101 protein-coding genes, 2 tRNA genes and 1 riboswitch are annotated in these 112,871 nt (G+C 55.1%); of the genes, 16 read left to right on the forward strand and 87 right to left on the reverse strand.

Going from position 1 to position 112,871, the window contains the following annotated elements:
- Positions 1 to 328 precede the first annotated feature (328 nt).
- The 19 genes from HRQ60_RS15380 to yyaC all read right to left on the reverse strand — a co-directional run bounded on the left by HRQ60_RS15380 (position 329) and on the right by yyaC (position 16,856).
- Positions 329 to 1,198 carry a nucleotidyltransferase-like protein gene (locus tag HRQ60_RS15380; protein ID WP_172196935.1) on the reverse strand — a complete coding sequence of 290 codons (870 nt, stop codon included), beginning with the start codon at positions 1,196 to 1,198 and terminating at the stop codon, positions 329 to 331.
- Between the two features lie 184 nt (positions 1,199 to 1,382).
- Entirely contained in the window at positions 1,383 to 2,996 is a 1,614-nt protein-coding gene (locus tag HRQ60_RS15385) for a glycosyl hydrolase family 18 protein (RefSeq protein ID WP_246281350.1), read from the reverse strand.
- Positions 2,997 to 3,195: 199 nt separating this feature from the next.
- The gene (locus tag HRQ60_RS15390) at positions 3,196 to 3,621 is read right to left on the reverse strand and encodes a Fur family transcriptional regulator (protein WP_172196939.1); all 426 of its coding nucleotides are present in this window, start codon (positions 3,619 to 3,621) and stop codon (positions 3,196 to 3,198) included.
- Between the two features lie 95 nt (positions 3,622 to 3,716).
- Positions 3,717 to 4,970 carry a DUF4097 family beta strand repeat-containing protein gene (locus HRQ60_RS15395; RefSeq protein ID WP_172196941.1) on the reverse strand — a complete coding sequence of 418 codons (1,254 nt, stop codon included), beginning with the start codon at positions 4,968 to 4,970 and terminating at the stop codon, positions 3,717 to 3,719.
- Positions 4,960 to 5,532: a hypothetical protein gene (locus tag HRQ60_RS15400; RefSeq protein WP_172196943.1), complete on the reverse strand. Its 573-nt coding sequence runs from the start codon at positions 5,530 to 5,532 to the stop codon at positions 4,960 to 4,962. Before HRQ60_RS15400 ends, HRQ60_RS15395 begins: the two co-directional genes overlap by 11 nt.
- Positions 5,533 to 5,580: 48 nt before the next feature.
- Complete coding sequence (locus HRQ60_RS15405) at positions 5,581 to 6,294, reverse strand: MgtC/SapB family protein (RefSeq protein WP_172196945.1); 714 nt, start codon at positions 6,292 to 6,294, stop codon at positions 5,581 to 5,583.
- A 39-nt stretch (positions 6,295 to 6,333) separates the two neighbouring features.
- Entirely contained in the window at positions 6,334 to 6,810 is a 477-nt protein-coding gene (locus HRQ60_RS15410; RefSeq protein ID WP_172196947.1) for a GNAT family N-acetyltransferase, read from the reverse strand.
- Positions 6,811 to 6,933: 123 nt separating this feature from the next.
- Positions 6,934 to 8,370: an Asp-tRNA(Asn)/Glu-tRNA(Gln) amidotransferase subunit GatB gene (gene gatB / locus HRQ60_RS15415; RefSeq protein ID WP_172196949.1), complete on the reverse strand. Its 1,437-nt coding sequence runs from the start codon at positions 8,368 to 8,370 to the stop codon at positions 6,934 to 6,936.
- A gap of 31 nt (positions 8,371 to 8,401) precedes the next feature.
- Positions 8,402 to 9,859 carry an Asp-tRNA(Asn)/Glu-tRNA(Gln) amidotransferase subunit GatA gene (gene gatA / locus HRQ60_RS15420; RefSeq protein ID WP_172196951.1) on the reverse strand — a complete coding sequence of 486 codons (1,458 nt, stop codon included), beginning with the start codon at positions 9,857 to 9,859 and terminating at the stop codon, positions 8,402 to 8,404.
- A 46-nt stretch (positions 9,860 to 9,905) separates the two neighbouring features.
- Positions 9,906 to 10,193 (reverse strand): Asp-tRNA(Asn)/Glu-tRNA(Gln) amidotransferase subunit GatC, encoded by a 288-nt coding sequence (gene gatC, locus HRQ60_RS15425; RefSeq protein WP_172196953.1) that lies wholly within the window; start codon positions 10,191 to 10,193, stop codon positions 9,906 to 9,908.
- A gap of 287 nt (positions 10,194 to 10,480) precedes the next feature.
- Entirely contained in the window at positions 10,481 to 10,870 is a 390-nt protein-coding gene (locus HRQ60_RS15430) for an ATPase (protein WP_172196955.1), read from the reverse strand.
- A gap of 229 nt (positions 10,871 to 11,099) precedes the next feature.
- Positions 11,100 to 11,318 (reverse strand): hypothetical protein, encoded by a 219-nt coding sequence (locus HRQ60_RS15435; protein WP_172196957.1) that lies wholly within the window; start codon positions 11,316 to 11,318, stop codon positions 11,100 to 11,102.
- A gap of 325 nt (positions 11,319 to 11,643) precedes the next feature.
- Positions 11,644 to 12,276: an MBL fold metallo-hydrolase gene (locus HRQ60_RS15440; protein WP_172196959.1), complete on the reverse strand. Its 633-nt coding sequence runs from the start codon at positions 12,274 to 12,276 to the stop codon at positions 11,644 to 11,646.
- A 1-nt stretch (position 12,277) separates the two neighbouring features.
- A complete protein-coding gene (locus HRQ60_RS15445) occupies positions 12,278 to 12,850 on the reverse strand; it encodes a thioredoxin family protein (RefSeq protein WP_172196961.1) in 573 nt (190 codons plus the stop codon).
- A gap of 44 nt (positions 12,851 to 12,894) precedes the next feature.
- On the reverse strand, positions 12,895 to 13,509 hold the full coding sequence (uptA, locus tag HRQ60_RS15450; RefSeq protein WP_172196963.1) for an undecaprenyl phosphate transporter UptA: 615 nt from the start codon (positions 13,507 to 13,509) through the stop codon (positions 12,895 to 12,897).
- A gap of 28 nt (positions 13,510 to 13,537) precedes the next feature.
- Positions 13,538 to 14,725, reverse strand: coding sequence for a class I SAM-dependent methyltransferase (locus HRQ60_RS15455; protein WP_172196965.1), 1,188 nt, complete (start codon positions 14,723 to 14,725; stop codon positions 13,538 to 13,540).
- A 68-nt stretch (positions 14,726 to 14,793) separates the two neighbouring features.
- Positions 14,794 to 15,450, reverse strand: coding sequence for a DUF6483 family protein (locus tag HRQ60_RS15460; RefSeq protein ID WP_172196967.1), 657 nt, complete (start codon positions 15,448 to 15,450; stop codon positions 14,794 to 14,796).
- Positions 15,451 to 15,483: 33 nt separating this feature from the next.
- Positions 15,484 to 16,269: an alpha/beta fold hydrolase gene (locus HRQ60_RS15465; RefSeq protein WP_172196969.1), complete on the reverse strand. Its 786-nt coding sequence runs from the start codon at positions 16,267 to 16,269 to the stop codon at positions 15,484 to 15,486.
- Between the two features lie 2 nt (positions 16,270 to 16,271).
- On the reverse strand, positions 16,272 to 16,856 hold the full coding sequence (gene yyaC / locus HRQ60_RS15470) for a spore protease YyaC (RefSeq protein ID WP_246281351.1): 585 nt from the start codon (positions 16,854 to 16,856) through the stop codon (positions 16,272 to 16,274).
- 226 nt (positions 16,857 to 17,082) lie between these two features.
- Here yyaC and HRQ60_RS15475 point away from each other — a divergent pair, with 226 nt between their 5' ends.
- From HRQ60_RS15475 to HRQ60_RS15490, 4 genes are all read left to right on the forward strand, one after another.
- Positions 17,083 to 17,307, forward strand: coding sequence for a DUF1128 domain-containing protein (locus tag HRQ60_RS15475; protein WP_172196973.1), 225 nt, complete (start codon positions 17,083 to 17,085; stop codon positions 17,305 to 17,307).
- A 245-nt stretch (positions 17,308 to 17,552) separates the two neighbouring features.
- Positions 17,553 to 17,810: a GlsB/YeaQ/YmgE family stress response membrane protein gene (locus HRQ60_RS15480; protein WP_172196975.1), complete on the forward strand. Its 258-nt coding sequence runs from the start codon at positions 17,553 to 17,555 to the stop codon at positions 17,808 to 17,810.
- 89 nt (positions 17,811 to 17,899) lie between these two features.
- Positions 17,900 to 18,475: a YtxH domain-containing protein gene (locus tag HRQ60_RS15485; protein WP_172196977.1), complete on the forward strand. Its 576-nt coding sequence runs from the start codon at positions 17,900 to 17,902 to the stop codon at positions 18,473 to 18,475.
- Positions 18,476 to 18,599: 124 nt separating this feature from the next.
- Positions 18,600 to 19,019, forward strand: a complete 420-nt coding sequence (locus tag HRQ60_RS15490) for a DUF5665 domain-containing protein (protein ID WP_246281352.1) — start codon at positions 18,600 to 18,602, stop codon at positions 19,017 to 19,019.
- A 167-nt stretch (positions 19,020 to 19,186) separates the two neighbouring features.
- On the opposite strand, the gene HRQ60_RS15495 is transcribed toward HRQ60_RS15490, so the two are convergent.
- The 10 genes from HRQ60_RS15495 to HRQ60_RS15540 form a co-directional block, all read right to left on the reverse strand.
- Positions 19,187 to 19,963 (reverse strand): sigma-70 family RNA polymerase sigma factor, encoded by a 777-nt coding sequence (locus HRQ60_RS15495; RefSeq protein WP_172196979.1) that lies wholly within the window; start codon positions 19,961 to 19,963, stop codon positions 19,187 to 19,189.
- The gene (gene rsbW, locus HRQ60_RS15500; protein WP_172196981.1) at positions 19,960 to 20,409 is read right to left on the reverse strand and encodes an anti-sigma B factor RsbW; all 450 of its coding nucleotides are present in this window, start codon (positions 20,407 to 20,409) and stop codon (positions 19,960 to 19,962) included. Before rsbW ends, HRQ60_RS15495 begins: the two co-directional genes overlap by 4 nt.
- Before the next feature lie 18 nt (positions 20,410 to 20,427).
- Positions 20,428 to 20,766, reverse strand: coding sequence for an STAS domain-containing protein (locus tag HRQ60_RS15505; RefSeq protein ID WP_172196983.1), 339 nt, complete (start codon positions 20,764 to 20,766; stop codon positions 20,428 to 20,430).
- A gap of 127 nt (positions 20,767 to 20,893) precedes the next feature.
- A complete protein-coding gene (locus HRQ60_RS15510) occupies positions 20,894 to 22,552 on the reverse strand; it encodes a response regulator (RefSeq protein ID WP_172196985.1) in 1,659 nt (552 codons plus the stop codon).
- An 18-nt stretch (positions 22,553 to 22,570) separates the two neighbouring features.
- Positions 22,571 to 23,440: a CheR family methyltransferase gene (locus HRQ60_RS15515; RefSeq protein WP_172196987.1), complete on the reverse strand. Its 870-nt coding sequence runs from the start codon at positions 23,438 to 23,440 to the stop codon at positions 22,571 to 22,573.
- A gap of 63 nt (positions 23,441 to 23,503) precedes the next feature.
- The gene (locus HRQ60_RS15520) at positions 23,504 to 27,184 is read right to left on the reverse strand and encodes a response regulator (RefSeq protein WP_172196989.1); all 3,681 of its coding nucleotides are present in this window, start codon (positions 27,182 to 27,184) and stop codon (positions 23,504 to 23,506) included.
- Positions 27,185 to 28,336: a SpoIIE family protein phosphatase gene (locus HRQ60_RS15525; protein ID WP_172196991.1), complete on the reverse strand. Its 1,152-nt coding sequence runs from the start codon at positions 28,334 to 28,336 to the stop codon at positions 27,185 to 27,187.
- A gap of 207 nt (positions 28,337 to 28,543) precedes the next feature.
- Positions 28,544 to 28,891, reverse strand: coding sequence for a YflT domain-containing protein (locus HRQ60_RS15530; protein ID WP_172196993.1), 348 nt, complete (start codon positions 28,889 to 28,891; stop codon positions 28,544 to 28,546).
- A 135-nt stretch (positions 28,892 to 29,026) separates the two neighbouring features.
- A complete protein-coding gene (locus HRQ60_RS15535) occupies positions 29,027 to 29,566 on the reverse strand; it encodes a hypothetical protein (protein ID WP_172196995.1) in 540 nt (179 codons plus the stop codon).
- Between the two features lie 130 nt (positions 29,567 to 29,696).
- The gene (locus HRQ60_RS15540; RefSeq protein WP_246281353.1) at positions 29,697 to 30,227 is read right to left on the reverse strand and encodes a DUF948 domain-containing protein; all 531 of its coding nucleotides are present in this window, start codon (positions 30,225 to 30,227) and stop codon (positions 29,697 to 29,699) included.
- 365 nt (positions 30,228 to 30,592) lie between these two features.
- On the opposite strand from HRQ60_RS15540, the gene HRQ60_RS15545 reads away from it, so the two are divergent.
- The 3 genes from HRQ60_RS15545 to HRQ60_RS15555 all read left to right on the forward strand — a co-directional run bounded on the left by HRQ60_RS15545 (position 30,593) and on the right by HRQ60_RS15555 (position 32,334).
- Positions 30,593 to 30,760 (forward strand): DUF1328 domain-containing protein, encoded by a 168-nt coding sequence (locus tag HRQ60_RS15545; protein WP_172196997.1) that lies wholly within the window; start codon positions 30,593 to 30,595, stop codon positions 30,758 to 30,760.
- 339 nt (positions 30,761 to 31,099) lie between these two features.
- The gene (locus HRQ60_RS15550) at positions 31,100 to 31,939 is read left to right on the forward strand and encodes a hypothetical protein (RefSeq protein WP_172196999.1); all 840 of its coding nucleotides are present in this window, start codon (positions 31,100 to 31,102) and stop codon (positions 31,937 to 31,939) included.
- Positions 31,940 to 32,151: 212 nt separating this feature from the next.
- Complete coding sequence (locus HRQ60_RS15555) at positions 32,152 to 32,334, forward strand: hypothetical protein (RefSeq protein WP_172197001.1); 183 nt, start codon at positions 32,152 to 32,154, stop codon at positions 32,332 to 32,334.
- Between the two features lie 169 nt (positions 32,335 to 32,503).
- On the opposite strand, the gene HRQ60_RS15560 is transcribed toward HRQ60_RS15555, so the two are convergent.
- Positions 32,504 to 34,129: an ABC-F family ATP-binding cassette domain-containing protein gene (locus tag HRQ60_RS15560; RefSeq protein WP_172197003.1), complete on the reverse strand. Its 1,626-nt coding sequence runs from the start codon at positions 34,127 to 34,129 to the stop codon at positions 32,504 to 32,506.
- Positions 34,130 to 34,333: 204 nt separating this feature from the next.
- Positions 34,334 to 35,434 (reverse strand): MBL fold metallo-hydrolase, encoded by a 1,101-nt coding sequence (locus HRQ60_RS15565; RefSeq protein ID WP_172197005.1) that lies wholly within the window; start codon positions 35,432 to 35,434, stop codon positions 34,334 to 34,336.
- A gap of 291 nt (positions 35,435 to 35,725) precedes the next feature.
- Between HRQ60_RS15565 and HRQ60_RS15570 the strand changes: the two genes are divergently transcribed.
- Complete coding sequence (locus tag HRQ60_RS15570) at positions 35,726 to 36,874, forward strand: virulence factor (RefSeq protein ID WP_172197007.1); 1,149 nt, start codon at positions 35,726 to 35,728, stop codon at positions 36,872 to 36,874.
- A gap of 239 nt (positions 36,875 to 37,113) precedes the next feature.
- A riboswitch (Lysine riboswitch) is annotated at positions 37,114 to 37,300 on the forward strand.
- A gap of 118 nt (positions 37,301 to 37,418) precedes the next feature.
- Positions 37,419 to 38,888, forward strand: a complete 1,470-nt coding sequence (locus HRQ60_RS15575; protein ID WP_172197009.1) for an amino acid permease — start codon at positions 37,419 to 37,421, stop codon at positions 38,886 to 38,888.
- A gap of 131 nt (positions 38,889 to 39,019) precedes the next feature.
- Here the strand turns inward: HRQ60_RS15575 and HRQ60_RS15580 are convergent, their stop codons facing one another.
- From HRQ60_RS15580 to xylA, 3 genes are all read right to left on the reverse strand, one after another.
- Positions 39,020 to 40,141 (reverse strand): transglutaminase domain-containing protein, encoded by a 1,122-nt coding sequence (locus tag HRQ60_RS15580; RefSeq protein WP_172197011.1) that lies wholly within the window; start codon positions 40,139 to 40,141, stop codon positions 39,020 to 39,022.
- Between the two features lie 220 nt (positions 40,142 to 40,361).
- Positions 40,362 to 41,864, reverse strand: coding sequence for a xylulokinase (gene xylB / locus HRQ60_RS15585; RefSeq protein ID WP_172197013.1), 1,503 nt, complete (start codon positions 41,862 to 41,864; stop codon positions 40,362 to 40,364).
- A gap of 393 nt (positions 41,865 to 42,257) precedes the next feature.
- Entirely contained in the window at positions 42,258 to 43,571 is a 1,314-nt protein-coding gene (gene xylA, locus HRQ60_RS15590; protein ID WP_172197015.1) for a xylose isomerase, read from the reverse strand.
- Positions 43,572 to 43,789: 218 nt separating this feature from the next.
- Between xylA and HRQ60_RS15595 the strand changes: the two genes are divergently transcribed.
- Positions 43,790 to 45,007: an ROK family transcriptional regulator gene (locus HRQ60_RS15595; RefSeq protein ID WP_172197017.1), complete on the forward strand. Its 1,218-nt coding sequence runs from the start codon at positions 43,790 to 43,792 to the stop codon at positions 45,005 to 45,007.
- A gap of 177 nt (positions 45,008 to 45,184) precedes the next feature.
- Here HRQ60_RS15595 and HRQ60_RS15600 read toward each other — a convergent pair whose 3' ends face one another.
- The 9 genes from HRQ60_RS15600 to kduI form a co-directional block, all read right to left on the reverse strand.
- Positions 45,185 to 45,415 (reverse strand): glutaredoxin family protein, encoded by a 231-nt coding sequence (locus HRQ60_RS15600; protein WP_172197019.1) that lies wholly within the window; start codon positions 45,413 to 45,415, stop codon positions 45,185 to 45,187.
- Between the two features lie 142 nt (positions 45,416 to 45,557).
- Positions 45,558 to 46,511, reverse strand: a complete 954-nt coding sequence (trxB, locus tag HRQ60_RS15605) for a thioredoxin-disulfide reductase (protein WP_172197021.1) — start codon at positions 46,509 to 46,511, stop codon at positions 45,558 to 45,560.
- A 117-nt stretch (positions 46,512 to 46,628) separates the two neighbouring features.
- A complete protein-coding gene (locus tag HRQ60_RS15610; RefSeq protein ID WP_172197023.1) occupies positions 46,629 to 48,656 on the reverse strand; it encodes a heavy metal translocating P-type ATPase in 2,028 nt (675 codons plus the stop codon).
- A 348-nt stretch (positions 48,657 to 49,004) separates the two neighbouring features.
- A complete protein-coding gene (locus HRQ60_RS15615; RefSeq protein WP_172197025.1) occupies positions 49,005 to 50,300 on the reverse strand; it encodes a homocysteine synthase in 1,296 nt (431 codons plus the stop codon).
- A 331-nt stretch (positions 50,301 to 50,631) separates the two neighbouring features.
- Positions 50,632 to 51,459 carry an SDR family NAD(P)-dependent oxidoreductase gene (locus HRQ60_RS15620; protein ID WP_172197028.1) on the reverse strand — a complete coding sequence of 276 codons (828 nt, stop codon included), beginning with the start codon at positions 51,457 to 51,459 and terminating at the stop codon, positions 50,632 to 50,634.
- 111 nt (positions 51,460 to 51,570) lie between these two features.
- Positions 51,571 to 52,431, reverse strand: a complete 861-nt coding sequence (locus HRQ60_RS15625; protein ID WP_172197031.1) for a sugar phosphate isomerase/epimerase family protein — start codon at positions 52,429 to 52,431, stop codon at positions 51,571 to 51,573.
- A 162-nt stretch (positions 52,432 to 52,593) separates the two neighbouring features.
- Complete coding sequence (kduD, locus tag HRQ60_RS15630; RefSeq protein ID WP_172197034.1) at positions 52,594 to 53,346, reverse strand: 2-dehydro-3-deoxy-D-gluconate 5-dehydrogenase KduD; 753 nt, start codon at positions 53,344 to 53,346, stop codon at positions 52,594 to 52,596.
- Between the two features lie 47 nt (positions 53,347 to 53,393).
- Positions 53,394 to 54,167, reverse strand: coding sequence for a DeoR/GlpR family DNA-binding transcription regulator (locus HRQ60_RS15635; RefSeq protein ID WP_172197037.1), 774 nt, complete (start codon positions 54,165 to 54,167; stop codon positions 53,394 to 53,396).
- Between the two features lie 40 nt (positions 54,168 to 54,207).
- Positions 54,208 to 55,041: a 5-dehydro-4-deoxy-D-glucuronate isomerase gene (gene kduI, locus HRQ60_RS15640; protein WP_172197040.1), complete on the reverse strand. Its 834-nt coding sequence runs from the start codon at positions 55,039 to 55,041 to the stop codon at positions 54,208 to 54,210.
- A 215-nt stretch (positions 55,042 to 55,256) separates the two neighbouring features.
- Here kduI and HRQ60_RS15645 point away from each other — a divergent pair, with 215 nt between their 5' ends.
- On the forward strand, positions 55,257 to 57,272 hold the full coding sequence (locus HRQ60_RS15645) for a glycosyltransferase family 39 protein (RefSeq protein ID WP_172197043.1): 2,016 nt from the start codon (positions 55,257 to 55,259) through the stop codon (positions 57,270 to 57,272).
- Positions 57,259 to 57,657, forward strand: a complete 399-nt coding sequence (locus HRQ60_RS15650) for a GtrA family protein (protein WP_246281354.1) — start codon at positions 57,259 to 57,261, stop codon at positions 57,655 to 57,657. Before HRQ60_RS15645 ends, HRQ60_RS15650 begins: the two co-directional genes overlap by 14 nt.
- Before the next feature lie 57 nt (positions 57,658 to 57,714).
- Here the strand turns inward: HRQ60_RS15650 and HRQ60_RS15655 are convergent, their stop codons facing one another.
- Entirely contained in the window at positions 57,715 to 58,770 is a 1,056-nt protein-coding gene (locus HRQ60_RS15655; protein ID WP_172197048.1) for an SGNH/GDSL hydrolase family protein, read from the reverse strand.
- The gene (locus HRQ60_RS15660; protein ID WP_172197051.1) at positions 58,709 to 59,704 is read right to left on the reverse strand and encodes an ArsR/SmtB family transcription factor; all 996 of its coding nucleotides are present in this window, start codon (positions 59,702 to 59,704) and stop codon (positions 58,709 to 58,711) included. The genes HRQ60_RS15655 and HRQ60_RS15660 overlap by 62 nt, the downstream gene beginning before the upstream one ends.
- A gap of 171 nt (positions 59,705 to 59,875) precedes the next feature.
- Here HRQ60_RS15660 and HRQ60_RS15665 point away from each other — a divergent pair, with 171 nt between their 5' ends.
- Positions 59,876 to 61,375: a glycoside hydrolase family 43 protein gene (locus tag HRQ60_RS15665; RefSeq protein WP_172197054.1), complete on the forward strand. Its 1,500-nt coding sequence runs from the start codon at positions 59,876 to 59,878 to the stop codon at positions 61,373 to 61,375.
- Between the two features lie 97 nt (positions 61,376 to 61,472).
- On the opposite strand, the gene cyoD is transcribed toward HRQ60_RS15665, so the two are convergent.
- From cyoD to HRQ60_RS15725, 12 genes are all read right to left on the reverse strand, one after another.
- Complete coding sequence (cyoD, locus tag HRQ60_RS15670) at positions 61,473 to 61,817, reverse strand: cytochrome o ubiquinol oxidase subunit IV (protein WP_172197057.1); 345 nt, start codon at positions 61,815 to 61,817, stop codon at positions 61,473 to 61,475.
- A gap of 1 nt (position 61,818) precedes the next feature.
- Positions 61,819 to 62,433 carry a cytochrome (ubi)quinol oxidase subunit III gene (locus HRQ60_RS15675; RefSeq protein WP_172197060.1) on the reverse strand — a complete coding sequence of 205 codons (615 nt, stop codon included), beginning with the start codon at positions 62,431 to 62,433 and terminating at the stop codon, positions 61,819 to 61,821.
- Positions 62,433 to 64,406 (reverse strand): cbb3-type cytochrome c oxidase subunit I, encoded by a 1,974-nt coding sequence (locus HRQ60_RS15680; RefSeq protein WP_172197063.1) that lies wholly within the window; start codon positions 64,404 to 64,406, stop codon positions 62,433 to 62,435. The genes HRQ60_RS15675 and HRQ60_RS15680 overlap by 1 nt, the downstream gene beginning before the upstream one ends.
- A gap of 61 nt (positions 64,407 to 64,467) precedes the next feature.
- Entirely contained in the window at positions 64,468 to 65,442 is a 975-nt protein-coding gene (gene cyoA, locus HRQ60_RS15685) for a ubiquinol oxidase subunit II (protein ID WP_172197066.1), read from the reverse strand.
- 682 nt (positions 65,443 to 66,124) lie between these two features.
- Positions 66,125 to 67,474, reverse strand: a complete 1,350-nt coding sequence (locus HRQ60_RS15690) for a GH1 family beta-glucosidase (protein WP_172197069.1) — start codon at positions 67,472 to 67,474, stop codon at positions 66,125 to 66,127.
- A gap of 70 nt (positions 67,475 to 67,544) precedes the next feature.
- Positions 67,545 to 69,896: a glycoside hydrolase family 95 protein gene (locus tag HRQ60_RS15695; RefSeq protein WP_172197072.1), complete on the reverse strand. Its 2,352-nt coding sequence runs from the start codon at positions 69,894 to 69,896 to the stop codon at positions 67,545 to 67,547.
- Between the two features lie 235 nt (positions 69,897 to 70,131).
- Positions 70,132 to 71,865: an ABC transporter substrate-binding protein gene (locus HRQ60_RS15700; RefSeq protein ID WP_172197075.1), complete on the reverse strand. Its 1,734-nt coding sequence runs from the start codon at positions 71,863 to 71,865 to the stop codon at positions 70,132 to 70,134.
- 361 nt (positions 71,866 to 72,226) lie between these two features.
- Entirely contained in the window at positions 72,227 to 73,927 is a 1,701-nt protein-coding gene (locus HRQ60_RS15705; RefSeq protein ID WP_172197078.1) for an extracellular solute-binding protein, read from the reverse strand.
- Positions 73,928 to 74,104: 177 nt separating this feature from the next.
- Positions 74,105 to 75,013: a carbohydrate ABC transporter permease gene (locus tag HRQ60_RS15710; RefSeq protein ID WP_172197081.1), complete on the reverse strand. Its 909-nt coding sequence runs from the start codon at positions 75,011 to 75,013 to the stop codon at positions 74,105 to 74,107.
- Between the two features lie 13 nt (positions 75,014 to 75,026).
- Positions 75,027 to 76,019 carry an ABC transporter permease gene (locus HRQ60_RS15715; protein ID WP_172197084.1) on the reverse strand — a complete coding sequence of 331 codons (993 nt, stop codon included), beginning with the start codon at positions 76,017 to 76,019 and terminating at the stop codon, positions 75,027 to 75,029.
- Positions 76,020 to 76,327: 308 nt separating this feature from the next.
- Complete coding sequence (locus HRQ60_RS15720) at positions 76,328 to 77,923, reverse strand: response regulator (protein WP_425501690.1); 1,596 nt, start codon at positions 77,921 to 77,923, stop codon at positions 76,328 to 76,330.
- A complete protein-coding gene (locus tag HRQ60_RS15725; protein WP_246281355.1) occupies positions 77,923 to 79,746 on the reverse strand; it encodes a sensor histidine kinase in 1,824 nt (607 codons plus the stop codon). The genes HRQ60_RS15720 and HRQ60_RS15725 overlap by 1 nt, the downstream gene beginning before the upstream one ends.
- 252 nt (positions 79,747 to 79,998) lie before the next feature.
- Here HRQ60_RS15725 and HRQ60_RS15730 point away from each other — a divergent pair, with 252 nt between their 5' ends.
- Entirely contained in the window at positions 79,999 to 80,958 is a 960-nt protein-coding gene (locus tag HRQ60_RS15730) for a glycosyltransferase family 4 protein (RefSeq protein ID WP_172197090.1), read from the forward strand.
- 114 nt (positions 80,959 to 81,072) lie between these two features.
- Here HRQ60_RS15730 and HRQ60_RS15735 read toward each other — a convergent pair whose 3' ends face one another.
- The 14 genes from HRQ60_RS15735 to HRQ60_RS15800 all read right to left on the reverse strand — a co-directional run bounded on the left by HRQ60_RS15735 (position 81,073) and on the right by HRQ60_RS15800 (position 92,054).
- A complete protein-coding gene (locus HRQ60_RS15735; protein WP_172197093.1) occupies positions 81,073 to 81,585 on the reverse strand; it encodes a GNAT family N-acetyltransferase in 513 nt (170 codons plus the stop codon).
- 126 nt (positions 81,586 to 81,711) lie between these two features.
- The gene (locus tag HRQ60_RS15740) at positions 81,712 to 81,906 is read right to left on the reverse strand and encodes a YwbE family protein (protein WP_172197096.1); all 195 of its coding nucleotides are present in this window, start codon (positions 81,904 to 81,906) and stop codon (positions 81,712 to 81,714) included.
- 168 nt (positions 81,907 to 82,074) lie between these two features.
- Positions 82,075 to 83,175 carry a metal ABC transporter substrate-binding protein gene (locus HRQ60_RS15745; RefSeq protein ID WP_246281356.1) on the reverse strand — a complete coding sequence of 367 codons (1,101 nt, stop codon included), beginning with the start codon at positions 83,173 to 83,175 and terminating at the stop codon, positions 82,075 to 82,077.
- A gap of 13 nt (positions 83,176 to 83,188) precedes the next feature.
- Complete coding sequence (locus tag HRQ60_RS15750; RefSeq protein WP_172197099.1) at positions 83,189 to 84,061, reverse strand: metal ABC transporter permease; 873 nt, start codon at positions 84,059 to 84,061, stop codon at positions 83,189 to 83,191.
- Positions 84,062 to 84,066: 5 nt separating this feature from the next.
- On the reverse strand, positions 84,067 to 84,780 hold the full coding sequence (locus HRQ60_RS15755) for a metal ABC transporter ATP-binding protein (RefSeq protein ID WP_172197102.1): 714 nt from the start codon (positions 84,778 to 84,780) through the stop codon (positions 84,067 to 84,069).
- Between the two features lie 83 nt (positions 84,781 to 84,863).
- Positions 84,864 to 85,013: a 50S ribosomal protein L33 gene (rpmG, locus tag HRQ60_RS15760; protein WP_172197105.1), complete on the reverse strand. Its 150-nt coding sequence runs from the start codon at positions 85,011 to 85,013 to the stop codon at positions 84,864 to 84,866.
- An 87-nt stretch (positions 85,014 to 85,100) separates the two neighbouring features.
- On the reverse strand, positions 85,101 to 85,370 hold the full coding sequence (rpsN, locus tag HRQ60_RS15765) for a 30S ribosomal protein S14 (RefSeq protein WP_172197108.1): 270 nt from the start codon (positions 85,368 to 85,370) through the stop codon (positions 85,101 to 85,103).
- A 54-nt stretch (positions 85,371 to 85,424) separates the two neighbouring features.
- Positions 85,425 to 86,630, reverse strand: coding sequence for a GTP-binding protein (locus HRQ60_RS15770; RefSeq protein ID WP_172197111.1), 1,206 nt, complete (start codon positions 86,628 to 86,630; stop codon positions 85,425 to 85,427).
- Positions 86,631 to 86,811: 181 nt separating this feature from the next.
- The gene (locus HRQ60_RS15775) at positions 86,812 to 87,072 is read right to left on the reverse strand and encodes a YqkE family protein (protein ID WP_172197114.1); all 261 of its coding nucleotides are present in this window, start codon (positions 87,070 to 87,072) and stop codon (positions 86,812 to 86,814) included.
- Between the two features lie 251 nt (positions 87,073 to 87,323).
- Entirely contained in the window at positions 87,324 to 87,986 is a 663-nt protein-coding gene (locus tag HRQ60_RS15780; protein WP_172197117.1) for a hypothetical protein, read from the reverse strand.
- Between the two features lie 22 nt (positions 87,987 to 88,008).
- Positions 88,009 to 89,346: a CNNM domain-containing protein gene (locus HRQ60_RS15785; RefSeq protein WP_172197120.1), complete on the reverse strand. Its 1,338-nt coding sequence runs from the start codon at positions 89,344 to 89,346 to the stop codon at positions 88,009 to 88,011.
- Positions 89,347 to 89,481: 135 nt separating this feature from the next.
- Complete coding sequence (locus HRQ60_RS15790) at positions 89,482 to 90,249, reverse strand: TIM barrel protein (protein ID WP_172197123.1); 768 nt, start codon at positions 90,247 to 90,249, stop codon at positions 89,482 to 89,484.
- 181 nt (positions 90,250 to 90,430) lie between these two features.
- The gene (locus tag HRQ60_RS15795; protein WP_172197126.1) at positions 90,431 to 91,327 is read right to left on the reverse strand and encodes a DMT family transporter; all 897 of its coding nucleotides are present in this window, start codon (positions 91,325 to 91,327) and stop codon (positions 90,431 to 90,433) included.
- A gap of 106 nt (positions 91,328 to 91,433) precedes the next feature.
- On the reverse strand, positions 91,434 to 92,054 hold the full coding sequence (locus HRQ60_RS15800; RefSeq protein ID WP_172197181.1) for a lysophospholipid acyltransferase family protein: 621 nt from the start codon (positions 92,052 to 92,054) through the stop codon (positions 91,434 to 91,436).
- A gap of 289 nt (positions 92,055 to 92,343) precedes the next feature.
- Between HRQ60_RS15800 and HRQ60_RS15805 the strand changes: the two genes are divergently transcribed.
- On the forward strand, positions 92,344 to 92,763 hold the full coding sequence (locus tag HRQ60_RS15805) for a chemotaxis protein CheW (RefSeq protein WP_172197128.1): 420 nt from the start codon (positions 92,344 to 92,346) through the stop codon (positions 92,761 to 92,763).
- A 412-nt stretch (positions 92,764 to 93,175) separates the two neighbouring features.
- Here the strand turns inward: HRQ60_RS15805 and mmuM are convergent, their stop codons facing one another.
- The 7 genes from mmuM to HRQ60_RS15840 form a co-directional block, all read right to left on the reverse strand.
- Positions 93,176 to 94,132, reverse strand: coding sequence for a homocysteine S-methyltransferase (gene mmuM / locus HRQ60_RS15810; RefSeq protein ID WP_172197130.1), 957 nt, complete (start codon positions 94,130 to 94,132; stop codon positions 93,176 to 93,178).
- Positions 94,129 to 95,523 carry an S-methylmethionine permease gene (mmuP, locus tag HRQ60_RS15815; protein WP_172197132.1) on the reverse strand — a complete coding sequence of 465 codons (1,395 nt, stop codon included), beginning with the start codon at positions 95,521 to 95,523 and terminating at the stop codon, positions 94,129 to 94,131. Before mmuP ends, mmuM begins: the two co-directional genes overlap by 4 nt.
- Positions 95,524 to 95,815: 292 nt before the next feature.
- The gene (locus HRQ60_RS15820; protein ID WP_172197134.1) at positions 95,816 to 96,835 is read right to left on the reverse strand and encodes an alpha/beta hydrolase; all 1,020 of its coding nucleotides are present in this window, start codon (positions 96,833 to 96,835) and stop codon (positions 95,816 to 95,818) included.
- Positions 96,836 to 96,842: 7 nt separating this feature from the next.
- Complete coding sequence (map, locus tag HRQ60_RS15825) at positions 96,843 to 97,589, reverse strand: type I methionyl aminopeptidase (RefSeq protein WP_172197136.1); 747 nt, start codon at positions 97,587 to 97,589, stop codon at positions 96,843 to 96,845.
- Positions 97,586 to 98,068 carry a 2-thiouracil desulfurase family protein gene (locus HRQ60_RS15830; RefSeq protein WP_172197138.1) on the reverse strand — a complete coding sequence of 161 codons (483 nt, stop codon included), beginning with the start codon at positions 98,066 to 98,068 and terminating at the stop codon, positions 97,586 to 97,588. Before HRQ60_RS15830 ends, map begins: the two co-directional genes overlap by 4 nt.
- Positions 98,069 to 98,107: 39 nt before the next feature.
- Entirely contained in the window at positions 98,108 to 99,121 is a 1,014-nt protein-coding gene (locus HRQ60_RS15835; RefSeq protein WP_172197140.1) for an SGNH/GDSL hydrolase family protein, read from the reverse strand.
- A gap of 294 nt (positions 99,122 to 99,415) precedes the next feature.
- A complete protein-coding gene (locus HRQ60_RS15840) occupies positions 99,416 to 100,456 on the reverse strand; it encodes an NAD(P)-dependent alcohol dehydrogenase (protein ID WP_172197142.1) in 1,041 nt (346 codons plus the stop codon).
- Positions 100,457 to 100,649: 193 nt separating this feature from the next.
- Here HRQ60_RS15840 and HRQ60_RS15845 point away from each other — a divergent pair, with 193 nt between their 5' ends.
- Positions 100,650 to 101,060, forward strand: a complete 411-nt coding sequence (locus HRQ60_RS15845) for a MerR family transcriptional regulator (protein WP_172197145.1) — start codon at positions 100,650 to 100,652, stop codon at positions 101,058 to 101,060.
- A 102-nt stretch (positions 101,061 to 101,162) separates the two neighbouring features.
- Here the strand turns inward: HRQ60_RS15845 and glmS are convergent, their stop codons facing one another.
- The 9 genes from glmS to HRQ60_RS15890 form a co-directional block, all read right to left on the reverse strand.
- A complete protein-coding gene (glmS, locus tag HRQ60_RS15850; RefSeq protein WP_172197148.1) occupies positions 101,163 to 102,995 on the reverse strand; it encodes a glutamine--fructose-6-phosphate transaminase (isomerizing) in 1,833 nt (610 codons plus the stop codon).
- A gap of 622 nt (positions 102,996 to 103,617) precedes the next feature.
- On the reverse strand, positions 103,618 to 104,958 hold the full coding sequence (gene glmM / locus HRQ60_RS15855) for a phosphoglucosamine mutase (protein ID WP_172197151.1): 1,341 nt from the start codon (positions 104,956 to 104,958) through the stop codon (positions 103,618 to 103,620).
- A gap of 140 nt (positions 104,959 to 105,098) precedes the next feature.
- Positions 105,099 to 106,664 (reverse strand): CdaR family protein, encoded by a 1,566-nt coding sequence (locus HRQ60_RS15860; protein ID WP_172197154.1) that lies wholly within the window; start codon positions 106,662 to 106,664, stop codon positions 105,099 to 105,101.
- Entirely contained in the window at positions 106,657 to 107,490 is an 834-nt protein-coding gene (gene cdaA / locus HRQ60_RS15865) for a diadenylate cyclase CdaA (protein ID WP_172197157.1), read from the reverse strand. Before cdaA ends, HRQ60_RS15860 begins: the two co-directional genes overlap by 8 nt.
- A gap of 291 nt (positions 107,491 to 107,781) precedes the next feature.
- Entirely contained in the window at positions 107,782 to 108,402 is a 621-nt protein-coding gene (locus HRQ60_RS15870) for a zf-HC2 domain-containing protein (protein WP_172197160.1), read from the reverse strand.
- Positions 108,403 to 108,591: 189 nt separating this feature from the next.
- Positions 108,592 to 109,161: an RNA polymerase sigma factor SigW gene (gene sigW / locus HRQ60_RS15875; protein ID WP_172197163.1), complete on the reverse strand. Its 570-nt coding sequence runs from the start codon at positions 109,159 to 109,161 to the stop codon at positions 108,592 to 108,594.
- Positions 109,162 to 109,525: 364 nt separating this feature from the next.
- Positions 109,526 to 112,321 carry a phosphoenolpyruvate carboxylase gene (gene ppc, locus HRQ60_RS15880; RefSeq protein ID WP_172197166.1) on the reverse strand — a complete coding sequence of 932 codons (2,796 nt, stop codon included), beginning with the start codon at positions 112,319 to 112,321 and terminating at the stop codon, positions 109,526 to 109,528.
- Between the two features lie 305 nt (positions 112,322 to 112,626).
- Positions 112,627 to 112,700, reverse strand: a tRNA-Gly gene (locus HRQ60_RS15885).
- 8 nt (positions 112,701 to 112,708) lie between these two features.
- Positions 112,709 to 112,782: transfer RNA gene (locus HRQ60_RS15890), tRNA-Pro, on the reverse strand.
- Positions 112,783 to 112,871: the final 89 nt, after the last annotated feature.

The raw sequence follows: 112,871 nt of genomic DNA on the forward strand, positions 1-112,871 counted from the left end.
CTCAAGAACCTTTATTCTCACGATGATCTGCATCATCGCGACTCACTTACTGTTCAGTTTTCAAGGAACAAACTCGTTTATTTGGTTTCTTTCGTTCGGCGCCGTGTTTCTCAGCGGCGACTTTTATATCCTATCACAGCGACAAGCAGTTCGTCAAGCACTTTTTTGAAGTCTTTTTTCGAACTTCTTATGTGATTGTGCTGCTCAGCGACTTAGCGCCGACGGCTTTTGAAGGCCGAGATTTAATTTATCATGTACTTATATACCAAGTCAACCCTTTTTCGAAATTTCATCCGTTTACATGGCTTTGTCTCGGGTAGAATTGCATTTAATCCGCACTGTACCGCAGTTCTACCCCCGGTGCGCCACTTCGGCTTTCGCGCGGCCACTGGTTGATCAATGAACGATACACGAGTTTGCGTACCACCATAGGCAGATCGGTTTTGACGTAATGCAGGTCTGGGTGCAGACTCAACTCTCCCATCGTCCAGGCCATTCGGCGGCTGCGAAGGACACGAATCAGCAGTTGGGAACACTCCGCCATTTTGGACATCACGGAGAATTCGCAGGCCAACAGCACCAGTTCGACTCTTTCGCGCAGCGTCTCCTGACTGAATGCCAACTGCTCGTACAATTTGTAGACCTGGCCGCTGTGTACGCGCACCTGGTTCCAGATCGTTTTTTCCGGATAGACCGATTTCTGTACAAGTTCGATACACGCCCAATGATGCAGGGACTTAAGCGTGCTGTAGTAAGCATCCATCTCGTGGCCTTCCGTCAGGTGGCGCTTGGCTTCCACATAGTTGTGCAAAAAGCGGGAGAACTCGAAAAAGAGTCGCTGTTCCTGAAACGGCTGTCCAAATCGCTCAACCTGCTGTCTCAGATGCAAAATTTGTCCGGTCATATCATCAACCACTTCTCCCTGCAAAAAATAATGGACCAATGAACGGTGTTCTCCGGTAACGATCCAACGCTTCAATTCTACCGCATGCAGACTGAGCAGCTGATAATGGATCCCGTCTTCCACCCGGTGATGCAGCTGTATTTCTTCGCTTAACGTTTCGAAAATAAGAAAAACCAGTACGTCGAAGTCCTGCAGCAGCGCTCCGTGGAAATGACCGGACGGGCGGTAGCAGGCGACGGCTCCCAGAGGAACCGGCTCGTTCTTGGTCCAATCGCTAAATGTAAATGGGCCCACCTCTGTTCCTCCTTCCGCCCGGCCGTTTCTTTGGTTTGGACGGCTTCATCATTTCTGCCTTTTTGCCGTTAAGTAGTATTCTACGCCGAATGTTTCTATTCCTTCTTCCCTTATCTACTCATCCGAAAAAAGGAAGAAATCACATATAAAAGAAAAGAGACCGGGTTCTCGGTCTCCGCTTGCCCTATTTTCCATTAAGCGTCTGCAGCACTTCCCAAGCTTGCTTGGAAGCAAAACTGCGGGTCCAGCTGGCTGCTCCGGCCAATTTATAATGCTGGGCCAGCGCAATACGCCGCTTCAACGATTCGGCGTCTTCGAGCCAAATCCGTTTGAGCTCTCCGTCTTCTTCATACTCGGCATAATGCTGGCCCACGTCTTCGAGAAGTTCCTTTTTCGCTTTGTTTTCCTGGATCAACCGCTGCGAGGTCTCCATCCCGACTGCGGAAGAAGAAACTTTGGTCTCCCCGTTTTCTTCGGTCTCCGTCCATACGCGGGTGTACAGCGGAATGCCCAGCACTAACTTGGATGCCGGCACTTTGTCTTCTTCCAGGATCCGTTTGACGGACGCCTCTACCCAAGGCAACGACGCGACCGATCCGGCTTCCGGGCTGCTTGCCCAATGCTCGTCGTAAGCCATCAGCATCATGAAATCGACCGTTTCGCCCAGCGCCCTGCGATCCAGAAAGGCCGACCACATCTCCGTATTGGATTTGGGCGTCACATCCACGGAGACGGTCAACCCGGCTTCGCGTGCCAATACGGTGAATTCACGCACGAATTCCACATAGGGCGCTTTGTCCTCGGTATACACGTTTTCGAAATCCAGATTGATTCCATCCAGGTTAAACGTCTTCGCTTCTTTCAGTACCTGGCGGATCGCCTGGGAACGAGTGTCGTAATCGCTCAGCATCTCGCGGGTCCAATCCGCTTCGAAGGCGTTGCTGAATAACCCCCAGACCTGTTTGCCTCGGTTATGCGCTCGCGCCGTGTAAGCCTTATCGGCTTTGCTGCGAATATTGCCTTTGCCGTCTTTGAGCTCGAACCAAGTCGGACTGACGACATTGACTCCCTGCATTTCTTCGATCACGTCCGGGCTCGGACGGCTTTCGTATACCGCTTCCCAGGCCAGATTGATCTTTTGGTCGGCCCATTCTTGGGAAGCGGCCGTCGGTACGGCTTCTGGAGCCGGTATCTGCTCTTCTTGTCCCAATTTCACGTCGCCTTGGCGAATATAACCGGCACGTCCCTCATCCGTCTGGGCATAGAGCCAGCCATCCTGCTCGCTCCAGACCCGAAGCGCCGCGCCTTCTTGCAAATCAGAAGTGATCGGGGCTTTGATCGTCGCTTCGCTTCGCAGCTTGGGAGAACTGAAAAGCCCGCCGTCGACCGCCGAAGCCGTGCGGAATGTACTTCCCGCTTTGAGCACGGTCACACTGCCTTCGGGACTTTGCTCCGCGATCCGAATACCGTACATCCGTTCCAGCGGCTCTACCGGAACATAGAGCGTGCCTTCGTATTCCTGCAAAGGCGAAGCCAATTTATACGCAGCTCCGTTGGATTCGGCCGCTTTCCCGTCTTTGGTCATCGTAAGCAGTTCGTTGGCCGTAGTCAGGATCGTCGTCTCTCCGTCTGGATCCGCATAGGCATAAGCGTCGATCTGCTCCTGAATAAGCGGAAGCGGAAGCTTCAGCGATTCGCCTGCGCCGACAGCCTGATACCCGCTCCATTTTCCTTCTATAAAAATCGGCTTTTCCGTTCCAATCCACTCCGGATCTTCATGGGAAAATCCCGGCAGCAAACTCCAAATCCCCCAGCCTGCCCCCGCAATGACGACGCCAAGGAGCATGATTCTTCCCGGTCGCTTCTTTTTTCTGCCGCGTTCTATTCTGCTTCCATTCATTTCACAACAGCTGCCCTTCTGCATGTCTGCCAAGATACGCTACAAAAAAAAGCGCGGGAGCCTTAAACGGCTCCACACGCCTTATTGTAAGCAAACGTCAATGTTCGCTGCAACTCTCGCATACTCCATACACTTCCAGACGGTGTCCTTTGACCGTGAAGCCCGTCGATTTGGCAGCGGCGCGTTCGACTTCTCCCAGGTAGGAATGATGGAAGTCTTCGATCTTGCCGCACTTCTCGCAGATAATATGATAATGCTCGCTGACATTCGCATCGAACCGGCTGGAATTGTCTCCATAGGTCAGTTCGTGGATCATCCCGGCTTCGATCAGCATCTTGAGATTGTTATAAACGGTGGCAACGCTCATGCTCGGAAACTGCGGACACAACGCGCGATAAATTTCGTCTGCGGTCGGATGGCCCATATTCTCCATGAGATAGGTCAAAATGGCATGTCTTTGGGGAGTGATGCGCACACCGTTGACTTTAAGCTGTTCCAAGGCATGTTGTACGCGTGTCGTCATCCCGTTCTCCTCCTTGCCGTTATTCCTTAGGTTACTCTCCATTGTAAGGTTTGTGAATATTTTTTGTCAACGTGTGAACTGGGCACCAAGCCGCTTTATTCGGCCCGGAACACATTCAGATTGCCGTTGCCGTCCGCACGGACCGTAAATTCGCCTTCGCCGTAGGTTCCGTTCAACGTTCGATCTTCGATGGCAAAAGGCAGTTCGCTCCGAATATCGCCGTAACCGTTCGAGCCTTCCATCCGGTAGCTCCCGAATGCCGGAAGCGTCAGATCGATTTGTCCGACTGCGCTGTAGACCGACCAGTCGCCGCGAACAATCCGGGAGCGGACATCGATATTCCCATTGAGCGTCTGAGCCGACAAGCCGAAGTTGGCGCCGTTCACTTCAATGCTTCCGTTTCGCGTATCGACAGCAATATCGCCGATCGTCCCGTCCGCTTTGATATTTCCGAGGATCGTGGTGAGCTTGAGCGATCCGGCAACGTTCGAACTTTCGATATCCCCCTGCTGCGTCTCGGCTTGTACGCTGCCGGCGGCCGTAGCAATCCGGATCCCGCCTCTGGAGGTGGATGCCGTTACGTTGCCGCCTACATTGGTGAAGTCGAGATTGCCTCCGCCGGTCTGGACGGAGATGGAGCGAATCGCCTGAACGCCGTTGATCGTCACGGAACCTCCGTTCGTCCGGATCTGCATATCGAAGCTCCGCTCCTGGGGCAGCAGAATTTCAAGGTCGACCCGGGGCTGACGGCGTCCGGATGTTCCGTAAGGCTCTGATTCGGTCGTCACGGAAACGGTTCGGCCTTCTTCGACCCGGATGCCGGTCTTCTCGGCGATGGCTTTCGCTTCTTCCGGCTCGGCTTGATCGACCCAAACGGTGCTGCGTACACGGATGCGATCGGAAAATCCGCGGCGCACAACAATATCCCCGTTGATTCCTTCTACCGATAGACCGGTCGTCTCCAACGCGGCATTCAGGTCGATCGAAGGCTTGGCGAACTTGTTGCCTTCGGCTTCGCTGAATTCGATTGCGGAACTGGTCAGATCCAGGCTGACCCGATTCCATAGGTGCAAATAATGATTCTGCTGGGTGACGATAAAAACGGAAGCGCTCAGCAGACAGGCCACCAGCACTCCCGTCATATCGATCCGGAAGCGCCGGCGCCGTTTGCGGAACAGCAGCAGCATTGCGATATATTCGATCCCCCACAAGATAAAGACGGCCGGCCACCAGCGAATCAGCTGCAGCATATCGTCGCGGCCCCGCAGTTCGTCGCTCAGCAGCAGCAGTCCGACCGCTACAAGTACGAGGGCCGCCGTCCAGCGGCCGATCCGGATTTTAGGATTCATGGCGTTCCCTCCGTTCTCCCGCCGCTTGCGGACGATCCGCAGCCGCCTCACGCGAAGGGCGTGAAGCCCTGCGTACACGGATGCCTTGAAGCACCGCCATCACGACGCCAAGCAGGACAAGCGCCAAAGCCGCCGCTTCCCGGCCGTATTGTTCGATCAACTGCCGGAACCAGAGCGGACGGCTGTGCAGGATCAGCAGCAGCGCTCCTTCGCCGAACAGGATCAAGGCGAAAGTCATACTTTTTCTCCAATTGTAGAATTCGTTCTCCACGGCGCGTCTGCGCTCGTTGACGCGATCCGTCGCCTGAAGCACATCGTACACGCTGTAAAAATAAATAACCGGAAGGGTCAGGCCCAGCAGAATAAGCAGGGGTACGTTTATTTGGATACCCGTGGCCGAAAAATATAACAGCGCTTCGATCACGAGCAGAATCGTCAACATAAAGGAGAGTCCTTTTTGAATCAGTCCCAGATACAGATGCCCGGTTCCGGGAACAATCGCGGACAGCAGGCAGGCGATAGCCATGCGCTTCTGTCGTTTCGTCTTGCCTTTCTTCGCCATGGTTTGGCTCCCCCTTTCTTGCGCACGCGGCGGAAGTAGGAACGGAACCTACTCGATCGCTACGGAATAGACGCCTTCCATTCTTAACAGCTGGTGCGTCATTTCGGCCGGGTCCATTCTCTTCTCGGACGTAAGGTTCATCGTAATGTCCACAACGGAAGATCGATCTCCCGGTTCGGACGACATCGTCCCGTCTTTGACATGCACTTCCATTTTGCGAATCCGCACTTCCCGCTCCTTCATAAATCCCGATACATTCTCCATCAATCCGCTGCCTGTCCTGCCCCTGACCGTTACGACATGCGTATGGTGCCCCCGGATGTAGCGCTGTTCGACAATATTGAGCAAAAGCAGCGTGACAAAAACGAACAGGGTCGTCAGAATGGCTGCAAAATAGAAGCCTGCGCCTACGGCAAGACCGATAGCGGCCACGACCCACAGCGACGCCGCCGTCGTCAATCCGGTGATGGATTTGCCTGTGAACAGGATCGTCCCGGCGCCAAGAAAACCGATACCCGAAATCACGGCGGTTGCCAGACGAGCCGGATCGACCCGCACGCTCGGCTGATCGACAAAAGCGACGAAGCCGTACATGGACAGCAGCATGATCAGGGCGGAGCCCACCGAAACCAGAATATGCGTACGCAGTCCCGCCGCATGACTGGAACGTTCGCGTTCCCAGCCGATCAGACCGCCAAGCAGCACCGCACAAACCAGACGCAGCAAAATATGAGTGTTATCGATAACCCACGGATTAGTCATAAACATTCCTGCTCCTTTTCATATCCAATCATCGTGAAATCAGCCGGAATTCCCAGCTCCTCTCTCTCGCTTCATGGTAGTCAGTTCCACACCCGGCGCGATCGCTTCGCTCTTGAACGGGATAAAGCCAAACCCTGCGTACAGCCGCATGGCCGGTTCGTTCCGCGAACCGGTCGATACGAGATAGGTCTTAAAATCCGGATAGACGGCGAAGAGGTGTTCGATGAGGCGGCTGGCGATTCCCTGCCTGAAAAAGGCGGGACTCACCATCATTCGGGTCAGCGTCAGTATGCCGGGCGTCTCTTCTTCAACCGCGGCGGCACCCGCAAGCTCGCCGCTCGCTGCCGTATATCCGTAAAAAATATCGCTGCTTCGCTTCAGGGTCTCCAGCGTATCCGCCAAAGGCGGAATTTCGTCGAACCCGATCATCTTGGCTTCCAGGCGGTATGCCGTTGTTTGCAAACGCAGCAGCTCGGCCACTTTCAAGTCATCCTGCATATCGATTCTCTCGATCATGATATCCCTCCCGCTTCTTCCTATCATTAACCGGATTCGGGCTTGGCTGTACACGGCATACATAACGAAAGGCGCGTCCGCAAGCGAACGCGCCTTCTGCGCAGCCGTTTGGCTGCCTTTCGGTCAGTTTTTCAGCAGTTCCATAAGCAGCTTGTTGACAAGCCCCGGATTGGCTTTGCCTTTGCTCTGCTTCATGACCTGACCGACCAGGAAGCCGATCGCTTTATCCTTGCCGGCCTTGAAGTCTTCGACCGACTGCGGATTGGCGGCAACCACTTCAAGCACGATCGCCTTGATGGCACCCTCGTCGCTGATCTGCACCAGGCCCTGTTCTTCGACGATCTGCTGCGGCAGCTTGCCGCTTTGCAGCATTTCTTTGAACACGGTCTTGGCAATCTTGTTGCTGACGGTGCCTTTGCCGATCAGTCCGACCAATTCGCCAAGCCCTTGTCCGGTAAGCGGCACCGCATTCAGCTCCAGGCCGCTCGTATTGAGGTGGCCGAGCAGATCGCCCATGATCCAGTTGGATACGGATTTGGCATCGTCGGTAAACTTCAGGCTTTCTTCAAACAAGTCGGCCAGCGGCTTCGAAGAAGTGATGACCTGCGCATCGTACGCCGGCAGTCCGTAATCGGCGCTGTAGCGCGCACGGCGCGCATCCGGAAGTTCCGGAATACTGCTCAGGATCGCCGCTTTCCAATCTTCGCCGATCTCGACCGCCACAAGGTCCGGATCCGGGAAGTAGCGGTAATCATGCGCTTCTTCTTTGCCCCGCATCGAGACGGTCAGACCTTTGGCTTCGTCCCAGCGGCGCGTTTCCTGCACGACTTTGCCGCCTTCGTCCAGAATCTCGGCCTGACGGATTTCTTCGTATTCCAGACCGCGCTGCACACCGCGGAACGAGTTCATGTTCTTCAGTTCGGCACGCGTGCCGAGCTCCTGCTGCCCCTGCGGACGAATGCTGATGTTGGCGTCGCAGCGCAGCGAGCCTTCTTCCATCTTCACGTCCGACACTTCGCAGTACTGCATGATGGCGCGCATCTTCTCCAGATAAGCACGGGCTTCTTCCGGCGAAGAAATCTCGGGCTCGGACACGATCTCGACCAGCGGCGTACCCACGCGGTTGAAGTCAACCAGCGAGCCGAAAGCGCCGGTATGCGTCAGTTTGCCTGCATCTTCTTCCAGATGCAGACGGGTAATGCCGATCCGTTTGGTTCTGCCGCCGACTTCGATATCGATCCAGCCATGCTCGCCGATCGGGCGGGCCGCCTGCGAAATCTGGTAAGCTTTCGGCGAATCGGGATAAAAGTAGTTTTTGCGATCGAAATGGCTGATATCCGCGATTTGGCAGTTCAACGCCGTTGCGGCTTTGATGGCATATTCGACAGCCTGCCGGTTCAGAACCGGCAGAACGCCGGGATGTCCGAGACACACCGGGCAGGTATGGGTGTTGGGCGGCGCTCCGAATTCGGTGGAGCAGCCGCAGAAGATCTTGGTCTTCGTGTGCAGTTCGACGTGCACTTCGAGTCCGATGACCGTTTCGTATTGTACCGTGGACATGACAGGCGGTTCCTCCTCTTACGCGCGCGGATTAAATCTGCGGGCGGCGTTTATGATGATCGGTATGCTGCTCGAACGCATGAGAGACGCGCAGCACGGTCTGTTCGTCGAACGGCTTGCCGATAATCTGCAGGCCGACGGGCATGTCGTCTTCGAATCCGCAGGGAATGCTGATTGCCGGCACGCCCGCAAGGCTGACGGGAATCGTCAGGATATCGTTCAGATACATGGTCAAAGGATCGTCCGTCTGGGAACCGATCGCAAAAGCCGTCGTCGGCGCCGTAGGACCGACAATGACGTCGAATTTCTCGAACACTTGGTCGAAGTCCTGCTTGATCAATGTCCGGACCTTCTGGGCTTTCAAATAATAGGCATCGTAATAACCGGAGCTGAGGGCGTATGTTCCGAGCATGATCCGGCGTTTGACTTCGTCGCCAAAGCCTTCGCTTCTGGATTTGAGGTACAGATCCAGCAGGTTCTCCGGATTCTCCGCGCGGACGCCGTAGCGTACCCCGTCAAAACGGGCCAGGTTCGAAGACGCTTCGGAAGACGACAGCAGGTAGTAAGCGGCCAGTGCATACTCCGTATGCGGCAGCGAGACTTCTTCCCAGGTTGCGCCGAGCGATTCCAACTGACGGATTGCCGCCATAACCGATTCTTTGACCTTCGGATCGACGCCTTCGCCCATATACTCTTTGGGTACGGCGATGCGCAGTCCCTTGATATCGCCGGTCAATGCGGAGATATAGTCCGGCACGTCGACGTTCGCCGAAGTCGAATCGCGGTCGTCGTGGCCGGCGATCGCCTGCAGGACGTAAGCCGAATCTTCCACGGTCCGGGTAACCGGGCCGATCTGGTCAAGCGAGGACGCGAACGCCACAAGGCCGAAGCGCGAGACCAGGCCGTATGTAGGCTTCAGACCCACCACGCCGCAGTACGAAGCCGGCTGGCGGATCGAACCGCCGGTATCGGAACCGAGCGTGAAATACACTTCGCCCGCCGCAACCGCTGCGGCGGAACCACCGCTCGAACCGCCGGGAACGCGATCCGTGTTCCACGGGTTTCGCACCGGATAGAAGCTCGAATTCTCGTTCGAACCTCCCATCGCAAATTCGTCCATGTTCAGCTTGCCGATTGTCACGCTGTCCGCCGCACGCAGTTTACGAACTACCGTCGCGTCGTAGACCGGATCGAAATTGCGCAGAAACTGACTGGCACATGTCGTGCGAAGACCTTCCGTCACAATATTGTCCTTGATCCCCGCAGGCAGACCGAACAGCAGGCCGCGTTCTTCGCCCGCCGCCAACTTGCCGTCGAGTCTGGCTGCCGAAGCCAAGGCTCCTTCTTCGTCCACCGTCAAAAAGGCTTTCACTTTTCCGTCGCGCTCTTCTACTTTTTGCAGGGAATCCTTGACCAGTTCGGTCACGGACAGTTCGCCGGCATGCAGCCGGTTATGAATTTCCCGAAGTCCCAAATCGAACAATGTCACTATTGCACCTCCGCGTTGATCGTTAACTATTCAAATGACTGCCGGATCAGTCCAGCACTGCCGGTACAAGGAATTGACCGTCTTCGTCTTCGGGCGCATTGTGCAGAACCCGTTCGATCGGCAGACTCTCGTGCACGTTGTCTTCACGCATGACACTGTGCAGCGGCAGTACGTGGGTGGTCGGTTCCACGCCTTCCGTATCCAGCTCGTCCAGCTTCTCCGCATACTGCAAAATGGCGCTGAGCTGTTCGGCAAACATTTCTTTTTCATGGTCATTCACATTCAATCGGGCCAATTTGGCCACGTGTTCGACTTGCTCCACCGTAATTTTCATTGTAGGTTCTCCTGTCGTTTAAAGGGTTAAAGTGCCGAAACTCCTCAACGTCCCCATTATAGGTTAGCAACCCGCAAAAATCCAGAGGATCGCAAACGTTCAAAGTGCGTCCTGCGCGTCTTTTGGAAGGCTGGCCGTAAGGCCCTCACCGTTCCCGTACAGAAAAAAGCCGGCATTCGCCGGCTCGACATGTACAGACTCGTTTGGTTGAAAAAGCGAGCAAGCAAAAGCCTGCGATGATGAAATTCCGACGAATTCCCGATTCTCAAAAAACGGTGTCTCCGGAACTAAATCCACGCCCGCAGATTGATCCGTTTGATAAATTCCGCTTCCGACATCGGCTCGGCGGAAGCTTCGGCTTCCGTTTCAAGTCTTTCTTCGTCTTCGCCGCCGTTCATGACTTGATAAAACAGTTTCTCATTGTGCGTCGCCAGCGCGTAATCGATCAAGGCGGCGCGCTCAACCTGTTCGGCTTCGAAACGCATCACGTTTTCTTCCGGCTCGATATCTTTTTCCGTCACAAAAAAGTTCCGGTTGGCCTGCGGGATTCGAACGATGTAATCGAAAGCATTATCCGGATTACGGTCGTAAGCAATCAAATAACCGTGCTCTCCCACAGGGAGGTGCTGCTCGAAAACATCCGCGACAATCACGATCTTTTCTCCCAAATGAAGCATGGTTTCTCCCCCTTGGTCATCATGTACAAAATCCGGTCAAGCCGGACATTATCGGATTCATGGTCCACTTTTCATGAAAATGAATGTAAATGCAAATGCTTAGCTTATATCGTACTAAAAAAAAGTTTTGCTGTCCACGCCGCCGGTCTGTTAAATACACGTTTTATGTAAAAATCGGTCTTTCGCCGCCCGGATCGCCTGCCGAAAATCCCCGAAAGTCGAAAACCTTCTAAAAACGAGGGTCTTTCCCTTCCCGAATCCGGGTGAGCCGCTTATGCCAGGGCTGCGAGATCCGTCCGTCTTCCAGCTTGACCGACTCCCACGACCGCACGGAAACCGGGCTGCCGCCGAGCCTGCGCCCGTTGGTCTGCTCCGTCTCTACAGGCTGCGGCGGTACGACTGCGGGCCGACCGCTTTTTTCCGTATCAAAAGGTTCTACTCTGTCCAATTCCTTCACGTCCTTATTGAATAGTGTGACAACCCGCAATCGGATTGCCAATTTGATCAAAAATCGTCCCAACAAAAAAAAGCACGCAAACCGGGAATAGATCCTCAGCTTGCGTGCTTCGCAGGCATATATGCATGACGACCCTTTGCGGCTGCGTACCGCGGGACCGTCGGCATGATTCAGTTCTTGTTCGCTCCCTGCCATGCACCATCCGGAATGTTCCCGGCGGCAGGTTGGCAATAGCTGTATCTTACTACCGGAAAACGGCCTTGTCCAGCATCGCGTGCGGGAAAGCCCAGGCGTTCCCTGAATCAGGACTGCGCGTTTACGGAGCCGGCACAAACGGGTTGTTGGCTTTCTCGTAACCGATCTTGGTGCGAGGACCATGTCCCGGGTATACGACCGTATCATCCGGAAGCTTATACAGTTTCAGCCGGATCGAATCGACAAGATCGCCCTGGCGTCCGCCGTACAAATCCGTGCGGCCTACGCCTTCGCGGAACAGCACATCTCCCGCAAACAGGTCTTTGCCGCAGAGAAAGCTGACGCTGCCCGGCGAATGCCCCGGTGTATGCAGCACTTTGAATTCGTTGCCGATCAGGCTGAGCGTCTGGCCGGCTGCCAGCGAAAAGTCCGCCGGATCCGTACGGATCGGACCGCCGAGGTCGGACCACATGGCGGATCCGTTATGTTTGGGATCGGTCAGCCAATCGGCTTCCAGATCATGCAGGTAGACCGGGCACCCTTTGGCTTTACGCAGTTCTTCGACGCCGCCGATATGATCGAAATGCGCATGGGTCAGCAGGATCGCTTCGACGTGAAGAGACTCGACCCGGCGCATCAGCGCGGCCGGATTCATCCCGGGATCGATCACGACGGCTTTGAGATCGTCTTCGCCTCTCAGCAGGTAAGCGTTGGTCTGCAGCGGACCGAGATTGAACGTCTCGACTCTCAGCATGTTACACCCCCGACAGAAGCGTACGCAGTTCGTGCACGATCACTTCGTGGATAGAGGTACCTTCTCCGTAGCGCTCCATCATTTGTTCCCGGACAACCTTCATGTTCTCCGCATAGTCGGCCGCTTCGCGATCGGGATTCTCGGCTTTGAATTTGCGCATGAGTTCCTGCACCTTCTCCGGACGGGGGCCCCATTGGGCCAGAACTTCGCCTTCCTTCGAATCCGCGAAAAGGACGATCGGAACGGAACGTCCGCCCATCGTCAGATATTCGTCCATCAAATCGAAATTCTCTTCGAGGATCATCACATCCACCGGAATCTCCGCCGTTTCCAATACGCGGAATACCACAGGGACGTTGCGCGCCACATCGCCGCACCAGTCGGCCGCCAGAAGAACGACTCTCAGATCGCTACGCGAACGCAGCCCTTCAAAAAACAGACGGTCTTCTTCGTTTTTCCAGGAAAAGTCACGGTAGCCCGTTTCGAACGTTTCTTTATTTTTTTGCATGGAGTCGATAAAGGCCTGCGGACTCAATCCGGTTCCGAAGCGCGATTTCAAAGAAGTAAGACTCATTGTATTTCCTCTTTTCTCAGTTGGATTTTGGAGAAGGATGCCGTTTAGATCTGCGTTTTCTTGCGGCGGGTCAATACGACCTTCACGATCAGGTAAACCAGCATGACAAATACGGCGCCCAACACGATCGGGATAATGTACGGGGAAGCCTTCTCGTCGATCTGCTGCCACTGCCCGCCCAATTGGTAACCGAGGAATACGAACAGGATCGACCACGGAATAACCGCAAGCGTCGTCAACGTCGTAAAGCGCCAGGTCGGCATTTTGGCCAGTCCCGCCGGAATCGATATGGCATGGCGAACGACCGGAATAAATCGACCGCTGAAAATGATGCCGGCTCCGTACTTATTGAACCACTGCTCGGCATGATCGATATGCGATTCTTTGATAAAAATGTATTTGCCGAAGCGCTTCAACACCGGGCGTCCTCCGTAGCGGCTGATCCAATAGATGAAGAGCTGCGCGATGACGCCGCCGATCGTACCGAACAGTACCGCTCCCCAGAAATTGATATCTCCGGAATACACGAGAAACCCTCCATACGCCAATACGATTTCACTCGGGATGACTTCGACCATCAACCCGAACATAATGCCGAAGTAACCCAAACCCTGAATCCATGCAAATAACTGCGAGACGATATCCGATATAACACTCACTGTTTTCCCTCTTTCCCTAACAGGCTTTTCATTCGATTCCACTTTCCGGCGGAGCGGGCAGCCTATCCTGCAGGGCCTGTTCCAAATAAGGGGAGGCGCCCAGGAAATTCCGGAACGCTTCGTATTCGCGCCAGACGTTCGCCGCAGGCGGAGTATCCGTCTTGACCGCGCGGATCAGGATATTTTTGGGCGTATGCTCCATATCGATAAATTCGAGCAGTTGGGTCTTGTAACCGACAAGGTCAAGCAGCTTCGCCCGAATCGCGTCCGTAGCCAGCGCCGAGAAACGTTCTTTGAGAATGCCGTGCGACAGCAGCGGCTCCAGTATGTCGCTCTGAACCTGTGCAAACAGTTCATGCTGGCAGCAGGGTACCGACAGAATCGCCGAAGCGCCCCAACGCACCGCTTTCTCAAGCGCCGCATCGGTAGCCGTGTCGCAGGCATGCAGCGTAATCACCATGTCGACCGCATCGAATTCGTTGTAATCCGCGATATCCCCGATCCGGAAATGAAGACCTTCGTAATGAAGCGTCCGGGCCAGCGACTCGCAGTGCTCGATCACATCCGCTTTGAGATCGAGGCCGACCACATTGAGTTCGAAACCTTCCTGAACGGCGAGATAATGATACAGCGCAAAAGTCAGGTAAGACTTGCCGCAGCCGAAATCGACAATCGTCAGTTTGCGGTCTTTCGGCAGTGCAGGCAGAATATCGCGCACCATCTCGAGAAAACGGTTGATCTGACGGAACTTGTCGTATTTGGCGGCCAGTACCCGACCTTTATCGTTCATGACGCCCAGTTCCACCAGAAACGAAACCGGCTCACCTTCTTCCAGCACGTACGTTTTTTTTCGGTTATGCGACAGATCGGCTGCCTGCTTTTTGGTCGGCGGCTTTTTCAGAATGGCCGTTTTGCCTTTTTTGCTGATCAGAACCTGGTAGTCCGATTCAAGCGTAGCAAACAATCCCTGTCGCATATCGTTCTCCAGCAGTGCCGAAATTTTCGTGCGGGCTTCTTCCAGGGTTGCGTTAGCGTGCGTCACTTTTTTATCGTAATGGTAAGCCAGCTGATAGTGCAGTTCGTTTTTGAGCAGCACCGGCTTGACGACGATTTTTCCGCAGGATTCGCCGTCTTTGCGTCGGGGCTGGCTCAAGGTTGCCGAGACGAGCCTGCCTTCGGGCAGCACTTCGTCCAGCAGTTGATGTATGCTTTGCATGGGGTGACTCTCATCCTCTCGGGTGTGATCTCCGGGTGTCTGGGTTATCTCGCCTATCGGATCGACGGCTATTCGTCCCGAAGCGCTTCGATCCCTTCTTCCAGCTCGCCGCGCGACAGACCGCCGGCTTGAAGCTGCTGGTCGCCGAGCGCCGACAAACGGGCATAGAACATCCGTCCTTCTTCAAGCGCATCCGCATCGCCGTCCGGACTGGCATTCAGCATCCGGTACATGGCATCTTCCGCAGACGCGTACCGGCCTTCTTGTTCTTCATACAGCATGAGCAGCCGTTCTTCCGCCGCAGGCAGACGGTATCGCTCAAGTTGGGCGGCAAGCTCTTCGATCCGAAGGGGATAATCGACCAGTTCACGGCTCCCCCCGTTCAAAGCGGCATACAGATACACATGGAGCGCTTTGATCCGCACCGCGGCCGCCGCTTGTTCTTCACCCATATTGTCGCGAATTTCTCCATTCTCCTGCAGCATACGGGCGACCAGCTGCAGACTTTCCGCATCGACGCCGTCCCGCTGCCGAAACAGCCGGATCAGTTCTTCGGCAGGCAGCGATCGCAGCATCTGCTCGCTCATGCGAAAATGGCGTTTGAGCAGGCCGTCTAATTTATCGAGTGCTTGTTCGTTTTTTTGTTCCCTGCGAAGACCCAACATGGAGCCTACGGCTTCGCTCATTTCTTCGATCATGCGCATCAAGTAATCTTTTCTCAGCATGGAAGTTCTCCTCTTTTTCTACCCGCCGTGCTTCTAAAGCCGCTCAACAAACGAAGCAATCTGGCGGGCCAGTTCCTGCGGCGCTTCAAACAAACTCATATGTCCGGCCCCTTCGATGACGCGGCGGGTCGTCCAGGCATTCTCGGCGGCAAAAGCTTTCTCCGGCGGGGCAATACCGTCTTCGCTCCCCGCAATCAGCAGCACGGGAAGCTCGAAAGAGCGGATCACGTCGCCGCGATCCGGACGTTCTCTCATAGCCAGTGCCGCGCCGGCTGCACCTTCCGGACGCATCGCCGTACCGATCCCGATTACACGGTCCACTTCCGCTGTCATCCGCCGTGCATTCTCGGGAGCGAACCAATTGGGCGCCGATTGTTCGACAAAAGGCCGTACCCCTTCTTGGGCAAACCGTTCGGCCACGGCCGTCCGTTTCTCTTTGCCGGCCGCATCGTCCGGCAGCGGAGTGGAATGCACCAGCCCGAACGCCAGCAGCCGCTCCGGATAACGCTCCGCAAACGACAGTGCCGTATAGCCGCCCATCGAATGTCCCAACACGACGGCCTGCTTGATCTCAAGAGCATCCAACAATTGAAGAACGCCGTCCGCCATTTGTTCGATCGTATAAGGTCCCGGCGGCGCTTCCGATTGTCCGTGCCCGAGCAAATCCGGCACGATACACCGGAAATGGCCGTCCAGCAGCGGCACGACCCGTTCCCAGTAATCCGCGCTCCCCATAAATCCGTGCAGCAGGACCAGAGCCGTTCCTTCTCCCCGATCCGCGTAACGAATCGGTACGCCTTCTTGTTCCCGTCTCTCCATATTTACGACTTCCTTTCGTAAGGTTTATCCGTTTCCGCCAGCGGTTCGGAAAACGCCAGCCTGCCAAAAGCTTCCCGCGCGGCTTCAGCCGTCTGCTCCACCATCTGCAGCACAAGGCGCAGCGATGCGCTCTGAAGGGCCTGATAAGGCCTCGGCCCGTAAACGTTGACCACCGCCGCAATACTGTAGTCGCCGATAGGGGCAAAGGTCCCTTTCATCGAACCCGCAGGAGTAAGCGGTCCCCGCAGCGGCAGGAATCTGCCGACCGATCCGGGCTTGCCCAGACAGGCATCCAAAGCGACAACGGTAAGTTCCGCGGGCAGTGCATGGATAATCCGCTCCAAATTGGCGGCATCGCAGGGTTCTTCGAGCGTTCCGCTCACATGAGGGAAGCCCGCTTCTTTTAGACGGCTGCCGACAAGAGGACCGTAAGCATCCCCGCTGGACCGATCCGTACCGATGCACAAAAAGATCACCTGATCCGGACGATACGAGGCTGCCAATTCGGCAAACAACTCGCGGAGACCGTCAAATCGGTTCTCCCGCCTGACCGGACTGTCCGTCTGTGCCCATACCGATTCGCTCATACTCAATGTTCCTATCCACCTTTTTCATCCGGCTTGCGGTCTTCGACCGATGTCCTCTCGATTTTAACGCACTTGACGGGTATTCTGCAAAAAAGGATGAGTCTCCTTCCCGATCATGCTACAATGAGGAAACATAAACCGTCGATGCGGGGCCTTTTGTCAAATTCGATTTGACCGGCGGCCTGCGTGTTTATCGATGGCATCGTCTGCCGGAAGGAGATTATACATGGATTTGTCCAGCAAAACCCAGGAAAACGTAGAGTATATGATTGAGTCGATTAAAAATAAGCTTCGTATGGCTTCCGGAGCTGCGATGCAGGCTTCCTCGTTCTCGGTGGAGCGTTACGAAGATATCCTCGACATTTACGAACTTGTGGTCAGCAAGCCTTCACTCAGCATTTCTGAAGTGGAAGCGGTCGCCTCCGAATTGGGCCGTTTACGCCGGAAATAAGCGCAATCTGCCGCTTTTCACCTTAGAATTCACATCTCGCGCCAAACCCGGCCTTTCGTGCTCCTTCTAGAGCGCAAGCCGGGTTTTTTGCTTTTCATCGGCTGCCGGAATGTCTCCGGTTTGCCTCGTCCGGCAGTACCTTGCCTGTTTCAGCGGGAAAAGCGGCGTTTATATAGCAATTAAGAGCGGCGGCGCAGCATACCGAACATTGCGTAAGCGGAATGCCGGGAACGGAGGTAAGCCGAATGTGGGGACTGGTCATCAGCCTGATTATGGCGATTGTCATCGGGTTCATCGGAGACGCTCTGGCGGATAACACCATGCCGGGCGGAATCATCGGAGCCGCTGCAGCCGGGTTGGCCGGTGCTTGGGTAGGCAACATGCTGCTTGGCAGCTTTGGTCCGAACATTGCGGGCTTTGCCATTATCCCAGCCGTACTCGGTACCGCTATTTTCGTCTTGGTTCTTGGATTTATTGCCAAGTTGTTCAGAAGCGCAGCTTAGACATTCGATCGAAGCCACGTATTTCGAAAGATCCCTAATAACCGACCATGGCCGCAGAGTCCATGACTACACTTGAGGAGTGATTATCAATGAATGAAGCAGAAAAAGAATATCCGATGCAAAGCGGTACGACTTTCACCAAAGGCCTTCTGATCGGCAGCCTGCTCGGAGCCGCAGCGGCTCTCCTGTTCGCTCCAAAACCGGGACGCGATCTGCGCAGCGACATTTCCGATAAGGTAGGCGTAGCCACCGACAAGACCAAAGGTGCGGCAAGCACGATTGGCCTCAAAGCCAAAGACACCGCTTCGGTAGTCAGTGAAAAAGCCAAAACGGCAGCTACGGTTGTGAGCGACAAAGCGACAACACTGGCTCAATCCGTTTCCGAAAAAACATCGAACGTTGTACAATCGGTACGCAAAAACAGTTCCGATGTTGCGGACACCGTAAAAGACGCTTCGGCCGATGTAGGCGAAACGGTAAAAGCGGCTTCGGCCGACGTAGCCAACGAAGCTGCAAAAGCGGACAAAGAAATCCTGAAGGAAACGGCTCAAAAAGCCGAAGAAACCAAAAATGAAATCAAACCGTCGAACTCCGGCACGCCAACATCTTCGACACCGTCGACCACAACACCAACAACACCAACAAGTCAAAAACCTGTCCTGTAAAGATTTCTGCATCTTCAAAAAGCCGGCTGGAATCAGCCGGCTTTTTTTATCGAATAGCCTTGAATGAACTTCTGCAAACAGGAGACTATGTACAACCTACTTTACCGAAAGCGGGGGATTTGCCATGGCACACACCGATACGCGACCGAACCCGGGCGACCGCTTCGCAAGCGCAACGATCGAACAGAATGAACGTACCCAAGACGGAACGCTCCGTCCCCAGGATTTGTCCAAAGATCATCCGTTTGAGCTTCGTCATGAGGTAAGCCGATTGAACAAACAGCTGGAAGACATCTCGGTGGCTTTGCGAAAAGGCGATTTCAAAGATCTGGTCGAGAATTACACCGATTGGAAAAGACGGATCATTTCCAACTTTACCGCCGGAGTTGCCCGCGGTTTGGGACTGTCGGTCGGCACCGTCGTCGTAATTGCTCTCCTTACCTGGATTGCTTCCGTGATGGCAAGCCTTGGTGTTCCTTATGTCAGCGACTTCTTCGACTACATGGGCAGCTTGATTCAACAGGGCCGGAATGGCAGTACCTGATTAAGCCGTACAACTCAAAAAGGCGCGATATTTCGGACAGACTCCGGCTCTGTCCAAATATCGCGCCTTTTGCTAGGCCTTGTAGGGAATTTGCAGACAAATAAAATAGCCAAGCTGTCCCAACGCGCATTAGGAGGCGGCTTGGCTATTTTTATAAACGATCACGATCATAACGAAGAAGACGAATTGGACATGATCTGTTTAAGTTTTTCGGTGGCGCGTTTTTGAATCCGGGATACGCTCATTTGAGAAACGCCAAGTTTCTGTGCGATCGCGCGCTGTGACTGTCCCTCCTGAAAAGCAAGCAGCAGAACTTTCTGCTCCTGCTCTTTCAACTGGCTGAGTGCCTGTTGAAGGTCCATACGCCGTTCGACCGTATCATAGTCGTTCACGTCGGAACTAATCAGTTCGCCAAGCGTGGCGGCACTTTCCTCTTGAGAAAGAGGAGAGTCCAGAGACACGTAATGATAGCATTCGCGACCGGCCAGAACTTCGACCGTTTCTTCCACGCTCAAGTCCAAATACTGCGCGATTTCTTTGACATCCGGCGAACGTTCCAAACGAATGGTAAGTTCGTCGATTGCCTGCTGAACCAGCGCACCTTTTTCCTTGATTCGTCTAGGCACCTGTATGTACCAAGATTTATCCCGCAGAAAGTTTTTCATATGCCCGATCATACTTTTCATCGCGTAGGGTTCAAAAGGAATCCCCAACTGGATGTCGTATTGTTGAAGCAGGCGAATCAAAGCCATTTGACCCACCTGATACAAGTCTTCATAAAGATCGGGCCGGTTTCTGGCAATCTTGCCTGCGGCCATCTTGACCATCGGCTCGTACTTTTTGATGAGCACCGTGGCGATTTCGTTATCTTTGGTCTGTTGATATTCCCAGATCAAGGATACCGCTTCCGACATGGATTCAGGCGGTGTCACTTTATCATTCATACTTTCTCCTCACTCCTGGTGAGACGCTTGGTCAGAATGACCTGCGTTCCTTTTCCGCTCTCGCTGGAGACGCTGACATCGTCCATAAGAGCCTGCATGAGATAGAAACCGAGACCGCCGATTTCTACATCGTGCAGTTCTTTATCGTGAAGGGTCGTGGCATCTGAAGTATCCTGCGGAAGCGCGAAACTTACGCCTTCGTCCTTGACGGTGATTGTGAGTTCTTCTCCATTGACACCGAAGATGACCTCCACCAATCCTCCTTCCTGTCCGTAAGCGTATAGAACCGAGTTATTGCAAGCTTCGGATACGGCAACCTTCATATCTTCGATGTCCTCATAGGAAAAGCCCATCTTGGACGCGATGCCGTACAGGTTCAGCCGTACAATATCCACGTAGTCGGCCGTAGCCGGTAAGTTGAGGGTAACGGTTTGATCTGCTTTCATGCGTTGTTCGATCCTTTCCTATTGGGAATTCTCTTGGGGTTCAAAAAATTTAGCGATACCTGTCATATCAAACAACTTTTGAATTTGCGGCGGCACTTCTTCCACGCTGAACGAAGCATTCATGGAATGACGTGCTTTCAAAATGGAAAGCAGAATCCCAATTCCCGTACTGTCGATATACTTCAATTCTTTCAAATTGATAGCCAAATCGGCATCGGAATCCCCTACGAGCGGTTCCATGACAAGGCGAAAATCCGGCGCTACAGACAAGTCGAGTTCCCCACTCAAATAGACGACGCTTTTGCCTTCTTCGGAAACCGTTTTTGCATTGAACTTATCATTCTTATTTGTGGTCATAGACATTCTCCCTAAAAAAATGTTTTCTAAGCTTATTAAACACAAACCGGGTTCTTGAAACTTAACTTTCATGACTGACTTATCGCTATCCGACTCTGCACCCGACCTTATTCTTGCCTGTCCGAACTTAACGTGCGGCCTTTCTTTCGGTCCGATCTTCAAGATCGAGCCGGTAACGCGCGAGCACTTGTTTGATGCCTGCCATTTTGACCGGCTTGCTGATGTAATCGTCCATTCCCGCTTCGCTGCAGCGCTGCCGGATGTCGTTCATCACATTCGCCGTCATGGCTACCACAACAGGGCTTTGTTCTCCGGCAAACAGCTTGCGGATCTTTCTTGTCGCTTCGAGTCCGTCCATGACGGGCATCTGCAGATCCATGAACACATAGTCGTAGTAACGCTGTCCCAACATCCGAAGCGCCTGCTCGCCATCTTCCGCCGCATCGGACGCAATGTCCATCTTCTGCAGCATACTGGTGATCAGCTTGCGATTGATCGGATGATCGTCCACGATCAGTACCGAAGCTCCTTTGCCCGCGTCTTCCCGCAGTGCCGTCAAAGGCTCTCCCCGAAAAGGAGGCGGGTCTTCCGGTTGAAAACTTTGGACCTGAATCGTAAAGACGAACATGGCTCCGCCCTCGTCCATGGGTTCGATCCGGATCTCTCCGCCCATCATTTCCACAAGCGTCTTGCAGATCGCCAAGCCAAGACCGGTACCGCCGTATTTTCGGGTCATGGAAGAATCAAGCTGGGAAAACGGCTGGAATAGGCGATTGGCTTTGTCAGGCGAAATACCGATACCGGTATCTTTTACCGCAAACTCCAGCGTAAGCTTCCCATTTTCTTCTCCGCGAATCGATACGACCAGATAAATACCGCCGCGGTCCGTGAATTTGACGGCGTTGGCTACCAGGTTGATCAGTACCTGCCGCAGACGGGCCATATCCCCGTACAGCAGCTCCGGTACCGACTCCTCCATAAAGTATACCATCTCTAGATTCTTTCGTGCTGTTTCCATCGTAAACAGATTAAAAACTTCGCCGATACAAGTTTTCAGTTCAAAAGGATGCTCTTCGAGCTCCATTTTTCCCGATTCCATTTTGGTGAAGTCCAAGATGTCGTTGATTACCGTGACAAGCGCGTCCGCGCTGCCCCGGATAATCTCCGTGTATTCTTTCTGCTCCGGCTTCAGTTCCGTTTCCATCAGCAGATCGATCATGCCGATCACCCCGTTCATGGGCGTACGGATTTCGTGACTCATCATAGCCAGGAACTCCGTTTTCGCTTTGACGGCAATCTCGGCTGCTTCTTTGGCTTTGACAAGCTCTTCGTTGATCTTCTCCAGCTCCTGCGTTTTTTGATGCAGCAGCGTGCTCTGATCTTTTAGACGCTTGTTCGCCAAATACATGCTAACGAACCCCTCGATTTTGGATTTCAAAATCTGGGGGATAAACGGTTTAACCATATAGTCGATCGCGCCCGCAGAGTATCCGGCAAACAAATGCTCGGACTCCTTGCTGTTCGCGGAGATAAAGATAATCGGAATATCTTTGGTCTTCTCTCTGGCTTTCACAAGCTTTGCCGTCTCGATCCCATCCATGCCCGGCATCTGGACATCGAGTACAATGACCGCAAACTCGTCTTTTAATAGACAGCGCAGCGCTTCTTCGCCCGAAGTCGCCTTTATGAGCGTATAACGCTCACTGCCCAAAACGGCTTCCAAAGCGAGCAAGTTCTCCGGACGGTCGTCGACCAGCAGGATATGAATCGGCTCTTGAACCCCCATGGAATCCTCCTACACTTTCTATTTAATCTTCCGATAGATCTTCTCCACCCGATCCAGAGCTTCGTAGCAGTCACTGAATTGGGTGAAATGGATGGACTCTTTGGCTCCCAGAACCAGAAGGCCGAAACGGCTTAAGCTCTCGTAGAAAAGTCCGTGCACTTGATCCCGGAGCGTATCGTTAAAATAAATCATTACATTGCGGCAAAAAATAACATTGAATTCGTTAAAAGAACGATCTGTTGCCAGGTTGTGTTCGGCAAAGATGATGTTCTTGCGAAGATAAGGCTGGAGCATCACCGAATTGTATTTGGCGGTGTAATAGTCGGAGAAAGACTGGGTCCCTGCCGCTTCCAAATAGTTTTTTGTATACAATTTCATTTTCTCGATTCCGTAAATGCCTTCTTTTGCCTGCTGCAGGGAGCGGTCGTTCATGTCCGTGGCATAAATCCGGGCTTTGTCGTACAGTCCTTCTTCATGCAGCAAAATGGCCATCGAATAGACTTCTTCTCCCGTAGAGCAGCCGGCATGCCAGATACGAATATACGGGTAAGTCCGTAGAATCGGAACGACTTCGCGGCGAAACGTCCGAAAAAGCTCGGGATCGCGAAACATTTCCGTTACCGGAATAGAAAGGTTCTGCACCATCCGCTCAAAGCTCGCGCGATCGTGCAGGACTTTGTCTTGAAGCTGGGAAATCGTCGAAAGGTTCTCCGAGTGGGCATAATGCCAAATCCGGCGAAGCAGAGAGGGCCTGGCGTAGTTCCGGAAATCGTATCCGTACATCCGATGGATACCCTCGAGCAGCAGATCCGCTTCGATCGCCTCGCGCTCCGTCAAGTCGGTCGTTTTATCCGTTAAAGCCGTATCCTCAAAACCGTTGAATTTCATTACATTCAGCCCCGATATGTGCAAAATCGTCCTTAATCCTTGTCTATTACCCAAATTCGCGGGTTACGAATACAACCAGACGCGCATTAGCGAAAGAAGCTGCTCGGTTTGAATCGGTTTTTTGACATAATCGGAAGCTCCCGCTTCGATACACTTGCCCCGATCTTCCTTCATCGCTTTGGCGGTCAGCGCAATAATCGGAATCCGTTCCAGTCCCGGCATCTGCCGGATCAGCCGCATCGCTTCGTACCCGTCCATCTCCGGCATCATCATGTCCATCAAGATCAGATCGAACTCGTCGCGCCGCTGCTCGAGGAGTTCGACCGCTTCGCGTCCGTTCTCCGCAAAAGTCACATCCATTCTGTAACTTTCAAGCACGCTGGAGAGCGCGAAGACGTTGCGAACGTCATCGTCGACAAGCAGAATCTTTTTGCCTTCGAACAGCGTTTCTTTGTTATGCAGCTTTTGCAGAATCTTGCGCTTGTCTTCCGGAAGATCCGCTTCGACCCGGTGCAGGAACAAAGTCGTCTCATCGAGCAGGCGCTCGGGAGACTTCACGTCTTTGACGATAATCGACTCGGCATACTGGCGAAGCTTGGTCTCTTCTTTGGAGTCCAGGTCTTTGCCCGTATAAATAATGATCGGCAGGTCGCGCAGCCGCTCGTCTTCGCGAATACGGTCGAGCATCTCGAAGCCCGTCATATCCGAGAGCATCAGATCGAGCACCATGCAGTCGTAATGGTGGCGCTGAAGCTCTTCAAGTGCCTGGCTGCCCGTGCCGACCGCCTTGATCGCAACGTCGTCATGTCCGATCAGCTCGATGATCGCACCGCGCTGCACTTCGTCGTCTTCGACGATCAGCAGATGTTTGAGACTCTTGTCCGCATAAGAGCCGATGTAGGAAAAGGCGCGTTCCAGCCCTTCCTTGTTGGCCGGCTTTTTCAGGTATGCGATAGCTCCCATCATCAGGCCCTGTTTGACATCATCCACGACCGACACCACATGCACCGGAATATGCCGGGTTTCGGAACTGCTTTTGAGCTCGCTCAAAATGGTCCATCCATCGATCACCGGCAGTTGGATATCGAGAATAATGGCATCGGGCATCCGGCTGCGGGCCGTTTCGAGGCCCGTATCGCCCTGGACCTCTACCATGGCTTTGTATCCGTAGCTTCGGGCCATATCGCGCAGAATGACCGCGAATTTCGGATCATCCTCGATAATCAGCAGGACCTTGTCTTCGGGAGCAAGCGAATCCCTATCGTCTTCGATCTCCGTAAGCTGCGGCTTGGGCGCGATCGGTTCGACCGAAGCGGGTTTGCTCTTGCGGGAAAAGACGCGCTCTTCGCTGCGCGGCTGCGGAGCGGCCGTTTCTTTTGCAGCCGATTCTTCGCCGGAGGCGTAAGCCGTCAGCTTCGGAATATACAAGCTGAAACGGCTGCCGCTGCCTTCCTCGCTCTCCAGTTCGATCGCTCCGCCGAGCAGCTTGGCAAGCTCACGGCTGATCGAAAGGCCCAATCCGGTTCCGCCGTATTTGCGGCTTGTCGTCCCGTCGACCTGTTGGAAAGCTTCGAATACGATATCCGTCTTATCCTGCGGAATCCCGATTCCCGTATCGATGACGGAGAACTCGATGAATTTGCGTTTTTTCTCCAGGTAATCCGGCAGCTCTTCGGGCTGCGCTTCGCAGACTCGGAACGTAACCGAGCCGTCCGATGTGAACTTGAAAGCATTGGAGAGCAGATTGCGCAGAACCTGTTTGAGTCGGTGTCCGTCGGTCAAAAGCGCACTCGGCAGTTCGTCTCCGTTGACTTCCACGTTTAACGAGAGTCCTTTTTTCTCCGCTACCGCTCCAAAGTTGTTGGTCACAAACGTTGTGATCTCGTCGATCGGCACAGGCTCCCGGTTCAGCTCCATTTTGCCCGCGTCGACTTTGGAAAGATCGAGAATTTCGTCGATCATCTTCAGCAGGTCGCCGCCGGACATATAAATGGTCTGGGCGTATTCCACCTGCTTCGGTGCCAGATTGCCTTCTTTGTTCTCCGCCAGAAGCTGGGAGAGAATAAGCAGGCTGTTGAGCGGCGTCCGAAGTTCATGCGACATGTTGGCCAGAAACTCGGATTTGTATTTGCTGGATACGGCGAGCTGCATCGTTTGACGCTCCAGCTGCACACGGGCCAGCTCGACTTCGCGGTTCTTCTCTTCCGTCTCGTGCACCTGTTCTTCCAGGGCCCGCGTCTTGGCGATCAGTTCCGTATTGAAATGTTCCAGTTCCTCCTGCTGACGCTGCAGCAGATCTTCGGACCGGCGCAGCGCTTCGGCCTGCGATTCCAGGTTCTCGTTGGAGCGCTTGAGCTCTTCCTGCTGCGTCTGCAGTTCTTCGGATTGGCACTGCAGCTCTTCGGTGAGCGCCTGCGATTCGCGAAGAAGTTCTTCCACGCGCAGACGGCCGTTGATGTTGTTCAAGATGACGCCCAGATTCGACAGCAGCTGATCCAACAGCTGACGCTGCAGACTGCTGAACGGCGTCAGCGACGCGATCTCGAACACGCCGATCAATTCGTCTTCCGCCACTACCGGGTGGATCATGATTTGGGTCGAAGGGCTTTCTCCCAAAGCCGAACCGATCTCGATATACTGCTGGGGTACGTCTTCCAGCAGAATTGTCCGGCGGTCAGCCGCGCTCTGCCCAAGCAGCCCTTCGCCGATCTGGAACGTAGGCTTGGTTTCGGGGGCACTGGAGAACGCATATGAGCCGCTCAGATTCAGTTGGTTCGGATTCTTCAAATCGACCAGATATAAAGCTCCGTATTCCGCTCCCAGAATCGGGGTGAATTCGCTCACGAAGGTCTGCGAAACTTTGTTCAGCGACATGATACCTTTGAGCACATCGGTAATCCGCGCCATATTGGAGTTGATCCAGGCCCGGTCGTTCTGCGCTTCCATGTACTCCCGCTCAAGCTGCTGTTTCTCTTCGATATCTTCGGCCATCGCCTGAAACACTTTGGCTACGCTGCCGATCTCGTCCGTCGACTTGACCTTGATCCGTCGAATGGCTTTGAGTTTGCCTTTGCCGAAACTCGAAATCATCATGGATACCGTGTTCAACCCGCGCGTGACGCTCGGAATGACCCACATCATGATTCCCAGACCGAGCAGCAGTCCTACAAGCAGGAAGATCGTGGTGATCTGCGTGGAACGTTCGTAGGCCGCTTTGACGTTCGCGACTTCGGCTTCGACCTGCAGATCCTGATAACTCGCCAGCTCGTTCAATGCCCCCAAAGCGGTACGCTGCAGCTCGATCCCGGTGGAATCCCGGTAAGCTTGAGCCTGATCCAGATCGCCGTTCTCGAGCAGCTGCATCAGATTGGTCTCGTAAGCCGAAAAGTTATCCCAACTGGTTCCGACGTTCTGCACCAGACGCCGCTCTTCCGCCGATCCTTTTTCCGAGTTGATCGAATCCCAGAAACGTTCGGTCCGCTCTTTCGCATTTTCGATAAAAAGGCGGCTCTCGGACAGATTCGACTGTTGTCCGTCAAGCAGCTGGTTGGCCAGCTCGGTCGCGATTCCGTTGACTTCGCCCCGCATCCCGCTGCTGTAGCGGACTTTCATATAGCGGTCTTGATAAACCCGGTCGATTTGATCGTTCATGTAGCTCATCCGCTCGTAGCTTACCAGCGACAGCGACAAGATAATGAGCAGCAGGGCCGAAAAGCCCACGACCAACTTGGTCTTTATTTTCATCTATTCAGCCGCTCCTTCTTTCAAAGAAATCCAGACCAAACATTTGTCGTCGTCCGCTTCTCCTTCGAAAAACACTTCCTGCATACGCTCTTTGTCAAACGTATGCCCTTCCCGAAGATGATCGATCAAGAAGTCCAACTGGTCTTCCTGTTCGCCGTCGACCGCTTCCAGCAGGCCGTCGGTGTACAGAACCAGGTGGCTGTCCGAATCGTAAGAAACGGTCTGCGGTTCGGCTTCGATCCGGTCGAAGAGACCGACCGGGTGCGAGGTACGCTCCAGCTTGACTACTTCGTCTCCGCGGAACAGCAGCCCCGGCGGGTGCCCGGCATTGACGTAATCGATCCGTTTGAAGCGCGTATCCACCACCATGTAGATCGCGGTAAAGTAATACTGGATCAGCTGGTTTTCGATATGCAGCTGGTTGAAGCGGCGATTCAGCTCCTGAATGACTTTCTCCGGATCGACGTAGGTGACGACCGTGTCTTTGAGCACGGAAGCGATGAACATACAGAACAGCGAAGAAGAAATGCCATGGCCCATCATGTCGAGCAGAATGATTCCGTAGCGCCCGTCTCCGAGCGGATACCAGGCGTACAGATCGCCGGCCAGCTCGAAAGAAGGTTTGTACAAAGCGTCGATCTCGATGTTGCGGTCGTTAACCGGCAGACTGAGCACGGCGTTCTGTACCAAAGCGGCCAGTTTGAGTTCGTCCTGGATACGCTGGTCGCGTTCCGTATGCCAATCTTTCTCCTGCTTCAGGCGAAGCGCCAGCCGAATCCGCGCCATCAGTTCGACTTTGTTAATCGGTTTCGTGACATAATCGCCCGCTCCCGCATCCAGCGCTTCGGCCAGCTTTTTGGAGTCGCCTACGGCCGTAACCATAATGATCGGAATATCGCGCAGATGTTCGTAGGTCTGTACGATCCGGCAGGCTTCAATTCCGTCCATCTCGGGCATCATCATATCCAGCAGAATAAGATCGATATCCGAATTTTTCGTTTTGACCCGCGGATCCAGATCGGGAATACCCAAGATCGCAAACATCTCTCTTGCGGAAGCCGCAATTTCAATATTCCGGTAATCTTCTTTTTTCAATATTTCGCGAATGATAATGACATTGGTAGGATTGTCGTCGACAACTAGAATCTTCATAATCCTCTCCCTCTGTTTATGCGCTGCCGCATTAAAACTCTGCTATTTTAGTTAATATCCATCTCAACGACCTTCTTTAACCTCTTTAACTACTTCTTGTAAAAGATTCCATAAACATAGATAAGGAATGGGAACCTGCGTCCCATTCCTTATCTATACTTCGAATCCGCCCTCAGGCGGCGAAGAAACTGTAATGTCGAATACCCCTCAAAATTCCGGAGTCAAAGCGATAACCAGGACTTTGCCAAGCTCAAGCTGTTCTTCATAGTAGGCCGACTCCCGTTCGGAAAATCCCATACCGGCAATCTGCTCGCGAAGTTCTTGGGCGTTGGAAGTCAGGATTTGAATGTCTTCCATCTCGGGCTGATCGGTATCGGATATCACGGGCTGCGCTCCTGCGGCCTTGGCTACCTGGTCGGTACGCTGCAGATCGTAAGCCAGTACAAACAGCTGATTCCCCGTATAACCGGTCGTTCGAAGTTCCCTAATCGTTTCGACGGCTTGAACGCCGTTCTCCACAATTTTTGCATAAGCTTTGGCATCGGCGGCATCCATTGCTGCACACGCTCCTTTGCTAAAGGCTTGTTAATTGAGCACAAACCATATTTTACCCTCTTTCAAACGATTTGAAACATTTTCTCAAAAAAATGTTTCAAAAACGTTGCAAGCAGCAAAACGCCTGTTCCAATTTTAGACGGAAAACGTGTCGAACAGATCGATACTGCGTACAAGACCGCTGACGGGATCGACAAAGATCTTGAGGGCTTGACCGTCGTGCTCATATCCAAATCCGTCGTCCGCGCTGAAATCGGGTTCTCCCAGACGTTCGCGGATCTTCGCGGCGTCCATGGGAAGCACATGCCCGTTCAGGTTAAAGCTGCCTTCGCTTGACGGAACGGATACATAATAAATCCATTCTTCGTACACGCCTACACGGACTGCCGGGTAACGGTATTCTTCGCCGCCCATATAAGCAGGAATACGCTCGGAAGGCTCGCCGTGCAGACGGTTCGCCTTCTCGATGCGATCCTGAAGAGTAAGCCCGTTAAGACTTTCGTACCCCGATGAAGCGGGATACAGAGAAGTGGACACGGCATCCTTGACATTGGCCAAATGAACCGACTGATAAATCGCGGGTACCGCCGCTGCGGACGAAACGGAAGAAGGGGCCTGGTCCTGAGTCGAAAGAGAAGACAACACTCCGGTAAGAAGCATCATGATTGTAAACATCGTTCTCATCCTTTCGTGCGCTGCAGGAAATTCGACGGTCTTGCCCGTCATGGACAAAACGCTGTATGCCGCCGTTCGAATCGGTCAGCACCGGACGGTCGAAATTCGGCTTACGCAGCCGAAACCGTGTTTATCGGCGGATCTTCTGCCAGAACGATACGCCCGTATCGACCCATTTCACGATTTTCTGGACACCGGCGCCGGATGCGTCGGCCGTCCGGCCGTCGGAACCGTAGGTGGCTTTGTAGCTGCGAACCGTCGCACTGTCGCTCGATGCCGGCAGCAGTGCTGCTCCCTCGCTCTTTTGTTTTTCTTTGTTTTCGCGGTGATGCTTGGCCTTCTCGATCATGCGGTGCGAATACTGTTGGCTAACCAGCGTCACTTCGTTCAGGAGCTGTCCCAGGTTTTTTACCGATTCCATAACCGGGTCAAGCTGTTTGAGCTTGTGATTCGCGTCCAATGCGATATCGTTGGTATGACGAACGACCTGCTTGACCTCGTAGGTAAGCTCATCCATCGTTTTCTGTACTTCTTTCAAAGTCTGCGCCGTATTCTCCAGCGTCTTGGTCCCGGCTTGCAGGACCTTGATCAGGAAAATCACCAGCACTGCAAACGCCACGGCTACAATAAGTAAAGCCCACTGCCAAAGTTCCAAATCCAAAACCTCGCTTTCTTCTCATCCATTTTTTTCGATAATCGCGCTAATTCTCTCCTGCGTTACTCCATAGTTACCCTGAGGTTTTTCCGCCGAAACAAAAGCGAAAACTGCCCCTGACCCGCCTGGACAGCCTTTGTTTCAATGTGAAAATGCTTGGTTAATTTGTGTCTACGAGACGCAGGAAGCTTACAGGTTTCCCGAAATTCCCTTCCTTTATTACGCTTTTGCGCGATATTCCGAAGCGTGGCAAGTGTACTTGGCCGGCTTCGGCGGAGCGGACGAATTTCCGATTCCTTCTATTATTTATAACGCTTCTCTGCTGCAGCTCATCTTGTCTATTTTACATAAAAGAAAGGAGTGTGAATCTCATGATGAAATGGTCTTTGATCCTGTTGGTGGTCGCCGTGGTACTGGGCATTTTCGGATTCGTCGGAATCATCGAAGCGACAGCGGCAATTTTCAAGGTTCTGTTCTGGGTCTTCCTGGCTCTGTTCGTAATCTCGCTGTTCTTCGGCCGGGGGCGCTCAACGCGTTAACCCGATTCAATCGACTGCTGCACCCGCGTAAGGCCGAATCCGTTCGGAAGGCCTCTCGCGACCTTGAAACCGCCCTTCTGGGGCGGTTTTCCAATTTTCCCCTTTCTTTTTTTAATTTTTATTTTAAGGGCTCTTTTCCCACCTCAAAAAAGCCCTTCAGCCCTTCCATTATCATTATAGCAACTTTGCGAGCATTCGCCTAAACTGCAAGGATTCACCCAAAGAAGTTACTATTTCGTTATTTTTTTTGAAGAAGGTTGGTTCAACCGACTAAGGTCTAGTTTATTCTTATAACAGGATGGAGCAAACAAGCTCCCAAAACACAAGGAGGTTCATTTTATGAAAAAATTAGTAACTCTTACAGCTTCGGCATTGCTGATGGCGTCGATGGCGACTGCAGTTTCCGCAGCTGAAACTACAACAGGTTCGGTTACGAACGCACCTACCGCACCCGCTACGACTACAAGCGCAACAGCTAACTTTGTTGGCAACCAAAACGGGTTCAGCTTCCCGATTCCTGCTTACTGGGATGCTCGCGTGAAGAACACGGAATTCACTGCCGACCAACTGAAAGCCAAAGGGGAAAACGGTGTCTATCTCATCAACTTTACATACACCCCGGAAATGGCAGCACCAAATGGTTCGCTTGAACCGGTTAAATTCGCATCGATCCGTGGTTATGACCGCACGGCTTGGGATGCAATCTCCAACAAAGACGTACTTGGAAAAGTACTGAACACCACTGGAAACGTAGTTTACGTTCTGGAATCGGTTACGGCTAACCCATTCTCGAACGCTTCCGATATGGAGCGTTTCAGCAACCTGCTTCAGGGAGTAAGAAGCGGAGTTTCTTCCAACTTCACTACGATGGTTGTTCCTACAGTACCGGGAACTCCAACTACGCCAACAACTCCTGCTACGCCTGGAACTGAAGTGCCGGTAGATCCGAATGCACCGCTTGTTCCAACAAACGATCCGTCGAAGTATTCCGATACTCCGACTCCAACGATCGATCTGACTACAATGACACCGTTCTACAAATCCCCAGGCGGCACAATGATCGGCTACCTCGGACCGCAAAAGCTCGATACAACGGGCAACGGTACGACTGATCCGGCCAGCGGCCAATGGGTCGAAATCTACACTTGGATGGGTCTGGCTTGGATCGTAATCGAATAGTCGATTCGTTCTTCTCCTGATCATTCAAAAGCACCGGCAAACGCCGGTGCTTTTTTCGTTCCCGGGCTTGCGCGCGGCTTCGCAGCCCTTCGGAATTCCCGGAAATTTGCCGCTTGCTTCCAACGCATGAAAGCGGATAAGATAAAGAAGAAATCCGCAGCCAACATCCGTCCGTCAAGGACGTTATACTGCGCAGCGAGGAGGAATTTCGTATGACCGAAGAAAAAGGACCCCGTAAAGTCGATCTGGCCGAAGCGATCCGCAGCAAGCTGGAGCAGAAGAAACAACAAACCGGCTCGAACAAAAGTGGTTTTCACGGGAACGACACCAAAAAGCTGACGACCCAAAACAACAAAAAAGCAAACAATCAGCGCCGCCGCACCGGAGGATCGTAAACCGATCTGTCCGACTGCGCAGCAGACAAAGCCCCTTTCCCGGATCAAACCGGAAAAGGGGCTTTTTCATGCTCTTCATATACGATATTAGCCCAGCCGCAAAAAAGCCGCTTCCGCGGCAGACTGTCGTCTGTGCGGAAGCGGCTTGGGCCGTGTTCCTGTCCAGGTCTTAGACCTGAACGGTGTACATGCGGCTGCGCAGGTCTTTCACTTCATCGTTCTCGAGATATTCGTCATAGGTCATCACGCGATCGATTACGCCGTTTGGCGTGATCTCCACGATACGGTTGGCGATCGTCTGGATAAACTGATGGTCATGGGAAACGAACAGCAGCGTGCCGTCGAAGTCGATCAGGCCGTTGTTGAGCGCCGTGATGGATTCCAGATCCAAGTGGTTGGTCGGCTCATCCATGATCAGCGCGTTGGCACCGTTGAGCATCATCTTCGCGAGCATGCAGCGGACTTTCTCTCCCCCGGACAGGACGCTGGCTTTCTTGAGGCCTTCTTCGCCCGCAAACAGCATGCGGCCGAGGAATCCGCGCAGGAAAGTCTCATCCTGCTCGTTGGAGTACTGGCGCAGCCATTCGACGAGATTCAGATCGACATCTTCGAAGAACTCGGAGTTGTCTTTTGGGAAATAAGCCTGGGTCGTCGTAACGCCCCATGTATATTCGCCGCCATCCGCTTCCGTTTCACCCATCACGATATCGAACAGAGTCGACTTCGGCAGACCATAAGGACCGACGAAAGCAATCTTGTCGCCTTTGTTGACGACCAGGTTGAAATTGTCGAGCACTTTCTCGCCATCGATAGACTTGCTCAAATTTTCAACCGTCAGCAGCTGCTTGCCCGCTTCGCGTTCCGGCTTGAAATTGATAAACGGATATTTCCGGTTGGAAGGACGAATATCGTCCAGGGAGATTTTCTCCAGCTGTTTCTTCCGCGAAGTCGCCTGTTTGGATTTCGAGGCGTTCGCCGAGAAACGCTGTACGAACGCTTGAAGTTCTTTGATCTTCTCTTCTTTTTTCTTGTTCTGGTCGCGCAAGAGGCGCAGAGCCAGCTGGCTCGACTCGTACCAGAAATCGTAGTTGCCGACGTACAGCTGGATCTTGCCGAAGTCGATATCCGCGATATGCGTGCAGACTTTGTTCAGGAAGTGCCGGTCGTGAGAGACAACGATGACGGTGCCTTCGTAGCTCATCAGGAAGTTCTCCAGCCAGTTGATCGATTCGATGTCCAAGTGGTTGGTAGGCTCATCCAGCAGCAGGATCTGCGGGCTGCCGAACAGGGCTTGGGCCAGCAGGACGCGGACTTTCTCGTTGCCGCTCAGCTCGTCCATCTTCTTTTCGTGCAGGTCGCGCGAAATGCCCAGGCCGATCAGAAGCGCGGCCGCGTCGGATTCGGCATCCCAGCCGTTCAGTTCCGCGAAATCGCCTTCCAGTTCGCCGGCACGAATGCCGTCCGCTTCGGAGAAGTCGCTTTTGGCGTACAGTTCGTCTTTTTCTTTCATGATCGAATACAGACGGCTGTGACCCATGATGACCGTTTCCAGCACCGGGTACTCGTCGTATTCGAAATGGTTCTGCTTCAGCACGGCCAGGCGTTCGCCCGGTGTGATGGAGACTTCGCCCTGGTTCGCTTCGATCTCTCCGGAGAGGATCTTCAGGAACGTCGATTTGCCGGCGCCGTTGGCGCCGATCAGGCCGTAACAATTGCCCGGATTGAATTGAATGTTGACGTCTTCAAAAAGTGGCCGCTTGCCGTAGCGAAGCGTAATGCCGCTTGTACTGATCATGTGCATTCCCATCCTTTATTATAAACTTTTCGTTAAACGCTTATTTCATGCGGCGACCCTGAAAGTCTAGTGTACTTTTCAAAAGCTTATTATAGCATAAAACGAAGCTGCGTAAGACATTATGCGACTCTTTTCCGTAAAATTTCATCAATCGCAGCAAACGAATCAAAACCGCCCCGGTTAGACCCGAGGCGGCCTGCTTGCTTATTCGATCATCTTCTGCTGCGCGTGCACGATCATGGTCTCGCCGTGCGCCATCAGCTTGATGCAGTCCTGCGAGGTACCGGTCCTCTTGCGTTCGGCTTCCAGACGCGCCAACGCTTCTTCGGCGGTGTCGTCGGACAGTTTGAACGTGCCGAAATGCATTGGGATCATGATCTCGGCTCCTACGTCCCGGAAAGCCTGCAGCGCCTGTTCGGGATTCATATGCTGCGGCCCCATAAACCATTCCGGTTCATAAGCGCCGATCGGCATCAGCGTAATGTGGACACGGAAGCGGTCTCCAATCTCGCGGAAACCCGCAAAATAGCCGCTGTCTCCCGCGAAATAAACGGTCGGCGGAAGAGGATCGCCTTCAGCGGAAACGTTGGCGTTCAACGTCTCGCTCCAGCGTCCGCATTTGGCTTCGTCCTCGGAATCCATCGGCGACGGATCCGCATGACGGGCGTAGGGCTTTTGCTGCGAACCGACGACGGTCCCTGGCGTCACCTTGACGGCTTCGGCAGGTTCCAGCACAAATCCTCCCCAGTGCGACGTATTCGCATCGAACAGCGTCCGACGGGTCCAGTGCTGGGTCGGTACAAACGTGATTCGAACGCCTTCGAACACCAACTCTTCCCACCAGGCCAACTCGATGCAGCGTCCGACCTGTTTACGCGCCAGTTTCTTTTTCAAACCGACCGGTACGACGATCTGCGTCTTGGGGCTCTGCAGTCTGCGGATCGAAGCGATATGCATGTGATCGTAATGGGAATGCGAAATCAGAATCAAATCGATAGGCGGCACTTTCTCGATCGGAATTCCCGGTTCCGTAAGCCGCTTGCCGATTCCCATTCGCTTGGCCCAGATCGGATCGGTCAAAATGTTCAAGCCCGCGTACTGAATCAAAAACGTGGAATGTCCCACCCAGGTAATCGTTACGTCGTCGCGGTTGTCCGTCAAATAATCCAGTTTGGCCGGCTGACTCGGGATGATATACGAATAATCGCGTTTTTTGCGTCTGCGGTGCAGATGGCGGTCGCGATGTTCCTTGAGCGTTTTCCCCATCGGGGTATTGTTTGCGTTAAGGTACTTCACCTTGGGCATATCCGTTCCTCCTTCGCTAGACTGCCTCACTCTCTCATTACCCTCTCTCTGCTTATATCGACTAAGAAAGCTCAATATTTTTGCAATTTGACGGATCCCGAGTACCTTGACCCAGATAAAAGTAAGGTTACGCCCCCCTGAGATTTCGTACCTGAAGCGTGTACGAAGTCTCCGACGGAATGGTTATTTCAGGCGAACGTAAACCTCGGATTAGATTGGGTCAACGTACTAGGGTTGTGACAATTATTATGGCGGCGTGTAAAATAAGGAATAAAGGAGGTCTGATCACCTATGGAAATCAAATTGATCGAACCCACGCCCAGCCCGAATACGATGAAACTTCATCTGAACGAGACGCTGGAAGCGGGAATTCGCAAAACATATACGCTGGATAACGAACGCTCCGCTCCGCCGGTCATTGCGCGCCTGCTGCATATCGAAGGGGTCAAAAGCGTATTCCACACGACGGACTTTATGGCGATCGACCGTAAACCCGGCGCGGACTGGCCTGCTATTTTGTCCAGTGTACAGGAAGTCTTCGGCAGCCGTTCGGATCAACCGGTCGATTCGGATATCGAAGACGCGGCGGGCCATTTCGGCGAAGCCCAGGTATTCGTCCAGTTTTTCCGCGGTATTCCGATGCAGATCCGGGTCAAATCCGGCCTGACGGAAGAACGGATCGGCTTGTCGCAGCGCTTTGTGGAGGCGGTAACGGAAGTGGCCAGCGCCACGATGATCAAGGAACGCAAGCTGACCGATTACGGCGTCCGCTACGGCGATCTGCCGGATATCGCGCGCGAAGTCGAGCAGGAGCTCGAAGCGGCGTTTCCGCAGGAGCGTCTGGAACGCGTCATCAAGCAGGCGATTGCGCACGGCGCAAAAGCCGAAGAGTTCGTCGAGCAGCGCCGCGAATGGTCGCAGGCCGAAATCGAAGAAGGCCTGCAAAGCGCAGACTGGCGCCGCCGCTACTCCGCGCTTGAAGCGATGGAGGCCAGCGAACAGACACTGCCGCTGATCGAACGTGCGCTCGGCGATGAGAAGATGCAGACCCGCCGGCTCGCCGTCGTCTACTTGGGCGATCTGAAGACGCCGGCAGCGATGCAGCTTCTTTTCAAAGCGATGAAAGACTCTTCACCGGCGGTTCGCCGTACGGCGGGCGATACGCTGTCGGATATCGGCGACCCCGCGGCAACGCAGGTCATGCTGGAATCGCTGACCGACACCAGCAAGATCGTCCGTTGGCGCGCAGCCCGTTTCCTGTACGAAGTCGGCACCGCCGAGGCCCGCGAAGCGCTCGAACAAGCTTCGAACGATCCCGAATTCGAAGTGGGTCTGCAGGCGCGGATGGCGCTGGAGCGGATCGATTCCGGCGAAGAAGCGGCCGGTACCATCTGGCAGCAGATGGCCAAGAGCCGCCAGAAGCCGGAAGAAACTCTCTGACCCCGGAAATCGGACCGGCCTGGCGCAGCGCCCGACACGGCTGCCCAAGCCGGTCTTATTCGTCTCTCGATCCGGCCGGAAAAGATTGTGTGAAACAGGGTTGCCTCAACAAAAGCAATCCCGTATACTGTGAAAGTTGTTCGCGCTGCGAATACACGGCCTTTTGGCTTTTTTGCTTTTTGATTTGAACAAGTTCAACCGAATACGTTATGTCCTCATCGCAGCCGAGTTCGAAACGCTGATGAGGTAGAGGTTGCGGTGGTGATCAGTACACCGGCGGAGGCGCAGCAGAGCGCCCGAGATGCCGGTTTGGAAAGGCGCACCCGCCGAAGCACGGATTTCTCTGACCTGAATTCGTGCTGGGGCCGTCTCCGAAAGGAACGGAACTGTCATCCGCCGCAGGGCGGGTGTTGAGCTATCTTCACGAAACGAAGCGAGTTTGCGATGCGGATTTTGCTCAACCGGCGGACCCGTGTCTGCCGGTTTTTGCCGTACGCTTCTTTTCGTGGATGTCCAAACCCACACGAGGAGAGTTGACCGACACATGAAAACATCCCAAGAAAAGGCGCCCCAGGCGTCCCAGCTGAAAAAGGGTCTTCAGGCCCGCCATATGACCATGATCGCCCTTGGCGGCGCGATCGGAACCGGACTGTTTCTCGCAAGCGGCGGAGCGATCGCGGGCGCGGGACCGGGCGGTGCCCTGCTCGCCTACGGTGCCGTCGGCATTATGGTCTACTTCCTGATGACCAGTCTCGGCGAACTTGCGACCTACTCGCCGGAACCCGGTTCGTTCAGTTCGTACGCCGGCCGCTTCGTCGATCCCGCGCTTGGCTTCGCGATGGGCTGGAACTACTGGTACAACTGGGCCGTTACGATTGCCGCGGAGCTTGCCGCCGCAACGCTGATTATCAAATACTGGTTCCCTGACAGTTCTTCGTTCCTGTGGAGCGTATTGTTCCTGGCCATTTTGTTTCTCTTGAATGCTTTGTCCGTCCGCGCTTACGGAGAAGCGGAATACTGGTTTGCGCTGATCAAGATCGTGACCGTCATCTTGTTCCTCGTGATCGGGGTCGCCATGATCTTCGGAGTCATGGGCGGCGAAGCGGTCGGCTTCAGCAACTTCACGGCCGGAGATGCTCCGTTTAACGGCGGATTCCTTGCTTTCCTGGGTGTCTTCATGGCCGCCGGCTTCTCATTCCAGGGTACGGAGCTGATCGGCGTTGCAGCCGGCGAAAGCGAAAATCCCCGCCGCAACGTGCCGCGCGCGATCCGTCAGGTGTTCTGGCGTATCCTCATTTTCTATATTCTGGCCATTTTCGTTATCGGCCTGCTGATCCCTTATACCGATCCCAACCTGCTGAACGGCGAGCTGGACCAGATCGGCGTCAGTCCGTTTACTTTGGTATTCGAGCGTGCCGGCTTCGCTTTTGCGGCGGCCGTCATGAACGCGATTATCCTGACGTCCGTGCTCTCGGCCGGCAACTCCGGCATGTACGCTTCCACTCGGATGCTGTACGCGCTGGCGATCGAAGGCAAAGCGCCGAAGTTCCTGGCGAAGCTGACCCGCGGCGGCGTGCCGATCAACGCGCTGATTATGACCTCCGCTGTCGGCATGCTGGCTTTCCTTGCTTCGTTCTTCGGCGACGGCGTTGTCTACAGCTGGCTCCTGAACGCTTCCGGCATGTGCGGATTTATCACCTGGGTCGGAATCGCGGTCAGCCATTACCGCTTCCGCCGAGCTTTTGTCAGACAGGGTCGGAGCCTGGACGAACTGCCTTACCGCGCACGCTGGTTCCCGTTCGGACCTCTGTTCGCTTTCGCGCTTTGTTTGGTCGTCATCGTCGGTCAAAGTCTCTCGACGATCGAGAACGGCAATGTCGACTGGATGGGCTTCACCGCGACTTATCTGAGCGTGCCGCTGTTCCTGGTGCTCTGGTTCGGTTATAAACTGGCCAAAGGCACCAAAGTCATTCCTTTGGAAGAATGCGACTTGAGCGGACGCGGCGACGAGTAAGCACGGCGGCGCGTTCCACGCTCCGGCAGCTGCCGAAGCCCGACTCGCCTGTTATCTGTTGCATCATCCAAAAAGAGCTTCGTTCGCCGGAATACCGGGGATCGAAGCTCTTTTTATACAGATGGGGCCGGTCAGTTCCAATACAGCGTAATCTTCCAGCTGCTGAGACTGCCCAGCGATTTGCTCGTATATCCGATCGGCGAAATCCCGGAACGGTACAGCGTCTGCAGATCGTTTTTCAACTTTGTTTTGGTGCCCCGATAGCGGAAAGTCAGACTGTTCTGACCTTCGGTATTCGCCGCTTGGACCACCTGCTGAAGCAGGGCCGCCGTCGACACGATCGTGTTCGAAGACGCCGAATACCCGAGGGAAGCCCGGAGTTCTTTGGACCCCTGAACGCCTTTGGCGACCAGCAGATCAAGCGTCTCGTTATAAGCCGTCACGGCCTTGGGATAATTGGCCGATTTCCAGGTATGATCCTGGCGGAGCTGCTGGTCGGTGACGAGGTAATACGAAGTCGAAACGAGGTCGCCCCGGTCGGGCACGGGATCATCCCAGGTCGTATCGATCTGGTACCACTTGCCGTCCAGCTTGACCATATTCCAGGCATGCGCTTCGCTCTTCACGTAACCTTCGACGATATTCGTCTGGAATCCCGCCTGCTTGAGCATCTCATAGGTAAGCAGCGCATAACCCTGGCAGACCGTGCTGCCGGTCTTCAAGCCTTCGTATGCCGTAAACTTCGACAAGGTCGTATCGTATTTCAAAGTGCGTACCACCCAGTCATGGATCGCTTTCACTTTCATATGGTCGTTCATGCCGGGCTTCACGTTCTTTTTGAGTGCGGCGGCGACTTGGCTCTTCACATAAGCGCTCTGCTCCGCCGTTTCCCGGTAAGACAGCTTGATCTCGGCAGAAGACGAAGCGGACGTTCCGCTCAGCGAGTAGGCATAGCCTTTCATCGTGTAATGAATATAGGGATCACGGGCGATCGCCGCATCCAGTGCCGGTTCGATCGCCTTTTTCAATTCGCTTATACTTCCGGAATAGGACAGTTTCACACTTTCTTTGTGCGCCGACAAAGCTCGGAACAGCTGCTCCTGCAGCTGCGCTCGTGCCTGCGTCGGCGATAGGGAAGCCGCATGTGCGGAAGGAAGTACCGACAGCGGATGGAACCCTCCGAACGTGCCTGCCGTCACCAGTGCGAGTGCCGTGCCCATTTTCAACAGTTGTCTTTTTGCATGTCCCTTCATGTGCCTGCATTCTCCCCTTTACTGACGAAAGTCTCTTTTCCTATATCGGTAGGAGGACTGGTTTTTTGTAACGTCCCTTTCCTTTATTATGATCCTCCTCCGTCAAAAAGCAACTTCCGTTCTCCCGGATCTTCCACTGATTCGCACGAAAAAAGCCGTTCTCCCTTAACGGGAAAACGGCCTGCCGGATCGTATTCGAAAAAAGAGACAGCCGCCGGTCTTAGTGAGTGCCACGGAAAGCGGCCAGCTTGCGATTGAGTTCCGCTGTCTGTCCGTAAACGTCCTGATAGACCGCGAACAGCTTGTCATACGTTTGCGTGCGCTGTGGATCCGGTTGATAGGTTACCGATTCACGGATAAACTCGTTCGCGCAGTCCTGCAGCGTCTCGAACCAGCCGCTGCCGTAAGCGGCCAGCATCGCAGCGCCCATCGCCGGCCCCTGTTCGCTTTCGAGCTTCACGACGTCCGCGCCGAACACGTCCGCCTGCATTTGCAGCCATTCCTTGTTTTTGGCGCCGCCGCCGATCGAGATCACTTTGTCGACCGTCTTGCCGGCTGCGCGCAGGATATCGATCGATTCGCGCAGCGAGAACGTGATGCCTTCCATCACGGCCCGGGCGAAATGCCGCAGCTTGTGGCTCGCGTCGATGCCTATGAAGCTGCCCCGGATATCCGCATCCGGGTGCGGCGTACGTTCGCCGACGATATACGGCGTGAACAGCAGGCCGTTCGCGCCCGGCGAGACTTCGCCGATGCCGCCGAGCAGTTCCTCGAAGGAGACGCCGCCGCCGAACGTTTCGCGGAACCACTGCATGCTGTAGCCGGCCGCAAGCGTCACGCCCATGATGTAGAACGCGTCTTTTTCGCTGTGGTTGAAGAAATGGACTTTGCCTTCGAAATCCAGATCGCGGCGCGTCTCGTACGAGAGCACTACGCCCGACGTACCGATACTGCACATCGTCTGTCCTTCGCTCAGGATGCCCGCTCCGATTGCGCCGCAGGCATTGTCCGCTCCGCCCGCATAGACGCGCGTAGCGCCCGTCAGGCCGGTGCGCTGCTGCATCTCCGGCAGCAGGGCTCCCGTATCGTCGAACGATTCGACGAGTACCGGGAACAGCGACGGCTTGAGACCGAACGCTTCGCCAATTTCTTCGCTCCAGCGTTTGCCGCCCACATCCAGCAGCAGGGTACCGGCCGCATCCGAATAATCCATGGCGGCACTGCCGGTCAAGCGCAGACGGACGTAATCTTTGGGCAGCAGAAACAGCTCCGCTTGTTCCAGAATTTCCGGTTCGTGTTCCTGCACCCATAGAATCTTCGGCAGGGTGAAGCCTTCCAGCGCGCGGTTGCGCGCGATCTTCAGCAGCTTGTCGCCCAGGACCTGCTCGATTCTGCGGCACTGCGGCGTCGTACGCGTATCGTTCCAGAGAATCGCGCGGCGCAGCGCACGGCCGTCGGCGCCGACGAGCACCAGTCCGTGCATCTGGCCCGAGAAGCTGATGCCTTCGATCTCTTCCGGCTTGACGCCGCTCGCTTCGAGCAGCTTATTAAGCGACAGGACGGTCTTCTCGACCCAGTCTTCCGCTTCCTGTTCGCTGTAGCCCGGCTGCGGCTGATACAGCGGATATTCTTCCGACTCTTCGCGGACGACGGTACCCTTGCGGTCTACGAGTACCGATTTGACGGCGCTTGTGCCGAGGTCGATTCCGATTACGTAAGTCATTGTGTTCCTCCTTTGAATGTAGAGAGCTTGTACAAGCAAACGTAAAAGGACGGCTCCCCTCCCCGAAGGGAGCTTGCGGGAAGCCGTCCGATTATGAAGCAATGATCGCTTGTGCGATTCTGTATGTGTGGAACCCTGACGCCGCGGTCCGAACCGCCGGGAGAACCCGGGATGGGTGAAACCCGGGGGTAGACGGAAGACGCGGCTGAGCCGGTCGAATTGCCGGCTTTTATTTGTGTGGGTGCAGTGAGCCGATTAAAAATCAAAAGTCGCTCGGCGCGGAGCCCGGTTATGCTTGGCTATCGGATCCGCATAATCCGGCTTGTCAGAGATTGTCGCTTGGCGCGGGAACTCGATTCGCTAGGCCCTAAGGGGTATGCAAATCTCGTTCCTTTAACCATAAATATACTGGTTAAGAACAGACTGAAGAAGTTCTTGGCGTCCGGACTTGTTCGGGCGCGGGTTCTCGTTGTTCATCGCATACTCGGACAGGGAAGCCAGAGTCGTTTTGCCGGCTACGATGTCGGCGCCGATGCCTTCGGAGAAGCTGCTGTAGCGTTCTTCGATCACTTTGTCGAACGCGCCGTCTTCGATCAGCTTGGCAGCGACTTTGAGGCCTTTGGCATACGTGTCCATACCGGCGATATGAGCCAGGAACAGGTCGTCGGCTTCAAAAGAGTCGCGGCGGACTTTGGCGTCGAAGTTGATGCCGCCTTTGCCCAGGCCGTCGTTCTTCAGCACTTCGTACATGGTCAGTGTCGCGTCGTAGACGTTAACCGGGAATTCGTCGGTATCCCAGCCCAGCAGCATGTCGCCTTGGTTGGCGTCGAGCGAACCCAGCATGCCGTTGATGCGGGCTACGCGCAGTTCATGCTCGAACGTGTGGCCGGCCAGTGTCGCGTGGTTGGCTTCCAGGTTGAGCTTGAAGTCTTTGTCGAGATTGTATTTTTGCAGGAAAGCAATCGAAGTCGCCGCGTCGAAGTCGTACTGGTGCTTCGTCGGCTCTTTCGGTTTCGGTTCGATCAGGAATTGGGCATCGAAGCCGATTTCCTTCGCGTAATCAACCGCCATGTGGAACATGCGCGCGATGTTGTCCTGCTCGAGCTTCATGTCCGTGTTGAGCAGGGACATGTAGCCTTCGCGTCCGCCCCAGAACACGTAGTTCTCGCCGCCGAGACGTTTGCCGACTTCGAGACCTTTCTTGATTTGAGCCGCTGCATGAGCGTACACGTCCGCATTGTTGGTCGATGCGGCGCCGTGTACGAAGCGCGGATTCGTGAACATGTTGGCCGTGTTCCAGAGCAGTTTTTTGCCGCTGGATTTCATGTTCGATTCAATCAGGTCGACGATCGTGTCGATGTTCGCGAAAAACTCTTTGAGCGTCGATCCTTCAGGCGTTACGTCGATATCGTGGAAACAGAAGTAATCCAATCCCATTTTGTCCATGAACTCGAATCCGGCTTCGACGCGGGCTTTGGCCAGGTCCATGCCCGAATACGAATGCCAAGGACGGATCGCCGTTGTCGCGCCGAACGGGTCGTTGCCTTCCGCCGTCAGCGTGTGCCAGTAAGCCATCGAGAATTTCAGGTGCTCGGACATCTTTTTGCCTGCTACCACTTCGTCCGCATTGTAGAATTTAAAAGCGAATGGGTTTTGCGACTGACTGCCTTCGTAAGCCACTTTACCGACGTTTTCAAAATAAGCCATGTAAGAAATGCCTCCTCGTTATTTCGCAGAAATCGTTTACATGGCTATCCTAGCACATCGCAAAAACTTTGTCTATTGGATAAACTAAGTCTTTCGAAAAAAGTTGGGGTGGGTTAAAATCAAAAGATAATAGCGGTGCCCAGCACGTAGAGCTCGACGGTTCCGGCCGAGGTGGCTTAAGATAAAAAGATGTTCCAGGCACGGATGGAGGAAATGCGATGAGGGTGACCGGAGATCAGGCGCTTGTAAAAAAACTGAATAAATCGATCGTGCTGGACACGATTCGCAGAAAAGGACCGCTGTCGAGAACGGATGTGTCCGAGCGGACAGGACTCAACAAAGCGACGGTGTCCAATCTGACGGCGGAGCTGCTCCAGCAGAAGCTCGTCGAAGAAACCGGACCGGGAGAATCCAGCGGAGGCCGCAAGCCGCTCATGCTGCTGTTCAATGAAGCCGCAGGCTGCGCGATCGGAATCGAGCTTGGCGTCACGCTTGTCAAGGCGGCGCTGACCGATCTCAAAGGAGGCATTCTGCTCGAACGGAGCACCCCTCTTGCCCGGCATGATCCGGAGTCGGCTTTTGCCGCGATCCGGGAAGTGACCGCCCCCCTGCTCGAAGCGGCTCCGGAAACGCCGTACGGGTTGATCGGTATCGGCGTCGGCGTTCCCGGCATGGTCGACGAAGCGGGCGTGATCTTGTACGCGCCCAACCTGGGTTGGGAAGGCATCGATCTCAAAACAAGGCTTGAAGCCGAGTTCGGCGTCCCTGTCGTCATCGATAACGAAGCCAATGCAGGCGCGGCGGGCGAACGCGAATACGGCGCAGGGCGGCATGTGCGGCATCTGGTATATGTCAGCGCGGGCATGGGGATCGGCTCGGGCATGATCATCGACGGCCAACTGTACAAAGGCGCATGGGGCTACGCCGGCGAAACCGGCCATATGTCGATCGAAAGCGACGGCCGGCTGTGCAGCTGCGGCAGCCGCGGATGTTGGGAGCTGTATGCATCGGAGCGGGCTTACGCCTATGCCGAAGCTTCGGAAAAGAATACGGCGGCCGACGACAAAAAATCGGATGCCGCGGATCAAGCTTCTCCCCTTCCGTCTCTGACGACGCGGGAGCTGACGGCGCGGGCACGCGGTGGCCATGAAGAGACGATTGCGATGTATACGGAGATCGGCCGACGATTGGGAATCGGGATCACCAATCTGGTCAACGGCTTCAATCCCGAGAAGATTGTCGTAGGCGGTCCACTGACCGAAGCCAAAGAATGGATCGAACCGGCCATGCTCGAAGCGATCGCGGAACGGGCGCTGCCGTATCACCGGCGCGAGCTGGCTATTTCGTTCTCGGGGCTCGGCAGCCGTTCGGCGGTGCTCGGAGCGGCGCATCTGGCGGTCTCGCAGTTTCTCGGACGCGTACGGGTCTCGCTGTAGCGGGCTGTCGCCCCAACAAGCACGAGGCTTTGCAGGCGGCCGGTCTCGCCCTTTGGCGTTCTTGTCGGAGCGGCGTATAGCCGGCTCCAATGTCCATACGGCAAAAAGGCGAAACCCTGGAGGTTTCGCCTTTTTGCTCATTTTTCACAGAAGAAACGATCGTTCGGAAGCGGAAGCTTACGCGTTCAGCGCTTTTTCCAGTTGAAGCTTGTTCATACCCACGATCTTGGCATCGCCGATCACGGTAACCGGTACGGCGCGCAGTCCCATGTCCCATACCTGCTGGGCAAACTCGTCGCTGTGTTCGATGTTGCGCTCTTCGTAAGCGACACCTTTTGCGTTCAGATAAGTCTTGACCTGTGTGCAGTGCGGGCAGGTTGTTTTGGTATATACGATTGCGGTTGCCATGGGAGTCTCCACCTTTTCGCTCGATTTGGATTGGTTCTTGTTTAACTATCCGTCTGTTTTATTGTAACGCGATCGCTCCGCAATACCAAGCTCGGCTTCATACCCCGGCTCGGAAAAAGCGGCGTTTCGCTTTATTCGGGACTTAACGTACCGCTTCGGCCGCTGCTTCGGCAAACTCCAGGCTTTCGATGTAACGTTCGCAGTCCATCGCCGCCGCACAGCCGCTTCCGGCTGCCGTGATCGCTTGACGGTAACGGGTATCCTGTACGTCGCCGCAGGCAAATACGCCCGGAATATTCGTTTCGCTCGTACCCGGCGTCACGACGATATAACCATTCTCGTCCGTCGTGACCTGTCCGTCCAGGAAGCCGGTGTTCGGATGGTGGCCGATTGCCACGAATACGCCGCTCGCTTCGATCAGCTCTTCCTCGCCCGTTTGGTTGTTGCGGACACGGAGGCCTTTCAATTCGGTATCGCCTTTGACAACTTCAAGCGGCGTCCGGTCCAGCGCCCATTCGATCTTCGGGTTCTGACGGGCGCGATCCTGCATGATCTTCGACGCGCGCAGCTCGCCTCTGCGGTGAACCAGCGTTACTTTTGTCGCGAAGCGGGTCAGGAAGTTCGCTTCTTCGATCGCCGAATCGCCGCCGCCGACCACGATGATTTCTTTGCCGCGGAAAAAGAAGCCGTCGCAGGTCGCGCAGGTGCTGACGCCCATTCCGACATTCTCTTCTTCGCCGGGGATGCCGAGATATTTGGCGGTTGCGCCGGTCGAGATGATCAGCGTCTCCGTAACCAGTTCCCCCAGGCCTTCCACGTTAAGCTTGAAAGGACGCTGCGACAAATCGACATTCTCGACCCAGCCCGTACGGAATTCGGCGCCGAAACGCTCCGCCTGCTTGCGCATGTTGTCCATCAGCTCGGGTCCCATGATACCGTCCGGGAAGCCCGGGAAGTTCTCGACTTCGGTTGTCGTCGTAAGCTGTCCGCCCGGCTGCGGTCCTTCGATGATCAGGGGACTCATGTTGGCGCGAGCCAGATAGATAGCAGCGGTCAGTCCGGCGGGTCCGGTACCGACAATGATCGATTTATACATACAAAGATCCTCCTCTTTCTCAGTCGTTCCTATTTTATAATGATTACAATGTAGTTCTCATTATGGCGTTTTAAATCAATTGTGTCAAGTTGAATTTGTCACCATGAAAATGAAGATTTAATGAATAAATGTGCGCTTCCCCAGCAGACGCAGACCGTTCAGAATGACGAGCAGCGTACTGCCTTCATGGCCGAGTACCCCAAGCGGCAGCGCGAAGTCGAGCGACAGACTGCCCGCCATAAGCAGCAGAATGACTCCGATCGCAAACGCCAGATTCTGCTTGATGATCCGGCCCGCCCGCCGCGACAGCCGAATCGCTTCCGAGACGGAGGCGATCTCGTCGCGCATCAAGACCACATCTGCCGTACCGAGAGCCGCCCCGCTCCCCCGGATTCCCATCCCCATGCTCAGGTCGGCAGCCGCCATCGCGGGCGCATCATTCACTCCGTCTCCAACCATCAATACAGGTCCGTAACGCGCACGCAGCTCGCGAATTCGCTCGACCTTGTCGCCCGGCAGCAGATCGGCGAATACGAGCTCGATCCCGGCCTCCGAAGCCGCTGCAGCGGCGGCGCCGCTTCGGTCCCCGGTCAGCATGGCCACCTCGATGCCAAGCGACCGCAGCCCCTCTACCGCTTCACGCGCTTCGGACCGCAGCTGGTCGCTCATTGCGAGCAGGGCTGCCACCTTGTCTTCGCGAAGCACGAAGGATACCGTGCGTCCCTGCCGATAAAGCCGCTCAAGTTCCGCTTCCCACCAGCTTGGCGCGGCCGCTTCTTCCGAAGTACCGCCTTCCGCAGAAGCAGGGGCTGCGAAGCGAAGATTTTGTTCACCGGTCATCCCGGTCGTTCCTTGCGGCAGACGGCCGACAGACCAGCGTTCGCCTTCGATTTCGGCCTCGATTCCGAAACCGGGACGTTCGCGGGCATTTACGGTGTCAGGCAGAATCAAACCGGCCTCTTCCGCTTTCCTCACGACCGCAAGGGCAAGAGGATGCGAGGAATTGCGTTCGATCGCGGCGGCGAACCGAAGCACCTCCCGTTCATCCCAACCGGGAGCCGGGAGCAGTTCGGACAATTCGGGTTCTCCGCGAGTCAGCGTACCCGTCTTGTCAAAAGCGACAACCCGCGTCCCCGCCAACTTCTCTACGTGTCCGCCTCCTTTGAACAGAATGCCGTGCCTTGCCGCACTGGACATCGCCGACAGGACTGCCGGCATAATCGAAGCCACGATCGCGCAGGGCGAAGCGACAACGAGAAAGACCATCCCTTTGTAAAAAGAAACCGGCCAGCCGCCCGACCAGAGCCATGGCCCGCATGCAATCAGCACAGCCGCCGCGACCAGCACCGCTTTGACGTAGACGGATTCGAATCGTTCGACAAAATGCTGTGATCTTGGCGAATCTTCCTGCGCCTGTTCGACCATACGAATCATCTTCGCGAGCAGCGTGTCCGCCGCATCGCGGGTCACATCGATTCGCAGGGTTCCTTCGCCGTTGAGGCTGCCCGCATAGACTTCTTCGTCCGGCCCCCGATCGACGGGAACGGACTCCCCGGTGATCGAAGATTGGTCGACAGCCGAGCAGCCCGCGACGATTCGTCCGTCCGCCGGAATCATCTCGCCCGGCCGAACCAGAATCCGATCGCCCGAGACCAGTTCCTTGGCTTCGATCTCCCGGATTCCTTCGTTTTCGATCTTCTGCGCGAGATGCGGTCTAAGCTCGATCAATTTGGAAATGTCGCGGCCGCTGCGATCGGAAGCAAAGCTCTCGAGGGCACCGCTCAGCGCGAAGATAAAGATCAGAAGCGCTCCTTCGTTCCAATAGCCGATCGCCGCCGCGCCCAGTGCAGCGGCCACCATCAGCAGATTGACATCCAGCTCACGTTCGGCAGCCAGCTTGCGAATACCGTCCCGCGCTTTGTCCCAACCGCCCAGCATATAAGCCAGTCCATAGACGATCACGGCCGTCTTTTCCATCCCGGCATACGCGATTCCCCACGCTGCCAGCATCAGCAGCCCACTGCCGAGCGCTTTGCGGACTTCTGGATGCCGGAGCATTTGACGCAGCATGGATACGGGCCGAACCGGCTGATCCGTGCCCTTCGCTGCATACCCCTGTTTTTTTACCGACGGATAGATCCACATCGCCCTGCCTCCTTTTCTTTTTTCGAAACGGTCACTGAGAATGAGAGTTATTGTTAGCTGCCTGAAAATGGCACATGCTGCTTCGGGTTTCCCGAAGCAACATGTGTGAAATGAGAATGAGACTCATTTTTCCTATATTCAATTTTTTTGACTCAAGGCAACTTTTACACTAAAATCGTACGCCTTTCCTTGATAAATGTAAAGCCTTTTTCGGAGCCGGTTATAGCCGGAATCGCTGTTCATTTTGTCGATTTATCGAATATTTCCAACAAAAAGCCGCAGACCCCGTCTAAACGGAATCTGCGGCTTGAAAGCGGTTTATCAGATGCTGCTGCCTGGGCAGCGGCTTCAGTTCGTACCCGAAGCGGCAATCGCCTGTTCGAGATCCTGAAGGATGTCGTCGATCGATTCGGTACCGATCGACAGTCTGACCATTCCCGGCAGTACGCCGGAAGCGATCTGCTCCGTTTCGCCGAGCTGCTGGTGCGTGGTGCTGGCCGGGTGAATGATCAGACTCTTGGAATCGCCGACATTCGCCAGATGCGAGAACAGTTTGACACTCTCGATCAGCTTTTTGCCGGCCTCGATTCCGCCTTTGATGCCGAACGTCAGAATCGCACCCTGCCCCTTCGGCAGATACTTCTGGGCCAATTCATAAGACGGATGGCTAGGCAGGCCGGAGTAGTTGACCCACTCTACCTGATCGTGGCCTTCGAGGAACTTGGCAACCGCCGCAGCGTTCTGGCTGTGGCGCTCCATCCGCAGATGCAGCGTCTCCAATCCCTGAAGAAGCAGCCAGGAGTTGAACGGGGAGATCGCCGCTCCCAGATCGCGCATAAGCTGTACGCGGGCCTTGATAATATAGGCGATCGGACCGACCGCGTCGGTATAGACGAGGCCGTGATAGCTCGGGTCCGGCTCGGTCAGCCCCGGGAAGCGGCCGCTTGCCGCCCAGTCGAACTTGCCTCCGTCCACGATAATGCCGCCGATCGACGTGCCGTGGCCGCCGATGAACTTGGTCGCGGAATGGACAACGATATCCGCTCCGTGCTCGATCGGACGCAGCAGGTACGGACTCGGGAACGTATTGTCCACGATCAACGGAACCCCGTTCTCGTGGGCGATATCCGCGACGGCCTGAATATCCAGTACGTCGCCGCGCGGATTGCCGATCGTTTCCGCATAGACGGCTTTGGTCTTCTCGTTGATCACCTTGCGGAAGTTCTCGGGATCGCTGGAATCGACGAAATGGACTTTGATGCCGAGCTTAGGCAGCGTAACGGCGAACAGATTATAGGTACCGCCGTACAAACTGGCCGACGAGACGATCTCGTCTCCCGCTCCCGCGATATTGAGCAGCGAGAAAGTGATGGCCGCCTGGCCGGACGCGGTTGCAAGCGCACCCGCTCCGCCTTCGAGAGCGGCAACCCGCTGCTCGAATACATCGCTGGTCGGATTCATCAAACGCGTATAAATATTGCCGAATTCCTTGAGTCCGAACAGATTGGCCGCATGTTCCGTATCGCGGAATCCGTATGAAGTCGTCTGGTACAGCGGTACGGCGCGCGCTCCCGTTACCGGATCGATTTCCTGTCCGCCGTGTACGGCGAGCGTCTCAAAAGCAAGCTTTCTGTCTTCAGTCATGTCCGATTCCTCCCGAAATGCCGGCGTATGCGCCGGATAATAAACGGAATATCCCCACGTTTCCGGTCCGCCGACCGTGTTCAAACAGCGAATAGATCGCGCCATTTGGCATGGACGGCAGGTGGTTCAAGCTCTGGCTGAGATCAAGCTGCTGGAGGACTCCCTGCTCTTTAGTTCTTGAACGCGGTGCTTGGATCCTATTCTGACACAGATGGAGAGGAATGAAAAGGCCCTATTTTAAATCCCGATTGGATTAGTGAGTTTAATACAAAAAAGCAGTCTGTTTGCTCACAGACCGCTTGATACCGGCTTCGATCGGATGGTCGTTCGTTCAGTCGTGTTCGGGATGCATAAAGCCCCATCCGTAACCGGCTTCTTCCGATGTGTCTTCGGGCATGCCCGGCAGAATGAGCCCACCGTCGATCCGCAGATTGATACCGGTAATATAAGCCGCTTTGTCGGATGCCAACCAGGCGACCGCTTCGCCGATATCGGACGGCGTCCCGAGGCGGCCGAGAGGGATTTTCCGTCCCAACGGTTCCGTCCGGGCATCCTGATCCAGATCGTTGACGGTCGCTCCGGGGGCGACGCAGTTCGTCCGAATCCCGTGCGGAGCCCATTCGAGTGCCAACGAACCGCAGGAGCGGATCAGCGCCGCTTTCATTCCGCCGTAGATGCTGTCCCCCGGATAAGCGCGTTCGCCGCGGGACGAAGTAATAAAGTGGACGCTGCCCGGAATGCCGCGTTCGATCATCGATCGTACGGCATATTTGGATAACACAATAGGCGCGGTGTAATCGAGCGCGATCATCCAGGCGATCTCTTCTTCTTCCAGCTCCGTCAGCGGCTTCATCGTGCTCTGGCCGGCATTGTTGACCAGCAGATCGATCCGGCCGAACTTTTCCAATACGGCATCGACCACCTTCTTCGGTTCGCCCGGCTGCGTCAGATCGCTCTCCAGCGCAAAAGGATCGGCTCCGTAGATGTGCTTGAGTTCTTTTGTAAAACTTTCCGAGTCGTCGGCATGCGAATGGTAAGTCAGTGCGATCCGGTATCCTTTTTGGGCCAGCACATGGCAGATCCCTCTGCCGATGCCTTTGACTCCGCCTGTTACCAAGGCAACGGGAAACTGCTTCGAATCCTGCGTGGAATGACTCATTTGCGTTCGCTCCTTTTGTCATAGTCTGGGTTGGGGCTTCACGCCCCATTACCCGGACCCGACCGCAAATAAGCGTGTTTCTGCGTATTTATCGCATGTTGGGTACTTGGATCAAGCCTCTGCGTAGAGGCGCCGAAGCGTATCGGCCGCAGGCTTGGCTTCCGAAGCCGTAACGCCTTCAAGCGAGATATCGATATGCGGTTTGTACGCCTTGAGGAGACGGTAGAGCAGTTCTTTGTTCAGCAGCCCTCCGCCGATCGGCCGGTCCAATCTTGGGCGTCCGCTGCCCGCAAAGTGTCCACCCTCGCCAAAGTCCAAATCTTTGGCATGAATCAGTACCATGCGGTCGGCCAGCGTATCGAAAGCTTCCCGGATCAGTTCGTCCTGCTTCGGCAGTCTTTCTTCGTTCAGCAGATTGCAGGCATCGAACAGCAGACCGATCGTCGAGGACGGCACTTCTTCAAGCAGCCGGCGGAAATGGCCGAGCGAATGCAGCGTGTGCCCGGCAACCGGCTCCATTGCCAGCTTCACGCCCCATTTTTCCGCTTCTTCGGCCAGTTCGGATACGGTCTCCCGCAGCACGCCCCAACCGTGTTCTTCGAAATTCGACGGATACGATTCGGCGTAGGTCCGGATAGCCCCCGTCTCCGTCGCAACCATGCCGCAGCCAAAATCCCGGGCCAGGCGCAGATGTTCCTTGAAGCGGACGATTTCGGATCGACGGACATCCGGATCGGGATGGACGGGATCGATATAACAGCCGAGCACCGCGATACGCACGCCTTCCCGGTCGAACGTTTCGGCAATATGGTTGGCCAGTCCCGGGCTCAGGCGGCCGGGCGAGCAGTCGATATCCCCGATCGCTTTGAGCAGGGCCAGCTGGACGGAAGTGAAGCCTTCCTCCGCCACTTTGCGCGCCAGTTCCGCTGCCGGAAGTTTGCCGTAGGTATGTGCCAGAATACCGAGTTTCATCTGCAGTTCCTCCTTTGTTGTACGGCCCGATAAGCAAAAAGCGGCAGGGGGCCGACAGGTTCTCTTCCCGCCTTGCCCCTCTGCCGCCCGCTTCGGAAACCGTTTTGCCTGTTCTGCCAGCATTTCACGAAGTCTTTCTTCCCTCCGGTTGGATACGCCGGTTTAACGGATCATCCAGCCTCCGTCTACGCAGAGGATGTGCCCGTTTACGTAATTGGCCGCCGATGAAGCCAGGAACACGGCCGGACCGCCTACGTCTTCGCCCGTTCCCCAGCGCGCAGCCGGAATACGTACCGTGATCGAATCTGTCCGGTCTTTATCTTCGCGGATCGGTGCCGTATTGTCGGTCGACATATAACCCGGTGCGATCGCGTTGACCTGCACGCCTTTGGATGCCCATTCGTTCGCGAACGCTTTGGTCAGGCCCGCGACGCCGTGTTTGCTCGCCGTGTACCCGGGCACGTTGATTCCGCCCTGGAAAGACAGCATGGAAGCGATGTTGATCACTTTGCCGCTGCCGCGTTCAACCATATGGTTGCCGACCAACTGCGTCAGGTAAAAGACCGTCTTCAAGTTGATATCCAGCACATCGTCGAAATCTTCCCAACTGTGCTGGGAGATCGGCGTACGCCGGATAATGCCCGCATTGTTGATCAGAATATCGATATGGCCCGCAAGTTCCAGGCAGCGTGCGACTACGCCTTCCAATTCTTCCTTTTTGCTCAGATCGGCCTGAATCTCGTAAGCCTGGCGTCCGAGCGCTTTCACCTTGTCTACCGTGTCGGAAGACGACGTGTAGGACACGGCCAGAATATCCGCTCCCGCTTCCGCCAGCGCAAGCGCCATGCCTTGACCCAGTCCCCCGCTTGCTCCCGTTACCAATGCCACTTTACCGTTCAGATCGAATACGCCCATCTTTTTTTCCTCCCAAAATGTCGCCGGTTCGTCCGAGGCCTTCCGGTCTAAATCTTCCGTTCGCCGCTTCCGTCGTCCAACGTGATATTCTTTTGTGCAAATATAGCTTTTTGTACCTCGTCCAGCTGGCTGTCGGTAATAATTACGTCCAGCTCTTGGCATTCCGCAAACGTCCAGAGAGCGAACTGTCCGAATTTCTGGTGCTCGACCACTCCGTATACCCGGCGGGCCGTCCGAACGAGGGCTTTCTTGTACGGCACCAGATCGCCCGTGTAGATCGAAGCGCCGAGTTCCGCATGCAGAGCGGTGGCCGACAGGAACGCTTTGCTGATATTCAGGCCTTCGACGAACTCCGCGCTGGTCGGACCGATCAGCACGTTGCGCACGCGCTCGCCGCCCGGTACGACCAGACGGATCTTATCCTTGCGCGCCAATTCGCTGAGAATAAACAGGTCGTTCGTAATCACGGTCAGCGGAACATTATCGAGTTGGCGGGCCATTTCGAGCGTCGTACCGCCTCCGTCCAAAGCGATAATATCGCCGGGTTCGATATAACGCAGCGCACGCGCGGCGATTTCCGCTTTTTCCGCGGCATGCTTATCGCCTGTTCCTTTGGACGACAAAATGCCGAACTGATCGTTCTGGGCCAGCATCGCACCGCCGTGCACACGCATGAGCAGTCCTTTTTCCTCGAGCCGCGCCAGATCTTCCCGAATCGTCTTGCCGGTCACATCCAGCAGCGAACTCAGTTCGCCTACTCCGATCTCCTGCCGCTCAATCAGAATCTCCATAATCTTCTCGTGCCGTTTGAGTGCGTTCATGTCTGGGCATAGCTCCTATTCCGTAAAAAGTGGTTAGGATCTATTTTAAGTCTTTCATATTCACCGCGTCCATATCGTCGAACAGTTGGTTCTCGCCGCCCATGGCCCAGCAGAACGTATAATTGTTCGTGCCGACGCCGCTGTGAATCGACCAGCTTGGAGAAATGACCGCCTGTTCGTTGCGCACGACCAGGTGACGGGTCTCTTCCGGTTCTCCCATCAAGTGGAATACCGCGGCGTCTTCCGGCATGTTGAAATACAGATACACTTCGGAGCGGCGGTTGTGCGTGTGGCACGGCATCGTATTCCACATGTTGCCCGGTTCAAGCTCCGTAATGCCCATGACAAGCTGGCAGCTCTCGATGCCGCCCGGCAGGATGTACTTGTTGATCGTGCGCTCGTTCGAGCTGTCGATGCTGCCCAGATGCGCCTGAATCGCTTCACCCTGGCCGGCTTTGCGGGTCGGATAGGCTTGATGGGCGGGCGTGGACACCAGGTAGAACTTGGCAGGACTGCCGCTGTCCGCGCTGCGGAAGGTAACATCCTTGACTCCGAGGCCGATGTACAAACATTCGTTTTTGCCGACTTCGAATGTCTCGCCGTCCGCCGTGACGGAACCTTCGCCTCCGACATTGATAATGCCGACTTCACGGCGTTCCAGGAAATAATCCGCGCCGATCTGCTTGAAATCCGCTTCCAGCTTGATTTCTCCGGATACGGGTACGGCGGAGCCGACGATATAGCGGTCCACATGGGAGTAAACGGTTACAAGGCGGTCCGGTGCAAACAGGGTTTCGATCAGGAATTCCTCCCGCAGACGGGTCGTATCGAAAGTCTTGACTTCATTCGGGTGAGAAGCATAACGGTTTTCCACAATATTCATCCTTTCGGGTTGAAGTTCTGTAAGATTCGGGTACAAATGAACGTTTATATAGGTTCATATTAGTTCATTAAGTTCTTTTTGTATAGCCATTTTCGCAAAAAGAGCGTTTTTGTTCACAACCCTTCAGCTTTTGTTCAGCGGCGCTTCAGCTTTGCTTCATTTTACGGGCTTATAATGGATCCATCACCCGTTCGGGAGGCGCCGGCATGAAAGCATATCCGCTCAAAAAAATCGATCCCATTCCGGTTCTGCTCGTTCTTGCGGCTTTGTTTCTGTCGCTGGATCAGATCGAAAAATCGGGCTATCTCAACGCCTATTACACGGCAGCCACAGTCAGTATGACCCAAAGCCTGCACAACTTTTTCTACAATTCGTTCGATCCCGGAGGCTTCATCTCGATCGATAAACCTCCGGTGGCTTTCTGGCTGCAGGCGATCAGCGTCAAGCTGCTTGGGCTGCATGCCTGGAGTCTGGCTCTGCCCTCGGCTCTGGCTTTCGCAGGCTCGGTGGCTCTGCTGTACGCAGCCGTTCGGCTTTCGCTGGGCCTGCCGGCGGCGCGGCTGGCAGCCTTGATTCTTACCCTGACCCCGATCGCGGCCGCCGTCAGCCGGACCAACAATGTCGACAGCGTGCTTCTGTTTTTCCTAATGCTGGCGGTATATGTCTTGATCCGGGCTGTTCGAAGCGGTCGTGTAGGGCAGCTGTGTCTGGCTTTTGCCTGGGTGGGCATCGGGTTTAACGTTAAAATGCTGGAGGCCTATCTGGTGCTGCCGACCTTCGTCTTGTACGTGCTGGCGGCAAGTTGCACTTCCTGGAAACGCAGGCTGGTCCATCTGGGCGCCGCTTCGGCGGTATTGATCGCCGTTTCGCTCTCCTGGGCCGTCGCGGTCGACAGCACGCCTGCCGACAACCGCCCTTATGTAGGCAGCAGCCTGCATAATTCCGTACTGGAGCTGGCGCTCGGCTACAACGGCATCGGCCGTCTGACCGGCAATCTGGGCGGAAGTCTCTCTGCCCCGTTGCAAGCCGCCCAAGAAGCCGCCCGGCCGCATGATTTCCTGGCCTTGGCGCCTTCGCTGCCGCTGCCCGAACGTCTGCAGGCGGCCGGGGCGGGCCCGGCCTCACGGACGCAAACGGCAGCCTTCGCTTCTCCTTCGACGGCAGGCAGCATGAGTTCCGCCGGCGAAGACGGTCCTCCCGGCCCGCTTCGTCTGCTGGACGTCAAGCTGGCCGGGCAGATCTCCTGGCTGCTGCCGTTCGCTTTGTTCGGCGCGGTGCTGCTGTGGGTACGACGCCCCCGTCAGCGGGCCGAAGTGCTGCTGTGGACCGGCTGGCTGCTGCCCATGATGGCGGTATTCAGTCTGGCAGGCTATTTCCACCGCTACTATCTCATCATGCTGGCTCCGGCGATTGCGGCGCTTGCGGGAGCGGCGATCGCCGAGTTATGCCGCTCCCGCAAGCCCGCCTGGCTGCTCGGCGGCTGCGCGATCGCTTTTGGAACGGCGGCCTATATTGCCGCAGACGACGGCTTCGCCCGCGGCGGCTGGACGCTTGCCGCTGCCGGAATGCTGGCCGCGATTCTGGCGCTGGCTTTTCCAAACATCCGGATCGTCGCAAGAGGAGCATTCGCGCTCGGACTGTCCGCCCTGCTGGCTGCACCCGGATTCTGGTCGCTCACGCCTTCTCTCTATGGCGGCAGCGCCAGACAACCTTATGCGTCGCCCCATCTGGCCCAAGGCGACAACTGGAGCCATGATGGCAGACCGCTCGATCCGGCGCTGGTCGACTACCTGCTTCGCCACCGCGGAGCCGCCAGATATGCGGCCGCCATGCCTTCGTCCAACAGCGGCGCCGATGCGCTCATTATCCAGACCGGCGAACCGGTGCTTGCCTGGGGCGGATTCAAAGGCGTGGATCCCGCGATCGGCCTCAACGGGTTCCGCCGGTTGATCGCGGCGGGGCAGCTGCGTTACGTTCTGCTCGGCGGCACGCCGCATTTGGCCGATCCGATTGCCCGCTGGGTCGAACAATCCGGAACGGTCGTCCCCGAAACAGTCTGGAATCCCGGAAAAATGCCGGATCCCGTTACCCGACCGGTTTCGGACCGGGCATCCGTATCGGTTCTCGGAGTGATCGGCCGCGCCGCAGACGCATTTGGCCTGCATCCGGGCTATACGCTGTACGAGATGCGGAAGGAGGATGCTTCTCTTGAACACAGTTAAACGGTCCGCCCGCCCTCTGCGCTTCGCGGTGGTCGGTTTTTCCAATACGGCCGTCGATTTTATCGTCTTTTTCCTTCTGCAGGGCTGGATCGGTCCGTTTGCCCAGGCTGCCGGTTATGCCGCGGGCACCGCCAACAGCTATTATTGGAACAGCCGCTGGACGTTTGGAACGAAGCGGACACGGCAAAAAGGCGAACTGTCCCGGTTCATTATCGTGAACCTGACCGTCGCCTTTCTGACTTCCGCCCTGCTGGTTTTGCTGGATCGTTTCATTCCCGTGTGGGCGGCCAAAGTGCTTGTAACCGTCCCCGGTCTTGCGCTGAATTATATCCTGAGCAGACGCTGGGTCTTTCGCCAAGAAGCGGCGGGAGCGCAGGACCGGTAACACGCGGGCCGTGCAGCTCCGCTTAACGGTCGGCAGCACTTTCTTTAACTCCATTTTTCAACGCCATAATCTTTCGATATACCGAGTCAAGGTCTCTGCGGCGTGCGCATGGGTCTTCGGGGAAGGATGGCCGTCGGAAGCCGAGCCGTTCTCCGCCTGCTGCACATCGAATTTCATCAGGAATACGCGGGCATCGCCGGTTTGTTCGTTGTAGCGGCGGACCGCCTGTTCGATATGGGGATACAACCGGTCGCCCATCATGCCAAGCGTGCAGAGGATGTCGGATTGAGCGTTTCGGCTTCGCACCTGCTCCAGAAACCGTACATACTGCCGGCCAAACTCCTCTTGTCTGTCGGGCACGTCCCGGGTGTACGAATCGTCATTCGTTCCCAGGTTTACGACGATGAGATCGGGAACAAACTGCGCAAAATCCCAATCGATCGTCAAAGGTTCCAATTCCCCTTCCGGTCTGCCTTCGGATTTGGCCCATTTTTCGTAATAATCCGGAATCAAATGGGTGAGCAGCTTGGCATCGTTCTCCGTATACCCGGAGATGATCCCGTATCCGCTGTAGGCGACCAGGCTGTAATCGGCATCGAGCGCTTGGGCGGTGAGGTAAGCGTAAGCCCGGGCTGCATCTTCCGTATCGGTAGAGAACGCCTGAACTCCGCTTTCGTCATCGATCCCGTACCCGCACGTAATGGAATCGCCGATAAACTCGATTTTGCGCCGTTTATCCGGAGTGGGCCGGATACCTTCCTCGGCTTCGACACCGATTGTTTCGATCCCTACCGTCGACATGGCCGCTTCCGACAATTTGACGATCCGGATCGTTACTTGTTCGTCGGTGCCGCTGTCGAATACGGTGTAGGTTTTGCGGATTTGGTCCATTCGGTCATCGATGACCCGTACGCCGTTGACGTCGATACCGAAGCGGGCAAAATTCCCGGTGCCCTGCGCGGTGCTGTCTCCTTTTAACGTGACCTCCGCTTTTTTGCCGTAAAACGTAAATTCAGCGCCGCTGCCCGACAAAGCGAGCCACAATGCCCCGTTATACTCGTGAGTCCGGCCGATCTTTTTGACCGGCGCTCCCGCTGCTTGAAATATTTGCATTCGTTTCGTTTTCCCCTTCCGTCTGACTGTCGTCGATATGCACCCGAATCACAATATCCTGGTCATGATTGCCGAAGCCCGCTCCGTACAGAGTCAGACCGCCTACGTTCTCCGACTGCTCGTCGACCTGGAACCGAAGCGTCCAAAAAGGTTCGTCCAGCCGCAGTTCTCCAATCGTCGAAGCCGATATTCGTTCTCCGTCGATAAATGTCCCCTCGGCATCGATCCGGATCGTTTTGAGCAGCCCATACTGATTGACGTTGCGATGCCACCACGAAGGCGTATATTTGCCGCGTGCGGCTCGCCCGAAATCGGCCGGACTGGTCCACGTGCCGAGGTCGATACCGTTAAAAACAAATCCGATATCCGAAGGCCAGTCGTCCCGCAGTCCCGGCGCTTCGGAAGCCAGTTCCACAGAAATTTCGATAGCGGCCGCCTGCTGGTTCGGAAGCAGATAATTAGGCGTCTTATACTCCACAAAACCGTGTCCAAACCACAAAATGGCGGCCTGCACCCGTTCCGGATCGAGAAAGTAGCGGGGATCGTCCCAGACGCCGATCTCTTTCTCCGGGGTTCCGAGGCCGCAGGTCGGATAGATATCAAAAGCCGTATAATGGCCGATCGCGATCGACTGTTCCCGGATCTTCGGTTCTTCCCGCCTGGATGGCAGCTCGATCTCGATTTTCCGCTGCTTGAGAAAACACAGTTTGTGGGTGCCTCCATTCTTTCTCGTCCGGCGGCTGCCGATCAGATCCGCTTCTTCAAGCTTGCGGATATGCAAAGTGACGATAGACGGGCTCAGCTTCAGCTTCTCCGCCACGTCTTTGACATTAAGCTCTCCTTCCGCCAGCAGGCTCATGATCTTCCACCTGACTTCGCTCGCCAGCGCTTCGTAAAGCGGCATGAATGCCTTATTCCCGTTCGCTTTGACCATAGGCCGCCTCTCTCCATCGGGACTTGAAATCATCTTTATATTCATCCAACGGATTTGAATTCTCTTTTTCACTTTATCATATTGCAGAGCGCTTGCGGATCCTGTTTAATTTGCTTAGATTCAATAAGTTAGCCGATTCACAAAAAAGCGAATTCAGCAAAGGAGCTCCTTATGAAATACAGCAATCCGGTCATCAAAGGCTTTTACCCCGACCCCAGCGTATGCAAGGTCGAAGATAGCTATTACCTCGTATGCAGTTCGTTTCAGTATTTTCCCGGCGTTCCGCTGTTCGAGAGCCAAGATCTGATCAACTGGACGCAGATCGGTCACTGTCTCACCCGGGAGAGCCAGGTGCAGCTCGGCGGCGTCAACAGTTCCGGCGGCGTATTCGCTCCGACGATCCGGTATCATGCGGGACGGTTCTACATGACCACGACCAATGATACGACGCGTCAGAACTTCTATGTCTGGACCGACGATATTTACGGCGAATGGTCCGAACCCGTCTACGTCGACCAGGGCGGCATCGATCCGGACCTGTACTTTGAAGATGGAAAAGCCTTTTTTATGAGCAACGGAACGGACGACGACGGAATCGGCGGCGTGGTGCAGTGCGAGATCGAGATTGCCACGGGAGCCAAACGGTCGCCGAGCCGCTCGATCTGGCAGGGAACGGGCGGACGTTACCTGGAAAGCCCGCATCTATACAAAATCGACGACCGCTATTATCTGATGGCCGCCGAAGGCGGAACGGAATACGGACATATGGTCGTGTACGCCCGGGGCGATCATATGTCCGGCCCGTTCGAAGCGTACCCGCACAATCCCGTGCTCACCAATCGGAATCTGGGCGGCTACGAACTGCAGGGCGTCGGACACGGCGATCTGGTGCAGGACGGGGACGGCCATTGGTGGATGCTGCACTTGGGCTTCCGGCAGATCGGCCGCTGGCTGACTTATCATCACCTGGGCCGCGAGGTCTTCCTCGCTCCGGTTACGTTCGGCGAAGACGGCTGGTTTACCGCGGGACACGACGGGCTGACGCTGACCCAGTTCACGACCGGCCGGATCCCCGAAACGGTACGCCAGCGGGAGAAGAAGCTCGATACGTTCGAAAATACGGATTGGAGTCTGGACTGGTGTTACCTGCGTCATCCGGTGACGTCGAATTACGAGCTGGGCGAAGATATGCTGCGGCTGCGGGGTACGGCGGTCACGTTGGACGAAGCGGCTTCGCCGACTTTTATCGGGCTGCGGCAAAAAAACTTCGACGCGGCGATCGCCTGCGAAGTACGGCTCTCCGGCCGAGAAGGCGAAGCCGGCGTCACGCTGTACATGGACGAGAACCATCGCTACGACCTGGCTGTCCGCACCGATGCCGACAGCAGCCTCAGCGTGATCAAGCGACTCAACGTCGGCGACATCAAGTCTATTGAAAAAGAGATCCCACTCAGCCGTGCAGGCGCCGTGCGGCTGCTGATCCGCTCCGGACACGAACGCTACCATTTCTTCCTTGTCGAAGACGGCCGCGAGATTCCGCTTGGCAGCGCCCAGACCCGCTATCTCTCGTCGGAAGTCGCAGGCGGCTTCACCGGCGTCGTGATCGGCTTGTACGCGGTAGGCAAAGGCGCGGAAGCCGAATTCACCGACTTTGCATGCGAATACGTGTAAATCGCCGCGACCTTTTCCCGCTTGATTACCTGCAAATCGCGTTTCTTCGCAACAAAAAAAGAGTCCGCCGAAGCGGACTCTTTTTCAAATTGCCTGTCTACATTTTCATGCCGATCGAGTTGTTGCCCATGATCCAGATCGAACCGACGACGATCGTCAGCAGGATCAGAACCCCGAAGATCAACGTGATGAGGTTCCAACGAGGCTGTTCTCCGTCACGCACGTGCATGAAGAAGATCAGCTGAACCAGAAACTGCAGCGTTGCCGTTACCATGATAACCGCGATAGTCGCCGTGCGGCCCATCATGTCGTTCAGGACGACAACGAGCGGAATGATCGTCAGAACGATCGAAATGATATAACCGATGATGTAGGATTTGAGCGAACCGTGCTCGTGACGATCCCCACCGTGGCTGTTGTGCGTATTGTTGTGATCCGCCACCTTACATCACCTCCATCAGGTACACGATCGAGAGCAGGAAGATCCAGACCGCGTCCAAGAAGTGCCAGTACAAGCTGAATACCGTAACTTTTCCTTTGGTATCGTCGGTCAGACCGCGGCGAACGATCTGAATGATGATCGAGATCATCCAGCCGATACCCACCGTAACGTGCACACCGTGCGTGCCGACGAGCGTAAAGAACGCCGACCAGAACGCGCTGGTTTGCAGCGTCGCGCCTTCGTGGATCAAATGAAGGAACTCGTTGATTTCAAGGTACAGGAAGCCTGCCCCGAGTAATCCGGTAATCACAAGCCAGATAATCATCTGCTTGATTTTGTGTTGGTGCATGGCCAGTACGGCCACACCACTTGTGAAACTACTGGTCAAGAGCAGGAATGTCGAAATGATAATCCCGTTAATCTCCAGCAGTTCCGCGCCGGTAGGACCGCCGTCCGTACCGCCGCGAAGAACGATGAATGTCGCAAACAGCGTTGCGAACAAGATCACGTCGGTTACGAGGAAGATCCAGAAACCGAGCAGTTTGATATCCTGCGGATCATGATGACCCGCAGCGTGATGGTGATGATCCGTGCCGTGTGCCGGAGACTGTGCCATTATACCGCGCCCCCTCTTAACTTAGCTTCAGTTCGTTCAATTTCGTCAACCGGAATGTAGTATTCCGCTTTGTGGGCGCTGAAGGAACGAGCGTACATACAGATGAATACGCCCAGCAGGCCAGGAATGGCCATCCACAGCCAGTGGAAGACGAGACCGAAACCGGCAACAAACCAGAAAGCTCCCATAATCGGTCCAATAGCCGAATTCTTCGGCATATGAATCGGTTCGATCGGTCCGAGATCCCAAGGCTTCTCGCCTCTCGCACGACGTTCTTTCTCTTCCCACCACTCGTCGCGGCTGTGAACCTGCGGAATAACCGCGAAGTTGTATTCCGGTGCCGGGGAAGGAATCGACCATTCCAACGTACGAGCATCCCAGATATCGCCCGTCGTGTCTTTCTCGTGACGGAAGATGCTGTAGACGATCTGAGCGACCTGGAACAGGAATGCGATACCCATGATATAGGCACCGATCGTTGAAGCAATGTTTAGACCCTGCCAATCTGGGTCTTTGAATACGCTGATCCGCCGAGTCATACCGTCGAGACCGACGAGGTACTGCGGCATGAAGCAGACGTAGAAACCGATATTCCAGCACCAGAATGCCCATTTGCCGAGGTACTCGTTCAGCTTGAAGCCGAACATCTTCGGCCACCAGTAGTATAGACCCGCGAAGTAGCCAAACACTGTACCGCCGATCAGCACTTGGTGGAAGTGGGCAATCAGGAAGTAACTGTTGTGGAACTGGAAGTCCGCCGGTGCAACAGACAGCATAACCCCCGTCATTCCGCCGACAACGAATGCCGGTATGAACGCGATCGTCCACATCATCGGAGTCGGGAAGCTGATCCTGCCCTTATACATGGTAAACAGCCAGTTGAATATCTTGACCCCGGTCGGAATCGCGATAATCATCGTCGAAACCGCGAAGAAGGAGTTTACGTTTGCGCCGGAGCCCATCGTGAAGAAGTGGTGGGCCCAGGTGAAGAACGAAATGATACTGATGATGACCATGGCGAATACCATCGACGCGTAGCCGAACAGTCGTTTTCTCGCGAAGGTTGCCACCGTTTCGGAGAAGACGCCGAAGGCCGGCAGAACGACGATATACACTTCCGGGTGACCCCACATCCAGATGAGGTTGATATACATCATCGGGTTGCCGCCGCCGTCAAGCGTGAAGAAATGGGCGCCGAAGAAGCGGTCCATAAACAGCAGCAGCAGCGTGATTGTCAGGATCGGGAAAGCGAAGATGATCGTCGTCGAAGCGGCGAATACCGACCAGGTGAACATCGGCATTTTCATCATCGTCATGCCCGGAGCACGCATCTTGAGAATCGTAACGATAAAGTTGATACCGGACGCGAGCGAGCCGATACCGGAGATCTGAATCCCCCAGATGTAGAAGTTCTGTCCGACGCCCGGGTTGAACTGCGAACCGGAAAGCGGCGGATAGGCGAGCCAGCCGGCGTCAGGCGAACCGCCGATGACGAACGACAGGTTGAACAGCATGGCACCGGCGAAGAACAGCCAGAAGCTCAGCGAGTTCAGGAAAGGGAAAGCGACGTCGCGCGCGCCGATCTGCAGCGGCACAACGATATTAAACAGACCGAACATCAGCGGCATGGCCATGAAGAAGATCATGACGACGCCGTGCGTCGTAAAGATTTGGTTATAGTGGTCGGCTTCCAGGAAGTTCAGATCCGGGAAAGCCAACTGGGTTCGCATCATAACGGCATCGACGCCGCCGCGGAACAGCATGACGATCGCGGCCAGGATATACATGATCCCGATCTTTTTATGGTCGACGGTCGTCAGCCAGTCTTTCCAGAGCCAGCCCCATTTTTTGAAGTACGTCAGTACGAACACAATCCCGAGCGTCGCCAGAACGATAGATGCGTCCGCGCCGTAGATGAGCGGGTCGCCCGTTACAAAAAACTCGGATGCGAACTCTTTGATTTTCTCGAGCATTAGGGAGCTCCTTTCGTTGCATTGATTGTTCGGATCAGCCGATCTTGTCTAAGACCGGATCTTAGTGGCCTTTGTGCGAAGAAGAATCGTGTTCTTCCGAGTTCGCTTGTGAATCTGCCGATGCCGTGTCGTCCGCTTCGCCTTCAGCTGCGCTTCCGTGCTGATGAAGCTCGGCACCTTCGTGCATGTACTTGGTCACGATGCTTTCGTAAATGCCTTCAGGGAACGAAGAGTACAGGGTCGGTTCTTCCGATTCCGTAGGCTTGGACATTTCTTCGTACGATTCTGCCGTGATGGTGTTCGGCGACGCTTTCGCTTCGGCGATCCACTTTTCGTAGTCGGCATCACTCGTGGCATGAACGTCGAACGTCATGTTCTCGAAGTGTTCACCGGTGAAGTTCGCGCCTGTACCGAAGTAGGTTCCCGGCTCGTCGGCCTGCAGATGCAGCGCCATGGACATACCGGACATCGCATAAATCTGTCCGCCCAATTCCGGAATCCAGAACGAGTTCATCGGCGAATCGGCCGTCAGTTCGAAACGTACCGGACGATCTTCCGGAATCGTAATCGTGTTAAGCGTCGCGATCCCTTCTTCCGGATACAGGAAGAGCCATTTCCAGTTCAGCGACACGACCTGAATCGTAACTTCTTCCTTGTCGCTTGCAAGAGCTTTGGCTGGTTCGAGTTCATGCGTATAACGCACGGTGATGATAGCGAGGACGATAATGATGACAATCGGAATTCCCCACCAGATCGCCTCCAGCAGGTTGCTGTGTGCCCATTCCGGCTTGTAGTCGGCCTTCTTGTTGCTGGCCCGATAGCGCCAAACAATGATGAACGTAATGATAAGCACCGGCACGATAATAATCGCGCACAAAATGACGGTGATAATCATCAGGTCCAACTGCTTTGCGGCGATCGGTCCCTTCGGATCGAGGACCATATAGTCCGCGCATCCCGAGAGCAGCAGCATCGTCATAACGAGCATGACGGCCGAGAAAGCTGCGCGAACGAGCGATCTTCGTTTTTTGCCCATGTGGATCCCCTCTCTTTGTTGAACGCTCAATAAATTCGACAAGCATTTCATACATTAAAACGCAACTTTGATTCTACACTTAAAGATACCAGAAATGAACAGCTTTTTCGAAAAGTTTTGACTTTGTTAACAAAGATGTCAAACTATTGGCGAGAAACCGTGATGTAGGGCCTTGAAAAACACTTTATTCAAGGTCAAACCCTTTTTAAAGCCCGAAAAAGGTCTCAATCAGCTCTTTTCCCTATCCGCTTCCCTTCCATAACCGGCTATTGTTCTTCTCCCACCTCACTTTATTTCAAATTTAAATTTTCTCTTCCTTTATATAGGCTTCTATAGCCTTATAACATCTTCGGGACTCATCCTAAACATCTTTCTTGCCCACTGTAAGCCTCATGTGCCTCATCTGCGCATTCTGTCTGATCTGGATGCCGCCTCCTTTGCGTCTTTCTCCTATTATCGACCTCCCGCCCTGCGAATGCATCAAGATGATAGCGGTTTCTTCGACATTTCTGTGACATTTCTCACACTTATTTGGCTTTTTGTATGCGGTTGGCTGCTTCGCTCTCTTGGATCCGTATCGAAATATCGCATTGTGCCGGGCTCTTGTGCAGCGGTTTAGACCTTTCATACTCCCGAAAAACGCAAAAAAGACGCGGGAATCCGCGTCTTTGGGGGTGCTCTCCTACTCTCTGCGAGTCTCAAGCCAGTTGTTTTTCACGACGTTTTGGTACCAGTAGAAGCTTTCTTTCGGTGTCCGCTTCAGCGAACGGTAATCCACGTGCACGAGTCCGAAACGCATCCGGTAGCCTTCCGCCCATTCGAAATTGTCCATCAGCGACCAGGCCATATACCCTTTGAGGTTGATCCCGTCCGTAATGACGCGGTGTACCTGAGCAATATGCTGCTGCAGATAGGAGATCCGGCGCGTATCGTTGATTTTGCCGTTAACGATATCGTCGTTGATGCAGGCTCCGTTCTCCGTGATGTAGATATCGATGTTGCCGTATTTTTGCAGATAATGGATGACTTCGTACAGGCCTCTCGACTCGACCGGCCAGCCGATATCGGTCTTGATCAAGCCCATGTCGACTTCTTCCATCTGCAAATAGCCGCCGTCCGGATTGAACCGGTTGACGCTCATCGCATAATAGTTGATCCCGATATGGTCGATCGGCTGCGCAATGGCTTCCATGTCGCCTTCTTCGATCGGCGGCACATGGCCGGACTGCTCGAACCAATCGTACAGCGGCTTCGGATAGCTGCCTTTGTAGATCGGGTCGAGGAACCAGTCGGAGAACACCTGGATATTGCGGTCCGCGGCTCCCTGGTCTTCCGCGCTTTTGGAATACGGCACGGCCCAGGCTACGTTCGGCGCGATCCCGATCTTCCCATCAGAACCGAGTTCACGGAACTTGGACACGGATTTGCCGTGTGCCACCAGCAGATTGTGCGCCACGTTGAGAGCAACCTGAAGATCCTGCTTGCCCGGTGCGTGAACGCCGATCAGGTTGGACAGGAACGCGATGCACCAAGGCTCGTTGAAAGTCAGCCAGGATTTGATCTTGCCGGAAAATTCGCGGTACATCACTTCCGAGTATTTGACGAAAGCGTCGATCGTGCGCCGGTTCTCCCAGCCTCCCACGTCCTGCAGCGTCTGCGGCAGATCCCAATGGTAAAGGGTGCAGAACGGCTCGATGCCCGCTTCCAGCAGTTTGTCGACGAAACGGTGGTAGTAGTCCAGCCCTTCCTGGTTGATCTCGCCGTCGCCGTCCGGAATAATCCGCGACCAGGAGATCGAGAAACGGTAGGTATTGATGCCGAGTTCTTGCATCAGCTCGACATCTTCCTCGTAGCGGTGGTAGCTGTCGCAGGCGACATCGCCGTTATCGCCGTTGTAGACCCGGCCAGGCGTATGGGAGAACGTATCCCAGATGGACGGACCCCGTCCGCCTTCCTTTGCGGCTCCTTCGATTTGATAAGCGGCCGTAGCCGTTCCCCATTTGAAGTCGTTCGGAAATTGAAAAATCGTCATCGTTGTCGTTCCTCCATAAGTTGAATGTAAGGGGTCTGCGGCGCACCGCGCGCAGACCCAGGCGCTTCGCCTACTCGAAGGCGAGGCGAACGGTCTGCCCGGCGGCAAAGGTCAAAGCGCCGGTGAAGGCTCCCGCCTCGCCCGCGGCAGCCGGCAGGGCGCCTTCGAAAGCGCGGTCCGTACGCAGTCGGACCGCGGTGGAGCGGTCGGCCGTAATCTCGGCCGACCGGATCCGTCCGCCGCGCCATTCCAGCGCGACGGTAAAGCTTCCGCGTGCGCGCAGCCCGCGTACGGAGCCGTCCGGCCAGGCTTCAGGCAGCGCCGGCAGCAGATGAAGCTCGCCCAGATGGCTCTGCAGCAGCAGCTCCGCGATGCCGGCCGTTCCGCCGAAGTTGCCGTCGATCTGGAACGGCGGGTGGTCGTCGAACAGATTGGGATGCGTAGAGCGGGCCAGGAGCGTGTGTACGAAGCGATAGGCGCTCTCCCCGTCCAACAGACGGGCATACAAATTGATCAGCCACGCGCAGCTCCAGCCCGTGTGGCCGCCGCCGCTTTCGATACGGACCGCAAGCGATGCCCGGGCCGCTTCAAGCAGTTCCGGCGATTCTTCCCGGTTGATCGAACGCCCCGGATAGACCCCATAGAGATGCGAGACATGACGATGTCCCGGCTCGTGTTCTTCCAGTTCGGTTCCCCATTCCAGCAGACGTCCATCGGAACCGATCCGCAGCGGCTGCAGACGCTTCAAGGCCGCGGCGAATTCCGACACTTCGGATTCCGCAAGCCCCAGAATCCCGGCGGACTCCACGACATGCTCCAGTACGTCGCGAATCAGCGTCAAGTCCATGGCCGAGCCGAACGCGGTGCTGCACGGCTCTCCGTCCGCCGTACGGAACTTGTTCTCCGGCGAAGTCGAAGGTGCCGTGGTCAGCGTGCCGTCGGGTCCTTCCACGAGCCAATCTACGGCAAAGAGCGCCGCTTCGCGCAGAATCGGATAGGCTTCTTCCCGCAGGAACTTGTCATCGCCCGTGAACAGATAATGTTCCCACAGATGCGAGGTCAACCACAGACCGCCCATCGGCCAGAACGCCCAGCTGGCTTCTCCGCCGGAAGGCGTGGTCATCCGCCAGAGATCGACGTTGTGATGCGCTGTCCAACCCCGTGCGCCGTAATGGATATTCGCCGTGCGTTTTCCCGTTTGGGCAAGTTCTCCGATCATCTTCAGCATCGGTTCATGGCATTCGCCGAGATTGACCGACTCGACCGGCCAGTAGTTCATCTGGACATTGATGTTCGAGGTATAGTTGCTGTTCCAGGGCGGTTCGATCTGATGGTTCCAGATGCCCTGCAGATTGGCAGGCTGCGTTCCCGGACGCGAGCTTCCCATCAGCAGATAGCGGCCATAATGGAAATACAAAGCTTCCAAAGCCGGATCGACCGCTCCCTGCTTGTAGGCTTCGAGACGTTCGTCCGTCGGCAGCTCCGCCCGTTCCACACCGCCCAGGTTCAGCTCTACCCGACCGAACAGCGCCGCATGATCGTGGATATGGCGCTCCCGCAGCACCGAAGCCTCTACATCCGACGCTGCCTTGAGCCAGGCTTCGCACAAACGCTCGGGGCGGCGGTTCCCGCTCTCGGGCAGCTTGTCGTAGGCTTCGAAGTTGGTCGCCGCCGCCAGCAGCAGAACGACCCGGTCGGCTCCGCGAATTTCGATCCGTCCGGACACCGCGCGAACTTCTCCGCCGAAGACCCTAGGTTTCAGCTGCGCTTCAAACCGCATGCCGAGTCCTTCTTCGAACAGCACGCCCTGCGGATGATCCCGGAAGTAGTTCGATTCCACATGGCTCGGCGCCATGCCTCTCATCGTCAGCCTTCCATCCGCTGCCGCCGCTGTCTCATAAGGAAGCAGGCTTTCCAGCGATACATCGATATCGATGGCTCCCGCAAGGTCGGCATTCAATTCGACCGCAAGAACCTGATCCGGTTCGCTGATCCATACTTCGCGCTTATACCGGACCTTGTCCGCGGTAAATACCGTAGTCAGTATCCCGTTCTCCAGATCCAGATCCCGTTCATAATCCGAAGCTTCTCCGCCGCCGATCCGTTCGATATACAGATCGCCCAGCGGTTGGTAGGCTTCCGTATTCCAGCCCAGCATCCGCTGATTGATCAGCTGTTCGGCTTCCCCGTATTTCTCGTCAAAAATCAACTCTCTGGCCTGCTTCAGATACCGCTGTGCATCGTAATTGACTTTGTCCCGCGGAAAGCCCGACCAGAGGGTGTCTTCGTTCAGCTGCAGGCGTTCGCGGCGATCTCCGCCGAAGACCATCGCACCCAATCGACCGTTGCCTACGGGGAGAGCTTCTTCCCAACGTTCCGCAGGCTGCTTGTACCATAATTTATGCGTTCGGTTTTGCTTCATTTGGACCAGCCCCCGTTTTCAGAAAACGTTTTAGATTTTTGCCGGTTTTTCTTATTGAAACGGCTTACACATACGTGTTCAGTATAAGACAGCCGCTAAATAGCGTCAATTCATTAGTTAAAATTTAATCGACAATTCCCACATCGTCCCTCTACCTTTTTGTCCGGACATTCACCTCAAACAAACAGCCTCCATCCCAAGGGATGAAGGCTGTTTGTCGATACGAAAGATTAGGTTACTTGGCCGACCAAGCTTCGACTGTGTCTTTGATCAGCTGCGTGTAAGTCGCTTCCATTTCCGGAATACCGGAACCGTTCAGCTCTTCAAGCATTTGATCGTAGATAGCATCGAATTCTTCCGGAGTCGCTACGATTGCAGCCGGAATCGCTTTGCGGACGATGTCCTGCGATTTTTGGAAAGCAACCGTGTAGTCTGCACCGCTTGGAGCCGGCAGGTTGTAAGCCGCGCCCCATGCTTTAACCGGGAATGCGTCTTTGTCCGGGAACAGATCTTTCCAAGTTGTCGCTTTGTAAGCGGCAAGTGCTTTTTTCATCGGTTCGCTGTAGTTCGCCGTGATTTGTTCCGGATAGTTCGTTGTGTAGTAGTTGTCTGTCGAATCTTTCACGCCGTCGCCGAAACGAACGGAGATCGGAGCGTACAGGCCTATACCGGATTCTTTTGTGAAAGCCGCATTGTCGTTCGTTTTGCGATCCTGCACGTCAGCCGGGATGACGCGTTTGCCGTTTTCGACTTTGTAGTGTTCGCCTTCGATACCCCAGTTGTTGAGGATTTGAGCTTCGTCGGAAGCCATCCAGTCAATGAACTGGATCGCGCGGATTTGCTCTTCTTCGCTCAATGCGGTTGTCAGGCCTACACCGTAGCCGGAACCGTTGCCGATATCGACGAAGGAATGGTCTTCATACTCTTCTGTCAGTGTAACCGGGAAGTGACCGTAAGTGCGCTCATGCTTGCCCGCGCCTTTGAGGGAGTTTTCGGCTTCCTGATAGTCCCAGTTCTGATCGATCAGACCGAGAACGCGGCCGCTTGCGATCTTAGCCAGGTATTGGTCGTTCTTTTGCGTGAAGGATTCTTTGTCCAGCAGGCCGGTGTTGTACATGTGGTTCAGCCAGCGGAAGTATTCTTTTTCTTCCGGACGTTTGTAGTGCAGTTTCGCTTCGTACGTTTCCGGATCGATGTAGTATTCGCCGTCATCCGGTCCGCCGGTTGCATATACGGCCGGGTTCGTAACGGTGATCATGATCTTCCAGTCATCCGCGTTCAGCGTAAGCGGAATGGTAGGCTGACCGTCGATCGTTGGGTGTTTCGCATAATATTCTTTGAGCGCTTTCTCATAGTCCTGAACGGTACGGATTTCCGGATAGCCGAGCTCTTCCAGAACGGCCAGCTGTACTTCGAATCCGCCGCCGGCATCGAAAGACGTTTGATCGACCATGGCGTTTGTAGGGATCGTGTAGATGGAAGGGTCTTCCTTGCTGAACTTCAGACGGTTCATGTACGGGCCATAGATCCGTTTGATGTTCGGTGCGTATTGATCGATCAGTTCGGTCAGATCGACCATGGCGCCGGCGTCGACCAGTTTGCTGGTTTCGCCTTTAGGGAAGATAATTTGCGGGTACTCGCCGGAAGCGATCATCAGGGCGACTTTTTGTTGGTCGGTACCGCTGACCGCGAATTCGGCATTCAGCGTAACTCCTGTTTTTTCCGTGATGACCTTGCCTACCGCGTCTTTCATACCGGTCCAGTTCGGGCTGGCATCGCCGCCGAAGAACGTGAACGTTACCGGCTCGGTGCTTGGCGTCTTGTCGGCTGCAGCCGTGTCTGTTTTCTTACCCGTGTCTGTGCTGGCCGGCGTTTTGGTTGCTGTGTCGCCGCCACCGCCGCACCCCGCTGCTACAACCAGTGTGCTTGTCATGAGCAAAGCCGCAATTTTCTTTGTTTTCCCCTTCATAAATCTACATCCCCCTTTGGATGGAATTTATATGTGTACAACGGGCTTTGCCCGATCATACCGATCCTGTCCGACTTCGCTTGGGTAACCTGTACTTTTTGCGATAGTTGTCAGATTAAGCGTTTACATTATTAATAAATAATTAGACTTTATTCCGTCTGCTTGCGGTACCTCCTGATCGGGTAGAAGCGTTTTCGAATAAAGCCTGAATAATTTCTTCATTTAATAATGTAAGTGCTTACAGTTAAGAATATAACGCTCCGAAAACGTTTTGTCAACGAAAATGTTTATTTTTGTTTGAAAAAGAAAAAAGTCCCTTTTGAGGGCCTTTTTTCTTAAAATCACTGATTGTTCTTATCCCTTATTTACCTGTGCCCCACAGTTCAACCGTGTCTTTGATCTGCTGCGAGAAGATTTTCTCCATCTCGATAATGTCGGAAGAATTCAATTCTTCAAGCATTTGATCGTAGACGGCATCGAATTTGTCCGGTGTGGACAGAATAGCTTCCGGAATCCGTTTGCGCACGATATCCTGCGATTTTTGGAACGCTACCGTGTAAGCCGGGTCGTTTGGAGCCGGCAGGTTGTACGCTGCGCCCCAATCGCTTGTTCCCAGTTCTTCGGCTTTCGGGAACAGGTCTTTCCAGGTTGTCGCGCCGTATTCTTTCAGTGCGTCTTTTTCAGGCTGCGTATACGCATTTTGAATTTGTTCCGGGAAGTTCGTGGTGTAATAGTTGCCTGTTGCGTCTTTGACGCCGTCGCCGTAATGCGGGGACATCGTCGTGTACATGCCGATTCCCGTTTCTTTGGTGAACGCGACGTTGTCGTTCGTTTTGCGGTCTTGAATGTCCTGCGGAATTACGCGTTTGCCGTCTTCCACTTTGTAATGGTCGCCTTCAACGCCCCACTGTACCAGGACTTGGCCTTCGTCGGAAGCCAGCCAGTCGAGGAATTTGATAGCGCGAATCTGCTCTTCGTCGCTCAGGTTGGTAGTCAGGCCGATTCCGTAGCCGCCCGGGAAACCGGCGTCCATGAACGAATGGTCTTTGTACTCTTCGCTAAGCGTAACCGGGAAGTGGCCGAAGATCCGGTTCTGGGTCGTTGCGTCGCTCGAACCTTTGAGAGCGTTCTCCGCTTCGGCGTAATCCCACTCTTGGTTAATCGTACCCAGCACGCGTCCGCTGGAGATTTTGGACAGGTATTGGTCGCTTTTTTGCGTGAAGGTTTCTTTGTCCAGCAGACCTTCGCTGTACATTTTGTTCAACCAGCGGAAATATTCTTTTTCTTCCGGACGTTTGTAGTGCAATTGCGCTTCATACGTTTCCGGATTGATGTAGAATTCGCCGTTATCCGGCAGGCCTGTCGCCTGGAAGGCCGGGTTCGTTACGCCGATCATGATCTTCCAATCGTCCGCGTTCAAAGTCATCGGAATCGTCGGTTGTCCGTTGATCGTCGGGTTTTTCGCATAATATTCCTTAATGGCTTTTTCGTAATCGTCCAGTGTGCGAATTTCCGGGTAACCCAGTTCTTTCAGCACTTCAAGCTGCAGTTCGAAACCGCCGCCCGCATCAAACGAAGTTTGGCCTACGCCGCTGTAAGTCGGAATGATGTAGATCGATTGATCGCTTTTGCTGAACTTCAGACGGTTCATGTCTTCCGCGTACATTTTCTTGATGTTCGGAGCATATTTGTCGATGAGTTCCGTCAGATCCACCAGCGCACCGGCATCAACCAGTTTGCTTGTGTCGCCTTTCGGCATGATCAAGTCCGGATATTCGCCCGAAGCGACCATCAGCGAGACTTTTTGCGTATCGCCGCCGACTGCGTATTCCGCATTGAGCGTAACTCCCGTTTTTTCCGTAATCTTTTTGCCTACCGCGTCCTGCATCCCTACCCAGTTGCTGTTCGAATCCGCGCTGAACATGGAGAATTCGATCGGTCCGCTTTCGACTTCACTTGCGGAACCGCTTTTACCTGTATCGCTGCCGCCGCCGCATGCTGTCAGACCTACGATGGATGCCAAGGCAACCGGCGCTACCCATTTTGCTTTTTTACTTACCACTTCAAAAAACCTCCCTTTTCAATCACCCTGAGAATTTTTCTCTTTATCTGTATGGAGCTCTTTGTCAAAACAGTCCGAAAATGTACTTCAGGCGAATTTCGCAAAGCGCCCTTTGTATATCGGGAGGCTTGAGCCTCCCGTAAATACCCGAGGAACTTTTGATGGATCAAAATTGACTTACGATTTTACCGCGCCGAGCGTCATACCGCTGACGAAGTATCTTTGCAGGAACGGATACACGATCAGGATCGGTACCGTAACCACGATGGTGATCGCCATTTTGATCGATTCCGGCGAGATCTGCTTCATCTGCTCTGCCATGTTGGCTGTGTTGACCTGCTGCCCGCTGCCGCCCTGCTGGGTACTCTGAAGTACCTTCATCAGTTCGAACTGCAGGGTAGTGAGTTCCGGATGACTGCCGTTGTACAGATACGTATCGAACCAGGAATTCCATTGTCCGACCGCCAGGAACAGCGCGATGGTTGCGAGTACCGGCTTACAGAGCGGAAGAATAATGCGGAAGAAGATGGTCAGATCGTTCGCTCCGTCAAGCTTGGCCGATTCCTGCAGCGCATACGGCAGGCCGTCCATGAAGGAACGGATAACGATAACGTTAAAGGCACTGACGATACCCGGCAGAACGTATACCCAGAACGAACCGAGCAGGCCTAAGTCGCGGAACAGGATGTAGACCGGGATCATACCGCCGCTGACATACATGGTGACGACCAGGAATGTCGACGTGAACTTGCGGGCCTGGAAATCGGGACGGCTGAGCGTGTAGGCCAACATCGACGCACTGGCCAGACCGAACACCGTACCGATTACCGTACGAAGGATCGAGTTCCAAAGACCGCGGATCAGCCCTTCGTACTGGAAGATCTGCTGATAGTTCTCGAAAGTTAAAGCCCGAGGAATGATCGTGACGCCGCCTTTGACCGTATCGGAGGATTCGTTGAGCGAAATCGCCAATACGTTCAGGAACGGATACAGTGTAACGATCAGAACCAACGACATTAATACGATGTTGGCGATGTCGAATATTTTATCGCCGCGTGTGGCATTAAAAGCTTTAGGTGCTGCCATGACGTTTCCCCCCTTACATGATGCTTTCTTTGGATACTTTTTTGAAGATGCCGTTTACCGTGAACAGCAGGATAACGCTGACAACGGAGTTGAAGATACTGATTGCGGTACCGTACGAGAAGCGTCCCATCTGCAATCCGTACTGCAGCGCATACAGTTCAAGCACCTGCGAGTATTCCAACACCAAGTTGTTGCCGAGGAGGAATTGTTTCTCGAAGCCAATCTGCAGCAGGTGACCGATCTGCATAATGAAGAGTACCGAGATCGTCGTCCGGATACCCGGAAGCGTGATGTGCCACATTTGTCTGTACCGGCTTGCTCCGTCGACGCGGGAAGCTTCATACAGCTCGGGGTCGATCCCCGTAATGGCCGCCAGATAGATGATCGTGTTCCAACCCATTTCTTTCCAAACGTCGGAAGCGGTTACAATGTACCAGAACCACTCGCCTTTGGCCATGAACTGGATGGGTTCGTTAATGATATGAAGTCCGACCAGCAAATCGTTGATCGCTCCGCCCTGCGTCGACAGCATCTTGGTCACGAGACCCGCTACGACGACCCACGATACAAAGTGGGGAAGGTAAGAGACCGTTTGCACGAAACGTTTGAACATGATCCCGCGAAGCTCGTTAAGCAGGATGGCGAAGATAATCGGGATAATGAATCCGACAACCAGACCCATTACGCTCATCGCCAGCGTATTGCGCAGAGCGAGGTAGAAGCGGTCGTCCATGAAGAGGTCTTGGAAATGCTTCAATCCGACCCACTTTTGTTCAAAGAATCCTTTGGCCGGTTTGAAGTCTTGGAAGGCCATCGTCCAGCCCCATAACGGCAAGTAGCTAAACACAAAAGCCCAAATAATGAACGGTAACGACATTAAATACAGATACCTTTGCTGCAGAGCAGTACGCCAGAAACCTTGCTTTTTGAAGCGCTTACCAGCGTTTGGATCGGCAGCAGGAGTACCCGGGTTTTTGGAAGTACCGCCTTTTGTGAGCGTTCCCATTTCTATAACCCCTCCTGATTTCTTTATGTTTTAATGATAAGCGTTTTCTTTGAAAGCGCATACCCTATGAATTTTAGACAAAATCATGCGAAAATTAGACATCGAAAACACCTCCCCCGAAAATTCGCAAAAAAATAGGGTGAAAATTAGAGTTGGCCCCCTAATTGTTCACCCGTCTAGGCTGAAAATTAGAGTTGTTTCTCTAATTCTTCACCCGTCTAGGCTGAAAATTAGAGTTAGTCCCTAATTGTTCACCCTTTTGTTCTATGAAAAATGTCGGATCCTCACGAAAAAGATCGCGAAAGCGTTTATTGCTCGCCGCTTTGTTCGCCGCTCTGCTGCTCGCCGTGCGATTCGCTGCGGTAAGCGGACGGCGACATCCCGACGTATTTGCGGAACTTCGAATGGAAGTAATCCGCGTTGGAATAGCCGACTCTCGCCGCCACCTGATGCACTTTCAGCCCCTGGGCCAGCAGTTCTTTCGCTTTTTCGACCCGGACTTTATCGACAAACGCGTTGAAATATTCGCCTGTGTAATTCTTGAACAGCTTGCCCAGATACCCGCTGTTGTAGCCGAACATCTCCGCCAGCAGCTCAAGCTTCAGGTTCTCGCTGTAATTCCGGCGGATAAAGTCGATCATCTGCTTCAGCACCGTGTCTTTGTTCGCTCCGCCGAAACGGTCGACCAGTTCGCTGAGTCGCGCATGGACCTGACGCTTCAATCCGCCGTAACTCTGGGCCTGGTTCACATCCGAGAGCAGCAGGCTGTGATAGAGCTGCGCCTGTTCTCCCGCCGAAGAACCGGCGGAAGACAGTTTGCCCATCGCCAGCGACAGCGTCCTGGAGTATTCTCCGCGCACCGCCGCTTCATCCATGCGCCGGCTCACGGCCGCCTGCTCCAGCTCGGCCAGAACCTTGTCCACGGCGTCGCGGCTGCGGATATCCAGCGCATAGTAGAGCTTGTCGCCCAACTGCGGTCCGTCTTCGGCTTCAACGACGCCTTCGGCCGATTCCGCGGCGCTGAACAGCTGCTCGTAAGCGGCACGGTCGATGACCGAGCCGTTTTCAAAAAAGAACCGCGCATGCAGCAGATGTTCGGCTTCCCGGAAAGAGGCGGGAAGTTCCGTCAGATCCTCCACGAGTGGGCCGCAGGATGCATGAAATTCCAATTCGCCCGCCGCTTCGGCCAGTTGGGCCCGCAGCGTCTCGCCGCATTCGACATGGCTCTGGCGGACAAGCAGCAGCCCGATATGGGAACCGGCCGAGAACAGAATACTGCCGCCCCGCTCTTCGAACGATTCTTTTAACCGCTGACGGAATACCGCATGCTGGCGCGACTCCGTTTCGACTCCGCCGTGCGCATCCAGCAGCGCAATCCGGTAAGCGGGCGCCGAAATCCCCAGCGCTTCGGCCAGCTTCGTTCGCTGCTCCCCGCCTTGCGGCTCGTCTTCGAACAGCAGCTCTTCGACCAGCTGGGCTTTGGGCAGCGACGCTTCCTGTTCGCTGCGCGCGGCCTGGGCGTCCTGCTCGCGCTGCAGCAGTTCGCGCACCCGGCGCAGCTCTTCGACCAGTTCTTCTTCGTCGACCGGCTTCAGCAGATAACCGCTGACTCCGCTGACAATCGCGCGCTTGGCATAATCGAATTCCGCATACCCGCTCAGAATAAGGAAATGGGCCACGGAATTCTCTTTGCGTACTTTTTCGATCAGATCGAGTCCCGTCATTCCCGGCATCCGGATATCCACGATTGTCAGGTCCGGTTCGATCCGGCCGAACTTTTCCAGTCCCTCTTTGCCGTTCGACGCCGTGTCGACAATCTCAAACCCTTCGGCTTCCCAATCGACGATCGTGCGCAGACCTTCGCGAATCATCGGTTCATCGTCCACAATCAGCACTTTATACATCATTCGTCCCTCCCGGCGGGTATCTTGAAATAAATTTGTGTTCCTTTGCCCAGCTCGCTCGAAATGCGCAGCCCGCACTCTTCCCCATAGGTCATAATCAGCCGCTGATGCACGTTGCGCAGTCCGATCCGGCTCTCTTCGCTTTCTTCTTTTTCGCGAATCGATTCTTCGACTTGTCTCAATCGCTCCGGAGTCATGCCCGCCCCGTTGTCGATCACGTCGATCAGCACTTCGTCACCGATCTTCACGGCATGAAACGAAACGGCGCCTTCGGCTTCCTTGTTCTCCAAGCCGTGAACGATAGCGTTTTCGATCAACGGTTGTACGATTAGCGGAGGCAGCAGCACTTCAAGCGTATCCGGTTCGGCCAGCAGTTCGTAATGCAGTCTGTCCCCGTGCCGGAACTTCTGGATATCGAGATAGGAACGAACCATATCCAGCTCGTTCTTGAGCGAAGTATGGCGATTCCCCAGTTCCAGATTGCGCCGAATCAATTTGCCAAGCAGCTGGACGGCGCGCGCAATATCCTTCTCCCCTTGAATATGGGCGCGCATCCGAATCGATTCGAGCGCATTGAACAGGAAATGGGGATTGATCTGGCTGGCAAGCATTTTGAGTTTGATCTCCCGCTGCATCACTTCGAGCCGGTTGTTCGCTTCGCTCGCCTCGTAGACCTGGCTCATCAATTCCTTGATATTGGTCACCATATAATTGAACTGCTGGGACAGCTGGCCGATCTCGTCCTGTCCGTCTATCCGCGATACGGTATCGAGGTCGCCTTCCGCCACGCGGTTGAGATTGCGGTTGAGCTTGAGCAGACGCGAGCTGATCAGCCTTGAATTGAAATAAACGGCGAGCAGGGCCATCAGCAAAATAAAGACGATCAGCGCCGCTCCGATCAGGCCGATCCGGTTGGCGTCGTGCACGATACTGGCGGACGAAAAAGCAGAGACGATCGTCAGGCCGCTTTTGCTGGAGTCGGGAATAAGCGTATTGATCGAAACCCGGTAGTCGATCCCGTCGATCGCCCGCTCGAATGTCCGCTCCTGCTCTTTGTCGCCGACGGCCACCTCAAAGCCCATATCGCCAAGCGTGCGTCCGACCGACGAACGGTCTTTGGCCGCGACGATATAACCGTCTTCGTCGGCGACCATCGTATCGAACGGTTCCTGACTGAGCAGGGAGTTCAAATAGTTCGTATCGACCTGGATCACCAGTACGCTTCGTTTGCCCGTAGTCGAAAAAAAGATCTGCCGGACCAGGCTCAGCTGCTTCACGACGGGAGCCGTCGGGTCGTTCATATCGTCGATATACATCCAATAGATCGTCCGTTCCTTCATGGCCCGTTCATACCAGCCGGCGGCGCGGATCTCGCTGTTGGCGTTCATGAACTGCAGGTTGTCCAGCAGCGTCGGATTATCGGTGAACAGCTGGATGCCCCGAATTTCGCTGTAAGCGCGCACGTAATCGGTAAAATCGGTATACCCGCGGTAGGCATTGACCAATTCGATCGGATCTTCTTCCGAATACATGGTGGTTGCCACACGCTCCATGTCGCGGTCCAGCAGCAGTTGATTCGAGACGCTGATCGGCACGTTGAGCTGGTTCTCGATCTGCGTCTTGATCCGCTGCACGTTGTTCTCGGTCTGCTCCGTGGCCTTCGCCAGAGCGTCCTGCCTGAAATATTGAATCACGATGAACCCGACGATCAGCACCGGAATCATGACAACGATTACATAAAAAAAGATCAACTTGTTGCGTATTTTCATATCGTTCAGCCATCGGACAAAAGGTTGGGTCAATCTTCTCATCACGTATTTCATCCCCCGTGCATCCCGCGATTCGTTATGTCGTTCTTCTTGTCGGCCGCCATGCGGCCTTTCTTCATCATACCACAGAAAGAAGCCGCTGTTCATCCGCGCTCCCGGCCTCATTTTCATCCGTTGCGAATTTGGGAAAAGCAGACTATACTGACAACAGTGCAAAGCTGCGGCGCGCCCCGTCTACCGAAGGCCGAAGGAACTTTTGAAGCCCGGTTGGACGAAGGTCCGTGCCGTTTGTTCTAAGGAGGGTATATGCATTATTTAGCCGCTTTTTTGCTGTCGCTGGCCGTGGCCCTGATCCTGATTCCCGTTCTTCGCAAATGGGCCGTGCAGCTTGATTTCGTCGATAAGCCGCGTCCGGACAATGAACGCAAACTTCACCGCGAACCGATTCCGCTTATGGCGGGTATTGCATTGTTTGTCGGTTTCGCCGTCACTTACATACTGTTCAGCGATATGAGCGGCCTCGAATCGGCCGCCGTACTCGGCGGTTCGCTGCTGATTCTGCTGATCGGTCTCGTCGACGACTGGTACAAGGTCAGCCGCCGCGAATTCCCGGCTCTGCCGAAGCTGATCGTGCAGCTCCTGGCTGCTCTGATCGTTTACCTGGCGGGCATCCGCTTCTCGGGATTCTCCAATCCGTTTACGGACAGCTACGTGGTGCTGCCGGAATGGCTGCAGCTCGTATTGACCCTGCTCTGGATCTTCGGTGTCACGACCGTCATCAACTTTACCGACGGCCTGGACGGGCTCGCCGGAAGTCTCGCGACCATCTCCGCAGGCACGCTGTTTGTGGTTGCGATTGCCCAGCAGCAGAGCAACTCGGCGATCATGGCGATCAGCCTGGTCGGTGTAGGCCTCGCGTATCTGAAATACAACAAACCGCCTGCCAAAGTCTATATGGGCGACTCCGGAGCGACGTTCCTCGGTTTCATTCTGGCGATCATCGCTTTGGACGGCGCCTTCAAACAGGCGACGCTGCTGTCGCTGCTCGTACCGATTCTTGCGCTTGGCGTACCGATCTTCGACAATATCTTTGTCGTGCTCAAGAGACTCAAGAACGGTCAGAAAATCTACGAAGCCGATGCCTCGCAGATTCATTACCGGCTGCTGTCGAGCGGCATGAATCCGAAGCAGGTGCTGTTCGTGCTCTGCCTGGTCAGTGTCTGTCTCAGTTTGTCTTCGATCATTCTGATCCTGCTGCCGTTTTGACCGACAGTTTCTCGTCTGCCGTACGCAAAAAGACCCCCGTACCCGATCTGTAGAATCGGTACGGGGGTCTTTTTGCGGCATCATCCGGTTCGGAAGCCGTGCACCGGGCAGGATTCACTTCCGGTTCATCCGGTAATGAAGAAGCACCTGCGGTCCCACGGGACCTTCCTTGCGGTGGCCGCGGTCCTCGAATCCGGCCTGCTCATAAACGCGCATAGCCGCCTGGTTGTGCTGATTGAGAACCAATACGATTTCGTTCATGTCGGGGAAGTAATCGCTGACGAACTTGGGCAGCATGCCCATCGCCAGCTTTGCATACCCTTTGCCCTGATCGGGAAGATTGACCGACAGCGAACGCACAAGCATGGCCCGCGGCGATTCCGTGACGCTCCGGATTCGGTCTCCCCGGTGAAGCACGAAAAAACCGACAGGTTTCTTATCCGCCAGAATCACGATGGGGTGGCGGTCCCGGTCTTCCCTGCACAACTGGATAGCCCTAACCGGCAGTGCCGTATGTTTCTCCTGCTCCGCGGATACCTGATAGTCTTCGAACAGAGCTTTTTCATATTCCGGACGGAAAAACTTCAGCTCCACCTTGGGTTCCGTTCCCTGGGGCGTACTGCTCATCTTGCGTTCCTCCTGTCTTCCCTCCCGACCACCGCTGCGTCGGAAGTCGTATGAAGATGACGTCGTTACTCTACTATATAAACGCGAATATTCCTTCTCTAATCGCCGTTCGCCCGAATCGGCCGATCACTCGACGATCTGCTGAACCCGGCCTACCTGGCCGTCCTGCAGGCGAACCTTGATTCCATGGGGATGCGTGGCCGAATTGGTGAGGAGATCCTTGACGACTCCGCGGGTCAGCGCACCGGTCCGCTGGTCTTTTTTGAGTACGATGTCGACCGTAAGACCCGGCCGAATATTGGAGCGGTTTTTTCCGTTCATGACATTCTCTCCTTCTGGTTTGGCTTTCCTTATCATAACATAGAGGCCTCCTTGGCGGGAAAAACGAAAAAAGCCGCCCCTCGATCGGGCGAGCGGCGGCAGCTATGCACGGCATCAGGAAGAAAGAGATCCGTCCGCTTTTTCTCGGAAGGACCCCCGCCTGCGAACTTATTGGTTCAAAGCGGTCCGGAGCGCTTCTAGATTCGCACGCATGACCGACAAGTAATCGTCGCCGGCGGCCATCTCTTCTTCGGTCAATCCTTCAAGCGGATTCAGTACGGAAGTTTCCGCGCCGACTTCCGAAGCGATCGTCTCGGCCACTTTCGACGAAACCAAAGTCTCGAAGAAGATCGTCTTGACGTCATGCTCTTTGGCGAATTCGACTACTTCCGACATTTCTCCGGCTGCCGGTTCCTGATCGGGCGACAAGCCCGCGATCGGAACCTGGGTCAGTCCGTAATCCCGTGCCAAATAGCCGAACGCGGCATGCTGTGTAATGAAATCGGTCCGCTTGGTGCCGGACAGCCCTTCCTTGAACTCGCTGTCCAGCGCTTCCAGCTTCGCCGCGTAAGCGTCCGCATTGCTCTTATACTGATCGGCGTGATCCAGATCGGCTTTTGCGAACGCCGCCTCAATCGCGCGGACTTCCTGCACGGCCAGACGCGGAGACAGCCAGACATGGGGATCCAGTCCTCCATGGTCGTGGGCTTCTTCGGACTCGCCTTCATGGGCATGGTCATGTTCCTCTTCCGCAGCGGCGTCGTGATCATGTCCTTCTTCCGCAGTATCCGCTTCTTCATGGCCGTGGTCGTGTCCGTCTTCTTCAGAGGCTTCCATCTTATCGATATCCTTGCTCGCTTCAACCGCCAGCAGCTCGGTGTTCGAAGTGGCGCCCAGCACCTGTTCGACCCAACTCTCCATGCCCGAACCGTTATAGACGAGCATATCGGCTTCTTGGATTCTCGCGATATCCTGAGGGGTCGGCTCCCAGTCGTGCGGCTCCGTTCCCGACGGCACGAGCAGTTTCACATCCGCCAGATCGCCGCCGACCTGACGCGCGAACTCGTACATCGGATAGAAGCTGGCTTCGACTTGCAGTTTGTCCGCCGGTGCCTGCTCCGCGGAAGTGCCGGCAGCGGACGAACCTTCGGCTGCCGTGCCCGATTTTTGCGGAGCCGCCGCGTTCGACCCGCAGCCTCCCAGGATCAGCATGAGGCTGAGCAGGGAAGCTCCGGCCGTATAGGTCATCGTTCCGTATTTTCTTTTCATCTGTGTCTCTCCTTCATATCGCTTGTTTGATTTCGCCGCGCTGCTTTTTGTTCCTGCCGGTGCCGGATTTGCCATGCCGGTGCCTGCTTATCCAGAGTCCCGCTTTGCGCAGGGCCATGCCGAGCAGCAGGAAGAGCAGCAGAATCAGCGCGATCGTGCCTCCCGGCGGTGTGTTTTCCGTATACGAAAGAGCCAGACCGCTGAATATGCCTGTAAGGCCGACAATGACCGCGATCACGATCGCCGAGAAGAATCCTCCCGCAATCCGCAGGGCCAGCGCCGCCGGGAGTACCAGCAGCGCCGATACCAGCAGGACGCCCACGATCGGCATGGCCGCGGCGACCGTCATCCCGGTCAGTACCGAAAAAGCGGTCGACAGCGCACGCACGCGCACGCCGCTGATCCCGGCCGCTTCCTCGTCGAACGTCAAATCGTACAGCGGACGGCGGAATACCATGAAGAACAGCAGGCCGACCGCGGATGCGCCGCCGATCAGCCACAGCTGCGTCTCGCTGACAGCTACGATCGAACCGAACAAATAAGCATTGAAACTTTGCGAGAGCGTGCGGCCGAAGCTCATCAGCACGACAGCCAGCGCAAGGCCGCCCGTCATCATAATGGCAACCGGCACTTCCGCGTAGGTTCGGTACATCCCGCGCAGACGCTCGATCAGCAGCGCCGCCACGACGGCTGCCGCGAACCCTCCGAGCGAGGGGTTTACGCCCAGCAGCGAACCCGCCGCAACACCCGCCAGCGATACATGCGACAGCGTGTCGGCCATCAAGACCTGCCGGCGCAGCATCAGATATACGCCCAGAATTGGCGCAATCAATCCGATCAGCGCTCCCGCCAGAAATGCGCGCTGCATAAATTCGTAAGCCAGCATAACCGTTACCCCATTTCCCAGCGGTCTCCGTGCGCCGCTTCGCTTCTTTGCTCGGAGGTCCGAACCGATTCGGTCTCGAAGCGTTCAAGCGTAACCACACGATCCAGAAAACGGCCCGCTTCTTCCAGGCTGTGCGTGACCATGACCACCGTTACGCCGTGATGCTGCGCCTGATGCCGCATCAAACGGTACAGGGCCGTCCGGCTCTTCACATCCATCCCCGTCGTCGGCTCGTCCAGAATCATCACGTTGGGACATTGAACAAGCGCTCTGGCGATGCATACCCGCTGCTTCTGTCCGCCCGACAGCTCGCCGATCCGGCGGCGTCTGAGTTCCCACATGCCGACCTGTTCCAGACTGTTGCGGACGCGCCGTTCTTCTTCGGCACCCCGTCGGCGAAACAGACCCAGTCCCGAATGGCATCCCGAGCGCACCAGCTCGATCACTCGGCTGGGAAATCCGGAATTGAATGCCGAAGCGTTCTGCGAGACGTAACCGATCACCGGTTTTTCCCCGCCGAACGCTTCGTGATTCAATTCGACGGTTCCGCTCCAAGGCTTCAGCAGCCCCAGCAGAATTTTCAGTACCGTCGTCTTGGCCGTGCCGTTGGCACCGACGATTCCCAGAAACTCGCCTTTGCGCACTTCCAGCGATACTCCGTTGACGACAGGTTTATCGTCATAACCGAATACGACATTGTGCATGGAAGATAAGATCATACCGGTCACCCCTTGCGTAATCATTACGATTTAAAAAGAGGCAAAAAAATTTGCCTCTTCTTTTTGCTTCTTTTTTTGCCTGCTTATCGCGTTTCCCGATGGATCGTATATTTTTTCAGACGCGGAGAATACTTTTTCAATTCCAGGCGTTCGGGATTATTTCTTTTGTTCTTCGTAGTCGTGTAATTGCGATCCCCGCACTCCGTGCAGGCCAAAGTAATGATGACTCTCATGATTGGAACCCTCCTATATTTCGTAATCGTTACGAATAAAACAAAGTATAACGAAGTCTCGAATTCCTGTCAATCCGGACTGCGGATTTACCAGCTCGCCTTTTTCACGCCCGGAATCTGTCCTTTGTGGGCAAGCTCGCGGAACATGATCCGGGAAACTTTGAACTTGCGCAGGTAGGCACGGGGACGACCCGTAATTTCGCAGCGGCTTTTAAGACGGGTCGGCGACGAATCGCGCGGCAGCTTTTGCAGAGCGGCATAATCGCCTTTTTCTTTCAATTCGCGGCGCAGATCGGCATATTTCGCTACCATCGCCTCACGCTGCCGTTGACGTACCACTTTGGACTTTTTGGCCATTTCAATCTCTCCTTTGTGATCAAAAATAAAATTCCGATCTCTCTCGCTGCCGAATCAGACCGACTGCGCTTCGACCGACGACCAGGGCAGCGGATTCACGAATCGTGCCCAGTCGGCGTCCATCTCTTGTTCGTCCAGCAGGCAGGCATCCAGCTCCCGCTCGATTTCTTCTCGCGGCATATCGATCCCGATCAGCACGAATTCGTTGATCCGGTCGCCGCTTTGTTCATCCCAGCCTGCTCGAAGTTCCGGCTGCTCGGCAAACAGTTCCACCCGTTCTTCTTCCGGCAATCCCGCGATCCAGCTGCCAGCCGGACCGAACTGGATCGAAGGCCCCGCCTGGCTGAAGTGGGCTGCCCAATCCTGCTCGACCGCAATCCACATCAATCCTTTGGCCCGAACGACTTCCGCCGGCCATTCGGCCAGCACGTTCGCCAGTCTCTCCGGATGAAACGGACGCCTGCGGCGGTAGACGAACGAACCGATCCCGTACTCTTCCGTTTCCGGCGTATGTTCTTCCCGCTGCAGCTCGCGGATCCAGCCCGGAGCCAGGCTCGCTTTTTCAAAATCGAACCGGTTCGTATTCAGCACTTCGGACAGATCGACTTCGCCGCGCACGCTGCGAATAATCTTGGCCGACGGCTGAAGCTTGCGCATAACCCCTTCCAGACGCTGCAGATCTTCTTCCGCGACGAGGTCGCACTTGTTCAGCAGCAGCACGTCGCACATCTCCACCTGGTCGATCAACAGATCCGTAACATCGCGCAGATCCTGCTCGTCGTTCGCCTGTCCGCGGGCCAGCAGGCTCTCACCCGATTCGAAATCGTGCCAGAACCGGTAGGCGTCGACAACCGTCACCATACAGTCCAGCCGCGCCAGATCCGTCAGGTCGACGCCCGTCGTTTCGTCCGCATACGTGAACGTCTGGGCGATCGGCACCGGCTCGCTGATTCCCGTGGATTCGATAAGAATATAGTCAAAACGTCCGTCGGACGCGAGCTTCTCCACTTCGCGCAGCAGATCGTCCCGCAGTGTGCAGCAGATGCAGCCGTTCGACATCTCAACCAGCTTTTCCTCGGTGCGCGACAAGCTCGCTTCGCCGGCTACCCGGCCCGCATCCACATTGATTTCGCTCATATCGTTCACGATTACCGCTACTTTCAAGCCCTGCCGATTGTGAAGGATATGGTTCAGCAGCGTCGTCTTGCCGGATCCCAAATAACCGCACAGGACGGTAACGGGAATCTTAGGGTTGTTCATTTTACCGCCCCCCCATTCAAATAGTAATTATTACGATTAATAAAACGTACTATACGCCTCTGCCGCTCAAGCTGTCAACGCCCATTTCCGAAAAAGAACCCGGAACGCAGCAAAAAACCCGGCAAAGGCCGGGTTCTGCTGTCGATTCTTTTGGGGCTTGCGGTGGTGGAATCTGCGGGAATCAATCGTACTTGTTGGTCTTCTTGCTCTCGCTTTGTCCAAGCAAATATTCAAAATCATTTTCCAACCGTTTGCGCTCCGCCTGTTTGGCTTCCAGCGCGAGACGCTGCTCTTCCTGGCGGCGTTCTTCTTCGCTTGCTTTGAGTTCGTTCGCCTGGGCCTGCAGTTTGGCGAGAACTTCGGGATTCAACATATCTTTCAGCGTCGCCGGTTTGTCCGAAGCGGACGGGCGGGCGGCAGGCTGTTTTTTCTTGGCGGCCATTGCGTGTTCCTCCCTTGTGTCGCGATTCCTTTTGCAGGAACCTCTTTATTTTATTATACGGCGCTTGTTCCGGGAAAGGAACCCATATCCAATTTGCAGGCCTGTGTATAAATAGCAGGTTACGCACAGGTTATTCTACAGCTATCCACAGATTTATCCACAAAAACAGGGCTTTTATCCCCAACCTGTTGAAATCTTTCACACTTTTCTCATAAAAAGCGCTTTATTTATCCACATTCGTCCATCACATCCTATATCGTCCACCGGTCTCCGACGATCCCCGCCAGCTTCCATTCGCCATCGATTTGTTCCCACACAAAGCGCAGGCTGCCCCAGTCCATGCCTCCGGTATTTGGAGATCCGCTGCGGCCGCCTTTGACATAAAATTCGACGAATTTGGCTGTGGGATAGACGGTAGGAAGATTACTGGGCGTATTGCCGCTGCGCACGATCCGATTGTAGCCGACGCCGTCCGGAGCCGTATAAGGAAGATCGTTCAGAAACCGTGCGTAGTATCCGCGAAAATCAAGCTTTATCGGCTCTCCGCTTCCGTCATAGCTGCCCCAGACGTACAGGTTCTTGTCTGTCCAGGCTTGACGCAGCTGTTGGGGAGTCAGCATCCGATCGCTTGTGGGGAGTATATACGCATAAGGAGAAAAGCGGACGCCCGACGGAGCCGCCAGATCGGCCAGCTTGTCGAAATCCCGGTCGGCCAAAGCGCGCAGTGCCCGATTGGATTGAAGCCGAATTTCTTTTTGGACAGCTGCGGCGGATGCGGCCTTGCTGCCTTGAACCGAAGCAGCAGACGTCTCCGCGGCGAACACTCTTCCCTCCTGCGGGCCATACCCCAACCCCCCGGTCCATACCACTGCGGCCGCAGCCGCCATTATCGCCTTTTTCCATCGCTTGTTCATCTCTGTTCCTCCTTCGCCCGAATCATTCCGGCCGCTCTTCGCGTTCCCGGCGGTTCACGCGCACCGCTTCGATCTGCCGGATCCGTCCACCCTGCATCTCGCGGACCGTCCAGTCCCAGCCCGATTCGCTGAGCGTGTCGCCCGGTTGGAGATCGAATTTCTCGGAGAGCAGCCACCCGCCGATCGTATAGACTTCTTCCGAATCGATATCCGTGCCGAGACTGCGGTTCACATCATGCAGCAGCGCATTCGAACCGAGCAGGAAGCGTCCTTCGCCGTCTTGGCGGATCAGCGGCGTCGGAGCCGCTTCTCCGTCCGGCGAAGAACTGGACGGAATATCGCCCACAATCTCTTCCAGCAGATCTTCCAGGGTCACAAGCCCCGAAGTCCCGCCGTATTCGTCCATCAACACCGCCATATGAATGCCTTCTTTTTGCATCCGTCCGAGCAGATCGCGCGCCCGCACCGTTTCAATCACCTGGATGACCGGACGGATATACGGAGCGATCGGCTGCGGCTGCCCGGCATTGCCGCGGACATACTCGCTCAGCACCTGCTTGACGTTGACCATTCCGACGATATGATCTTTGTCTCCGTCCAGCGATACCGGCACGAGACTGTACGCTTTGGGTTCGATCAGCTTCACCAGATCCCAGACGTCCGCCTGCTGCGGAATATGCCGAATCTCGGTACGCGGTACCATGATCTCCTGCGCGTCGCGCTCGTCGAAATCGAAGACGTTGTTGAGATAACGGTATTCGGTCGGCGTGATCTCTCCGCTCTTGAAGCCTTCCGACAGCGCCAGGCGAAGTTCGGCTTCGCTCTGCGCGGCTTCGCCTTCAGTCAGCGGCTTCAGTCCGAACAATCCGCTGATCACACGCGAGGATCGGCTGAGAATCCAGTTGAACGGATAAGTGATGCGGTAAAAAATAATCAGCGGACGGGCCAGCGCAAGCGCGAGCGGCTCGGCAACCTGAATCGCGATCGTCTTCGGCACCAGTTCCCCGATCAGCACTTCGAAATACGTCAGGATCAGGAAGGCCAGCAGAAACGACAGGACCCCTGTCGCCGTTTCCGGCACATGCAGCCAGACGAATACCGGCGCCAGCAGTTCTTCCACCGTCGATTCGCCCAGCCAGCCGAGCGCGAGCGACGTCAGCGTCGTGCCAAGCTGGCTGGCGGACAGAAATTCATCGAGCCGCGACAGGATGCGTTTGACGGCCTGCGCATTCTTGTTTCCCTGTTCGGCCAGTTGATTGATACGCGAGACGCGCACCCGGATGATCGAGTACTCGGAGGCGACAAAAAAGGCCGTAAGTACAATAAGCAAAATGACGATAATGATGTTTAGGATTTCCACGCAGAGAACACTTCCTTCACGGCATTCGTCGGTCCTTGGCGAACCGCGTCGTTGGGGTATTTGTGGTAGTTATATACCCTTTTTTACCTATCATGCCGCGCAGCCTGCTTACTCTTCATCCCTGGGCGTCTTCGTTCAGCCGGTATGGTGTTGAATCCGGATAGCCCGCAGGTCGTCGATCGGATCGTGCGTTGGAAAATATTCGATCCCGACGTATCCGTCGTAATCCGTCTGCTTGATCGCATCGAAGATCCGGTCGTAATTCAATTCGCCCATGAACAGTTCGCCCCGTCCCGGCACGCCGGCGGCCTGAATATGTCCGATGTGGTGAATGTTATTTTGCATACGGGCGATCACATTGCCTTCCATGATCTGAACGTGGTAGAAGTAGTAGCAGACTTTGAGGCGGGGATGGTTCACTTCTTCGACAATCCGAAACGCTTCGTCCGACTTATCAAGGAAATATCCGGCCAGTTCTTTGTCCCGCACCGTATTCATCGGCTCGATCGCCGCGGTCACTCCGTATTTTTCCAGCAGGGGAGCCGCGTCCCGCAGGCCTTCGATCAGCGTCTCTCGCATCTGCGGCCGGGTTCTGCCTTCCACTTCGAATCCTACGCTGTGCACGAGTGTCGGGCACCCCAGACTGCGTGCGGCTTGGGCCGCTTTTTCTATCTGTTCCAGCGCTTCGGCTCTGCCCTTCGGTTCCAGCAGCGTGTCGGTCACAACTACCATGGACGCCACATCGATTCCGTATTCTTCGCACAGCTCTGCAGCTCGCTTGAGGTCTTTGTCCGCCCAGGACCAGAATTCAACGGCTTTCGCATCGATCTGATGCAGCAGGGGCAGGGCTTCGTAGAGGCTTCGGTTCGCAAAAAGAGTCTCGGTGTTATAAGAAATCTTCATGAGGCTTCTCTCCTTTCGTTTCCATTTTCTAGCCGTTTTTTTCGCGATCGAAACAGGAAAAAGAAATCTAATGCACAAAAAATCCGCAGAAAGCGGCAGCCGGAATTTCCTGTTGGAAATGTCCAGGCCGTTTCGCCATTCTGCGGATTTATAAATTGCGGGGTACGGACGCGTTCAAAACCTAGCCCGCGATAACGATCCCTTTCGGCTTGACCCTGCGGTTGACCAGATAGATGCCGGTTCCGATCAGCACCAGGCCCAGCAGCAGGAAGCGGCTGAACGGTTCGTGCAGAGCAAGCGTTCCGATCAGTACCGACAGCAGCGGCACGATAAACGTATACGAAGCCACCTGACTGGCTTCTCCGGCCTGGGTCAAGGTGATATAGAGAATCCAGGACAGCGCGATCCCGAAGCATATGCCGAACAGCAGGCCGGTCCAATACGCGCCATTCCATACAATATCGGTCCAATTCTCGGTCAGGGAGCCCGCGAACGTCAGCACGAAGCCGCCGAGCGTACACTGGAATGCCACCAGCCACAGCGAATCAACGGACGAACCCGACTTTTTGATAAAGACGGTTCCGAGCGCCCAACTGACTGCCGTCGCTATGGCCAGCACCACCCCGATCACGGCGACATGGCCGGAGAATCCGCCCAGGCTGACCGAGATCACGCCAAGGAATCCGAGCAGCAGACCGATGGCTTTGAGCGGATTCATCCGTTCGTCCAGCCAGACCCACGCGAGCAGGCCGACCAGCACCGGCTGCAAATAGACGAGGACGGTGAACAGACCGGATGGCATATAGAGCAGGCCGATCGTCTGCAGGCCGTAGAACAGCACGACATTGAGCAGCGCAGAGACCACATAGACGTTCCAATTTTGTTTCCAACGGATCCGGCTGCGCTTGGGCAGCAGGAACAGCATGAGCAGCAGCCCTCCGATCAGCGTGCGCAGGCCCGCAAACAGCAGCGGCGGCGTGTAATCCAGTGCGACTTTGTAGATGGACCAAGAAACGCCCCAGATCAGGACCAGCGCGACGATCATGCCGAAACGCTGCGGTCCGGTTAATGTTTTCATTGATGAAAGACTCCTTGTTGTGTAAGATTTCCGGCAAAAACGGGAAAAGCGCCGACTGCGCCGCTCAGGCGCTTCGTTCGCTTTTCCCGTTGTCGGTGCTATGAAATTATACGTTCTCCGTGCCTTTATCCAATCGTTCCAATCCGGTCTCCAGCGTATTCATCGCCATGGCCAGACGGTCGACCAACTCGCCGAGATCTTTCTTCCCTTCGCCCGGCTCGTCGGATACGGTCGCGATCGGATCTCCGATCACGAGCCGGGTCTTCGTCCCGCGCAGCAGCCCCTTGAAGGTGGTGGGACCGGAGAAAGCCGCCGGCACGACCGGCACCTTGGCCATTTTGGCGATCGTAACCGCGCCGCGCTTGAGCGGCACGTCTTCCGAAGAGCGGGTGCCGGACGGGAAGATCCCGATCGTCTTGCCCTGCTTGAGCAGCTGGATCGGAACCTTCAGGCTGCTCGGCCCCGGATTTTCGCGGTCGACCGGGAAAGCATTGATGTCGCGCAGAAATTTATCGGCAATCTTTTTTCGGAATAATTCTTTTTTGGCCATAAAATGAACTTCGGTCGGCAGCAGCGAGCTTCCGAGCGCGATGACGTCGATCCAGCCCCGGTGCGTACAGGTGATCACGTAGCCGCCTTCCTTCGGCAGTCTCTCCGCTCCGATAACCTCGAACTTCCCGAATCCACGCAGTATAAGTCTGGCCAATTTCGCGAGGGGTTGATACAACACGTCGACTACTCCTTCCGCATTCCGTTTCTCGATACCTTTAGTATCTGGTCCTAATTTTGAACAGCGGCATACGATCCATGCGAAAGCAGCCGGCACGTGTTTAGTGTACCATGCGCTTTTGTTCCTGAACAGCCGTATGCCTGGAAAAAGCGCGCCAGTTTTCTGGAAAGCGGTAGCAAGGCGCGGGGTTATCGCCTATAATGACGGTAAGCCCATCCTTTTTGCACCGCCGCACCACCCGGGCGAAAAGGATTCTATCCGTAAACGAAGGAGACCGGCGCATACCATGAGCGATTTTATCCTATTTAAATTGGCCGACAAAACCTACGGTATTCCGTTCCATGAGATCGATGAAATCCAGAACTCCAAACCCGGCACCTCGATTCCGTTCTCCTCGAATTGGCATGAGGGCGTAGTGAAGATCCGCGAAGAAATCTATACGATTCTCAATCTGCGCAAGAAACTGAACGTCTCGCACGAAGATCAGCAGGACACCGATAAATTCATCCTGCTTCGCCGCGAGAAGGTGGCTCTGCTCGTCGATTCGCTCGACGATACGGCGTCCGTTCCGGATTCGGCATTGGCCGACAACGAAGAAGCGGCGAGCCGCCGGTTCCTGCCGTCCGTTTTCGAACACGGCGACCGATTGGTGCTCGTGCTGAACGTCGATACGGTGCTGGCAAGTACAACGGGAGGCGGAGCCTAGGCTCCGTCTTTTTTTATAGATTCGGCCGTGTCCCAAGCCGTCTCGAAGTCTCCGCACAAAAAAAAGCCCCGATCCGAATCGGGGCTTTTCGCCGTTTCCGCGGCGGCCGGCGCGCGCGGGATCAAAAGCTGCGGATAGCGTGCGTTCATTGCGGGTCGCCATAGGCAAAAAAGTCGCAAGCGGAGTCGTTTCCTGGTGTAAAGGGATTCATGGTTGTAGAAGTACTGCGGATGCGCGCCGCGGAAACCTGTCGGCTTGCGCCGACCGGCATAAAGCGAGAGCACCCGCTGCTGCAAAATAACCAAGCGGGCGATGGGGCCGTGCCGGATGTGGATCTGGGGTGCTCTCATGGGATAAAACGCAAAAGATTTCGGGTTGGATCACTTTTTTTGAATTTTTTTCAAAAAGTTTTTTAGCCCCGCCATACGGTCGCTATTTGCGCGATCTGCTCCGGTGTCGTCCGGCAGCAGCCGCCGATCAGCCGGGCGCCCGCTTCGTGCCAGGCGCGCGCGGAGTCGGCAAAACCGCCGCATGCCGCGGCCTCGCCGCCATGCCAGGTCTTGGTGGACGCCTCGTACGATTCGCCGGAGTTCGGATAGACGAGTACCGGCTTGGACGTATGCGCGGCCAGCACCGCAACCGCTTCGGCCGCGGCCGAAGACGGTGCGCAGTTGACGCCGACCGCCGCGATGTTAAGCCGGTCTTCCAGCACCCGGGCGCATTCTTCAAGCGGCGTGCCTTCGCTGATCTCCTGTCCGTTTCGAAGCGAAAACGACATCCAGGCGAACGTGCCCGGATATTCATCCAGCAGATTCGCAAGTACGAGCGCTTCCTGCAGCGACGGAATCGTCTCGAATGCAAGCAGGTCGGCTCCGGCTTCGATCAATGCGCGGATACGCGGCCGATGAAATTCGGTCAAGCGTTCGTCGCTCACCCCGTAATGGCCGACATACTCCGAACCGTCCGCCAGATAAGCGCCGTACGGCCCGACGGAAGCCGCCACGATCGGCTTGGGACGCTGTCCGTGTTCGCCGCCCGACCAGAAGGCGTCGCGCGCCTGCGCGGCGAGTTCCACCGTCTGCCGAATCAGCGCCAGGGCTTCCGTTTCATCGATTCCTTTTGCCGCGAAACCTTCGACCGTCGCCTGGTAGCTGGCCGTAATCGCGCAGTCCGCCCCGGCGCGGAAATAATCTTCGTGAACCCGTCGAATAAGTTCCGGCTGCTCCAGCAGCACCCGGGCCGACCACAGCGGATCGTCCAGATTGCAGCCGTGCCGCTCCAACTCGGTCGCCATCGCGCCGTCCAGGATCAGAACCGGATGTTGGCTTAGGATCGCCGCGATCGGATCTTCGTTTTGATATCGCCTCATGCCCGGTTTCCTCCTTTGCGCTGCCCGGTGCGGGCAGTCAGATAATAAGCCGCGTAGCACAGCAGGATGAACGGAATCCCGCAGTACAGCGCGATACGCTGCGTCGGATCAAACGCGATGCCGATACACGACAGCAGGCACAGCAGGAACGAAGCGATCGGTACGAACGGGTAGAGCGGAGTCCGGAAGCCCAGGTCTTCGACCGAATGTCCCGCTTTGAGATAGGCCCGGCGGAACATCAGCTGCGAAGCGCTGATGCTCATCCAGACAACCACGACGGCAAGACCCGAGATCGAGACCAGTGCGATATAGACCGTTTCCGGCGCGATGATGCTCGACAGCAGCGCCAATACGCCGCCGGCCATACTGAGTACCAGTGCGTTAAACGGTACGCCGCGCTTATTGAGGCGCGAGAGCGAACGCGGAATCGTTCCTTTGTCCGCCAGCGACCAGAGCATGCGCGAAGACGCGTACAGACCGGAATTGGCCGCGGACAAGATGGCCGTCAAGATCACGAAGTTCATGATATCCGCCGCGTAAGGAATACCGATCCGGTCGAGCACGGCCACAAACGGGCTTTCCAGCACCCCGGCTTCGTTCATCGGCAGCAGCGCCGACAAGATGACGATCGTGCCGATAAAGAACAGAATCAATCGCACCAGCGTCGTCTTGATCGCTTTGGGAATGGTGCGGGCCGGATCGACCGTCTCCCCCGCCGCGATCCCGATCAGCTCCGTGCCGGAAAAAGCGAAATTGACAGCCAGCATGGTCAGCAGGATCGCGCTCGCCCCGTTCGGGAACCAGCCGTCAGCCGTCAGATTCGACAGCAGCGGCGCAGTCTCGCGGCCTTCCATCGGCACGATGCCAAACACGGCCGCCGCCCCGATCAGAATGAAGGCAACGATCGTCAGTACTTTGACCAGCGAGAACCAGAATTCCGATTCCGCGAACAGCCGCACGGTCAGGGCGTTCAAGAAGAAGATCAGAACCGCGAACAGCGCGCTCCAGATCCAGACGTTGATATCGGGGAACCAGCGCTGCATCAGCAGCCCGGCCGCCGTAAACTCCGAACCGAGCGCCACGGTCCAGGTCAGCCAGTACAGCCAGGCGACCGTATACCCGGTAGCGGGTCCGATATATTTGGCGGCATAACTGTGAAAAGCGCCGGTCTCCGGCATCTGTACCGACAGCTCGCCGAGGCACAGCATCACCAGATAAACGGCGATGGCGCCGACCAGATAAGACAGAATGGTCCCGATCGGTCCGGCCTGCTGGATCGTGTAGCCGGAGCTCAAGAAGAGCCCCGTTCCGATCACGCCGCCGAGCGAAAGCATGACGACGTGCCGCACTTCCATTTTCCGCTGAAAATTCCCGCCGTTCTCTTGTTCCATCCGTATTCTCCCCATTTCGGTCCGCATGCAAAAAAAAGGCGTCTTCGCATGGAAGACGCCTCGGAAACACTTTTTCTGTTCCTGCCGGGTCCAACGATTTTCCAATCAATATACCGGGCTTGCCCTTCACTGTCAACGATTATTTCTGTCGCTTCACTGCGGTGAATCGATAATCCAAGCGATCCGAACTTTCAAAAAGCTTATGAAAGCTGACCTGTTGATCGGCAGTATTGCGCTCTCGGTCCGCCTTTGCAGGCATTGAGGCACTAATCAGGCTGCCGGCCAGGCTCTGCTACGCCCGGCTTATCCAGGCCAGAGCGATAGGCAGCCGCTCGGCAAAGTCTTCCGGGTAATCGTGCTCCATGCCGGGCACGATCTCCAACCGGCATTCCAGACCGGCTTCCTGCATCGCCTGTGACATCGCTTCGGCGGATTCGCGGCCTTCTTCGTCCGCTTCGCCCGCGATCAGCACGCTGCGAGGCGTCCGCTCTTCCAGCCGGTCCAGCGCGCCGATCCACTCGCCGGGTTCATCCAGCCAGGGAGAAACCAGCACCAGGCCGTCCGCCGGAAATTCGTCGTGCAGCAGCGCGTTCAGCGCCACTTCCGCTCCGGCCGAAAAAGCGCCCAGCACCACGGGAGCGGCGCCTCCTCCCGAAGCTTCTCCGCGAAGAGCGAGCAGATGTTCGCGCAGCTCCGCCGCGCCCAGATCGATATCGTCCCATCCGAAAGTATCCGAGAACCGGATCTGCGAAGAACGCACCAGTCCGACCGTCCAGCCGGCTGCAAGAGCGGCTCTCCAGAAAGGCTCCGCGTCGCCCTCGTTCTCCTGATCGCCGTGCAGCACGAGCAGCAGCGGACCGCAGGCCTCTTCGTCCCGGTCCGCCGCCGCGATCGTATCGGCTTCCGGCTTCGGAGCAGCCGAGGAAGCCGGAGCTTCCGGATACAATACCGTCAGCGCCGGAGCTTCGCCTGCCAGCGCCGCTTCTTCGCGCCGCCCGCTCAGATCCGCGAGTTCCGCAAATCCTTCGCGCCCGCGCAGCGTGTCCAGATCGTCGTCTTCCAGCAGATAGTCCGCCGGATACCAGAAACCGCGTTCCTGAACCGCTTCGCGCAGCAGCGCAAACGCTTCGTCTTCGCGGCCGGCAGCGGCGGCCAGCGCATACAGCAGATTCATCTGCCGGGCATCGGCCTGCCCCGACAGCCTGTCGGCTTCGGTGTGTTCGCGCACGAACAGATAGGCTTCTTCCGCTCCGGAAGCTTCGCGCAGACGAAGCGCTTCGTTAAACAGGCGGGTTGCCGTCCATTTTCCCATATCGCCCCTACTTCGTCAGGATGATCGGCGCGCCCTTGGTGACGATCATCGTGTGTTCGTATTGGGCGACGAAGCTTCCGTCGTCCGCGCGGAGCGTCCAGCCGTCGTTCGCATCTTCGAACACTTCGCGCGCATTCGTCGACACGAACGGCTCAAACGCGATCACCGAACCTTCTTTCCACAGATCGGTATCGGTCGGGTCGTAGTAGCTCAGGATGTATTCCGGCTCGTCGTGCAGCGAAGTGCCGATTCCGTGTCCCGTCAGCGTCTCGATAATATTGAACCCGTGTTGGCGTGCCACATTATAAGCCGCTTTGCCTGCGTTGTTGCGCTTGGAACCGGCTTTGATCTTCGCGGCTCCCGCTTCGAATGCCAGCACGGACGCCTCGCACAGCGTAACCAGACGCGGGTCGCCCTGACCGACAACAAACGAGACTCCCGTATCGGCAAAGTAACCGTCGCAGGAAGCGGACACATCCACGTTTACAAGGTCGCCTTCTTGAATGACGCGTTCTCCCGGGATGCCGTGAGCCACTTCTTCATTGACGCTGATACAAGTATATCCCGGAAAATCGTAGGTCGATTTCGGGGCCGAGACTGCGCCGTGTTCTTCGAACAATTCGGCGGCGCGGAGATCCAGATCGATCGTGCGTACGCCGGGTTTGGTCATTGCCTTCAGTTCGTCCCGGATGAGCGCTACGATCCGTCCGATTTTTTTTAGTCCTTCGATTTCCTGTTCCGTTTTGGCTATCATGCTTGTTCTCCTTTGAATGTAAAATGGGATGCCTGCCGGTAATCGTGCTCCGACTGCACCTGTACTCCATGCCGCCGCAGCAGCGCAGACGTCACGCCGTGTCCGGCGATCTTGACGCCTGCAAATTCCCCGTTATAGATGGCGGCACTGCCGCACGACGGGCTGTTTTCTTTGAGAATCACGGTATGCGCCCCGACTTCCAGCGCTTTGTCGAGCGTCAGCTGCGCTCCGCGCAGATACAGCTCCGTAACATCCGTTCCGGAACGTTCGACGACGCGTGCGCGTCCGTCCAGCACATCGTCTCCGCTGCCGCCCACAATCTCCGCCGGTTCGCGAGGCGTCGCAAATCCGCCCATCAATTCCGGGCAGACCGCTATGGCTTCGCCTGCCTCAAGCAGCTCCCGCACACTCTCTTCCAGACTGTCCGTACCGTTGTAGCGGACCACAAACCCTGCCAGGCAGGAACTGACCAATATCATGTCTTCCCCTCCATGCCGTTATCCGCTATTATACCACGTTCACCAGCCGAGTATTCGCTGCAGTTCGGGTACAAGCTTATCGGCCATTTTGACGTTTCCCTGTACGGAAGGATGCAGCGCATCCGTATAATCGCCCGTATCCGGAGCCAGCCAGCTTTCCGTCGAAATGAGATGCACCCGCTGATCGCCGGCTTTCTGACGAAGAAGCGCCGCTTCCTGTGTCTCTTTGTCCATATAGCCGTTCAAAGGACGGATGACGATCAGCTCCGTTTGCGGATAAATGCTGCGCAGCCGCTTCAGAAAGCCGGCATAGGCGCTTTGGAACGTAGAGCCGGCAACCTGGGCGCGTTCATCGTTCGTTCCCAGATTGATCACAACCGCATCGGGCTGCCGAGCCGCGTCAACCTTCCACGGCGGCGAGTCCGCATAATCGAGCGGCTGAAGCCGGAAATACTGTTCGCTCATGCCGGAAGGAGGCAGTCCGTTGCAGGAAACGCCGTCCGTGAGGCACATCCCCGTATAGGCAATCTGCGTATGGTCCGCGTTCAGCCGCTCGCCGGTGAGCCAGGCGTAGGACTCGATCGAAACGTTCGGCGTTTTGTACCCGACGGTAATCGAATCGCCAATGAATTCGATCAGGCGGCCCCGCTCCGGGGGAGCGACCGTGTAGGCGTCTTTATCGAGCAGCAGCCCTTTGAAAACGGCCACGTCCCGGATATTTCGGGTAACCAACGTCAGCGTATGCTCGCCTTCTGCCAGAGGGGAAGACGTCAGGTTGACGGTACCCGAAGCATTTTTGTACAGATTATAAGGACCTCGGTCGATCGATACGAACAGATCGGATCCGGCGGGCGGAGCCGTGTAACCGAGTTTGAGTCTTACGCTAGTGCCTGTAAAAGCCGTCGTCAGCGACGTTCCGGACCAATATCCCCGGTACGTATCCGTTTCCGAGGCGTCCCAGCGTCCCGTGTAACGGATATTCGGATCATTCGGGCCGACAGATACCCGTCCGACGTCCATGAGCCCGTGCGAAGGCGCAGCCAGCAATACCATTGCCGTTATCCACACCAGCACGAGCCAGAATCGTCCGGACCGTCTGAACCGGCGGAATGGGGCTGAGGGTTCGTCATAGCCGGAATCGGACCTGCACATATTCAATCGTTTCTCTCCTTTGTTAACGGGATCAAGCACTTGTCTGGTTTATTTTGTAAGTTTAATCCCGCTTCCATTATACTTGTTTTTTGTTGGCGTTTCAGCTTTCTCATTCTTCTGGATAGTTTTCGGACAAAAAAATTTAATGCCAAAAAACCCCGACAACGCATAAGGTTGTCGGGGTTTGCGAACTTTTTACAGAGTGGAAATATCGATCACGAATCTGTATTTGACGTCGGAAGCCATGACGCGCTCCCAGGCTTCATCGATCCGGTCGGCGGAAATAACTTCGATCTCCGGCTTAATGCCGTGCTCGGCGCAGAAGTCCAGCATTTCCTGCGTTTCGCGAATACCGCCGATCGAAGACCCCGCGAACGAACGGCGCTTCGGAATCAGCGAGAACACTTGAACCGGCAGCGGCTCCGAAGGAGCGCCGACATTGACCAGCGTACCGTCTACCGCAAGCAGCGACAGATAAGCGTTGATATCGATCTTGGCGCTTACCGTATTGATGATCAGATCAAACGAGTTCGCCAGCGTCTTGAATGTTTCTTCGTCGCTTGTCGCATAATAATGGCTGGCTCCAAGCTTCAAGCCGTCTTCTTTCTTTTTGAGGGATTGGGACAGAACCGTCACTTCGGCGCCCATGGCATGTGCCAATTTGACCGCCATATGTCCGAGACCGCCAAGACCCACGACAGCGATCTTTTTGCCGGGAGCCGCTCCCCAGTGGCGCAGAGGCGAGTACGTCGTGATACCGGCGCACAGCAGCGGAGCCGCCGCGTCAAGTTCCAGCGCGTCCGGAATCCGGACAACAAAGTCCTGCGTAACTACGATGTGCGTCGCATAGCCGCCCTGTGTGTACTGGCCGTAGCGATCGACCGATCCGTACGTACCGGTCATGCCTTCTTCGCAGTACTGCTCTTCGCCGTCGTGACAATGTGCACATTTGCCGCAGGAATCGACCATACAGCCAACGCCGACCCGGTCGCCGACCGCGTATTTGGTGACTTCCGGTCCGACCTGCGATACGATTCCGGCAATTTCGTGTCCCGGTACAAACGGATATTGAACAGGTCCCCATTCGCCGCGTGCGCTGTGAATATCGGAATGACAGATTCCTGCATATTTGATTTCGATCAGTACATCTTGGGCTTTCAGATCCCGACGTTCAATTTCGGTGCTTGTGAACGGCTGGTCCGCTCCATGGACAGCTTTTGCATTCGCGGTTATCATAAAAAACCTCCTGTGATGTGGGTAATGGAATTGGTTCTGACTCCATGCTAAACCTTACAGTTAACTCTAAGTCAAGCGGTAATTTTCGTGAAGGGCATTTGCTTTGACATCTCTGCGGCCCGATGATAAGATTTCGATCAGACCCCAAGCTAGAGTTAACTCTAAGTCGAGCTTGTACAGACAGGAGAATCCCATGAAAACCTACTCGATCGGCCAGGCTGCAAAAGTCCTGAACCTGACTCCCTACGCCCTGCGCTATTATGACAAAGAAGGGCTGATGCCTTTCCTGGAACGCAGCGCCAGTGGCACGCGCTTTTTCAAAGAATCCGATATCGCCTCTCTCAAAATTGTGGACTGCCTCAAATCGACCGGCATGCCGATCAAGGAAATCAAGACATTCATCGACTGGTGCTCCGAAGGCGACTCGACGCTGCAGCAGCGCCACGACATGTTCCAGGAACGCAAAGCGGTGGTCGAAGCCCATATGGCCGCTCTGGTCGAAACGATGAAAGTGATCGAACATAAATGTGCCTATTACGAGGAAGCGTTGGAGGCCGGCACGGAAGACGTGCACAAAGACAATTGGGCCGCTCAACCGCGATAACGTACAGCCTGGAACAACAAAAAGGACGCCCCGGTTATTCACCGGAGCGTCCTTTTGTCTATTGATTTATTGGTTTGGAGAAAGTACGCTTGAGCCGATTTCCTACTCGACCGTTACGCTTTTCGCCAGGTTACGAGGCTTGTCGACATCCAGGCCAAGAGCAAGGGAAGCATAGTAGGACAGCAGTTGCAGAGCGACCACGGACAGCGAAGCGGTAAGAAGCGGCAGTGTCTTCGGAATCGTAAATACCGAATCGACGGACTTCATCAGTTCTTTCGCATCTTCTTCGTAGCAGATCGTCAGAACGACGCCGCCGCGGGCTTTGACTTCCTTGATGTTGCTGACCGTTTTCTCGATCAGGGCCTGTTCGGTCGCCAGTGCGATAACCGGCACGCCGTCTTCGATCAAGGCAAGCGTACCGTGTTTCAGTTCGCCGGCTGCATAAGCTTCGGAATGGATATACGAAATCTCTTTGAGCTTCAGCGAACCTTCTTGAGCTGCTGCATAGTCAATGCCGCGTCCGATGAAGAACAGGTGCTTCTGGGAAGAGAAGTTCTCCGCATGCACTTTCGCTTCGCCTTCGCGGGCCAGAATCGACTCAACCTGCTCCGGCAGAGCCTGCATGGCCGCCAGCGTCTCGGCTACCTGAGCTTCCGTCTGCGTGCCGCGTACCTGCGCGAAGTACAGACCCAGCAGGTAGAATGCGATCAGCTGGGACGTATACGCCTTGGTCGAAGCCACGGCGATTTCCGGTCCGGCCAGCGTGGCAATTACGTCATCCGCATCGCGTGCGATCGAACTGCCGACTACATTCGTGATCGCCAGAACGTGTGCGCCGTTGGCATGCGCTTCGCGCAGAGCTGCCAGCGTATCCGCCGTTTCGCCCGACTGACTGACCACGATAACCAGCGTTTCCGGAGTGATGATCGGCGAACGGTAACGGTATTCGGAAGCGACATCCGTTTCAACCGGAATGCGTACCAGACGTTCGAGTACCGTACGTCCTACGAGGCCGGCATGGTAAGCCGTTCCGCAGGCGATGATCTGTACGTTACGGATATTTTTGATCTGCTCGTCCGTCATATGGAAGTCCGGCAGCACGACTTTTTTGCCGGTTTCGTCTACGCGTCCGCGCATCGTGTCTTGGTAAGCTCTAGGCTGCTCGTGAATTTCCTTGTGCATGAAATGCTCGTAGCCGCCTTTTTCCGCCGTTACCGCGTCCCATTCGATGTACGTCATTTCCCGGGTAATGGCATTGCCTTCGATCGTCATCAGCTTGACACTGTCGCGGGTCAGAAGAGCCATTTCGCCGTCGTTCAAGATGAAAACGTTACGGGTATACTTTAAGATGGCCGGAATATCCGAACCGATGAAGTTTTCGTTTTCGCCGATTCCGATAATCAGAGGGCTTGCATGACGAACCGCTACGATGCGATCCGGTTCATATTCGGTCAGCACGCCAAGCGCAAAAGCGCCGCGCAGATGCTTGATCGTTTTTTGGACGGCTTCCACGATGTCGCCATTATACTCGCGCGCCACCAGGTGGGAAATGACTTCCGTATCCGTTTCGGAAACGAATTCGACGCCGCTTGCGATCAGTTCGTCTTTGAGCTCCAGATAGTTCTCGATAATGCCGTTGTGTACAACCGAGAATTTCTGCGTGACATCCGTATGCGGGTGGGAGTTCACATCCGAAGGCTTGCCGTGCGTTGCCCAGCGGGTATGTCCGATGCCGACCGAACCGACCAAAGGAGCCGTTTCCAGCTTGTTTTCCAGGTTGACCAGACGGCCCAGCGCTTTTGTCACACGCAGACCTTCGTTTGTATATACGGCGATTCCCGCCGAGTCATACCCGCGGTATTCAAGCTTAGAGAGACCTTCGATCAGGACGTCCTGCGTATTTCTCGCTCCAATGTACCCTACGATTCCACACATAATATATATTTCCTCCGCTCATGATTTGGGTTGAAATCTTCGAGCTTGAGCGGTAGGCCAAACCAAAAAAAGCTTACGGTTCGAAAAGAAAACATCTTGGGGAGCCGTCTGTCCCATTTGGGCGGACGGCTCTCTGGAAGGCAGACTACTCCCGCCGATCGTTTGATTTTTCAAAAAACGGACGCTTTGAAGCCTCGGCTTCTCGCTTTTTGTCCGCCGTGTAAGCTTTCGTGTTTGGACCTGCCACACGAAAAGCCCGTTGATTAAGCACCCGCGAATTCGTTTGTGCGGCCAGTCGCCTGTCCGTTTTTCGAGATTCGCTTACGGTTCGATGCAGTACCGGGAGGTCCCCGCCGAATATTTCGAACACCTCCACCTCGTCAGCTTGAGCCGCTCATCCCCGTCGGACTTTCGTCCTTCGGCGTTCCGGTCCGGCGCCCAAGCTCTGGCGCTTGTTGAATCCCAACCTCACAATCCTCGCTCTCTGTATAGAAGTCGGACTTATGCAGTCCCTCTTGCAATCATAAAAGGTGCCCGCCTGAACGCAAGCGGGCACCTCCACATTATATGACATACCGAGTCGGTTTACAACTCGGGCGTTTTTCGGGTTTTCGGGAGGGCGTTAAACGAGTTCGCTGCGCACCACATCGGCGATTTGGCCCACTACCCGGTCCAGCTGGTTCTCATCCGGGCCTTCCGCCATCACGCGGATCAGCGCTTCCGTACCGGAAGGACGAACCAAGACGCGGCCTTCGGTGCCCAATTCGCGTTCGACAGCTTCAACGGCCGCCAGAATCGCTTCATTGCCTTCGTAATTGCGTTTGTCCTGTACACGCACATTGACGAGCAGCTGCGGATACTGGCGCATCATCGTTTTCACTTCGCTCAGCGGCTTGCCGGACGCCGCAAGCGTATCGACCAGCTGGATAGCGGTCAGCATGCCGTCGCCTGTCGTATTGTGATCCAGGAAGATCACATGTCCCGACTGTTCTCCGCCCAGGTTATAACCGCCTTTGCGCATTTCTTCCATCACGTAACGGTCGCCTACGGCCGTTTTCAGCGTGTTGAGACCCAGCTTTTCCGTCGCTTTGTAGAAGCCGATATTGCTCATGACGGTTGTCACGATTGTACTGCCGTTCAGTTTGCCTGCACGGTTCATCGCATCGCCGCAGATACACAGAATAAAGTCCCCGTCCACAACGTCGCCTTTGTCGTCGATGGCAATCAGACGATCGGCATCGCCGTCAAAAGCCAGACCGATCTGCGCCCCGTGTTTCAGCACTTCTTCGCGCAGCGTTTCCGGATGGGTGGAACCGACATGATCATTGATATTCAGACCGTTCGGTTCGGCGCCGATAGCAATGACTTCCGCTCCCAATTCGCGGAACAGACGCGGTGCCAGTTCGTAAGCGGAACCGTGCGCGCAGTCCAGAACCACCTTGAGGCCCTTGAATGACTGCTGTACCGTCGTTTTCAGGTAATCCAGGTAGACAAACTTCGAAGCGTCGTCGTGGGTCACGGTTCCGAGTCCGGCTCCTACCGGACGCGGCAGTTCGTCGGTCTCGGCATCCATCAGGGCTTCGATCCGCAGTTCCGTTTCGTCCGACAGCTTGAAACCGTCTCCGCCGAAGAACTTGATACCGTTATCTTCAACCGGGTTGTGCGAAGCCGAGATCATAACGCCCGCGTCCGCTTTCATCGTACGGGTGAGGTAAGCTACAGCCGGCGTCGAGACGACTCCGAGCCGCACCACGTTCGCACCGATCGACAGCAGACCCGCGATCAGGGCAGACTCCAGCATAAGACCCGAAATCCGGGTGTCCATGCCAATCAGCACAGTTGGTTTTTCGACTTCACCTGCCAACACGTAACCTCCGCAGCGGCCAATCTTATAAGCCAATTCGGCTGTCAGTTCCTTATTTGCTACTCCGCGTACACCGTCTGTTCCGAAATACTTTCCCATATCAATCTCGTTCTCCTTTTATTTCAAAAACGTCCTGACTGCCTCAGCCGTGTCTTCCGATGCCGCAAAGACAATCCGTTCAAGGTCCTTCTATGACGTATTCGAATATGATAATCATTCATGCGGCTTAAGTGTCTTCTTTAGGGTGAGGTTGTTCCGCCGCCGGTTTCCGGATCGGGTTCCGGTACGATTGCTCCGCCGCCCTGCGGATCTTCTTCGGTCGGCTCCGTCGGTTCAGGCGCCGTCGGTTCGTCTCCGTCCGCCGGAGGCGTCTCCTCGACCTCGCCCGGCTGTTCGGTATTGTTGGGGGTCTCCCCGTTCGGCTCGACCGTTTCTTCGGGATCCGGCTGAGCCGGTTCCGGTTCGACAACCGGTTCATCGGTTCCTTGGGCAGGCGGGGCAGTCTCGTTGTCGGGCTCGGTCGTTACCGGCGTATCCGGTTTGGTTTCTTCGGCAGCTGCCGCAATCTCCACAGTGACAGAAGGAGCCGAAGCCTCATCCATCCGAATATAGTCGGGAAGTTCCACTTTTAAGCGCACATTGTGCGAGCCGGCATTCAACCCGCTGAGATCGGCTGTCAGACCGATATCGGCCGCCGTAATCTCCGCAAGACGGCTGGGAGCCCCTTTCACCGTTACGTTCATTTTCCCCGACACCGGATCGGTGATTTTCGCATCGGTACCGGCGGTTTGTCCGGTTAAGGCAACCGGTACATTCTCAATCGTTTTTTCTGCGAACGGTACGACATTGACCGTGAATTCAACCGAAGAAGGTTCGATACGCTCTATGCCGTCGGGCGCAGCCAAAGCTTCTTTATAACGGGTAGATCCTTCCGCTTTGACTTCGCCCAAGTCGAGAGTAACGGGAGGATAGCTGTCCATTCCCTCCAGGACTCCCTTGGGTCCGTACAGCGTCACCTGGTTGGCACCGGCTTCTACGCCCGCCAGAACCAACCCGTCCGGCAAATCGCCGCTGTAGCTCACATTAAGAGGCAGTGTTTTCGACGAGACGGACGAAACGTTGGAAGAAATCGGAATCTGGACTTTGATAGCTGCCGGCGTGATTACCGCGTCGTCCAGTACCTCGCCGTTATTCGCATACGCGACCAGCTTAACCCGCCCCGAGATGCTTTCGTTCGCTCCGTCCACACTCATCTCGCCCTGAATCTTTTGCACTTGCTTCATTTCGCTCTCGGGAAGGGTGACCTTTACGGCATTTCCTTCTTCAAATACGGGATCAAGCTCCGTAAACCCGTCGGCAGGCACACCTGTGGTCAGAATCACCGCATTAAACTCCTGGGTGACCTTCTCTTCGATCGTTACGGTTACCCGGGAAGGTTCGATCGACAGCAGCTCTACGCCCGCCGGAGGATCGAATTGAAGCGGCACGGTGTACTGGCCCGGTTCCGTTACACGGCTCAAATCCATTTTGACCTGGTATTCGGTACTTGGCAGCAGGGAAGTAATCTGTGATCGCTGGCCGGCCACTTCGACGCTGATCCGCTGAGGTACGACGGACTGCAGCACATATTTTTCATCGTCGAGCCCGTAAGGTTCGATGGCCAGGTTCGCGATCGTCTGGTTTCCCTGCGTATTGCGCGTAATGGTTGGGGTATCGGTATCCACATGAACCATCGCCCACAAAATCAAGGCTACGGCCAACGCGATGATCTTGGCGGCGGTATTGTTGCCCAGCCACTTATCCATTCGGCTCGTCCCCTCTCTTTCTCCAGAACAAGCCCTTCTTATCTCTTACGGACGGGTTCGGTTTCAGCAGTTCGTACAGTTTCGATACCAAGGCTTCTTCGCTGATATCGCGCACTACCTTCCCGTCGAGAGCAAGCGAGATCTGCCCTGTCTCTTCCGAGACGATGACGGAAACGGAATCTGCAACTTCGCTAATCCCGATCGCCGCACGGTGCCTTGTTCCGAGTTCTTTGCTGATAAAAGGATTTTCGGAAAGCGGCAAATAACAGGCCGCCGCCGAAAGCGTGCGTTCCTGAATAATGACCGCTCCATCGTGCAGAGGCGTATTGGGTGTGAAAATGTTGATCAGCAGTTCCGAGGTCACCACGGACTTCATCGGAATCCCCGACTCCGTATATTCGTTCAGCCCGGTATTTCTTTCAAAAACAATAAGAGCGCCAATCTTCCGCCGGGACAAATAAGTGACGGATTTCATCAGCTCGCCGATCATCTGGCCCACTTCTTCTTCATCGACGCTGCTCCTGCCCACAAATTTGCCCCGTCCAAGCTGTTCAAGTCCGCGGCGCAGCTCCGGCTGGAAAATAATAAAGATCGCAACGACGCCAAAAGTAAACATCCGATCCATCAGCCACTTTAACGTATACAGATCGAGCCAACTGCTAATTGCCCAAATAATGACGAGCACCAAAATACCTTTCAGCAGCTGTACGGCCCGGGTTCCGCGCACCAGCAGAATCAATTGATACACAATATAAGTAACGATCAAGACATCAACGACGTCCTTGACCGTATCTGTCCAACTCAGGTTGGTAAAGTAATCCATCATGGCCCAAGCCCCCGTTATCTCCGTCTCTCTCAGGCTGCTGGCATTTATGTATGTCCGCCGGCCGTCCAAGCTTCGGAACCGACTGCCGGCCCGGATTATAGTTCGGATTGATATCTATAGGTTATAACGTTCATGCTTTTGTTGCAAGCCGCTGACTGCCTGTTCGACAAAAAAGGCGCCGCCGCCCCTAGGGACGATGACGCCGCGTTTCTACTGCGATCAGAAAGGACATGTAGGCTTTGCAAGAGTTACAGGCCGACCAAACAGGCTTCCGGATCTCGCCTGATCGGATTATCGATAGGCGACTTCCGAAAAGATATTGCCCAGTTTGTACCAGACCCAGTCGAAAGCCTGATCGATATCCTTTACCTGGCCCGCGACATGAGCCGTAGACGCCTGATAAGCGGATCCGTCGATCACCGTTACATTTCCTTCTACTTCGCCGTAGATCTTCAGTTCACCGCGTTCTACGGTGAGGTCTCCGGTCACAACCGTTCCTTCCGGAACAATCACGGTATTCCCTTCAACCTGAACGCGATTGAGATCGCTGCCTTTGACGACAAGCTGTGTATCCGCGTTCCAGAATCCGATCGATGTGCCCAGCATAATAAGGATAAACGCAGCCGCGGCGGTCAAAGCAGGGTGTCTGCGCACCCAATTCCATGCGGGACTGTGCTTTTTGGGCTGAGGAAGAAAGCTCATGATGCGATCGGTTACATCGTCGGATACGGTTGCGGTATCCATCTTGCGGTTTGCAGCAAACAGCATCATCTCCGTCTCTTCGAGACTTCGAAAGGCCGCTCGGCATTCCGGACAGGCATCTAGGTGACTTTTTAATTCGCGCGCCTGCTCCGTAGGCAGGTCTCCATCCAGATAATCGTGCATAAACGAGACGGCTTGTTTGCATTCCATATGGGCCATATCCTTTCGTGAAAACTCGGTAAAATCTCATGTTGACCTTATTATGCTCTACTTAATACGCCATGCGCCGGTGATAGTTTCAACCGTTAACCACAAAATCGCACTTTAATTCAAATTTATTTAGACACGTTCATGAATTCGTAAATTTTCATCATCGCGACATAAAAAAACCGAAATCGCTCAGTACTGCGGCGATTCCAGTTTTTTTCGTAAAAATTCGCGTCCACGATGTACTCGAGTCTTGATCGTGGTCACCGGCATATCGAGAACTTCACTGATTTCCTGCAGGGAAAGTTCCTGCAGATACCGCAGAATCATCACGGTTTTGTACTTTGGAGGCAGTCCGTCGATTGCTTCGTGAATCGTCGTTCTTGTCTCGGAGATCATATACTCGCTCTCCGGCGTTCGGTTATCGCCCGGAATGAGCGCGTAACCGTCCGCTCCATCCTGATCGCCTATTTCAGCGTCCAGCGAATATGTAGGTTTTCTTTTGCGAAGGCGGTCGATACTCAGGTTGGTCCCGATCCGGTAGATCCATGTCGAGAACTTCTGGCCGGGATCATAGCGATCGAGATTGCGGTAAACGCGCAAAAACGTCTCCTGAACCACATCTTCCGCTTCGTGACGATTGCTTAACATTCGATAGGCGAGATGAAAAATTCGATCTTTATAGAGATCAACGATTTCGGCGAAAGCTCTCTGGTCACCTTTGAGCGCAAGTTTCACCAATCTCGTTTCCAGATTGTCCACCGTGTCTCCCCCAGACTAAGCCCGCTGAATCGGGAACCTGAAGCGCCCTGTCGCTTCTTTTCCGGAGTCCCCTTAACAACTTTAAGGCAAGCATTCCATCCGGCGTCTCCAAACGTATGCTTCGCATCGTCGGACCTGCCGAATAGCTGCGCAAACAACGTAAAACCGCCGTTTTATGCGTATGTTCAAATCGTAATTCATGCAGCGTCAAAAAGCAACACTGCTGTTGTAACTTCTTCCAACCCTTGACATCCTCGGACAAAAAAATCTCGCGAGCCTCCCGCAATTTCCCCAAAACAAAACCGCGTCTTTTCCAAGGAAAAGACGCGGTTGAGCAAACCCTTCAGCACTTGAAAAAAAGAGATCAACCGGTGTTGCGAAGTCCTGCGGCAATACCGTTGATGGTCAGCAAAACTTCGCGAAGCAGCTCCTGGTCATCCGGATCTTCCGAATCCCGCAGATCGCGCAGTTCTTTCAGCAGTTGAACCTGCAGATAGCTCAGAGGATCGACGTAAGGATTGCGCAGACGGATCGATTCCTGGATCACCGGAACATTATCCAGAATCTCCTGCTGCCCGGTAATATCGAGAATCAGCTGCTTGGTCAGTCGGAATTCTTCTTCGATCAATCCAAAGATCCGATTGCGGCTTTCTTCGTCTCCGTACATCGATGCATATTCCTTCGCGATGACAAGGTCCGCTTTGGCAATCGCCATCTGCAGCGAGTTGATCAGAGAAGTGAAGAACGGGAAACTTTCGTACATCTGCTTCAACGTCTCCAGATTCTCCGGCTTTCCTTGATAGAAGCTCTGGATTCCCGTGCCGGCTGCATACCAGGCGGGTACAAGGTAGCGACCCTGCGTCCAGGCAAATACCCAAGGAATCGCACGAAGATCTTCGAAACGATCGCTGTTTTTGCGCTTGGAAGGACGGGAACCGATATTCAATTCTCCGATTTCCGACAGCGGCGTTGCTTCCTTGAAGAAGGACAGGAAATCCGGATCCCGGAAGATCAGATCCTGATACTTATTCAGCGAAGCCTCGGAAATATTTCTCGCAATATCTTCCCACTGGCGTTCTTCTTCCATATAAGAAGTATCCGTAGCGGCTACGACAGAAGTCAGCAGCGCCGAAGTCGCTTGTTCCAGACTTCGATACGCGATACCTTTGAGCGAGTAGCGGGAAGACAGCACTTCGCCTTGTTCGGTAATCTTGATTCCCGCTCCGACCGTATGAGGCGGCTGGGCAAGGATGCTGCGGTTAAGCGGCATTCCTCCGCGTCCCAGTGCTCCTCCGCGGCCGTGGAAGAATTTCAGTTTGACTCCGTACTGATTGGCCATGGCCGTGATCTCGTTCAACGCGACACGCAGTTCCCAGTTGGCGGCAACGGTTCCTCCGTCTTTGCTGCTGTCGGAATAGCCGAGCATGATTTCCTGCTGATTGTTCATCGCGTCCACCGCTTCGCGGTATACCGGGATTTCGAACAATCTTTTCATAATGCCGCTCGCGGCCTGAAGATCGTCGATCGTTTCGAACAGCGGTACCGCCTGCAGGGTACAAACGACTTTACCGTCGGCATGTTTGCGGAACAGCCCGACTTCTTTGGCGAATACCATAACTTCGAGAATATCGCTGGATGCTTCCGCCATACTGATCAGATAGCTGCCGATACAGTTCGGACCGAATTCGTTTTGGGCTTCAAACACGGTTCGGTAAACCTGCAGACACTCTTCCGTTCCGTCACTGTAGGTCTGGTAAGGAGTAGTCAGAGGTCTAGGATCTTCAAGAAGTCCGACCAGCAGCTCGATCTTCTCATCTTCCGAAAGCTCGCCGTAGTTCGAAACAATGTTCATGCTGTCTAGAATCTCGCTCATGGCTTTCTCATGTTCCTGGCTGTGCTGGCGAATATCCAGGGTTGCCGTATGGAAACCGAACAATTCCACCTGCCGAACGAGCTTTTTGATTGCGCTATCCGCTACATAATCGGCATGGTGATAACGGAGGCTGCGATCGATCATCTTGAGATCTTCGATCAGCTCGGAAGGATGGGCATAGCGTTCCGGCTTGCCTTTTTTGTCTTCATCCAAGACGTTGTCGAGCTTGCGAATCATATAGGTAAGCTTGACGCGGTAAGGTTCGTTGTCGTTATGCCAGTTCGATTTCGCGTCCACCGTAACCGACTCGCGGTCGCGTTCGATCGACTCCAGGAGCTCGTCCGTCACGTGGACGATACTGCTGCTGAAGCTGAGCATATGGATAAGTTCCACCAAAATGGCATGGTATTCGCGGATCGCCAGCTTGCGCTGCATTTGAAGAGTCTGCCAAGTTACGTTCGCGGTAACCGAAGGATTGCCATCCCGGTCGCCGCCGATCCAGGAACCGAAACGCAGATAGTTCGGAACATGCCAGTCCTGGCCCGGATAATACTTCTCAAGGCAGCGTTCCAGTTCTCCGTACACATCGGGAAGTACATGGAACAGCGTCTCGTGGAAATAATACATTCCGTTTCTGACTTCGTCGAGTACGGTCGGCTTGCGGTCCCGCAGCTCATCGGTCTGCCACAGCGTGATGACTTCATTCAGAAGTTTCTCGCGCAGCTGTTCGCGTTCGCGGAAAGTCAGAGACGGATCGTCAAGCTGCATCACGTCGGCGGCGATACGTTTATGAATATCCAAAATGACTCGGCGTACCGCTTCGGTCGGGTGCGCGGTCATAACAAGTTCAAGCGATAGAGTTTCCAGGAAGGCTTTTACGTCTTCAGGGGAGAAGTTTTGTTCTTTCAACTGCTGAACAGAGGTTTCGATCGAGCCCGGCTGCGCGGCTTCACCGGCAGAACGCTCATAATCTCTTTTTCTGCGAATCCGATGATTCTGTTCCGCAATATTGACGAGCTGAAAATAAATGGCGAAAGCTCGAATCACCTGGTGCCGGATATCCGGATCGAGCGAATAAATTTCCCGTTTAAACTCTTCGTGCAGGTCCGGCAGGTAGATGGCACGCAGAGACTTGCTCAGTTCGCGAATCTTTTCCACCTTGTCCAGGAGCTCCTGTCCGCTGTGATGAACAAGCACTTCACCAAGAATATTTCCCAGGAACCGCACATCGCGTCTGAGCAGGTTGTTGGAACTGCCTTTGCTCGCGGTTACCGTCAGTTCAGTCATTTTACTCCTCCTATCTGTCTGCATCGCATGCTTGCTGCTGATATGACATCTTCATCACATCATACAACAATTCATTTGATAAATCTTCACTTTATAGCGAAAAAGCGACTCGGTATTTCGGGAGACAACCAGCTGATCAAGGAACTTATTTATGAATGAAAGCGGAAGGGATTTATGTATGATATAAAGAATTCCCGCTTTAAAACTGCGCAGAGAGAAAGCGAATATATACAACAAAATGGCGTCCACATAGAACGCCGGGAATATAACAAAAAAGACCGCTTCCGGTCTCTATTTTTAGAAAATGGAGCGGGTGATGGGAATCGAACCCACGCTACCAGCTTGGAAGGCTGGAGTTCTACCATTGAACTACACCCGCAAAAGCAATCGGGATGACACGATTTGAACATGCGACCCCCTGGTCCCAAACCAGGTGCTCTACCAAGCTGAGCTACATCCCGTTATTGATTTGTAAAAATGGCGCGCCCTGAGAGATTCGAACTCCCGGCCTTTTGATTCGTAGTCAAACGCTCTATCCAGCTGAGCTAAG

Source organism: Saccharibacillus qingshengii (genome assembly GCF_013185195.1).
Lineage (GTDB): Bacteria > Bacillota > Bacilli > Paenibacillales > Paenibacillaceae > Saccharibacillus > Saccharibacillus qingshengii.

Excerpts from the sequence above, each read along its gene's own strand:
- gatB (WP_172196949.1), bottom strand. The coding sequence starts at position 8,370 with ATGTCCACGGTACAATACGAAACGGTCATCGGACTCGAAGTGCACGTC.
- HRQ60_RS15565 (WP_172197005.1), bottom strand. The coding sequence starts at position 35,434 with ATGCCCAAGGTGAAGTACCTTAACGCAAACAATACCCCGATGGGGAAA.
- HRQ60_RS15555 (WP_172197001.1), top strand. The coding sequence starts at position 32,152 with ATGACCGAAGAAAAAGGACCCCGTAAAGTCGATCTGGCCGAAGCGATC.
- HRQ60_RS15775 (WP_172197114.1), bottom strand. The coding sequence starts at position 87,072 with ATGGCCGCCAAGAAAAAACAGCCTGCCGCCCGCCCGTCCGCTTCGGAC.
- HRQ60_RS15475 (WP_172196973.1), top strand. The coding sequence starts at position 17,083 with ATGGATTTGTCCAGCAAAACCCAGGAAAACGTAGAGTATATGATTGAG.
- HRQ60_RS15675 (WP_172197060.1), bottom strand. The coding sequence starts at position 62,433 with ATGGCACAGTCTCCGGCACACGGCACGGATCATCACCATCACGCTGCG.
- HRQ60_RS15445 (WP_172196961.1), bottom strand. The coding sequence starts at position 12,850 with ATGAGTCTTACTTCTTTGAAATCGCGCTTCGGAACCGGATTGAGTCCG.
- cyoA (WP_172197066.1), bottom strand. The coding sequence starts at position 65,442 with ATGGGCAAAAAACGAAGATCGCTCGTTCGCGCAGCTTTCTCGGCCGTC.
- HRQ60_RS15525 (WP_172196991.1), bottom strand. The coding sequence starts at position 28,336 with ATGAAGATTCTAGTTGTCGACGACAATCCTACCAATGTCATTATCATT.
- glmS (WP_172197148.1), bottom strand. The coding sequence starts at position 102,995 with ATGTGTGGAATCGTAGGGTACATTGGAGCGAGAAATACGCAGGACGTC.
- HRQ60_RS15575 (WP_172197009.1), top strand. The coding sequence starts at position 37,419 with ATGAAAACATCCCAAGAAAAGGCGCCCCAGGCGTCCCAGCTGAAAAAG.
- HRQ60_RS15515 (WP_172196987.1), bottom strand. The coding sequence starts at position 23,440 with ATGAAATTCAACGGTTTTGAGGATACGGCTTTAACGGATAAAACGACC.
- rpsN (WP_172197108.1), bottom strand. The coding sequence starts at position 85,370 with ATGGCCAAAAAGTCCAAAGTGGTACGTCAACGGCAGCGTGAGGCGATG.
- yyaC (WP_246281351.1), bottom strand. The coding sequence starts at position 16,856 with ATGAGCGAATCGGTATGGGCACAGACGGACAGTCCGGTCAGGCGGGAG.
- HRQ60_RS15860 (WP_172197154.1), bottom strand. The coding sequence starts at position 106,664 with ATGGATAAGTGGCTGGGCAACAATACCGCCGCCAAGATCATCGCGTTG.
- HRQ60_RS15665 (WP_172197054.1), top strand. The coding sequence starts at position 59,876 with ATGAAATACAGCAATCCGGTCATCAAAGGCTTTTACCCCGACCCCAGC.
- HRQ60_RS15710 (WP_172197081.1), bottom strand. The coding sequence starts at position 75,013 with ATGGCAGCACCTAAAGCTTTTAATGCCACACGCGGCGATAAAATATTC.
- HRQ60_RS15795 (WP_172197126.1), bottom strand. The coding sequence starts at position 91,327 with ATGAAAACATTAACCGGACCGCAGCGTTTCGGCATGATCGTCGCGCTG.
- HRQ60_RS15805 (WP_172197128.1), top strand. The coding sequence starts at position 92,344 with ATGAGCGATTTTATCCTATTTAAATTGGCCGACAAAACCTACGGTATT.
- HRQ60_RS15645 (WP_172197043.1), top strand. The coding sequence starts at position 55,257 with ATGAAAGCATATCCGCTCAAAAAAATCGATCCCATTCCGGTTCTGCTC.
- mmuM (WP_172197130.1), bottom strand. The coding sequence starts at position 94,132 with ATGAGGCGATATCAAAACGAAGATCCGATCGCGGCGATCCTAAGCCAA.
- HRQ60_RS15755 (WP_172197102.1), bottom strand. The coding sequence starts at position 84,780 with ATGATCTTATCTTCCATGCACAATGTCGTATTCGGTTATGACGATAAA.
- HRQ60_RS15790 (WP_172197123.1), bottom strand. The coding sequence starts at position 90,249 with ATGAAGATTTCTTATAACACCGAGACTCTTTTTGCGAACCGAAGCCTC.
- HRQ60_RS15870 (WP_172197160.1), bottom strand. The coding sequence starts at position 108,402 with ATGGAATGCAAACAAGCCGTCTCGTTTATGCACGATTATCTGGATGGA.
- HRQ60_RS15490 (WP_246281352.1), top strand. The coding sequence starts at position 18,600 with ATGGCACACACCGATACGCGACCGAACCCGGGCGACCGCTTCGCAAGC.
- HRQ60_RS15770 (WP_172197111.1), bottom strand. The coding sequence starts at position 86,630 with ATGAACAACCCTAAGATTCCCGTTACCGTCCTGTGCGGTTATTTGGGA.
- HRQ60_RS15545 (WP_172196997.1), top strand. The coding sequence starts at position 30,593 with ATGATGAAATGGTCTTTGATCCTGTTGGTGGTCGCCGTGGTACTGGGC.
- HRQ60_RS15395 (WP_172196941.1), bottom strand. The coding sequence starts at position 4,970 with ATGAATCCTAAAATCCGGATCGGCCGCTGGACGGCGGCCCTCGTACTT.
- HRQ60_RS15430 (WP_172196955.1), bottom strand. The coding sequence starts at position 10,870 with ATGCTTCATTTGGGAGAAAAGATCGTGATTGTCGCGGATGTTTTCGAG.
- HRQ60_RS15695 (WP_172197072.1), bottom strand. The coding sequence starts at position 69,896 with ATGAAGCAAAACCGAACGCATAAATTATGGTACAAGCAGCCTGCGGAA.
- HRQ60_RS15550 (WP_172196999.1), top strand. The coding sequence starts at position 31,100 with ATGAAAAAATTAGTAACTCTTACAGCTTCGGCATTGCTGATGGCGTCG.
- HRQ60_RS15560 (WP_172197003.1), bottom strand. The coding sequence starts at position 34,129 with ATGATCAGTACAAGCGGCATTACGCTTCGCTACGGCAAGCGGCCACTT.
- HRQ60_RS15610 (WP_172197023.1), bottom strand. The coding sequence starts at position 48,656 with ATGTGGATCTATCCGTCGGTAAAAAAACAGGGGTATGCAGCGAAGGGC.
- HRQ60_RS15700 (WP_172197075.1), bottom strand. The coding sequence starts at position 71,865 with ATGAAGGGGAAAACAAAGAAAATTGCGGCTTTGCTCATGACAAGCACA.
- HRQ60_RS15780 (WP_172197117.1), bottom strand. The coding sequence starts at position 87,986 with ATGAACAAGCGATGGAAAAAGGCGATAATGGCGGCTGCGGCCGCAGTG.
- HRQ60_RS15495 (WP_172196979.1), bottom strand. The coding sequence starts at position 19,963 with ATGAATGATAAAGTGACACCGCCTGAATCCATGTCGGAAGCGGTATCC.
- HRQ60_RS15680 (WP_172197063.1), bottom strand. The coding sequence starts at position 64,406 with ATGCTCGAGAAAATCAAAGAGTTCGCATCCGAGTTTTTTGTAACGGGC.
- HRQ60_RS15830 (WP_172197138.1), bottom strand. The coding sequence starts at position 98,068 with ATGATATTGGTCAGTTCCTGCCTGGCAGGGTTTGTGGTCCGCTACAAC.
- HRQ60_RS15440 (WP_172196959.1), bottom strand. The coding sequence starts at position 12,276 with ATGCTGAGAGTCGAGACGTTCAATCTCGGTCCGCTGCAGACCAACGCT.
- HRQ60_RS15750 (WP_172197099.1), bottom strand. The coding sequence starts at position 84,061 with ATGCTGGCTTACGAATTTATGCAGCGCGCATTTCTGGCGGGAGCGCTG.
- HRQ60_RS15620 (WP_172197028.1), bottom strand. The coding sequence starts at position 51,459 with ATGAGTCATTCCACGCAGGATTCGAAGCAGTTTCCCGTTGCCTTGGTA.
- HRQ60_RS15635 (WP_172197037.1), bottom strand. The coding sequence starts at position 54,167 with ATGAACGCACTCAAACGGCACGAGAAGATTATGGAGATTCTGATTGAG.
- HRQ60_RS15455 (WP_172196965.1), bottom strand. The coding sequence starts at position 14,725 with ATGCAAAGCATACATCAACTGCTGGACGAAGTGCTGCCCGAAGGCAGG.
- map (WP_172197136.1), bottom strand. The coding sequence starts at position 97,589 with ATGATAGCCAAAACGGAACAGGAAATCGAAGGACTAAAAAAAATCGGA.
- HRQ60_RS15820 (WP_172197134.1), bottom strand. The coding sequence starts at position 96,835 with ATGGGAAAATGGACGGCAACCCGCCTGTTTAACGAAGCGCTTCGTCTG.
- HRQ60_RS15720 (WP_425501690.1), bottom strand. The coding sequence starts at position 77,923 with ATGTATAAAGTGCTGATTGTGGACGATGAACCGATGATTCGCGAAGGT.
- HRQ60_RS15715 (WP_172197084.1), bottom strand. The coding sequence starts at position 76,019 with ATGGGAACGCTCACAAAAGGCGGTACTTCCAAAAACCCGGGTACTCCT.
- xylB (WP_172197013.1), bottom strand. The coding sequence starts at position 41,864 with ATGACTTACGTAATCGGAATCGACCTCGGCACAAGCGCCGTCAAATCG.
- xylA (WP_172197015.1), bottom strand. The coding sequence starts at position 43,571 with ATGGCTTATTTTGAAAACGTCGGTAAAGTGGCTTACGAAGGCAGTCAG.
- gatC (WP_172196953.1), bottom strand. The coding sequence starts at position 10,193 with ATGAAAATTACGGTGGAGCAAGTCGAACACGTGGCCAAATTGGCCCGA.
- HRQ60_RS15840 (WP_172197142.1), bottom strand. The coding sequence starts at position 100,456 with ATGATAACCGCGAATGCAAAAGCTGTCCATGGAGCGGACCAGCCGTTC.
- glmM (WP_172197151.1), bottom strand. The coding sequence starts at position 104,958 with ATGGGAAAGTATTTCGGAACAGACGGTGTACGCGGAGTAGCAAATAAG.
- HRQ60_RS15735 (WP_172197093.1), bottom strand. The coding sequence starts at position 81,585 with ATGAGCAGTACGCCCCAGGGAACGGAACCCAAGGTGGAGCTGAAGTTT.
- HRQ60_RS15730 (WP_172197090.1), top strand. The coding sequence starts at position 79,999 with ATGCATTATTTAGCCGCTTTTTTGCTGTCGCTGGCCGTGGCCCTGATC.
- HRQ60_RS15410 (WP_172196947.1), bottom strand. The coding sequence starts at position 6,810 with ATGATCGAGAGAATCGATATGCAGGATGACTTGAAAGTGGCCGAGCTG.
- HRQ60_RS15595 (WP_172197017.1), top strand. The coding sequence starts at position 43,790 with ATGAGGGTGACCGGAGATCAGGCGCTTGTAAAAAAACTGAATAAATCG.
- HRQ60_RS15725 (WP_246281355.1), bottom strand. The coding sequence starts at position 79,746 with ATGAAATACGTGATGAGAAGATTGACCCAACCTTTTGTCCGATGGCTG.
- HRQ60_RS15390 (WP_172196939.1), bottom strand. The coding sequence starts at position 3,621 with ATGACGACACGCGTACAACATGCCTTGGAACAGCTTAAAGTCAACGGT.
- HRQ60_RS15625 (WP_172197031.1), bottom strand. The coding sequence starts at position 52,431 with ATGAAACTCGGTATTCTGGCACATACCTACGGCAAACTTCCGGCAGCG.
- ppc (WP_172197166.1), bottom strand. The coding sequence starts at position 112,321 with ATGACTGAACTGACGGTAACCGCGAGCAAAGGCAGTTCCAACAACCTG.
- HRQ60_RS15835 (WP_172197140.1), bottom strand. The coding sequence starts at position 99,121 with ATGGTATTGCTGGCTGCGCCTTCGCACGGGCTCATGGACGTCGGACGG.
- kduD (WP_172197034.1), bottom strand. The coding sequence starts at position 53,346 with ATGGGCGTATTCGATCTGAACGGTAAAGTGGCATTGGTAACGGGAGCA.
- HRQ60_RS15740 (WP_172197096.1), bottom strand. The coding sequence starts at position 81,906 with ATGAACGGAAAAAACCGCTCCAATATTCGGCCGGGTCTTACGGTCGAC.
- HRQ60_RS15745 (WP_246281356.1), bottom strand. The coding sequence starts at position 83,175 with ATGAAAAGAAAATACGGAACGATGACCTATACGGCCGGAGCTTCCCTG.
- HRQ60_RS15600 (WP_172197019.1), bottom strand. The coding sequence starts at position 45,415 with ATGGCAACCGCAATCGTATATACCAAAACAACCTGCCCGCACTGCACA.
- HRQ60_RS15465 (WP_172196969.1), bottom strand. The coding sequence starts at position 16,269 with ATGGAGAGACGGGAACAAGAAGGCGTACCGATTCGTTACGCGGATCGG.
- cdaA (WP_172197157.1), bottom strand. The coding sequence starts at position 107,490 with ATGATGGATTACTTTACCAACCTGAGTTGGACAGATACGGTCAAGGAC.
- HRQ60_RS15510 (WP_172196985.1), bottom strand. The coding sequence starts at position 22,552 with ATGGGGGTTCAAGAGCCGATTCATATCCTGCTGGTCGACGACCGTCCG.
- HRQ60_RS15845 (WP_172197145.1), top strand. The coding sequence starts at position 100,650 with ATGAAAACCTACTCGATCGGCCAGGCTGCAAAAGTCCTGAACCTGACT.
- HRQ60_RS15580 (WP_172197011.1), bottom strand. The coding sequence starts at position 40,141 with ATGAAGGGACATGCAAAAAGACAACTGTTGAAAATGGGCACGGCACTC.
- mmuP (WP_172197132.1), bottom strand. The coding sequence starts at position 95,523 with ATGGAACAAGAGAACGGCGGGAATTTTCAGCGGAAAATGGAAGTGCGG.
- HRQ60_RS15570 (WP_172197007.1), top strand. The coding sequence starts at position 35,726 with ATGGAAATCAAATTGATCGAACCCACGCCCAGCCCGAATACGATGAAA.
- HRQ60_RS15660 (WP_172197051.1), bottom strand. The coding sequence starts at position 59,704 with ATGGTCAAAGCGAACGGGAATAAGGCATTCATGCCGCTTTACGAAGCG.
- rsbW (WP_172196981.1), bottom strand. The coding sequence starts at position 20,409 with ATGAAAGCAGATCAAACCGTTACCCTCAACTTACCGGCTACGGCCGAC.
- HRQ60_RS15405 (WP_172196945.1), bottom strand. The coding sequence starts at position 6,294 with ATGACTAATCCGTGGGTTATCGATAACACTCATATTTTGCTGCGTCTG.
- HRQ60_RS15505 (WP_172196983.1), bottom strand. The coding sequence starts at position 20,766 with ATGACCACAAATAAGAATGATAAGTTCAATGCAAAAACGGTTTCCGAA.
- HRQ60_RS15485 (WP_172196977.1), top strand. The coding sequence starts at position 17,900 with ATGAATGAAGCAGAAAAAGAATATCCGATGCAAAGCGGTACGACTTTC.
- HRQ60_RS15520 (WP_172196989.1), bottom strand. The coding sequence starts at position 27,184 with ATGAAAATAAAGACCAAGTTGGTCGTGGGCTTTTCGGCCCTGCTGCTC.
- HRQ60_RS15400 (WP_172196943.1), bottom strand. The coding sequence starts at position 5,532 with ATGGCGAAGAAAGGCAAGACGAAACGACAGAAGCGCATGGCTATCGCC.
- HRQ60_RS15655 (WP_172197048.1), bottom strand. The coding sequence starts at position 58,770 with ATGCAAATATTTCAAGCAGCGGGAGCGCCGGTCAAAAAGATCGGCCGG.
- HRQ60_RS15690 (WP_172197069.1), bottom strand. The coding sequence starts at position 67,474 with ATGACGATTTTTCAATTTCCGAACGACTTCAAATGGGGAACGGCTACG.
- rpmG (WP_172197105.1), bottom strand. The coding sequence starts at position 85,013 with ATGAGAGTCATCATTACTTTGGCCTGCACGGAGTGCGGGGATCGCAAT.
- HRQ60_RS15460 (WP_172196967.1), bottom strand. The coding sequence starts at position 15,450 with ATGCTGAGAAAAGATTACTTGATGCGCATGATCGAAGAAATGAGCGAA.
- HRQ60_RS15530 (WP_172196993.1), bottom strand. The coding sequence starts at position 28,891 with ATGGATGCCGCCGATGCCAAAGCTTATGCAAAAATTGTGGAGAACGGC.
- trxB (WP_172197021.1), bottom strand. The coding sequence starts at position 46,511 with ATGTATAAATCGATCATTGTCGGTACCGGACCCGCCGGACTGACCGCT.
- HRQ60_RS15615 (WP_172197025.1), bottom strand. The coding sequence starts at position 50,300 with ATGACTGAAGACAGAAAGCTTGCTTTTGAGACGCTCGCCGTACACGGC.
- HRQ60_RS15480 (WP_172196975.1), top strand. The coding sequence starts at position 17,553 with ATGTGGGGACTGGTCATCAGCCTGATTATGGCGATTGTCATCGGGTTC.
- HRQ60_RS15535 (WP_172196995.1), bottom strand. The coding sequence starts at position 29,566 with ATGTTTACAATCATGATGCTTCTTACCGGAGTGTTGTCTTCTCTTTCG.